Source organism: Nocardia harenae NBRC 108248 (assembly GCF_001612885.1).
In the GTDB taxonomy this organism is placed as follows: Bacteria; Actinomycetota; Actinomycetes; order Mycobacteriales; family Mycobacteriaceae; genus Nocardia; species Nocardia harenae.
Genome location: NZ_BDBH01000004.1, coordinates 1,076,375 through 1,168,526 on the forward strand (window position 1 = coordinate 1,076,375; position 92,152 = coordinate 1,168,526).

Annotated in this window: 95 protein-coding genes (1 of these 95 only partly in view); 44 read left to right on the top strand and 51 right to left on the bottom strand. The window is 73.5% G+C overall.

Annotation, left to right across the window (positions count from 1 at the left end; genetic code table 11):
• Positions 1-291: the 5' portion of a MerR family transcriptional regulator gene (locus tag NH2_RS11095; RefSeq protein WP_067652580.1), read on the bottom strand. It extends 78 nt beyond the left edge of the window; 291 of the gene's 369 nt are visible here — the first part of the coding sequence; it begins with the start codon at positions 289-291; the stop codon falls past the left edge of the window.
• A gap of 144 nt (positions 292-435) precedes the next feature.
• On the opposite strand from NH2_RS11095, the gene NH2_RS11100 reads away from it, so the two are divergent.
• Both NH2_RS11100 and NH2_RS11105 read left to right on the top strand, forming a co-directional pair.
• On the top strand, positions 436-888 hold the full coding sequence (locus NH2_RS11100) for an Hsp20/alpha crystallin family protein (protein WP_067652198.1): 453 nt from the start codon (positions 436-438) through the stop codon (positions 886-888).
• A gap of 171 nt (positions 889-1,059) precedes the next feature.
• Complete coding sequence (locus tag NH2_RS11105) at positions 1,060-1,278, top strand: Rv3202a family protein (RefSeq protein WP_067652201.1); 219 nt, start codon at positions 1,060-1,062, stop codon at positions 1,276-1,278.
• 53 nt (positions 1,279-1,331) lie between these two features.
• Here the strand turns inward: NH2_RS11105 and NH2_RS11110 are convergent, their stop codons facing one another.
• From NH2_RS11110 to NH2_RS11165, 12 genes are all read right to left on the bottom strand, one after another.
• Positions 1,332-2,462: a glycosyltransferase gene (locus NH2_RS11110; protein WP_067652204.1), complete on the bottom strand. Its 1,131-nt coding sequence runs from the start codon at positions 2,460-2,462 to the stop codon at positions 1,332-1,334.
• Between the two features lie 94 nt (positions 2,463-2,556).
• Positions 2,557-3,885, bottom strand: a complete 1,329-nt coding sequence (locus NH2_RS11115; protein WP_067652207.1) for a glutamate-1-semialdehyde 2,1-aminomutase — start codon at positions 3,883-3,885, stop codon at positions 2,557-2,559.
• A 9-nt stretch (positions 3,886-3,894) separates the two neighbouring features.
• Positions 3,895-4,494, bottom strand: a complete 600-nt coding sequence (locus tag NH2_RS11120; RefSeq protein ID WP_067652210.1) for a YdcF family protein — start codon at positions 4,492-4,494, stop codon at positions 3,895-3,897.
• Between the two features lies 1 nt (position 4,495).
• A complete protein-coding gene (locus tag NH2_RS11125) occupies positions 4,496-5,824 on the bottom strand; it encodes a glycosyl hydrolase family 28-related protein (RefSeq protein WP_067652213.1) in 1,329 nt (442 codons plus the stop codon).
• Positions 5,821-7,320: a hypothetical protein gene (locus tag NH2_RS11130; protein ID WP_067652215.1), complete on the bottom strand. Its 1,500-nt coding sequence runs from the start codon at positions 7,318-7,320 to the stop codon at positions 5,821-5,823. The genes NH2_RS11125 and NH2_RS11130 overlap by 4 nt, the downstream gene beginning before the upstream one ends.
• Complete coding sequence (locus NH2_RS11135) at positions 7,317-8,693, bottom strand: hypothetical protein (protein WP_157103690.1); 1,377 nt, start codon at positions 8,691-8,693, stop codon at positions 7,317-7,319. Before NH2_RS11135 ends, NH2_RS11130 begins: the two co-directional genes overlap by 4 nt.
• 9 nt (positions 8,694-8,702) lie before the next feature.
• Complete coding sequence (locus tag NH2_RS11140; RefSeq protein ID WP_067652217.1) at positions 8,703-9,707, bottom strand: CgeB family protein; 1,005 nt, start codon at positions 9,705-9,707, stop codon at positions 8,703-8,705.
• A complete protein-coding gene (locus tag NH2_RS11145) occupies positions 9,704-11,176 on the bottom strand; it encodes a lipopolysaccharide biosynthesis protein (protein WP_245650508.1) in 1,473 nt (490 codons plus the stop codon). Before NH2_RS11145 ends, NH2_RS11140 begins: the two co-directional genes overlap by 4 nt.
• Positions 11,173-12,327, bottom strand: coding sequence for a glycosyltransferase family 4 protein (locus NH2_RS11150; protein WP_067652220.1), 1,155 nt, complete (start codon positions 12,325-12,327; stop codon positions 11,173-11,175). Before NH2_RS11150 ends, NH2_RS11145 begins: the two co-directional genes overlap by 4 nt.
• The gene (locus tag NH2_RS11155; protein WP_067652588.1) at positions 12,324-13,361 is read right to left on the bottom strand and encodes a glycosyltransferase family 4 protein; all 1,038 of its coding nucleotides are present in this window, start codon (positions 13,359-13,361) and stop codon (positions 12,324-12,326) included. Before NH2_RS11155 ends, NH2_RS11150 begins: the two co-directional genes overlap by 4 nt.
• A 17-nt stretch (positions 13,362-13,378) precedes the next feature.
• A complete protein-coding gene (locus NH2_RS11160; protein WP_067652223.1) occupies positions 13,379-14,215 on the bottom strand; it encodes a glycosyltransferase family 2 protein in 837 nt (278 codons plus the stop codon).
• A gap of 269 nt (positions 14,216-14,484) precedes the next feature.
• On the bottom strand, positions 14,485-15,585 hold the full coding sequence (locus NH2_RS11165) for a class I SAM-dependent methyltransferase (protein WP_067652226.1): 1,101 nt from the start codon (positions 15,583-15,585) through the stop codon (positions 14,485-14,487).
• A 14-nt stretch (positions 15,586-15,599) separates the two neighbouring features.
• Between NH2_RS11165 and rfbC the strand changes: the two genes are divergently transcribed.
• Positions 15,600-16,163, top strand: coding sequence for a dTDP-4-dehydrorhamnose 3,5-epimerase (rfbC, locus tag NH2_RS11170; protein WP_067652229.1), 564 nt, complete (start codon positions 15,600-15,602; stop codon positions 16,161-16,163).
• Here rfbC and NH2_RS11175 read toward each other — a convergent pair.
• The 4 genes from NH2_RS11175 to NH2_RS11190 are packed head-to-tail and all read right to left on the bottom strand — an operon-like array spanning position 16,150 to position 19,880.
• The gene (locus NH2_RS11175) at positions 16,150-17,202 is read right to left on the bottom strand and encodes an NAD-dependent epimerase/dehydratase family protein (RefSeq protein ID WP_067652232.1); all 1,053 of its coding nucleotides are present in this window, start codon (positions 17,200-17,202) and stop codon (positions 16,150-16,152) included. The two genes, rfbC and NH2_RS11175, sit on opposite strands and share 14 nt — an antisense overlap.
• Before the next feature lie 4 nt (positions 17,203-17,206).
• The gene (locus NH2_RS11180) at positions 17,207-17,857 is read right to left on the bottom strand and encodes a PIG-L deacetylase family protein (protein WP_067652235.1); all 651 of its coding nucleotides are present in this window, start codon (positions 17,855-17,857) and stop codon (positions 17,207-17,209) included.
• Positions 17,854-18,636, bottom strand: coding sequence for a glycosyltransferase family protein (locus tag NH2_RS11185; RefSeq protein ID WP_067652237.1), 783 nt, complete (start codon positions 18,634-18,636; stop codon positions 17,854-17,856). The genes NH2_RS11180 and NH2_RS11185 overlap by 4 nt, the downstream gene beginning before the upstream one ends.
• Positions 18,633-19,880, bottom strand: coding sequence for a class I SAM-dependent methyltransferase (locus NH2_RS11190; RefSeq protein ID WP_067652240.1), 1,248 nt, complete (start codon positions 19,878-19,880; stop codon positions 18,633-18,635). The genes NH2_RS11185 and NH2_RS11190 overlap by 4 nt, the downstream gene beginning before the upstream one ends.
• A 454-nt stretch (positions 19,881-20,334) precedes the next feature.
• Here NH2_RS11190 and NH2_RS11195 point away from each other — a divergent pair, with 454 nt between their 5' ends.
• Together NH2_RS11195 and NH2_RS11200 are read left to right on the top strand one after the other, a co-directional pair.
• On the top strand, positions 20,335-21,843 hold the full coding sequence (locus NH2_RS11195) for a sugar transferase (protein ID WP_067652243.1): 1,509 nt from the start codon (positions 20,335-20,337) through the stop codon (positions 21,841-21,843).
• A 185-nt stretch (positions 21,844-22,028) separates the two neighbouring features.
• Positions 22,029-23,411 carry an SMP-30/gluconolactonase/LRE family protein gene (locus tag NH2_RS11200; RefSeq protein ID WP_067652246.1) on the top strand — a complete coding sequence of 461 codons (1,383 nt, stop codon included), beginning with the start codon at positions 22,029-22,031 and terminating at the stop codon, positions 23,409-23,411.
• A gap of 62 nt (positions 23,412-23,473) precedes the next feature.
• On the opposite strand, the gene NH2_RS11205 is transcribed toward NH2_RS11200, so the two are convergent.
• Entirely contained in the window at positions 23,474-24,256 is a 783-nt protein-coding gene (locus NH2_RS11205; protein WP_067652249.1) for a pirin family protein, read from the bottom strand.
• Between the two features lie 93 nt (positions 24,257-24,349).
• Between NH2_RS11205 and NH2_RS11210 the strand changes: the two genes are divergently transcribed.
• Both NH2_RS11210 and NH2_RS11215 read left to right on the top strand, forming a co-directional pair.
• Positions 24,350-24,838: a MarR family winged helix-turn-helix transcriptional regulator gene (locus NH2_RS11210; RefSeq protein ID WP_067652252.1), complete on the top strand. Its 489-nt coding sequence runs from the start codon at positions 24,350-24,352 to the stop codon at positions 24,836-24,838.
• Positions 24,831-25,289, top strand: coding sequence for a carboxymuconolactone decarboxylase family protein (locus NH2_RS11215; protein WP_067652255.1), 459 nt, complete (start codon positions 24,831-24,833; stop codon positions 25,287-25,289). The genes NH2_RS11210 and NH2_RS11215 overlap by 8 nt, the downstream gene beginning before the upstream one ends.
• Position 25,290: 1 nt before the next feature.
• Here the strand turns inward: NH2_RS11215 and NH2_RS29765 are convergent, their stop codons facing one another.
• Positions 25,291-25,929 carry a TetR/AcrR family transcriptional regulator gene (locus tag NH2_RS29765; protein ID WP_067652258.1) on the bottom strand — a complete coding sequence of 213 codons (639 nt, stop codon included), beginning with the start codon at positions 25,927-25,929 and terminating at the stop codon, positions 25,291-25,293.
• Positions 25,930-27,039: 1,110 nt separating this feature from the next.
• Between NH2_RS29765 and NH2_RS28075 the strand changes: the two genes are divergently transcribed.
• Positions 27,040-27,555, top strand: coding sequence for a TerD family protein (locus NH2_RS28075; protein WP_084505458.1), 516 nt, complete (start codon positions 27,040-27,042; stop codon positions 27,553-27,555).
• Between the two features lie 103 nt (positions 27,556-27,658).
• Here NH2_RS28075 and NH2_RS11230 read toward each other — a convergent pair whose 3' ends face one another.
• Together NH2_RS11230 and NH2_RS11235 are read right to left on the bottom strand one after the other, a co-directional pair.
• Positions 27,659-28,330, bottom strand: coding sequence for a cutinase family protein (locus NH2_RS11230; RefSeq protein ID WP_067652264.1), 672 nt, complete (start codon positions 28,328-28,330; stop codon positions 27,659-27,661).
• Between the two features lie 48 nt (positions 28,331-28,378).
• Positions 28,379-28,609 (bottom strand): tautomerase family protein, encoded by a 231-nt coding sequence (locus NH2_RS11235; RefSeq protein WP_067652268.1) that lies wholly within the window; start codon positions 28,607-28,609, stop codon positions 28,379-28,381.
• A gap of 164 nt (positions 28,610-28,773) precedes the next feature.
• Here NH2_RS11235 and NH2_RS11240 point away from each other — a divergent pair, with 164 nt between their 5' ends.
• On the top strand, positions 28,774-29,721 hold the full coding sequence (locus tag NH2_RS11240) for an alpha/beta hydrolase (RefSeq protein ID WP_084505399.1): 948 nt from the start codon (positions 28,774-28,776) through the stop codon (positions 29,719-29,721).
• On the opposite strand, the gene NH2_RS11245 is transcribed toward NH2_RS11240, so the two are convergent.
• A complete protein-coding gene (locus tag NH2_RS11245; protein WP_067652271.1) occupies positions 29,673-30,386 on the bottom strand; it encodes a cysteine hydrolase family protein in 714 nt (237 codons plus the stop codon). The genes NH2_RS11240 and NH2_RS11245 overlap by 49 nt on opposite strands.
• A 138-nt stretch (positions 30,387-30,524) precedes the next feature.
• On the opposite strand from NH2_RS11245, the gene NH2_RS11250 reads away from it, so the two are divergent.
• From NH2_RS11250 to NH2_RS11265, 4 genes are all read left to right on the top strand, one after another.
• Entirely contained in the window at positions 30,525-31,094 is a 570-nt protein-coding gene (locus NH2_RS11250) for an AAA family ATPase (protein ID WP_067652274.1), read from the top strand.
• Positions 31,095-31,101: 7 nt separating this feature from the next.
• A complete protein-coding gene (locus NH2_RS11255; RefSeq protein ID WP_067652276.1) occupies positions 31,102-31,449 on the top strand; it encodes a UBP-type zinc finger domain-containing protein in 348 nt (115 codons plus the stop codon).
• Positions 31,450-31,517: 68 nt separating this feature from the next.
• Positions 31,518-32,237, top strand: a complete 720-nt coding sequence (locus tag NH2_RS11260) for an LGFP repeat-containing protein (RefSeq protein ID WP_067652278.1) — start codon at positions 31,518-31,520, stop codon at positions 32,235-32,237.
• Positions 32,238-32,286: 49 nt separating this feature from the next.
• Entirely contained in the window at positions 32,287-32,922 is a 636-nt protein-coding gene (locus NH2_RS11265) for a DUF305 domain-containing protein (RefSeq protein WP_067652280.1), read from the top strand.
• 1 nt (position 32,923) lies between these two features.
• Here NH2_RS11265 and NH2_RS11270 read toward each other — a convergent pair whose 3' ends face one another.
• Genes NH2_RS11270 through NH2_RS11280 form a run of 3 tightly spaced genes read right to left on the bottom strand, consistent with a single transcriptional unit; the run spans position 32,924 to position 34,243 of the window.
• The gene (locus NH2_RS11270; RefSeq protein ID WP_067652282.1) at positions 32,924-33,541 is read right to left on the bottom strand and encodes a GNAT family N-acetyltransferase; all 618 of its coding nucleotides are present in this window, start codon (positions 33,539-33,541) and stop codon (positions 32,924-32,926) included.
• The gene (locus NH2_RS11275; RefSeq protein ID WP_067652284.1) at positions 33,538-33,975 is read right to left on the bottom strand and encodes a nitroreductase/quinone reductase family protein; all 438 of its coding nucleotides are present in this window, start codon (positions 33,973-33,975) and stop codon (positions 33,538-33,540) included. The genes NH2_RS11270 and NH2_RS11275 overlap by 4 nt, the downstream gene beginning before the upstream one ends.
• 16 nt (positions 33,976-33,991) lie before the next feature.
• Positions 33,992-34,243: a hypothetical protein gene (locus tag NH2_RS11280; protein WP_157103691.1), complete on the bottom strand. Its 252-nt coding sequence runs from the start codon at positions 34,241-34,243 to the stop codon at positions 33,992-33,994.
• 170 nt (positions 34,244-34,413) lie between these two features.
• Here NH2_RS11280 and NH2_RS11285 point away from each other — a divergent pair, with 170 nt between their 5' ends.
• The 5 genes from NH2_RS11285 to NH2_RS11305 all read left to right on the top strand — a co-directional run bounded on the left by NH2_RS11285 (position 34,414) and on the right by NH2_RS11305 (position 40,595).
• Complete coding sequence (locus tag NH2_RS11285) at positions 34,414-35,055, top strand: response regulator transcription factor (protein ID WP_067652288.1); 642 nt, start codon at positions 34,414-34,416, stop codon at positions 35,053-35,055.
• 28 nt (positions 35,056-35,083) lie between these two features.
• Positions 35,084-36,802: a GAF domain-containing sensor histidine kinase gene (locus NH2_RS11290; RefSeq protein WP_067652290.1), complete on the top strand. Its 1,719-nt coding sequence runs from the start codon at positions 35,084-35,086 to the stop codon at positions 36,800-36,802.
• A 219-nt stretch (positions 36,803-37,021) separates the two neighbouring features.
• The gene (locus tag NH2_RS11295) at positions 37,022-38,137 is read left to right on the top strand and encodes a polyprenyl synthetase family protein (RefSeq protein WP_439951742.1); all 1,116 of its coding nucleotides are present in this window, start codon (positions 37,022-37,024) and stop codon (positions 38,135-38,137) included.
• 14 nt (positions 38,138-38,151) lie between these two features.
• Positions 38,152-39,648, top strand: a complete 1,497-nt coding sequence (crtI, locus tag NH2_RS11300) for a phytoene desaturase family protein (RefSeq protein ID WP_067652291.1) — start codon at positions 38,152-38,154, stop codon at positions 39,646-39,648.
• Entirely contained in the window at positions 39,645-40,595 is a 951-nt protein-coding gene (locus NH2_RS11305; protein WP_067652293.1) for a phytoene/squalene synthase family protein, read from the top strand. The genes crtI and NH2_RS11305 overlap by 4 nt, the downstream gene beginning before the upstream one ends.
• A gap of 13 nt (positions 40,596-40,608) precedes the next feature.
• On the opposite strand, the gene NH2_RS11310 is transcribed toward NH2_RS11305, so the two are convergent.
• From NH2_RS11310 to NH2_RS11320, 3 genes are all read right to left on the bottom strand, one after another.
• Positions 40,609-41,013 (bottom strand): ATP-binding protein, encoded by a 405-nt coding sequence (locus tag NH2_RS11310; RefSeq protein WP_084505400.1) that lies wholly within the window; start codon positions 41,011-41,013, stop codon positions 40,609-40,611.
• A 73-nt stretch (positions 41,014-41,086) separates the two neighbouring features.
• On the bottom strand, positions 41,087-41,530 hold the full coding sequence (locus NH2_RS11315; RefSeq protein WP_067652297.1) for a response regulator: 444 nt from the start codon (positions 41,528-41,530) through the stop codon (positions 41,087-41,089).
• The gene (locus NH2_RS11320; RefSeq protein WP_067652299.1) at positions 41,527-43,284 is read right to left on the bottom strand and encodes a PP2C family protein-serine/threonine phosphatase; all 1,758 of its coding nucleotides are present in this window, start codon (positions 43,282-43,284) and stop codon (positions 41,527-41,529) included. Before NH2_RS11320 ends, NH2_RS11315 begins: the two co-directional genes overlap by 4 nt.
• Positions 43,285-43,390: 106 nt before the next feature.
• On the opposite strand from NH2_RS11320, the gene NH2_RS11325 reads away from it, so the two are divergent.
• The 3 genes from NH2_RS11325 to NH2_RS11335 all read left to right on the top strand — a co-directional run bounded on the left by NH2_RS11325 (position 43,391) and on the right by NH2_RS11335 (position 47,168).
• Positions 43,391-45,712, top strand: coding sequence for an ATP-binding protein (locus NH2_RS11325; protein ID WP_067652301.1), 2,322 nt, complete (start codon positions 43,391-43,393; stop codon positions 45,710-45,712).
• Between the two features lie 201 nt (positions 45,713-45,913).
• Positions 45,914-46,243: an anti-sigma factor antagonist gene (locus NH2_RS29770; protein WP_067652303.1), complete on the top strand. Its 330-nt coding sequence runs from the start codon at positions 45,914-45,916 to the stop codon at positions 46,241-46,243.
• A 58-nt stretch (positions 46,244-46,301) separates the two neighbouring features.
• Positions 46,302-47,168, top strand: coding sequence for a crotonase/enoyl-CoA hydratase family protein (locus NH2_RS11335; RefSeq protein WP_067652305.1), 867 nt, complete (start codon positions 46,302-46,304; stop codon positions 47,166-47,168).
• Here NH2_RS11335 and NH2_RS11340 read toward each other — a convergent pair.
• On the bottom strand, positions 47,156-47,464 hold the full coding sequence (locus NH2_RS11340; RefSeq protein WP_067652307.1) for a hypothetical protein: 309 nt from the start codon (positions 47,462-47,464) through the stop codon (positions 47,156-47,158). The two genes, NH2_RS11335 and NH2_RS11340, sit on opposite strands and share 13 nt — an antisense overlap.
• Before the next feature lie 196 nt (positions 47,465-47,660).
• Positions 47,661-48,842 carry an FAD-dependent monooxygenase gene (locus tag NH2_RS11345; RefSeq protein ID WP_067652309.1) on the bottom strand — a complete coding sequence of 394 codons (1,182 nt, stop codon included), beginning with the start codon at positions 48,840-48,842 and terminating at the stop codon, positions 47,661-47,663.
• 102 nt (positions 48,843-48,944) lie between these two features.
• Here NH2_RS11345 and NH2_RS11350 point away from each other — a divergent pair, with 102 nt between their 5' ends.
• From NH2_RS11350 to NH2_RS11390, 9 genes are all read left to right on the top strand, one after another.
• The gene (locus NH2_RS11350) at positions 48,945-49,526 is read left to right on the top strand and encodes a TetR/AcrR family transcriptional regulator (RefSeq protein ID WP_067652594.1); all 582 of its coding nucleotides are present in this window, start codon (positions 48,945-48,947) and stop codon (positions 49,524-49,526) included.
• Between the two features lie 240 nt (positions 49,527-49,766).
• Positions 49,767-50,333 (top strand): alternate-type signal peptide domain-containing protein, encoded by a 567-nt coding sequence (locus tag NH2_RS11355; protein WP_067652312.1) that lies wholly within the window; start codon positions 49,767-49,769, stop codon positions 50,331-50,333.
• Between the two features lie 11 nt (positions 50,334-50,344).
• Complete coding sequence (locus NH2_RS11360) at positions 50,345-50,899, top strand: hypothetical protein (RefSeq protein WP_067652314.1); 555 nt, start codon at positions 50,345-50,347, stop codon at positions 50,897-50,899.
• Complete coding sequence (locus NH2_RS11365; RefSeq protein WP_157103693.1) at positions 50,896-51,477, top strand: signal peptidase I; 582 nt, start codon at positions 50,896-50,898, stop codon at positions 51,475-51,477. Before NH2_RS11360 ends, NH2_RS11365 begins: the two co-directional genes overlap by 4 nt.
• Positions 51,474-52,085 carry a TasA family protein gene (locus NH2_RS11370; protein ID WP_067652316.1) on the top strand — a complete coding sequence of 204 codons (612 nt, stop codon included), beginning with the start codon at positions 51,474-51,476 and terminating at the stop codon, positions 52,083-52,085. Before NH2_RS11365 ends, NH2_RS11370 begins: the two co-directional genes overlap by 4 nt.
• A 197-nt stretch (positions 52,086-52,282) precedes the next feature.
• Positions 52,283-53,857 carry a S26 family signal peptidase gene (locus tag NH2_RS11375; protein ID WP_157103694.1) on the top strand — a complete coding sequence of 525 codons (1,575 nt, stop codon included), beginning with the start codon at positions 52,283-52,285 and terminating at the stop codon, positions 53,855-53,857.
• Positions 53,858-53,903: 46 nt separating this feature from the next.
• Positions 53,904-54,764 (top strand): LLM class F420-dependent oxidoreductase, encoded by an 861-nt coding sequence (locus tag NH2_RS11380; protein WP_067652320.1) that lies wholly within the window; start codon positions 53,904-53,906, stop codon positions 54,762-54,764.
• 193 nt (positions 54,765-54,957) lie between these two features.
• Positions 54,958-55,347 (top strand): DUF1304 domain-containing protein, encoded by a 390-nt coding sequence (locus NH2_RS11385; protein ID WP_067652322.1) that lies wholly within the window; start codon positions 54,958-54,960, stop codon positions 55,345-55,347.
• Positions 55,348-55,408: 61 nt separating this feature from the next.
• Positions 55,409-56,728 (top strand): NAD(P)/FAD-dependent oxidoreductase, encoded by a 1,320-nt coding sequence (locus tag NH2_RS11390; protein WP_067652324.1) that lies wholly within the window; start codon positions 55,409-55,411, stop codon positions 56,726-56,728.
• A 37-nt stretch (positions 56,729-56,765) separates the two neighbouring features.
• Here the strand turns inward: NH2_RS11390 and NH2_RS28690 are convergent, their stop codons facing one another.
• A complete protein-coding gene (locus tag NH2_RS28690) occupies positions 56,766-56,912 on the bottom strand; it encodes a hypothetical protein (RefSeq protein ID WP_157103695.1) in 147 nt (48 codons plus the stop codon).
• Positions 56,913-57,015: 103 nt separating this feature from the next.
• Between NH2_RS28690 and NH2_RS11395 the strand changes: the two genes are divergently transcribed.
• On the top strand, positions 57,016-57,411 hold the full coding sequence (locus NH2_RS11395) for a DoxX family protein (protein WP_067652598.1): 396 nt from the start codon (positions 57,016-57,018) through the stop codon (positions 57,409-57,411).
• A 137-nt stretch (positions 57,412-57,548) separates the two neighbouring features.
• Here the strand turns inward: NH2_RS11395 and galK are convergent, their stop codons facing one another.
• Together galK and galT are read right to left on the bottom strand one after the other, a co-directional pair.
• The gene (galK, locus tag NH2_RS11400; protein WP_084505403.1) at positions 57,549-58,781 is read right to left on the bottom strand and encodes a galactokinase; all 1,233 of its coding nucleotides are present in this window, start codon (positions 58,779-58,781) and stop codon (positions 57,549-57,551) included.
• Positions 58,778-59,884 (bottom strand): galactose-1-phosphate uridylyltransferase, encoded by a 1,107-nt coding sequence (galT, locus tag NH2_RS11405; RefSeq protein ID WP_245650509.1) that lies wholly within the window; start codon positions 59,882-59,884, stop codon positions 58,778-58,780. Before galT ends, galK begins: the two co-directional genes overlap by 4 nt.
• Before the next feature lie 41 nt (positions 59,885-59,925).
• Here galT and NH2_RS11410 point away from each other — a divergent pair, with 41 nt between their 5' ends.
• On the top strand, positions 59,926-60,870 hold the full coding sequence (locus tag NH2_RS11410; protein ID WP_218021683.1) for an aldose 1-epimerase family protein: 945 nt from the start codon (positions 59,926-59,928) through the stop codon (positions 60,868-60,870).
• A 72-nt stretch (positions 60,871-60,942) separates the two neighbouring features.
• Here NH2_RS11410 and NH2_RS11415 read toward each other — a convergent pair whose 3' ends face one another.
• A complete protein-coding gene (locus NH2_RS11415) occupies positions 60,943-61,644 on the bottom strand; it encodes a MerR family transcriptional regulator (RefSeq protein ID WP_067652605.1) in 702 nt (233 codons plus the stop codon).
• A gap of 57 nt (positions 61,645-61,701) precedes the next feature.
• Here NH2_RS11415 and NH2_RS11420 point away from each other — a divergent pair, with 57 nt between their 5' ends.
• From NH2_RS11420 to NH2_RS11430, 3 genes are all read left to right on the top strand, one after another.
• A complete protein-coding gene (locus NH2_RS11420) occupies positions 61,702-62,169 on the top strand; it encodes a DUF6194 family protein (RefSeq protein ID WP_067652328.1) in 468 nt (155 codons plus the stop codon).
• Between the two features lie 59 nt (positions 62,170-62,228).
• Complete coding sequence (locus NH2_RS11425; RefSeq protein WP_067652330.1) at positions 62,229-62,828, top strand: ANTAR domain-containing protein; 600 nt, start codon at positions 62,229-62,231, stop codon at positions 62,826-62,828.
• Between the two features lie 79 nt (positions 62,829-62,907).
• Positions 62,908-65,022: a catalase gene (locus NH2_RS11430; RefSeq protein ID WP_067652332.1), complete on the top strand. Its 2,115-nt coding sequence runs from the start codon at positions 62,908-62,910 to the stop codon at positions 65,020-65,022.
• A 64-nt stretch (positions 65,023-65,086) separates the two neighbouring features.
• On the opposite strand, the gene NH2_RS11435 is transcribed toward NH2_RS11430, so the two are convergent.
• The 4 genes from NH2_RS11435 to NH2_RS11450 form a co-directional block, all read right to left on the bottom strand.
• The gene (locus NH2_RS11435; protein WP_067652334.1) at positions 65,087-65,917 is read right to left on the bottom strand and encodes an alpha/beta hydrolase; all 831 of its coding nucleotides are present in this window, start codon (positions 65,915-65,917) and stop codon (positions 65,087-65,089) included.
• A 209-nt stretch (positions 65,918-66,126) separates the two neighbouring features.
• Positions 66,127-67,152, bottom strand: a complete 1,026-nt coding sequence (locus NH2_RS11440; RefSeq protein WP_174552817.1) for an ABC transporter ATP-binding protein — start codon at positions 67,150-67,152, stop codon at positions 66,127-66,129.
• 275 nt (positions 67,153-67,427) lie between these two features.
• Positions 67,428-68,363, bottom strand: coding sequence for an alpha/beta hydrolase (locus tag NH2_RS11445; RefSeq protein WP_067652338.1), 936 nt, complete (start codon positions 68,361-68,363; stop codon positions 67,428-67,430).
• Between the two features lie 126 nt (positions 68,364-68,489).
• Positions 68,490-68,822 (bottom strand): MmcQ/YjbR family DNA-binding protein, encoded by a 333-nt coding sequence (locus tag NH2_RS11450; protein WP_067652340.1) that lies wholly within the window; start codon positions 68,820-68,822, stop codon positions 68,490-68,492.
• Between the two features lie 51 nt (positions 68,823-68,873).
• Between NH2_RS11450 and NH2_RS11455 the strand changes: the two genes are divergently transcribed.
• Positions 68,874-69,572 (top strand): alpha/beta fold hydrolase, encoded by a 699-nt coding sequence (locus tag NH2_RS11455; RefSeq protein ID WP_067652342.1) that lies wholly within the window; start codon positions 68,874-68,876, stop codon positions 69,570-69,572.
• Here NH2_RS11455 and NH2_RS11460 read toward each other — a convergent pair.
• Entirely contained in the window at positions 69,538-70,350 is an 813-nt protein-coding gene (locus NH2_RS11460) for a DUF1206 domain-containing protein (protein WP_067652344.1), read from the bottom strand. The genes NH2_RS11455 and NH2_RS11460 overlap by 35 nt on opposite strands.
• A gap of 85 nt (positions 70,351-70,435) precedes the next feature.
• Positions 70,436-71,260: an SMP-30/gluconolactonase/LRE family protein gene (locus NH2_RS11465; protein ID WP_067652346.1), complete on the bottom strand. Its 825-nt coding sequence runs from the start codon at positions 71,258-71,260 to the stop codon at positions 70,436-70,438.
• Positions 71,261-71,430: 170 nt separating this feature from the next.
• Here NH2_RS11465 and NH2_RS29200 point away from each other — a divergent pair, with 170 nt between their 5' ends.
• Entirely contained in the window at positions 71,431-72,657 is a 1,227-nt protein-coding gene (locus NH2_RS29200; RefSeq protein ID WP_067652348.1) for a heavy-metal-associated domain-containing protein, read from the top strand.
• 43 nt (positions 72,658-72,700) lie between these two features.
• Here NH2_RS29200 and NH2_RS11475 read toward each other — a convergent pair whose 3' ends face one another.
• From NH2_RS11475 to NH2_RS11490, 4 genes are read right to left on the bottom strand one after another with little or no spacing between them, the layout of a single operon-like run.
• Positions 72,701-73,711 (bottom strand): TIGR03617 family F420-dependent LLM class oxidoreductase, encoded by a 1,011-nt coding sequence (locus NH2_RS11475; protein ID WP_067652350.1) that lies wholly within the window; start codon positions 73,709-73,711, stop codon positions 72,701-72,703.
• A gap of 50 nt (positions 73,712-73,761) precedes the next feature.
• On the bottom strand, positions 73,762-74,502 hold the full coding sequence (locus NH2_RS11480; RefSeq protein WP_067652351.1) for a ferredoxin reductase: 741 nt from the start codon (positions 74,500-74,502) through the stop codon (positions 73,762-73,764).
• Positions 74,472-75,071: a sulfite oxidase-like oxidoreductase gene (locus tag NH2_RS11485; protein ID WP_067652353.1), complete on the bottom strand. Its 600-nt coding sequence runs from the start codon at positions 75,069-75,071 to the stop codon at positions 74,472-74,474. Before NH2_RS11485 ends, NH2_RS11480 begins: the two co-directional genes overlap by 31 nt.
• 40 nt (positions 75,072-75,111) lie before the next feature.
• Positions 75,112-75,600 (bottom strand): FBP domain-containing protein, encoded by a 489-nt coding sequence (locus NH2_RS11490; protein ID WP_067652355.1) that lies wholly within the window; start codon positions 75,598-75,600, stop codon positions 75,112-75,114.
• A 146-nt stretch (positions 75,601-75,746) separates the two neighbouring features.
• On the opposite strand from NH2_RS11490, the gene NH2_RS11495 reads away from it, so the two are divergent.
• From NH2_RS11495 to NH2_RS11505, 3 genes are all read left to right on the top strand, one after another.
• Positions 75,747-76,538 carry a VOC family protein gene (locus tag NH2_RS11495; RefSeq protein WP_067652357.1) on the top strand — a complete coding sequence of 264 codons (792 nt, stop codon included), beginning with the start codon at positions 75,747-75,749 and terminating at the stop codon, positions 76,536-76,538.
• Between the two features lie 164 nt (positions 76,539-76,702).
• Complete coding sequence (locus tag NH2_RS11500; protein ID WP_067652607.1) at positions 76,703-78,307, top strand: alkaline phosphatase D family protein; 1,605 nt, start codon at positions 76,703-76,705, stop codon at positions 78,305-78,307.
• A 26-nt stretch (positions 78,308-78,333) separates the two neighbouring features.
• Positions 78,334-79,095 carry an alpha/beta fold hydrolase gene (locus NH2_RS11505; protein WP_084505404.1) on the top strand — a complete coding sequence of 254 codons (762 nt, stop codon included), beginning with the start codon at positions 78,334-78,336 and terminating at the stop codon, positions 79,093-79,095.
• Positions 79,096-79,245: 150 nt separating this feature from the next.
• On the opposite strand, the gene NH2_RS11510 is transcribed toward NH2_RS11505, so the two are convergent.
• Positions 79,246-80,817, bottom strand: a complete 1,572-nt coding sequence (locus tag NH2_RS11510; protein WP_245650530.1) for an AMP-binding protein — start codon at positions 80,815-80,817, stop codon at positions 79,246-79,248.
• Between the two features lie 230 nt (positions 80,818-81,047).
• Here NH2_RS11510 and NH2_RS11515 point away from each other — a divergent pair, with 230 nt between their 5' ends.
• Complete coding sequence (locus NH2_RS11515) at positions 81,048-81,902, top strand: oxygenase MpaB family protein (protein WP_084505406.1); 855 nt, start codon at positions 81,048-81,050, stop codon at positions 81,900-81,902.
• A 1-nt stretch (position 81,903) separates the two neighbouring features.
• On the opposite strand, the gene NH2_RS11520 is transcribed toward NH2_RS11515, so the two are convergent.
• From NH2_RS11520 to NH2_RS11535, 4 genes are all read right to left on the bottom strand, one after another.
• Positions 81,904-82,734, bottom strand: a complete 831-nt coding sequence (locus NH2_RS11520; RefSeq protein WP_067652610.1) for a metal ABC transporter permease — start codon at positions 82,732-82,734, stop codon at positions 81,904-81,906.
• A 35-nt stretch (positions 82,735-82,769) separates the two neighbouring features.
• The gene (locus tag NH2_RS11525) at positions 82,770-83,507 is read right to left on the bottom strand and encodes a metal ABC transporter ATP-binding protein (RefSeq protein WP_067652363.1); all 738 of its coding nucleotides are present in this window, start codon (positions 83,505-83,507) and stop codon (positions 82,770-82,772) included.
• Positions 83,504-84,418, bottom strand: a complete 915-nt coding sequence (locus NH2_RS11530) for a metal ABC transporter substrate-binding protein (RefSeq protein WP_067652365.1) — start codon at positions 84,416-84,418, stop codon at positions 83,504-83,506. Before NH2_RS11530 ends, NH2_RS11525 begins: the two co-directional genes overlap by 4 nt.
• A 62-nt stretch (positions 84,419-84,480) precedes the next feature.
• Entirely contained in the window at positions 84,481-86,034 is a 1,554-nt protein-coding gene (locus NH2_RS11535) for a sensor histidine kinase (RefSeq protein ID WP_245650510.1), read from the bottom strand.
• A gap of 388 nt (positions 86,035-86,422) precedes the next feature.
• Here NH2_RS11535 and NH2_RS11540 point away from each other — a divergent pair, with 388 nt between their 5' ends.
• Positions 86,423-87,217 (top strand): DUF1206 domain-containing protein, encoded by a 795-nt coding sequence (locus NH2_RS11540; protein WP_245650511.1) that lies wholly within the window; start codon positions 86,423-86,425, stop codon positions 87,215-87,217.
• Here NH2_RS11540 and NH2_RS11545 read toward each other — a convergent pair.
• Positions 87,137-88,138 carry a DMT family transporter gene (locus tag NH2_RS11545; protein ID WP_084505407.1) on the bottom strand — a complete coding sequence of 334 codons (1,002 nt, stop codon included), beginning with the start codon at positions 88,136-88,138 and terminating at the stop codon, positions 87,137-87,139. The two genes, NH2_RS11540 and NH2_RS11545, sit on opposite strands and share 81 nt — an antisense overlap.
• A 172-nt stretch (positions 88,139-88,310) precedes the next feature.
• On the opposite strand from NH2_RS11545, the gene NH2_RS11550 reads away from it, so the two are divergent.
• On the top strand, positions 88,311-89,132 hold the full coding sequence (locus tag NH2_RS11550) for an SDR family oxidoreductase (RefSeq protein ID WP_157103696.1): 822 nt from the start codon (positions 88,311-88,313) through the stop codon (positions 89,130-89,132).
• 164 nt (positions 89,133-89,296) lie between these two features.
• Complete coding sequence (locus NH2_RS11555) at positions 89,297-90,118, top strand: SGNH/GDSL hydrolase family protein (RefSeq protein WP_369690038.1); 822 nt, start codon at positions 89,297-89,299, stop codon at positions 90,116-90,118.
• Between the two features lie 110 nt (positions 90,119-90,228).
• Here the strand turns inward: NH2_RS11555 and NH2_RS11560 are convergent, their stop codons facing one another.
• Entirely contained in the window at positions 90,229-91,497 is a 1,269-nt protein-coding gene (locus NH2_RS11560; protein ID WP_245650512.1) for a lytic transglycosylase domain-containing protein, read from the bottom strand.
• Between the last annotated feature and the right edge of the window lie 655 nt (positions 91,498-92,152).

Below are 92,152 nucleotides of genomic sequence, written 5' to 3' on the forward strand. Positions count from 1 at the left end.
ATCGCGTTCGGCGGTCAGCGCGGCGTTGTCTTCCTCCAGGTCCAGGATCCGCCCGATCCCCGCGAGGTTGATCCCTCGCCGGGACAACTCCGCTATCCGGCGCAACCGGACCAGATCGTCACCGCTGTATCGCCGCGTACCGCCGGGGCTGCGCGCCGGGGTGATCAGCCCGTGCTGCTCGTAGAGCCGTACCGTCTGGACGGCGATCCCCGCCAGCTCGGCCGCCACCGAGATCGCGTACACCGCCCGATCCGGCCCCGGCACGACCGCTCCGCCGTCGTCCCTGTCGATCGTCAACCGTATGCACCGCCTTCCACTGCCGTCTCTAGATTATCTACTCGGAGTACTTGCACTCCAGTGATGTGAGTGCTAGAAAATATCTATGCCAGGTGCCAGAGATTACCTGGCACCACACCCAGAGTGAGAGAAGGAGTAGTGGAGGTGGCGACCATGCTGATGCGTACCGATCCGTTCCGGGATCTGGACCGATTCACGCAGCAGGTGTTCGGCACGGCGGCTCGTCCGGCGGTGATGCCGATGGACGCCTGGCGCGAGGGCGAGCAGTTCGTGGCGGAGTTCGATCTGCCCGGCATCGACCCCGATTCCCTCGACCTCGATGTCGAACGCAACGTGGTGACCGTGCGGGCCGAGCGTCCGCAGCTCGACCAGGGGCGGTCGATGATCGCCTCGGAACGTCCCCGCGGCGTCTTCTCCCGGCAGCTGTTCCTCGGCGAGAGCCTCGACACCGAACGAATCCGCGCCGACTACCGCGACGGGGTCCTGCGGCTGACCATCCCGGTCGCGGAGAAGGCCAAGCCCCGCAAGATCGAGATCATCCGCAGCGAGCGCGAGCACGACACCAGGGAACTGGCCTCGGCCTCTTCCTGACCCGGCCGCGCCCGCGGCAACCCGCCCGGCGAGCCGAAGGCAGGTGATGCCCGTCCCGAATGACCAGTACGAGATTCGCAGTCACGACTCTTCCCCTTCCGGGGCGGGCCCGGCGGTCACGGGCCCGCCCCGGCTCCCTCTGACGCGCCAGTGTGAACCGAGGAGGTAGCCATGACCCCCATCCCGGCAGGCAGCGACCTCGACCGCGCCGCCCAGCACACACCGGTCATCCCCGCGGACACCGAATCCGGTCTCGACACCATCGCGCTGCACCCGCTCGCCGAGCGGATACGCACCGCGTTCGACACCGCCGACCTCGCCGACCGGATCGATCAGGCCTGGACCGTGCCCACCGACGACGACGGTTACGACTACACCCTCGCCTCGTGACCACTCCGGCCGCAGCACCCCGGTAGGAGCCGCAGCGCCAGACCTGAGCGGGGTCAGACCGGGCTGGCCTGCAGCGCTTCGTCGACCACCGCCACCATCCTGGCCCGGAAGGCCTCCGGGCCGAAGGACTCCGCGTGCGCGCGGACGGCGGCGGGGGCATAGGCGGCGGCATCGTGGCTCCGCAGGACCTCGGCGAAGCCCTCGACGACGGCATCGTCGTCGCCGGGGGGGACGTGGGCGCCGCTGAGTCCGGGCAGCACCGTGTCGAGCGCGCCGCCGGAGCCGACGGCGAGCACGGGCGCGCCGCAGGCCATGGCCTCGACGGGGACGATGCCGAAGTCCTCGACGCCCGGCATGAGCAGTGCGGCGCAGCGGCGGTACATGTCGACCAGGACATCGTCGGGTGCGGCGCCGAGGAAGGTGGTCTCGGGGCCGGCGAGCGCCTCCAGCTGGCGGCGGTAGCGGCCGTCCCCGACGACGACGAGCCTGCGGCCGGTGCGCTGGGCGATCCGGACGGCGAGGTCGGGGCGCTTGTAGGGCACCAGGCGGCCGGCGAAGAGCAGGAAGTCCTCGCGCGGGACGGCCGGGTCGGGGGCGAAGCGGTCCAGCCGGACCGGGGGGTGCACGACCGAGGCGGGCAGCCCCCACCAGTCGCGCACGCGGTCGGCGACGGCGCGGGAATTCGCCACCACTCCGGTGAGATTCGGTGCGGCGGCGAGTTCGGCGCGCTTGGCGAGCACGCCGAGCGCGGCGAGCGCGGCCCGGCCCAGCGGGCCGCTCGCCTCGCGGGCCCGGAAGGCGGGGTCCCAGGCCCAGCGGGCGGGGCTGTGCACGTAGGCGATCACCGGGGCGTCGGTGGCGAGTGCGGCCTGCACGGCGAAGGCATGGTGGCTGATCACGACGGCGTCGAAGTCGCGCAGCGGCAGCCCGCGCAGCGCGCGCGGCACCAGCGGGAGCAGCGGGGCGTGCGAGCGGCGGCCGGTGGCGGCGTGCAGCCGGTTCAGCCAGGTGGTCTCGATGGTGTCCCAGGGCGGGTGCGCGATGTCGGGGGCGGCGGCGGGGTCGACGAGCGGGGCGAAGACCCGGGCCTGCGGCCAGGCGCGGGCGAACTCGCCGACGACGGCCTCGGAGCCGCCGTACTCGGTGAAGCGCTCGTGGACGAGGGCGATTCGCGGCTGGGTCATCGTGTGCCTCCGTGCTGAGTTCGCGGCGCGCGTCCACGCCCCGGTGCCGTCGAGTCGAAGCCCGCGATCCGGGTGCTCCCGCGCGCCTGCGCGGTCATCGCAGCACCTCCGCGAGACGCCGCGGCGCTGCGGTGGCGCGCAGCGCGGGGGCGACCGGGCGGCCGTCGAGCAGGCCGTGCACCGACCCCGCGGCCAGGGCGCGCGCGTAGACGGCGGCGGCGCCGCGCACCGCCTCGACGGTGTGGTCGATATCGGCGTCGGTGTGCGCGGCCGAGGTCACGAAGGACTGGCCGAGCACGCCGCGGCGCAGCAGCTCGCTGAGGAACAGCGTGCGGAACTCCTGCGAGGGCCGCCCGGCCGGATCGAAGGTCTGGAAGACCAGGCAGGACGGCCGCCCGGCGACCCGCAGGTACTCCCCGACGCCGAGCTCGGCGACCACCGCCTCGAAACCGGCGCGCAAGCGCTGCCCGGCGCGCTCCATCCGGCCGATCGGGTCGGTCCCTGCGTAGGCGCGCACCACGGCGCGGAACGCGGCGAGCCCGCCGGTCTCCGGGCCATGCGTGGTGGAGAGCAGGAAGACCCGCCGCTCGTCGGTGCGCAGCCCGCCGCGCTCCATGAACTCGCGCTTGCCTGCCAGCGCGGCGAGCGGGAACCCGTTGCCCATGGCCTTGCCCCAGCAGGACAGGTCGGGCGCGACCCCGTACACCGCCTGCGCGCCGCCCGCGGCCCAGCGGAAGCCGGTGATCATCTCGTCGAAGACAAGCAGCGCGCCGTAGCGGTCGCAGAGCGCGCGCACCGCGGCGAGGTAGCCGGGTGGCGGCTCGTGCAGCGCGGTCGCGGCCTCCATGATCACGCAGGCAACCTGGTTTCCGGCCAGCACCGCCTCCAGCGCGGCGGCGTCGCCGTACGGGAAGGACACCGTGCCGGGCGCGGGAATCCCCGCCGACATGGGAGTGGTGCCGATGAACCAGTCGTCCACCGAGAAGAAGGGCTGCGCGCAGGCCGCGACGGTCACCCGGCCGGTGACGGCCCTGGCCAGCCGCACCGCGGCGGTGGTGGCGTCCGAGCCGTTCTTGGCGAACTTCACCATGTCGGCGGCGGGCACCAGCGCCAGGAAGTCCTCGGCGGCCTCGAGCTCGAGCACGGTGGGGCGGGAGAAGTTGCTGCCCCCGGCGATGGCGGCGGCCACCGCGTCGACCACCGGGCGGTACCCGTGGCCGAGCGTGACGGCGCGCAGCCCCATGCCGTACTCGACGAACTCGTTGCCGTCGCAGTCGGTCACCCGGCACCCGCTGCCGCGCACCAGCACCGGCGCCATTCCCTCGGGGTACTGGTCGGCGCCCCTGGCGTAGGTGTGCGCGCCGCCGGGCACCAGCTCGTGCAGCCGCGCCTGCGCGGCGTTGCTCCGCGTGAAGTCCGTCATGCTCGCTCCTCAGCAGCCGATCTCGGTGAAAGCCTTGAGATAGCCCGCGCTCTGGCGGATGTACATCCAGGCGGTGAAGGGGAGGTCGGTGCGGCTCGGGCTGGCCACCATGGTCAGTTCCCCGCCGAAACACTTGCCCACGATGTACCTGGCCCTGGAGACGTGCGGGGTGAAGGTGACGACGATGATGTGCCGCCAGTCCTCCGCCGCCGCCCGCCGCCGGATCTCCTGCGCCTCGCCCTGCGTGGTCCACGGCTCCGGCTCGAAGCAGGACACCCGGAACGGATGCTCGCCCGCGCAGTACTTCGCCATGACCGGGTCGGTCAACCCGGTGGAGGCGGAGATGACCAGCTCCGGCGCGAGCCCGCGCTCGGCCAGCTCCAGCCCGAGGTCGAAGCGCTCGTAGGGGGTGCCGCCGAGCACCACGATGGCGTCGGCCGGGCGCAGCGGGTCCACCTGCGGGTGCACGAAGACCGGCAGCCCGGCCACCGTCAGCGCGCCGAGCACCAGCAGCAGCCCGGCCAGCCGCACCGCCACCCGGCGCAGCACCGGCCACCGCGGCCCGGAGGCGGGCGCGGGGTCGGCGGGGGCGGGGCGCGGGGCGGTCATGTCAGCGGGCCGGCCGATCCTTGCCGAGCGGGGCGGTGCTCAGCGCGCCGCCGGGCGCGACCACCAGCCGCCAGTAGCCGCCCTCCGGGTCGCGCAGCACCACTCCGGCGTCCGCGCGGTCGGAGACGTAGGCGCCGTTGGGCAGCACCGACGCCACCGCCGCGCCGTCGGCGGCCCGCGCGCGCAGGATCTCGCCGTCGCCCGCGGCCTGCGCGGTCACCGTCCCGGTGAAGCTGGGGCGGTGCGTGCGGCCGCGGCCGATCACCTGCCAGTGCTCGGGGAAGGCGCCCGCGTCGATGTCCTCGCCCGCGCTGGAGACCAGGTTGACGGCGGTGCCCTCCGGGCAGCGCTCGGGGTCGATGCGCAGCTCCACCGGCCGCCGCCCGGGGTCCGGGTCGAAGGCGATGTTGGCCAGGTAGGGCTGGCGGCAGTGCACCAGGTCGAGCACCACCGAGCGCGCGGAGGCCTTGCAGTTCACCATGCCGAACTGCGACGGCCCGCCCTGCCCGGCCACCCCGACCTGCACCGCGACCTCGGCGCCCTCGAACCAGACATTGGTGAGCCACCAGTTGTTGGCCGCGCCGTCGATCAGGATGTGCCGGTCGGTGGTGGTCAGGTCGTTGTCGGAGACGAATTCGCTGTTGCTGATGGCGAGCCCGGCATTGTGGTCGTTGCCGGTGCCGAGCACGCCGACCCAGTTGCTGGTGAACTTGGAGGAGGTCACGTAGTTCTGGATGCACGAGGTCACCATGCCGACCCCGAAGTTGTTGATGTCGCAGTCGATGAACGCGGTGCCGCCGGTGTTGCTGTCCAGCACCACGCCGCGCTGTCGCAGGTAGCGGGGGTGGTTCTCGGTGATGTGGTTGCCGCGCACCAGCACCTGGTCGAAGCTGCACCGGAAGCAGTTGCTGAGCTTGATCGCGGTGGAGTTCTCCCCGGTGAGGTAGAACCCCATGCGGGAGAAGCGGATCCGCTGCTTGTCGGTCAGCGAGACCAGGGTGGTGTCCTGCTCGCAGAACACCGTGGTGACGTCGGCGCCGTCGCCGTAGATCACGGCGCCGTCCGGCAGGTCGGGCCAGGCGGTGACGGTGTAGTCGCCGGCGGGCAGGTAGAGCACCGGCGGCGCGCCGTCGGTCTTCGCCGCGGCGGCGATGGCCGCGGTGTCGTCGGCCTTGCCGTCGCCGACGGCGCCGAACTCGCGCACATCGCGCACGGTCGGGCTCACCGGCCCGGTCCGGGCCGGTGCCTCGGGCGCCTCGCAGGCGACCAGCGGCACCGCGGCCGCGCCGAGGGTCGCGGCGAGCAGGTGCCGCCGCCGTACACCACTCACTGCTCCTGTCCGGATTCCGCCGCGGGCGCGGTGCGCCCGGGGCCGCGCCGGGTGAGCCGCTGCCACCAGCCGCGGCCGGTGTTCACGGTGACCAGCCCGGTGACGGTGGCGCCCGCCGCGGTCAGCGTGGCCAGCGCGGCCGCGGCCCGGTCGGTGCGGGCGTCGCCGAGCACCACCACGCCGACGGTGCTCGCGGCCCGGCTCGCCAGCGCGACCGCGTCGGCGGTGTCGCCGGGGGCGGCGGCGTCGATCAGCACGTGGTCGTACTTCTCCCTGGCCGCCCGCAGCACCGCGACGAACTTGCCGGAGGCGAGCAGGTCCGAGGTCTGGCCGTCGGCGGCGCCGAGCGGGAGCACCGAGAAGTTGCCGCCGGGCCACGGGGTCACGGCGTCCTCCACCGAGCCGTCGCCGCGCAGCAGCGCGGCCAGCCCGCCGGTGTGCCAGGCGGCCGAGAGCGAGGCCGGCACCTTCTCCGGCTCCGGCTTGTTCTCCGGGATGGCGCGCAGATCCAGCTTGGTGGTCTGCTGGGCGGCGTTCTCCGGCCCCTCCCCCGCACCGACCAGCGCCAGGTCGGGCTGCGGCTGCGGCTCCGGCACGCCGTTGCGCACGGGCCAGTCGATCTCCGGCGCGGGCAGCAGCGCCGAGGAGCCGGTGCGGGTGGTGTCGGCGTCGATCAGCAGCACCCGGCTGCCGGTCGCGGCCAGCGCGCCGGCCAGCCCGATCGCGAGCGCGGGCTCGGAGTGCGCGCCGATGCCGGTGAGCAGCACCGTCTTGGTGGCCTCCGGCAGCCGGGAGCGCAGCGCGCGCAGGTCGTCGCGCTCGGAGGCGGTGCCGAGCGCGACCGAGCCGAGCACCGGCCGTCCCAGCGGGGCGAGGTCGGCGCCGGTGCGCACTCTGCGGTCGAAGAGCTCGAGCAGCAGCGCGACGCCGCCGCCGAGCACCAGCCCGCCGACCGCGCCGAGCGCGAGCAGCGTGGTGTTGCCGCTCGCGGGCTCGGCCGGGCGCTCGGCGCGGTCGACGACGGCGACCCGCGCCTGCGGCGCGGCCGTGTCCTCGATCGTCTCCAGCTCGCTGACCAGGGCGCGGAACTGCGAGACGGTCTCGTCGGTGAGCAGCCGGGAGCGCTCGGCCTGGGTGTCGGTCACGGTGATCCGCAGCAGCGAGGTGGCGGGCGGCGAGTCGACGCTGACCATGCCGCGCAGCTCGTCGCGGGTGAGCCCGAGCCCGAGCTGGCCGATCACCCGGTCCAGCACGTAGTCGCTGCCGACCAGCTCCAGGTACGAGCGCACCCGCTGCTGCGCGGCCAGCCCGCCCTGGTAGGAGTCGGCCACCGAGGTGCCGGTCGCCATCGAGACGTACACCGTGCTGGTGGCGCTGTAGGACTTCGGCGCCGACTGCGCCGAGAAGGCCGCCAGCGCGATGCCGAGCACCAGCCCGGCCAGCAGCACGGGCCAGCGGCGGCGCGCGATCGCCAGGTAGTCGGAGAGTTCCCTCATTGTTTTCCTTCGCTTCCCACCGGCACGGGGACTCCTGCCGCGACCGGCGCCGTCGTTCGTTCCCGGTGCCGCCGCCATTCGCCCACCGCGAGGCGGACCATCCAGGCCAGTACCACCACTTGCAGATATTTGCCGAGGGTCTCGGCGGTGCCGAGCATGCCGCGCTCGAAGACCACCGGCACCTCGATCAGCCCGATCCCGAAGAGCACCGGCACCAGGTGCCGCGCGTACAGCGCGCGGGACCACGCGATCAGCACGATCGCGGTGACCATCACCCCGATCACCACCCCGGCGTAGCCGCCGAGCACGTACCCCTCGGGAATACTGCCCTCGGCCAGCGAGACCGAGACCTGGCTCATGTCCACCGACGCCCCGCGCACGTCGGTCGCCCACGCCGTCCCGGCCTGCAGCTTCTCGCCGGGCAGCAGCTGCCCCGGCACCAGGCTGCGGGCCAGCGCGGTGATCACCTGATCCGGGGTGAGCCAGCTGCCCGGCTTGGTGAAGTAGGCGTCGGTCGCCGCCTCCAGCAGGTCGAAACGGCGCAGCAGGCCGAGGAAGGGCCGCACCGGCTCCGGGTAGGCGGCGTCCACCGAGGCCGCCTGGGCGCGCAGGTACGGCGTCGACTTGAGCGACTGCAGCCAGTCGAAGCCGACGATCCCCGCCACCGAGACCGCGCCGATTCCGAGCACCTTCTGCCCGGTCCAGCCGGTGAGCGCGAAGCGGACCGCGACGGCGAGCGCCGCGCCGAGCACCGGCGTCTTGGACTGGATGGCGGTGGTCCACCACAGCTCGCCGAGGACCAGGAAGCCGAGCAGCAGCAGGGTGTCCCGGTTCCGCGCGGGGCGGGCGAGCACGATCAGCCCGACCGCGCCGAGCGTGGCGGGCATGGCGAGCAGGCTCAGCACCGGCGAGGCGCTGGCCACCTCGCCCGCCGCGCCCGCCGACCCGCTCGCGACGCTGGCCAACCGGGCCAGTGTGCCGAGCACATAGAGCACGGCGAGCGTGCCGATCATGTCCGGGTCGCCCGCGAGCGGCACCGGGCGCGGCTCGCGGCCGCGCCGCCGCGACCACAGCGCGTAGCCGAGCAGCAGCAGCGCGTAGACGACGAGGCCGAACGCCACCGGGGTGAGCGCCTTCTCGATCCCGCGGTCGTAGCCGAGCGCGACCAGCCGCGGGTCGGCCACATTGTCGCCGAAGGCCGCCGCGGGCTGCACCAGCAGCAGCACCACCGGCCGCGCCACGTAGGACATGGCCCAGTACACCGCCTGCGCGATGAGCAGCACCCGGAGCACGCCGGAGAGCAGCAGCGCGGCGATCACCATCGTGACCAGCGCTGCCACGATGATCATCAGCGGGGTGTTGCCGATCAGCACTCCGGCACCCTAGTCGAGCGCATTCAGGATCTCCCGCGCGCGGTCGGCATAGCTGTGCCCGCCCTCGACGATCCGCCGGTACCCCGCCTCGGCGACCTTGGTGGCCTGGTCCGGGAAGAGCGCGCAGCGCTCCAGGATCTCGTCCAGCTCGTCCCGGCTGGAGAAGAGGAAGGCCTCGGCGCCGTCGTCCAGCAGCTCGGCGTGCTCGTCGGTGCGCTCGCCGACGAAGAGCCCGCCCGCCGCGGGCACCTCGAAGGTGCGGCAGGTGTGGGTGTCCCGGTTGTCGGAGTTGAGCAGCACCAGGTTCGCGGTCACCGAGGCGACGGTCATCGAGAAGTCCTCGCCGAAGACGCCGCCGGTCACCTCGGCGCGGGTGGTGCGCAGCCGCCGCACCCGGCGCCACCCCGGCCCGGCCACCAGCAGCTGCGCGCCGTAGGTGCGGGCCAGCGAGACCATGCCGTCGCGGCGGTCCGGGCGGCAGGCGCCGATGAAGCCGACCAGGTACTGGCGGGTGGTGCGCTTGGCGGCCGGGTGGTGCCAGGCCGGGTCGTAGGCGCTGCGCACGAAGAGCGTCTCCTTGGCGCCGCGGGCGAGCAGTTCGCGCAGGTTGTGCCGCTTGGTGGTGACCACCAGATCCCACTCGGACTCGTGCGCCAGATAGTCCGGGGTGGTGTTCTGCGGGTTGGCGACGTCGTCCGGGCTGTAGTGCACGTGCAGCGCGGCCGGGATGTCGAGCAGCCTGCGCTGGTCCAGGTGCACCGACTTGAAGCCGAAGACCAGGTCGGGGCGGAGCTCGGCGCCTGCCCGCTCCAGCCGCTGGTGCACCCGGTCGACGGTCCACGGCGCGCGCTGCTCGTGCGACTTGGCGTAGAGCCAGGAGGGCGAGAGCCGCGGCGGCAGCGTGGCCGCCGTCGAGTCGATCACCATCACCTCGTGCCCGAGGTGCCGGAAACCTTCGGCGAGCGAGCGGGCGTTGCTGCCGAGCCAGTCGTCGCCGACGAAGAGGATCTTCATCGCGTCCTTCTTTCCGCGCCGGCGGGCAGTACCTCGCCCGCGGTGCGTTCACGCACGATCAGCCCGCGCGTGCGCGCGAGATACCAGAGTGCTACGGCGAATTCGGCGGCCACGATGCCGCCGACCAGGGTCCAGACGGAGTGTGTGCGCGCCGCGATCAGCAGCGCGACGCCCGCCACGCAGGTACCGACGAGCGCGCCGATCAGCACGCCGACGGTGTCCTGCCGCACGGGCAGGATGGCGGTGGTGATGAAGGAGGTGATGGTGGTGGCCGGGAGGATCAGCACCTCCAGCCGCAGCACCGCCACCGCCTCGGCGAACTCGTCGCCGAAGATCAGCGGCACCGCGACCGGCGCGAGCAGCCAGAGCAGCGCGCTCGCCGCGCAGGCCAGCCCCACGCAGACGGTGAGCGCGCGCAGCGCGTCCGGCCAGAAGCGCTCGTCGCCGCCGCGCTTGGCCATCCGGGGCAGCAGCGCGAAGCCGATCGCGTCGAGCAGCGACTGCACCGCCCGGACCAGCCGGTCCGAGGCGGAGTAGAGCCCGAGCGAGGCGGCGTTCAGCACCGAGCCGAAGACCGTGGCCGAGCCCTGCCCGTAGCTGGTCACCAGCAGCCGCCCGGTGACCACGGGCGCCGCCGCGCGCAGCAGCACCGCGACCCCGCGCGGCCGCGCGGGCGGGCCGAACCCGCGCCAGGTGTCCCACCAGGTCAGCGCCACGCAGAGCACCGAGTTGCCGAGCAGGCAGAGCAGCGCCACCTCGGCGGTCGGGATGCGCGGCAGCAGCAGGATGAGCAGCAGCAGGTAGGCGATCCGCGCCACCGCCTGGTAGACCGTGGAGGCCCCGAACCGGCCCTGCCCGATCAGCAGCCAGTCCTCGGACATGGACCAGACGCCGCCGACGAAGAGCCCGAGCGCGATCATCAGCAGATACTCCGGCGCGCCCGCGGCGAGCACGACCGCGAGCGCCAGCATCACCACGCCGAGGATGCCGCCGCGGATCGCCAGGTAGGTGCCGCGGGTGCGGTTGATCGAGGCCCGCTGCTCGGCCGGGCTCCTGGTCTCGCTGGACTCCTGCACCCGGGCGGCCATGTACGAGGTGATGCCGAGGTCGACCAGCAGCGAGCCGATGAAGTACGACGACATCCCGACGGCGAGCAGGCCGAGCCCCTCGGTGCCGAGCACCCGCGCCATGAGCGGCAGCGTCGCCACCGTCACCAGGTACTGGCCGTACTTGCCGAAGCTCACGTAGGCGATGTCGCGGACCACGCCGAGCAGCTCGCGCAGCCGCGACGCCGGCTCGGCGGGCGGCGCCACGGTGATGATCGGCAGCTTCTGCGTCGGCCAGTCGGTGAAGGCCGGCATGACCTCGGTGGGTGGGTCGTACTCCGGCATCCGCATGCCGTCCAGCGACACCGGGTAGTGCCGGTGCACGATCCGGATCGGAACGGTGTCCTCGGAGTAGCGGTTCACGGCGCGGGCACCGCCGTCCGCCCCGTGACGGTCGCCAGCAGCCCGGTGACCGCGGCCGCGGTGGCATCGATGCCGAAGTCGCGTGACCGCTCGACGGCCGCGGCGGCGAGCCGGGTGCGCAGCGCGGGGTCGGCGGCGAGCCGGTCGAGCGCGGCGGCCAGCGCGGCCGGGTCGCCGGGCGGGACCAGGAGCCCGTCCACCTCCGGCCGGACGATCTCGGTCGGGCCGCCCGCATCGGCGGCGAGCACCGCGCACCCCGCGCGCATGGCCTCCACCACGACCTGGCCGAACGGCTCCGCGGTCACCGAGCAGTGCACCGCGATGTCGGCGTCGGCCAGGTACGGCCCCGGATCGGCGACGTGCCCGGTGAACTCGACCGGGAAGGGCAGCTCGGCGGCGAGCACCGCGAGCCGGGCGCGGTACTCCTCCTCGTCGAAGAAGGTGCCGCCGACCAGCGTCACCGCGGCCGGGCGGTGCGCGGTCAGCGCCAGCGCGCGCAGCAGCACGTCCTGGCCCTTCCACGCGGTGAGCCTGCCCGCCATCACGATCCGCACCTGCGCGGCCGGGCGCTGCGGGGCGCGCGGCGGCAGCGCGGCGTCCTCGATGCCCGGGTACGCCACGACGGCGGGCCGGCGCCGGGTGGCGAGGGTGCTCAGGGTGGCGCGGCTGTTGGCCACGACCCCGCGCGCGGCCCACCGGCCGAGCACCCGCAGCGCGAACGCGAGAACCCGGCCGAAGTAATCGGCGGAGATCCGGTCGTGCACCTGCCAGACCAGCGGGATTCCGGCCCGCCGCGCCGCTACCGCCCCCATCAGCAGCGCCTTGGTGCTCTGCGCGACCACCACATCGGCGTCCGCGCGGCGCAGTGTGTCCCCCAGGGCGCGGCCCAGCCGCACCAGCTCCAGTGCCCCGCCTGCCAGCCGCAGCGGCCCGGAGCCGGCGATGGTGAGCGAGCGGCTGTCGAAGTCGTTGCGCTGCACGGTGACCGGGATGTCGCGGGCGCGCAGCAGCTCGACCAGCGGGCCGTCGGCGGTGAGCAGTGCCGACGGCCGCACCGCCGCGTCCGCGCGCAGCGCGGTGAGCAGCCGCAGCGTCGCCAGCTCGGCGCCGGAGGGCGCGGCGGTATGGGTGAGGAAGACGGCGTCGATCATCCGCTCAGCTCCCGGTAGAGCGCGACGTGCCGGTCCGCGGCCGCCGTCCAGGAGAAGGTCTCGGCGTGCGCGCGGCAGCCCTCGGCGTCCGGCAGCTTGCCGTCCAGCGCCGCCACCAGCCTGGCGGCCAGCGCCTCGGCGTCGCCCGGAGCCACGATGAGCGAATCGTCCAGCGCGCGCACCGAATCCGGCAGCCCCCCGCAGGCGGTGACCACCGGCGCCCGCCCGGCCGCCAGCGACTCCAGCGCGATCAGCCCGAACCCCTCCAGCGCCACCGACGGCACCACGGTGAGCGCGGCCTCGGCGTACAGCCCGGTCAGCTCGGCATCGCTCACCCGGCCCGCGAAGCGCACGCTCGCGCCGAGCGGCCCGGCCTGCGCGCGCAGCGCCGCCTCGGCGGTGCCGGTGCCGACGATCACCAGCCGGGCCGCCGGGTGCGCGGCCAGCACGGCGGGCCAGCCGCGCAGCAGCACATCGATCCCCATCCGGTGCTCCAGCCTGCGCACGCAGAGCACCATCGGCTCGGCGCTCGGCGGGGCCGGGCGGAACTGCGCCAGATCCACACCGGGCGGGATAACGGTGACCCGCTCCGGGCGCACCCGGTAGTCGGCGACCAGCAGATCGCGGAAGTACCCGGAGAGCACCACGAACCGGTCCGCGCGCAGCGCGCGCACCCGCTCCAGCAGGTACTTGGCCCTGGTGGCCGCGGCGCCCTCCCCCGCCATCCGGCTCTCCGCCGCCCACGGGCCGTGGAAGTGCACGACCAGCGCGGCGCCGCGCCGCGCGGGCGGGCCGTAGAGCGCGAAATGCCGGTCCAGCACGACCTTTTCGGCGGGGCCGTCCGCGTAGGCGGTGCGCGCCCGGTGCAGCGTGGAGCCACCGGTCGGGCCCCAGGAGCGGGCGCCCGCGGGAGCCTCGCCGAAGGCCGCGGCGTCGACGGTGACGTCCGCCCGACCGGCCAGCGCGGCGTAGAGGTCGGTGAAGTAGCGGTTCAGCCCGCCGGGGGCCGAGCCGAACCACTCCGACCCCGTCATGTGCACCCGCGGCGCGCTCATGCCCGCCCCCCGCGACGGGTGCGGATCAGGTGCCCGGTGCGCACCCGCAGCCGGTGCAGCGCGGCCCTGGCCAGCCGCAGGTCCCCCACGGCCACGTCGAGCGGGGAGAGCAGCCGCGGACAATCGCGCGCGATGCGATGGTGGAAGCGCAGCATCTCGGTGAGCTTGCTCAGCGACGAGGTGCGGCTGGAGAGGTTGAAGGTCGAGTTCCGCCAGGCCGCCGCGACCTCGGTGAGGCCGTAGAAGAGCCCGAACTGCCCGACCCGGGCGAAGAGGTCGACGTCCATCGGGAAGACCAGGTCGCCGCGGAGCCCGCCGACCCGGTCGAAGTGCTCGCGCCGGAACATGGCGGCGGCGGTCGGGCCGAAGTCCGCGGGGCCGCGCCGGACGATGGTGCGCGCGAGCTCGCGCGGGCCGTGCACGCCGTCCAGCCCCGGCAGCCCGAGCCCGGTCTCCACCAGCGCGCCGCCCTCGTCGATCACCTGGAAGCGCGAGGAGCTGAGCGCGAAGGCCCGGTCGCTCATGACCTCGAGCTGGGTGGCGAGCGAGCCGGGCAGCAGGATGTCGTCGGCGCAGACCACCTTCACCAGCTCACCGGTGGAGAGCTGGATGACCCGGTTCCAGTTGTCACCGATGCGCAGCGTGCGCTCGTTGCGCTCGACCCGCACCCGCGGGTCGTCGAAGGACGCGGCGATCTCGCCGGTCGCGTCGGTGCTCGCGTTGTCGAGCACCAGGAGTTCGAATTCGACGTCCTGGCTCAGAATCGAGCGCATCGTCGGTTCCAGGGTCCGGCCCGCCTGGTAGGCGGGAACGCAGACCGAAAGGCTGACCATGTCCCCTCCTTTTAGCGGGATAAAAATGAATTCAGCAACATGCCGGCAATATGGCGGGAAATATCGGTTCAGCCTCGACCGGCTCGAATCGTATAGACCATAAACAGGTCCCGTGGTCTTTCATACCGCCCTCATTACGTGCAGCTCCGAAAATCTCGCATGTTCCAATTCGACGGAGCAATGGTCAAGCTATCGCGATTCGTCCTGCGGGGATACCCCGGATGGTTGCCAGTGGGCGACCTCACAGCGCCACACCGCCCCCTGTGCGTTCAGCGGATCGGCGGCTCCCCGTTGCTCGTGGCCGGCTCACCGGCGAGCCAGCGGCCGGTCAGCTCGGGATACCGCTCGGAGACCTCGGCCAGCAGGTCGGGGACGGTGAGCAGCACCCGGTCCGGGCGCGCCGCGACCAGCTCGGCGGGCGCGATGATCGGCACGTCGGTGCCCGGCATCCGCCTGCCCTGCTTGGCAGGCGAGGCGTCGGCCACCCCGGCCACCAGCTCCCGCCGGACCCCCGCCCGGCAGAACAGCGCCACCGCGCGGGACGCGGCGCCGTAGGCGTACATCCGGGAACCGCGGGCCGCCTCCAGTTCCAGTGCGGCGCGCAGGTTCTCGCTCTGCCGGTCGGCCGCGCGCTGCAACCGGCCAACGAACGCCGGATCGGCCGAGCCCGCCTCGCGGGCCAGCACCCGGCGCACCGCCGCGTCCGGCTCGGCCGGGCCGTGCACCGCGGCGATCAGCACCGTGCCGCCGTACAGCCCGAAGTCCCACGCCGTGACGACCGACATCCCCGCGGCATCCAGCATGCCGCGCAGCACCGCCAGGCTGTAGTAGGCGAAATGACCGTGCCGCAACGCATTCCACTGCTCTCCCGCGACGATGGTGTGCACGGGATGGTACTGCACCAGCAACACGCCGCCGGGTGCGGTGGCCGCCGCCCGCTCGGCGACGGCGGCGCGCTGGTCACGCTCGTGCATGAGCCCGAAACAGTCGAGCACCACATCGGCGGGGCCGGTCGCGGGCGCGAAGCCGCGCGCGGCCAGCAACCCCAGCCAGCTGCCGCCGTGCGGGCTGCCGAACTCGCGCACCGTGCGCCCGCGCAGCAGCCCCGCGGCGGCGGCCATCTCGACCGCCTCGGCGGCCTGCTCGCGCAGCGCCCGCGGCTCGACGCCGCGCGGCTCGGCGGTCTCGGTGTCGTCCGCGGCCAGCTGGGCCAGCCCGCAGGCGGCGCAGAGCACCATCGCCAGCGGGTGCGCCGCCTCGTCCGGGCGCAGCGGCTCGCTCGCGGGCGGGAAGTGGTCGGCGGCAGGCATCCGGCCCAGATCGAGCACCCGGGTCAGCGCGGCGCCCCCGCACGCCAGGCAGGCGCTCATGGCACGATCACCCCGTGCGTATCGAGCGGACCGGGCTCTCCGGCGTCCTCCTGCTGATCCCGGAGCCCTTCCACGACGAGCGGGGCTTCTTCACCCGCACCTTCGACGCCGCGCTCTTCGACGCCGAGGTGGGCGCGGGCGCCAGCGCGAGCTTCGCGCAGGACTCGCAGTCCCGCTCGGCGCGCGGCGTGCTGCGCGGCATGCACGGGCGCCGCGGCCGCGGCGAGGCCAAGCTGGTGCGCTGCGCGCACGGCGCGGTGCACGACATCCTGGTCGACATCAGGCCCGGCTCCCCGACCTTCGGCCGCAGCGCGGCATTCCAGCTGGACGACAGCGACTTCCGGCACCTCTACGTGCCGCCGGGGTTCCTGCACGGCTTCCAGGCGCTGACCGAGACCGCCGACGTCTGCTACCGCATCGACCGCCCGCACGACCCCGCCGAGGACATCGCGGTGGCGCACGACGACCCGGACCTCGCGCTGCACTGGCCGCAGCCGGTCACGGTGGTCTCCGCCCGCGACCGCGCGGCGGGCAGCTGGCGCGAGCTCCTGGCCGCCGAGCGGCTCACGCATCGGTGACCGCCGCCAGCGGCCGGGCTGCGCCTGCCCACCGCAGCTCGCCGTCGATCAGCCCGCGCTCGCCGAGCGTGCGCAGCGTCGCCAGCCGGACGAAGGTGGAGCCGAAGGCCTCGGCGGTGAGCCCGCGGTCGCGGTACTCCCGGTAGAGCTGGGCGGCGCCGTCCGGAATGCTCCAGCGTGCCTCGAAGCCGAGGTCGCGCCGGGCGGCGGCGAAATCCACCCGGTACGAGCGCGGGTCGGCGCCGGACTCGCCGGTGATCACCACCTCCGCGCCGGGCACCACGTCGGCCACCGCGTTCGCGATCTCGGCCACCGTGCGGTTGTTCCGCTCGGTGCCGATGTTGTAGGCGCGGCAGTGGATCGCCTCGACCGGCGCCTCCAGGCAGACCGCGAAGGCCTCCGCGATGTCCTCGGCGTGCACCAGCGGCCGCCACGGCGTGCCGTCCGAGAGCACCTTGACCACGCCGCTCAGCACCGCGTGGCCGACCAGGTTGTTCAGCACGATATCGGCGCGCAGCCGGGGCGAGAAGCCGAAGGCGGTGGCATTGCGCAGGAACACCGGGGCGAAGCCGGAATCCGCGATGGCGGCGACATCGTCCTCGACCCGCACCTTGCTCTCCGCGTACGGGGTGAGCGGGCGCAGCGGCGCCGACTCGTCCACCAGGCCGTCGCCGGCCGAGCCGTAGACCGAGCAGGTGGAGGCGTAGAGGAAGCGGGGCACCCCGGCCTGCTTCGCCAGCCGGGCCAGCCGCACCGAGGCGTGGTGGTTGATGTCGTGCGTGATCTCCGGGACCAGCGCGCCGAGCGGGTCGTTGGAGAGCGCGGCCAGGTGGATCACCGCATCGAAGCCGGCCAGCTGCGCCGCGGTGACGTCGCGCAGGTCGACCGCGAGCCCGGGCGGGTCCTGCACCGCGGCCCCGAGCACGCGATCGGCGAAATAGCCGGTGTCCAGGCCGGTGACCTCGTGCCCGCGGGCCCGCAGCAGCGGCACCATGACGGTGCCGAGGTACCCCTGGTGCCCGGTGACGAGAACCCGCAACGTCCTACCCACTTCCTAGATCCAGCACGGCCTTGTCCATCAGAAAACCCTCCGCGTATCGCGCGTGGCACTGCACCCCGCGCAGCCGCGCCAGCCCCAGGAACGATTCGTCGTCGAACCAGTCCCGCCCGGCCTGCGAGGGGTAGTGCTTCGCCAGCAGCGCCGCCTTCTCGGCGGCCACCTCCGGCGTCACCGGGTGCAGCACCGCGGGGCGCGGAGTATCCGTCTCCCACTTGGGGATCTCGTAACCGAGCACCAGATGGTTACGGAATTCGGTCGGCACCAGCTCGGCCAGGGTCCGGTGGTCCTGGTGCGCGTCGCCGCGGTGCGGCGCGAAGACCAGCTCCGGCTCGGTGCTCCGGCGGAATTCCGCCAGCGCGTCCTTCACCCGGTCCCAGTGCGCGGGCACCCGGCCGTCCGGCAGGTCGAGCACGGTGAGCGCCAGATCCACGCCCGGGCAGAAGGATTCGAGCGCGGCGCGCTCCTCGGTTTCCCGTGCGGTGCCGCCGCCGGAGAGCACGAGCGCCCGCACCCGCAGCCCGGCATGCGCGCGCGCCAGCGTCAGCAGCGTCGCACCGGCGCCGATCGCGATGTCGTCGCAGTGCGCGCCGAGCAGCGCGATCTCGGTGAGCCGCGCCGGTACCAGCGAGATCACGGTGCCGGACGCTCCCAGACCATCCAGGGCCGGTCGCCGCGGTGGTACCCGGTGTCGAGCTCGGCGCGCTCCTTGAAGGTGTCGGCCGGCTTCCAGAAGCCGAAGTGCTGGTAGCCGAAGAGCCTGCCCTGCGACGCCAGCGCGCCGCAGGCGTCCTCGACGAGGTCGCCGCCGGGCGGCAGGTGGTCGAAGATCTCCTGGGTGAGCACGAAGTAGCCGCCGTTCTCCCAGATCGGGAGCTTGGCCACCGGGGTGATCTGCTTGACCTCGCCATTGGGCAGCACGTCCACGCAGTGGAACGAGGACTGCGGCGGCACGATCAGCATGGAGGCCGCGGCGCCGGACTCCGCGAAGCGCCCGACCACCTCGTCCAGCGGGGCGTCGGTGAGCACGTCGGAGTAGTTGGCCAGGAACATCTCGTCACCGCCCAGGTGCGGGCGCACCCGGCGCAGCCGCTCCCCGATCGCCGACTCCAGCCCGGTGTCGACGAAGGTGATGGTCCAGTCCGCGATATCGGAGTCCAGCAGCTCGACCTCGCCGCCGCGGATGACGAAGTCGTTGGACATCGTCTCCTGGTAGGTCAGGAAGAAATTCTTGATGTGGTGCGCGCCGTAGCCGAGGCAGAGGATGAACTCGGTGTGGCCGTAGTGCGCGTAGTACCGCATGACGTGCCAGATCAGCGGGCGCGGCCCGACCATCTGCATGGGCTTGGGGACCACGTCGGTGTCGCTGTTGCGCATGCGCATGCCGTAGCCGCCACAGAACAGAACGACCTTCATCGGGTGCCGACCTCCGTGTTCGCCGGGTCGACCACGCGCACGGTCGGCAGCGGGAAGACCAGCCGGCCGCCCCACGCGCCGATGTGCCGCAACTGCGCGGTCAGCTCCGTCTCCAGATTCCAGGGCAGGACGACGACCACGTCCGGTTCATCCTCGTCGATCCGCTCCGGGGAGTGGATCGGGATGCGGGTGCCCGGGGTGAATTTTCCGTGCTTGTAGGGGTTGCGATCGACGGTGTAGGCGAGCAGGTCCGGCCGGATTCCGCACCAGTTGAGCAGCGTGTTCCCCTTGCCGGGGGCACCGTAGCCGACCACCGTCCGGCCCGCGGCCCGCTCGTCGAGCAGGAAGCGCAGCAGGTCGTGGCGGACCTCTTCGGCCTTGGTCCGCAGCACCGCGTACCCCTCGACCGTGTGCAGCCCGGCCTCGGCCTCCAGTGCCAGCAGCTCGGCCACCCGCTCGGTCGGCTCGGCCACCGCCTCGGGCCTGGCCCAGATCCGCAGCGACCCGCCGTGCGTCGGCAGCAGCTCCACATCGGCCACCGCGAGCCCGGCCACCGCGAGCGCGCGCTGCGCCGCGAGCAGCGTGTAGTACTGGAAATGCTCGTGGTAAATGGTGTCGAACTGGCCGTATCGGACCAGATTCAGCGCGTGGTGCACCTCGATCGAGATCCAGCCGTCGTCGGCGACCAAGCCGCGCAGCGCGTGCGTGAAACCGCGCAGATCCGGAATATGGGCATAGACATTATTCGCCACCACCAGATCGGCGGGGCCGTGTTCGGTCCTGACCTTTTCCGCCAGCCCCTCGTCCAGGAATGCGGTCAGCGTCGGCACCCCGGCCTCGCGAGCGGCCGCGCCGACATTCACCGACGGCTCGATTCCCAGGCACGGCACCCCGGCCGCGACCACATTGCGCAGCAGATAACCGTCGTTGCTGGCGACCTCGACCACGAAGGAATCGCCGGTCAGCCCGAGCTGGAGCACGGCGTCCTCGACGAAGGTCTTCGCGTGCCGCACCCAGCTGTCCGAGTACGACGAGAAATACGCGTATTCGGTGAAGGTCTCCTCCGGCGTGATCAGCGCGGGGATCTGCAGCAGCAGACATTCCTCGCAGACCCGCAGGTGCAGGGGGTACGCGGGCTCGGGCAGATCGAGCTCGGCGACGGACAGGAACTTCTCACAGGGGGGTGTGGCGCCCAGGTCGACCACACTGGTCAAGCTGGGTGAATCACACAGACGACAACGCACACGGGCTCCACATCGAAACGACAATCCCGCCGGCGGCGCCCCGCAGCCCGAGAAGTCACTTCTCTACCGACCGGGACAAAAAGTATCACCACCCCGCGCCCGGCGCGACCCGAACAGTGACCGATTCCGCCCCGAAAACCACGAACAGCTTGTTTCGAGTTACCGACCCCGCATACCGGTGTCCCGGATCACCGCGGCCCGAGCGTATCCCCGCCCGCCTGCACGTTTTCGTACGCACGTACCGGCTCAGGTCATACCGATCAGTATGTCGGTGTGACCTGGCTCCTACGGGTTGTGCCCGGCGATCATCGGGGGCAATATCTTCGCAACAGATCGGCCCGGCTTCGATTCGCACCGCTGCGACGCCGCCGGACGGACTGGGTCCTCTGAATTCTTCGTTTTCCTACGGTTGCGAAGAATTAGCGCTTCAAGCTTCAAGCAGGTTGTTTCACCCATGGTCATCGAACTCACCGGCACCGGCGGCGCCGTCGACCTGCGCCACCACTCCTCCCGCCCCGGCGAGCGAGACCGCTGGCGCCTCAACTACGTCAGACGGCTCGCCGTCACCGACATGCTGGCCATCGCCGCGGGAACGCTGCTGGCCCAGCTGGTGGATGTGGATTTCGCCGCCGTGCGCCCGGTGTCCTGGGCACCGGACTTCGGTGGCGCCGCCGTCGCGCTCTCGCTCGCGGTCGTGGTCACGTGGTCGATCGCGCTGGGATGGAAGGACACTCGCTTCCACCGCACGGTCGGCAGCGGGAACGAGGAGTACCGGCGGTTGCTGTCGGTGACGCTGCACCTCTTCGGCGCGCTCGCGATCGGCGCATTGGTGCTGCGCGCCGACGCCGCGCACGACTACCTCGCGGTGGCGCTGCCGGTGGGGCTGGCCGGGCTGGTCGGCACCCGCGCCGCCTGGCGCAGGCACGCCGCGCGGCACCGGGCGCTCGGCCGGTACCGGCACTCGGTGCTGGTGGTCGGCGGGCCGGAGTCGGCGCGCGCCATCGCGCAGAACTTCGACCGCAACCACATGTACGGCTACCACGTCGTCGGGGTCTGCACCGCCGCCGGTCCCAACCCGGAGGAGCCCGGCTCCATCGCGGTGGGCGGGCGCGAGATCCCGATCGTCGGCGACGACCGCTCGGTGATCAGGGCAGCCAGGCGCACCGGCGCGGACACCGTCGTCGTGATGGCGACCGACCGGCTCGGCCCGCGCGACATCCGGCACCTGGCCTGGGATCTCGACGCCTTCGGCGCGGAGCTCATCGTCGCCGCCGGGATCATGGACGTCTCCGGCACCCGGATGTCGAACCAGGTGCTGGCGGGCATGCCGGTGCTGCACATCGAGCGCCCGCAGTACGACCGGGCGCTCTCGCTGCGCAAGGCGATCTTCGACTTCTGCTTCTCGGCGCTGGTGCTGCTCGCCATCTCGCCGATCCTGCTGGTGATCGCCGCCGCGGTGAAATTCACCAGCCACGGCCCGGTCTTCTACCTCTCCGAGCGGATCGGCATGGACGGCAGGCCGTTCCGGATGATCAAGTTCCGCAGCATGTACGTGCACGCGGACAAGCACGTGCACACGCTGATCTCGGAGAACGGCGGGAATCCGCTCTTCTTCAAGATCAAGAACGACCCGCGGGTGACGCCGGTCGGGCGCTTCCTGCGCAAGTACAGCCTGGACGAGCTGCCGCAGTTCTTCAATGTGCTGCGCCGGGAGATGAGCGTGGTCGGGCCGCGGCCGCAGGTGCGCCGCGAGGTGCACTCCTACGACGGGGTCATGCGGCGCCGGCTGCTGGTGCGGCCGGGGGTGACCGGGTTGTGGCAGGTCAGCGGCCGGTCGGATCTCTCGCCCGAGGAGTCGGTGGAGCTGGACATCTCCTACGTGGAGAACTGGTCCATGGTGCTCGATCTCTGGATCATCACCCGCACGCTGCGGGCGGTCGCCGAGGGCGAAGGGGCCTACTGACCCGATCCCGCCGCGCCGACGGGGGGCGGCGGGATCGTTTCCGCCGTACCGGCGCGCGTCCCGCAGCGGGGCCGGGCCATCCTCGCAGGTGCGGGCTCGCGGCTCATGTGCCGCGACGCTCGGGGGTGCAGCGCGCACCGGGGCGGCAGCGGGGCACGACCGACGGGCACCCTAGGCTGCGTGGCATGCGTTCGCTCGTCCTCACCGCCGCCGTCTGTCTCCTGGCTGCGCCCGGGACGGCGCACGCGGAGCCGTGGGGACCACCGCAGCGGCCACACCCGTTCCTCGGCCCGGTGGGTTCGGCGACCATGCACGGCGATGCCGGATCCTCGGACACCACACCGTATTCCGGCCCGGGCACCGGGCCGCTCACGGTGCGCGCGGAGCCGCTGGCCGCCGCCTGCCCGACGCTCCTGCAGGGCCGCGACGGGCTGGTGGTCGCGCTCTGCACGAGCATCGCCGGGCAGGTGCCGACCGTGCAGCTGCTCGACTCCGAGCAGGGGTCGCTCGCCGCGCTGCCGCTGGTGAAGGGGAGCCTGCTCGGCGGGGTGTACGCGTACCTGGACCAGGACGACCGGCTGGTGGCGGTGGACGGCGATCGCGCGCTGGTCCGGGTGGCGCACCACCGGGACGCCGACGGGCGGTGGCGGCTGGAGATCGCCGAGCGCACCGACCTCTCCGGCGCGATTCCACAGGGCGACAGCGTGACCGGGCTGGTGCCGGACTGGTCGGGCAATGTCTGGTTCGCCACCGGAGGAGGGCTCGCCGGACTGCTCACCCCCGACGGCCGGACCAGCACCGTCGACCTCGGCGCGCAGGTGGCGAACAGTATCTCGGCCGCCCCGGACGGCCACGTCGCGGTGGCGACCACGCACGCCCTCTACGAACTGACCGCCCCCGGCGGCGCGGCCCGGATCGCCTGGCGCGCGCCGTACGACCGCGGCAGCGCGCGCAAACCGGGGCAGCTGAGCCACGGAACCGGTTCGACGCCCACGTATTTCGGCCCCGTGACCGGCGCGGAGTACCTGACCATCGTGGACAGCGCCGACGCGGGCGTACGGGTGCTGGTCTTCCGCTCCGGCACCGGCGAACTCGTCTGCGCGCAGCCGGTGCTCACCGCGGGCGGGCCGGGCAGCGAGAACTCGCCGATCGGCGCCGGGCGCTCGGTCTTCGTGGCCGGAACCTACGGCTACCCGTATCCGACGGTGCCCGCCGACGCCGGGCCCGCCGTGCCGCCCGCGGCGCCCTTCACCGGTGGCATGACCCGCGTCGATATCGATGAATCCGGGTGTCACACGGTGTGGGACAGCGCGATTCGCAGCGCCGCGGTGCCGCACCTGTCGATCGCGGACGGCCTGCTCTACACCCTCACCCGGCACGGGCCGGAGACCGCCACCCCGGCCGACGGTTTCTCGGTGACCGTGCTCGACCCGGCCACCGGCGCGGCGCTCGCGGACTCCCCCGCCCCGGGGACGGTGCTGAACGACCCACTGCAGATGTCGCCGCTCATCCTGCCGGACGGGCGGATGCTGCAGGGCACCGTCACCGGGGTGCTGCGCATCGGCTGAGCCGGTTCACCGCGCCCGCACCGCGGCACCCTCCGACCAACCGGCGCGGCGCACCGGCCGGTTCACCCGATGGTCGCGTGCATCTCCCACACGATCACCTCGGCCGCGCCGGCGGCGCTCAGCCGCTGCCCGCCCGCACCGGTGAACCGCACCGAGTCACCCTCGGCCAGCGGCCCCGTCCCCTCCAGTTCGACCGCGCCGCGCGCGACGAACAGGTGCAGGAACGGCGCGTCCGGCAGCGTGATCGCCGGGTCCCCGGCGTCGAGCCGCGCCACGTGCATGGTCGCGTACCTGTTGGCGATCCGGATCGCGGAGTGGTCGGCGTACTCCTTCATCCCCGACGCCACCGGCACCAGCCCGCCGGAGAGCAGCGCGTCGTCGATCTCCAGTTGCTCGTAGCCGGGGACGATCCCGGATTCGTCCGGCAGCACCCACATCTGCACGAAGTGCACCGGCTCCTCGTGCTGCCGCGCGAACGAGCCGGTCGCGCCGGCGAAGCGCCAGGAGTCGTTCTTCTCCGAGTGCAGGATGCCGGTGCCCGCGCTCATCCGCTGCGCCAGCCCCGGGTAGATCACCCCGGAGTGCCCGGTGGAGTCCTGGTGTACCAGCGAGCCGCGCAACACCCAGGTGACGATCTCCATGTCCCGGTGCGGGTGGGTGTCGAAGCCCATGCCGGGGGTGACGATGTCGTCGTTGTTCACCAGCAGCAGGCCGTGGTGCGTGTTCTCCGGGTCGTAGTGCTGCCCGAAGGAGAAGGAGTGCTTGGAGTCGAGCCAGCCGATCCGGGTCTTCAGCCGGTCGCCTGCGCGGCGGACGTCGATCTGCGGGGTGGTGGGAGCGGACACGGTTGCCTCGATTCCGAGTTCATTGCTTTGTCAACTACTTGCACACTACCCGTTATCGTTGCCTTGTCAACTAATGCGCGTACGCTGGACGACGTGAACGCGACACGCTGGCTCGATGCCGACGAGAACGAGCTCTGGCGGGCCTACCTCGACGCGACCCGCCTGCTCTTCCGCGACCTGGACAAGCAGCTCACCCAGGACGTGGGCATCGCCTTCGCCGACTACGAGATCCTGGTCCTGCTCGCCGAGGCCCCCGACCGCCGGCTCCGCATGAGCGCGCTCGCCGACGCCAGCAGCACCAGCCGCAGCGGCATCACCCGCGCCGTCACCCGGCTCGAGCGCTCCGGCCGGGTCCGCCGCGTGGACTGCGAATCCGATCGCCGCGGGGCATGGGCCGAGCTCACCGACGCCGGGGCCGCCGAGCTCGCCGCCGCAAGTCCCGGGCACGTCGCCGCCGTCCGCGCCGCGCTGCTCGACCGGATCGATCCGGCCGATCTCCCCGCCCTCACCCGTGCCTTCCGCGCTGTGCGGGATCATGCCAAGGTGACCGCCGACCAGCAGCCGGGAGCCCGGCGTGAGTGACCGCATCCGGATCGACGAGCAGAGCCCGTCCGTGTACAAGAGCCAGGTGGGGGTGGCGTTCGCGGCAAAGCAGGCGGCGAAGCGGGCGGGGCTGGACCGACACCTGGTCGAGCTGGTGAACGTGCGGATTTCCCAGCTCAACGGGTGCGCGCGGTGCCTGGATGTGCACACGAGGGCCGCGCGCGAGGCGGGCGAGAGCGAGCAGCGGCTGAACGTGCTGGCGGCGTGGCGTGCGGCCGACATCTACACCGAGCGGGAACGCGCGGCGCTCACGCTGGCGGAAGCGGTGACGACGCTGCCGCCGCACGACGAGCAGGAGCGCGCCTACGCGGCGGCCCGTGAGCACCTGGACGACGACCAGTTCGCCGCCGTCGCCTGGATCGCCATCGCCATCAATGCCTTCAACCGGATCTCCATCGTGAGCGGGCACGAGGTGCACGCGCGGGAGTGAGTCAGTGCGGCGCGGGGTGCACCATCATGGCCAGCGCCACCGGCACCAGCAGGTCGACCAGCTCGGCGACGGGCGGCCGCGGATCCATGAGCAGCCACTCGTGCGCCACCCCGTTGACCGCGCCGATCAGCGCGCCCGCGGCGAGCATGGGCTCCCCGCGCACGTGCGCGCCGGGCCCCGCGATCGGCCCCACCGCCATCTCGATGAGCAGGCTCCAGCCGTGCCGCCGCTCCCGGCGGTGCCGCTCCATGCGCTCGCTCACCCCGACCACCTCGAGGAAGGCGACCTTGGCCCGGTAGGGGTCGGAGTCGATGGAGCCGAGGTAGGCGGTGAAGGCGGCGGTGAGGCCGGCGTGCGGGTCGGCGGCGGGGCCGAGGCGGGAGAGCGCGGTGCCGACGGCGGCGGCGGCATCGTCCTGGATGCGGTCGTAGGCGGCGACCAGGACGTCCTCGCGGGTCTCGAACTCCTCGTAGAACTGCCGCTTGGAGAGCCCGGCGGCGGCGCAGACGTCGGCGAGCGAGCAGTGCGGGTAGCCGCGCTCGGCGAACAACCGGGTCGCCGCTGCGATGAAGCGGGCGCGCCGCTCCCGCTTGCGCTCGGAGATCGCGCGACCCCCGTACTGCCTGCCGGTTGTTGTCACGGCACTCACTGTATCGACCGGGGGGACCAGCGCGATCTCGGTGTCTGCCGGCCGCAGGACACCGCGGAGCGCGGCTCCATGTCCGACGTTCGGGCGATAGCGGGGCAGCGCGCGACGAACCACAATTCGGATTCGGCCTCGGGATCGGTGGACGGGAGAATTCGGATGAGCGTGTCGCCTGTGGACCCGACGATCCCGGGGGCGGTGCCACCCGAGCAGATGACGGTACTTCCGGAGCCGCCCCAGGACGATCCCAAGTACGTCACCTACCTGGGGTTGAAGGGCGCGGGATTGAGCCTGCTCGTGCACGGTCCGGGAAACGTGCTCGACTGCTTCGAGGCGACCGTCACCGCGGCACCCGCATTCGCGCACCTCTATCTGCCGACGGCATCCCCCTGTCTGGGCAGATTTTCCGGCATCGAGGGCATCTTCGTGACAGCACTGGAGGGTCCCGCGGGCTCCGCGATCGTGGTCAACTGTCTGCCCAACGGCGATCAGCGTTTCGTCGTCGAACATCTCGTGAACCCGCTCGGCGGGCCGCCTAGCAGATTGCGCGCGCCGTGGCGGCTCGGCGTCGGAGCCGCCGAGGCCCATGTCCCCATCACCTTCGGTGACATCTTCCGGCCGGCGCGAGTGGTACCGCTCGGACATCTTCCCGGCCTGGCACACCTGGCGGCGCCTGCCGCGCCGCTCCGCGTACCCGACGCCTTCGGTCGCGCCCTGGTCGAAGACGGCTGGGAGGCCACGGAGGATCGCACATACTTCGCCCTGCGAGCACCGGCGCGAAACGGCACCCGGCTCTGCATGCTGACCGGGTGGGACGGTGGATTCGCGATCGTCAGCCTCCTCACACCCGACGACCCGGTACCCGCGGGGCCGGGACCGTTGTCGGATCCCCGATGCACCGTCGAGGACTCCGATGGCAATCCGGTCCTGGTCCACCGGTTGGGTGACGTGGCGAGCCTGCGGATATCCACCGTGAGAGCCGCGGCGCTCCGTCTGGCGGAGGTCGCGGACCGCGATCTGATCCCCGGTCCCGGGCCGATCCCCGGATCGGCGTTCGCCCGCCCCGCGGAGCCTGCCGCCGAACCCGCCCGGCCACCGATCGCGATGGTTCCCAAGGGCGGCAATGTCTCGCTCACCGGCATGGTCCCCGGGCTCTCCGCGATCCGCGTCGGCATCGGATGGGTGGTTGGCTCCGGCCTGCAACTCGACCCGGGGACGATCGCGGCCGGCGCCGATCGGCGAGTGGTGAGCGACGCCCACTTCCTTTTTCTCGATGCCCAGCGGACACCGGACGGTGCTGTCCGGCGCACCGGCGCATGGACCGACATTGATCTGCACGCGGTACCGACGACGGTGCACACGATCGTGTTCGCGGTCGCGATTCGCGGCGGCGGCCACTCGTTCGCGCACGTCGAGAACGCCTTCGTGTATGTGGAGGATCAGGTCGGCGGCGCCGAGCTCGCCCGGTTCGACCTGACCGGCGCGACCGGGACCGAGACCGCCATGATCTTCGGCGAGGTCTACCGGCGCGGGGGCGATTGGAAGTTCCGCGCCATCGGGCAGGGGTACGAGACCGGGCTGGCCGGGATCGCGGCGGAGTACGGGGCGACGGCGCCCTAGCGCTCGATCGGCCGGCCGCGCCGCCCCTACCTCATCACCGAGACCTGGATCGGCCTGCGCGCCGAGCATTCCCGCCGCGCCGGGCGTCCCGGATCTGCGCCCGCTAGAGCCGCGCCGCGGCGAAAGCGGCTGCGGCGGTGACGGCTTCGCCGTAGCGCGTGTGGGCACCGTAGCCCGCATCAGGAGGCAGAGCGGATGCCGGATTGCAGACGGGGTCCTGCGGCACGCAGTACTGGGCGGTGCGGGCGGCGTAGGGCTCGGGGATGGCGGTGTTGTAGGCGTGAACGGGGCTGGCGAAGAGGAGGAGGGCGGCGATGCGGGGGGCGAGCGGGGCGGGGATCACCGCGGTGGCCGGGAAGTCGTCGCTGCCCATGCCGAGCGCGTTGGAGAGCACCTCGCCGCCCTGCGAGTACCCGGCGAGGACGAAGCGGGTCGCGGGGCACTCGACGGAGCGCAGCACCAGGTGCGCCACCAGGTCGACGGCACCGATGGCGCGGGAGCGCGGGCCGGTGCTGTCGGCGGGGTAGGAGACGTTGTAGAGGGTCCAGGTCAGGTCGGGGCGGGCGGCGCGCACGGCGGCGTCGAGCGGGCGCCCGACCGTCGGGTCGTCCACCGGCGCCCAGGTCTCGGCGAGCGGACGCGAGTAGTCGGTGCCGCGCGCCATGATCAGCTCGGCGTCGCCGCAAGCGGGGGCGGCCGCGGCCACCGGCGCGCTGAGCGCGATGCCCGCGCCGGTCAGTGCGGCCGCGAGCAGGGCGGCGGTTGTCGAGGTCATCGCTGCTCCGTCGTCGGTATCGGTGAAGGTGCCATTCGGGCGGATCGCTCAGTAGTCCGGGCGGCGCAGCAGCCCGGAGGGCTCCGCGCGCCCGCTGACGAGCGGGCGGTACACGTGCTCGGTCCACTCCGCCTTGGGGACCACCGCCAGCCCGATGGAGACCGCGCCGTCGCGCACACCGAAGGCGCGGGTGACGGCGGCGGTGATGTCGGCGTCCAGCCGCGCGCGGGCGGTGGCGTCGAGCTCGGCGGGGAAGTGGCTGATCTCCACGTGCGGCATGTCGGACCGGCTTCCTGTTCGGGCGGGCACTCACCGAGCAGCCTGCCAGACCGCCGCCGCGAAACGCACCCCGCGGCGGGCCGGAGCGGGGCATACTGCCCGGAGAGTTCGCCGGTGACCCGGCCACGACGCACCGTCCGCTCCCGGGCGGGGAAGGGGCCGAGATGACGGCGCTACCCGGACGGTTGCTCGGCGGCCCGGCCGCCCTGCTCGGCGCGGTGCGCGCCCGGCTCGACCCCTCCGCCTTCCACCCCGAGCTCCGGCTGCACGGCAGGCTGCTGCCGGGCAGGCCGGTCACCGCGCTGACCCTGCCGCTCATCCGCAGGCTCAGCGACCTCATCCCGGCGGGCGGGGCCGAGGTCTTCGAGGTGAACGAGAACGTCTCGGTCCGGGTGCACCGGCCCGCGCTGGCCGCGGCGCCCGGACCGGCGCTGCTCTGGATCCACGGCGGCGGGTACGTCCTCGGCACCGCCAGGCAGAACGACCGCGTCTGCGCGACCTTCGCGAACGAGCTGAACGCCGTGGTCGCGGCGGTGGAGTACCGCCTGGCCCCCGAGCACCCCTACCCCGCCGCGCTCGACGACTGCTACGACGCACTCCAGTGGCTCGGCGCGCAACCGGAGATCGACCCCGCGCGCATCGCCGTCGCGGGCGCCAGCGCGGGCGGCGGCCTCGCCGCCGCACTCGCCTTCGCCGCCCGCGACCGCGGCGGCATCCGCCCGGTGCTGCAGGTGCTCTCCTACCCCATGCTCGACGACCGCTCCACCGGCGCCGAGCTGGAGACCGGCACCTTCCGGCTCTGGAACACCGCGGCCAACCGCTTCGGCTGGCGCGCCTACCTGCCCGATGCCGACCCCGCCACCGCCGTGCCCGCGCGCCGCACCGACCTGGCCGGGCTCGCCCCCGCGTGGATCGGCGTCGGCACCCTCGATCTCTTCCACGCCGAGGACCTCGCCTACGCCGAGCGGCTGCGCGCGGCCGGGGTCGAGGTGGAGGTGCTGGAGGTGCCCGGCGCCTTCCACGGCTTCGACGAGGTCGCCGCCGGCACCGGGGTCGCCCGCGATTACTTTGCCGCCCAGGTGGTTTCGCTGCGCTCGGCGCTCGCCGCCTGAGCGAGCAGCGCCTGGATCTCGGCGCACGCCCTGACGTCGCCGAAGGAGCGGTAGACCACGTGCAGGGTGGCATTGTGGTCGGCGTCCCGGCGCGCGGCGGTGGCGTCGGCGAGCAGGATCACCCGGTAGCCGAGGGTCGCGGCGTCCCTGGCGGAGGATTCGCAGCAGACATTGGTGACGGTGCCCGCGATCAGCACGGTGTCGATGCCGCGCGCGGTCAATTGCTCCGGCAGGTCGCTGCGGCCGGGAAAGAAGGCGCTGTAGGCGGATTTCTCCGCGTAGACGTCGCCGGGCTCGGCGCCGAGCCCCGGCCAGAGCCGCTCCGCCGACGGGCCCGTGCCGCCGGAGCAGGCGTAGCTCGCGGCCGTCGCGGCGCCGAAGAACTCGACGGCGTGCGGGAGCGGGGGGCGCGTGGCGGGTACCACCCACGCGACCGCTCCGCCCGCGGCGCGCAGTGCCGTGGCGAGGTCGGCGATGGCGCCGACGATGCTGCGGCAGTACGGGTTGCCCGCCACGTGGAAGGGGACCATGTCGATCACGACGAGCGCGGTCCGCGCCGGATCCAGCACCGGGTAGGCGAAGCGCCGCCCCCGCCGCTCCTCGTGCCTGCGGTACTCCCGCTCCTCGATGTGCCAGGCGTGCGCGCGAACCTCGCCTGCACTCATGCTGTGTCCATTCGGCACGAGCGAGGGCCCTCCGTGGCCACGCTCCGCTACCGCCTCCGGGCCCGCCTCGCTCATGCCGGGCAGTCTCGCACCGAAACTCGCTGTCACCGGGCAGGAACACGCCACTATCCTCGCCGCATGACCACGGACATCGTCCTGATCACCGGCGCCATGGCGGCCGGGAAGTCCACCGTGGCCGAGTTGCTCGCCCGCTCGCTCCCGCGCGCCGCTCACGTCCGCGGCGACACCTTCCGGCGCTGGATCGTGAGCGGCCGCGCCGAACCCGCGCCACCGCTGAGCGCCGATGCCGAAACCCAGCTCGCCCTGCGTCAGCGGCTCGCCGCGACGGTCGCGCTCGGCTACGCGGACGCCGGGATCACCCCGGTCCTCCAGGACCTCTACCCCGGCCCCGCGCTGGCCCGAATGCGTACCCTGCTCACCGGCCACCCGCTGCGCGTGGTCGTGCTGCTCCCCGACCCTGGCGTCCTCGCCGCCAGGGACGCCGCCCGCGCCAAGACCGGCTACCGCGGCTGGTCCCCCGCCGAGTTCGACCGCGAGTTCCGCGACCGCACCCCCGCACCCGGCCTCCGCCTCGACACCTCCGCGCAGACCCCCGAGCAGACCGTCGCCGCCATCCACGCCCGCTGGCCCGAGACCCTGGTCCCCGATTCGCCGACCGGTTGCCCGGGCCCGCCCCGCGGCGTTTGATGAACCGGTGAGCGAAACCTCCCCCATCGACCCCGCCGCCCCGCCCAGCGGCACCGGCTGCCTGGAGTGCGAGCGCGACGGCGGCTGGTGGTTCCACCTGCGCCGCTGCGCCGCCTGCGGCCACATCGGCTGCTGCGACACCTCGCCGAACCAGCACGCCACCGCGCACGCGGGCGCCACCGGCCACCCGCTGATCACCAGTTTCGAGCCGGGCGAGGACTGGTACTACGACTACCGCGACAAGCAGCTGTACGAGGGGCCGCGCCTGGCGCCCCCGGAGAGCAAACCCGCCGATCAGCCCGCCCCCGGCCCGGCCGATCGGGTCCCGGCCGACTGGCGTCGGCTGTTGCACTGACACAGCCCGCCGGGGCACCTCGGTACCCTGAACCCCGATCCCCCACTCGACCAGCGAAGGACAACTCCATGCGAGCGATCAGGGTGACGACCACGGCCGCGCTGGCGGCACTGCTGCTGGCGGCAGGCACGCAGGCGGCGGGGGCACGGCCGGTCGGGCCGTTCGAGGTCGGCGGCGCGATCGAGGTGGAGTTCGACGCGGCGGGCGGGGTGGACGCGCTCGGCGAGCCGACCGGGCCGGAGCAGGACGCCGTGCGCGGCGGCAAGTGGCAGGGGTTCGCGCGCGATGCCGCGGTCTACTGGTCCGAGGCGACCGGCGCGCAGACCGTGGCGGGCCCGGTGCGGGACAAGTGGGGCCAGCTCGGCGCGGAGGGCGGCGCGCTCGGCTACCCGGTCACCCGCGAGGCCGCGACCCCCGGCAATACCGGCCGCTTCGCGCACTTCCAGGGCGGCTCGGTCTACTGGTCCGTCGGGACCGCCGCGCATCAGATCGGCGGCCTGATCCGGGACAAGTGGGGCAGCTACGGCTGGGAGGGCAGCGCGCTCGGCTTCCCGGTCACCGACGAGCAGGCGGGCGCCCGCGGCGGCAGGTACACCCTGTTCAACGGCGGCGCGATCTACTGGTCCTCGGCCACCGGCGCGCACGTGGTGTGGGGCGCGCTGCGCGAGAAGTGGGTGGCGGCAGGCGGCGACGGCGGCCGCTACGGCTACCCGACCAGCGACGAGTACGATTTCGGCGCAGGCAAGGCCCAGGACTTCCAGGGCGGCCGGATCACCTGGGAGCCCTGAGCCCGCGGGCGATTCCACCGTGCGCGAGCGAGCGCGGTACCGTCGGCGGGTGGACCGCCGTTCCGTCGTCGCAGGCGCCGCGCTGGCCGCGCTGGCCGCCCTGCTGGTGACGCTCGGCGCGGCCGTCCGCCCGCTCCTCGTCCCGGAGCGCGCGCCGGAGCGGGAGATCCTGAGCACAACCGAGATCGCCTTCCTGCAGGACATGACGGCGCACCACGAGCAGGCGCTGCTCATGGTGCAGTCCCTCGACCCCGGCGTCTCCCCGGTGATCGCCCGGCTGGCCGCGCAGATCGACGACGTGCAGCGGGTCGAGCTCGGCACCATGCTCGGCTGGCTGCGGCTGGCGAACGCGCTGCCCAGCAATCCGCAGCCGATGGCGTGGCTGCACGAACCGTCGGCCGGGCATCACGGCGCCCCGGTCGCCGCCACCGCCGAACCGACCGGCACCGCCATGGGCATGGCCACCCGCGCCGAGCTGAACGCGCTCGCCGCCGCCCGCGGCCGGGAGGCCGAGCTCCTCTTCCTGCGGCTCATGCAGCGCCACCACTACGGCGGCGTCGCCATGGCCCGCGGCGCGGACGCCCTGCTCACCGCGGGGCCGGTCAAGCGGGCGGCGCGCGAGATGGTCACCGAGCAGACGACGGAGATCGGCACCATCGGGCTGCTGCTCGCGCAGTACGGCTGAGTCAGCCCGCCTCGCGGCAGAGGATGGTCGAGCGCGGGCCGCCGAAGGGCAGGTCGACCTCGGCGGCGACCCGGTATCCGGCGCGCGCGTAGAAGCCGAGCCGGGCCGGTTCGGTGGTCTCCAGGTGGGTGGGCAGCCCCTCGGCGTCGGCGCGGGCGATGCCGAAGCCGAGCAGGGCGCGGCCGTGGCCGCGGCCACGAGCGTCGGGCACGGTGCCGATGGCGAGCAGGTGCCAGTGCGAGCGCAGCGGCGCCGCGGTGAAGGTGGCGGCGCTGACCTGCTGCAGGTAGGGGTCGCGCTCGCCGTGCAATCGACGCAGCGCGGTGCGCAGCCGGACCTGCTGCAGCCAGGGGAGGCGGTACGGCAGCGGGGTCCAGAGCGCGGCGGCGATCAGCGCGCCGTCCGGGTCGACCAGGACGTGCGCGCCGAGCGCGGGCCTGCACACCCGCTCGACCTCCAGCAGGAAGGAGGCGCGCAGTTCCGCGTGGCGCCAGTCGGCGACCGGGTGCAGCCAGCGGGAGAGCGGGTCGTCGGCCATGGCGGTGGCGAGCAGGCCGGCGACCGCGGCGGTCTCGGTGCGGCGGGCGCCGCGGACGGTGGCGGTGCGCGGTGCGGTCACGCCTCGTCCAGCGGGGTGAGCAGCACCAGCGGGATCTCGCGGTCGGTGCGGGTCTGGTAGCCGGCGTAGACCGGGTGGCCCGCGGTGACCCGGGGCCACAGCTCGGCGCGCTCGGCGGGGCCCGCGACCCGGGCCCGCATCGGCACGCGCGGTCCGCCCTGCACCGCGACCGTGACCTCCGGCCGTGCGCGCAGGTTGTGGTACCAGGCCGGGTGCCGGTCGTCGCCCGCCCTGGAGGCGACCACCACGTACCCGCCGTCCTCCACGATCGGGGCGGTGAGCAGCACCCTGTGCTCCTTACCGGACCGCCTGCCGACGGTGGTGAGCTCCAGCGACGGCATGCCCGCGATGCGGTGCCCGAGCCTGCCGAAGGTCAGCGTGGTGAGCAGCCGATGCGCGGTATTGGTGGCCCTGAGCGTGAAATCCGGCGGCATGAGAGCACGATAGCCGTCACCGGCCCGGCCCGGCGCTCGCCTCGAGCAGCCGCTGCCGCGCGGAGCGCTCGGCGAGTTCCGGCAGCGACCCGGCCGGTATTCCGGCGAGATCGCTCAGGCAGCGCCGGACGATCTCGTCGATCGCCCCGGCCGCCAGCCGGTGCTCGAACTCCGCGCGTAGCCGCTCGACGGTCTCGTCGACCACGGACTCCGGGCACCCCGCCGTGCCCGCCTGTGCATACCGATCGCCCACTGCCCCTTCGATCATCCGTCCAGGGTGCCCCCGCGGGCCCGCCGTGTTCAGGGCCGAAGGTCCCCGAATCGAATTCGTGCGGGCACCACGACGATCCGGCGGCGAAGGAGACCGCCCTTCCCCTCCGGCACCGGGCCGTGCCTGTCATGCTGGTAGCGGAATCGGTGCGAGGAGAGGCGACGGCGATGATCCGGGTGTTCCTGGTCGACGATCACGAGATCGTGCGGCGCGGGCTGGCCGACCTGATCGACGCCGAGCCCGACCTGGAGATGGTCGGCGGGGCGGAGAGCGTTACGCACGCGCTGGCCCGAATCCCGGCGCTGCGCCCGGATGTCGCGGTGCTCGACGTCCGGCTGCCGGACGGCAACGGCATCGAGCTCTGCCGCGAGCTGCTCTCCCAGCTGCCGGGGCTGCGCTGCCTGATCCTCACCTCGTTCACCGACGAGCAGGCCATGCTCGACGCCATCCTGGCCGGGGCCAGTGGCTACGTCGTCAAGGACATCGGCACGCTGGAGCTGGTCGACGCCATCCGCGCGGTCGGCGCGGGGAAGTCGCTGCTGGACAACCGGGCCGCCGCCGCGCTCATGGCGAAGCTGCGCGCGCAGGCCGAGCAGAAGGCGGGGCCGCTCGCCGCCCTCACCGAGCAGGAGCGCACGCTGCTCGCGCTGCTCGGCAGGGGGCTCACCAACCGGCAGATCGCGGCCGAGATGTTCCTGGCGGAGAAGACGGTGAAGAACTACGTGTCCCGGCTGCTGGCCAAGCTCGGCGTGGAGCGCCGCACCCAGGCCGCGGTCCTCGCCTCCAAACTCGGCCGTGACGGACACTGAGCCGCGCGCCGGGGCGGGCGGCGATCGGATGGACGGCCACACCCCGGTCGGGCAGGCGCTCTCCCAGCTGCGGCTGAACGAGCTGCTGCTGGAGGTGCAGGAGCGGATCACCCAGATCGTCGGGGTCAGGGACAAGATGGACCGGCTCATGGAGGCCATGCTGGTGGTCACCGCCGGGCTGGACCTGGACAATACGCTGCGCACCATCGTGCACACCGCCATCGAGCTGGTCGACGCGGGCTACGGCGCGCTCGGCGTGCGGGAGACCGGCAAGGACAGCAAGCAGCTCGCCGAGTTCGTCTATGAGGGCATCGACGACCGCACCCGGGTGCTGATCGGCGACCTGCCGCGCGGCCACGGCGTGCTCGGGCTGCTCATCGAGGACCCGAAACCGCTACGGCTGGCGAAGCTCTCGGCGCACGCCGGGTCGGTCGGGTTCCCGGACAAGCACCCGCCGATGAGCACCTTCCTCGGGGTTCCGGTGAAGGTGCGCGACGAGGTCTTCGGCAACCTCTACCTGACCGAGAAGAAGGGCGGGCAGGAGTTCACCGAGGACGACGAGGTGGTGGTGCGGGCGCTCGCCGCCGCCGCCGGTATCGCGATCGCCAATGCCAGGCTCTACGAGGAGTCCCGGATCCGGCAGCAGTGGCTGGAGGCCACCCAGGAGGTCGCCACCGAGCTGCTGGCGGGCGGCGAGCCGGACGAGGTGCTCGAGCTCATCGTGCGCCGCGCGCTCACCCTGACCGGCGCCGCCTGCGCCTTCCTCGCGCTGCCCGAGGACCCGGACATCCCGCACGACGAGGTCACGGACTTGGTGGTGGTCGCCGCCGCGGGCGCGGCGGCCGCGCCGATCACCGGCCGCACCATCCCGATCGACGAATCCCGCTCCGGCGCCGCCTTCCTGCACCGGCGGCCGGTCTCGGTCGCCGACTACCTGCCCGCGCAGCTCTTCGGGCCGGACACCGCCTTCGGCCCCGCGCTGATCCTGCCGCTGCACGCGGGCACCGCGGTGATCGGTGTGCTCACCACGCTGCGCCCGCACGGCGCGCCGCCGCTGGACGCCGCGGGGCAGTCGATCATGACGGCCTTCGCCGGGCAGGCGGCGCTGGCGCTGCGGCTGGCCGCGCAGCAGCGCCGGATGCGCGAGCTGGACGTGCTCTCCGACCGCGACCGGATCGCGCGCGACCTGCACGACCACGTGATCCAGCGGCTCTTCAGCGTCGGGCTCTCGCTGCAGGGCACGGTGCAGCGCTCGCACAACCCGGAGATCCGCACCCGGCTCTCGGACACCGTGAACGACCTGCAGTCCATCGTCCAGGACATCCGGCACTCCATCTTCGACCTGCAGAGCAATACCGCCGCCGACTCCGCCACCTTCCGGAAGCGGTTGCACGGCATCGTCTCCGAGACCACCGCGGACAGCGGGCTGCGCACCACGGTCCGGCTGGCAGGCCCGGTCTCGGTGCTCGGCCCGCCGCTCTCCGACCATGTCGAGGCGGTGCTGCGCGAGGGCGTCAGCAATGCCGTGCGGCACGCGGGCGCCACCGCCATCTCGGTGGTGCTCACCGTCGACGACGACGCCACCATCCTGATCACCGACGACGGCACCGGCATGCCGGACCGCACCGGCCGCCACAGCGGCCTCGCCAACCTCGCCGCTCGGGCCGAGGAGGCGGGCGGCACCTTCGGGCTGGAGAAGGGCGAGCGCGGGGGCACGGTCCTGCGCTGGTCGGCCCCGCTGCCGTAGGCCCGGTCCCGGAGCCCTGCCGGAGGCGCCGTGCGATTTTCGCGCGCCGGGTTGCACGGCGACATTCGGGCAATACGGTCGTTGAGAAAGTTACCCGATCCGGCCCCATCCATCCGCGTGTGCCTGTCGAAACGACAGTGACCGGCCCGCGCAGGATGCATCGTTTGTGCATCGTTGCGCTACGATGGCGAGAGCCCGACCGCCAGATGAGGAGTTCGAGTGAGTGCCGTGTTCTCCGCGCCACATCGGGCGTGCCGCCTCCTGACCACACCGGACGGCGAGGAGTGCTCGCCGACCCGCTGGCGGGCCGCGGTGCGCACGGAGGTGATGCGCGAACTTGAATCGTTCATGCAGCGGAACCAGCCGGAGCCGATCAGCGGAATCCCCCTGGACGGTGTCCTCCGGCACTACGCCATCGGCGGCAAGGGGCTGCGGCCGATGTTCCTGTACCTGGGCTGGCTCTGCGGCGCCGACCCGAGCCCGGCCGCGCTGCGCGCCGCCGCCGCGCTGGAGCTGCTGCAGGCCTTCGCGCTGCTGCAGGACGACGTCATGGACGAGGCCGAGCTGCGCCGCGGCGAGCCGGCCGCGCACCGCGTCTTCGCGGCGGCGCACCGCGAGCTCGGGCTGCCGGGCGACGCCGCCCGGTTCGGCGAATCGGCGGCCACCCTGCTCGGCGATCTCTGCCTGGTCTGGTCCGAGCGGATGCTGCGCGAGAGCGGGGTGGACGAGCGCGCGCTGGCCCGGATATGGCCGCGATACGACCGGATGCGGGTGGAGCTGGCGCTCGGGCAGTTCGCCGACCTGGTGAACGACGCGCGCGCCACCCCGACGCTGGAATCGGTGCTCGCCATCGCGCGCGCCAAGTCCGGCAACTACACCGTGCGCAGGCCACTGGAGCTGGGCGCGCTCATGGCGGGCTGCCAGGAGCACACGATCGAGGCGCTCGCCCGGTACGGCCGGCTCATCGGCGAGGCGTTCCAGCTCCGCGACGACGTGCTCGGCGTCTTCGGCAGCGCCGAGACCACCGGCAAACCCGCCGACAGCGACCTCGGCCAGCGCAAGGCGACCACGGTCGTGGTCGCCGCGCAGGAGATGGCCGACCCGGCCACCGCCCGCGCCCTCGCCGAGCTGCTCGCCGCGCCCGCGCTGGACGCCGCCGCCGTCGCCGCGGCGCGCGGGCTGATCAGTGCCACCGGCGCCGTCGAGCGAATCGAGGCGATGATCACCGAGCGGGTCGCCGAGGCCCGCGAGGCCGTCCGGTGGGCCCGGATCGAAGAGCCCGAACTGCGCCTGCTCGACGGCATGGCGCTGATCTGCACCACCCGCGAACTCTGAGGAGAAGCAGCACGATGCGCACTGTTCCCGGTCGTACCGACCGAGTCGTTGTGGTCGGCGCCGGCCTGGCCGGGCTCGCCACCGCACTGCACCTCGCCGGGCGCGGCCGGGAGGTCACCCTGCTCGAGCGCGACGACCTCCCCGGCGGGCGGGCCGGGCGCGCCGATATCGACGGCTACCGCCTCGACACCGGCCCGACCGTGCTGACCATGCCGGAGCTGCTGGACGACGCCTTCGCCGCGGTCGGCGAGCGCACCGCCGACCGGCTCACCCTGGACCGGGTCGACCCGGCCTACCGGGCCCGCTTCGCCGACGGCAGGGCGCTGGACGTGCACACCGACGCCGGGCGGATGGCCGCCGCCATCACCGAGTTCGCCGGGCCGGTGCAGGCCGGTGGCTACCTGCGGCTGCGGGACTGGCTGGCCCGGCTCTACGCGGCCGAGTTCGACGGCTTCATCGCCTCGAACTTCGACTCGCCGCTCTCCCTGGTCTCCCCCGCGCTGGCCAAGCTGCTCGCGCTCGGCGGGTTCCGGCGCTGGGATCGGGCCGTCGCGGACCACATCACCGACCCCGACCTGCGCCGGATCTTCACCTTCCAGTCGCTCTACGCGGGGGTCGCGCCGAGCCGGGCACTGGCCGCGTACGCGGTGATCGCCTACATGGACACCATCTCCGGGGTCTGGTTCCCGCGCGGTGGCATGCGCGCGGTGCCGGACGCGCTGGCCGCCGCGGCCACCGCCGCCGGGGTGAAGATCCGCTACGGCGCCACCGTCTCGGCGCTCGAGCGGGACGGCGGGCGGGTGCGGGCGGTGCGCACCGCCGACGGCGAGCGGGTGCCCGCCGACGCGCTGGTCCTCACCACCGAGCTGCACACCAGCTACGCGCTGCTCGGGCACCGCTCCCGGCGCCCGGTCCGGGTGACCCCGGCGCCGTCGGCGGTCATCCTGCACCTCGGCGTGGACGCGGTCCCCGAGCTGCCGCACCACTCGCTGCTCTTCGGCGCGGCCTGGGACCAGGCCTTCCGCGACATCACCGTGGACGGCCGGGTGATGACCGACCCCTCACTGCTGCTCACCCGCCCCACCGCGGGCGACCCGGCGCTCGCCCCGGCCGGGCGCGACCTGCTCTACCTGCTCGCCCCGGTCCCCAACCTGGAGCGCGGCCGGATCAACTGGGACCGCTTCGCCCCGGCCTACGCCGAGGAGGTGCTGGCCATCGCCAACGCCAGGCTGCCCGAGCCGCTGCCGAATCCGGAGCTGCTGCGCGTGGTCACCCCCGCGGACTGGGCCAGGCAGGGCATGCTGGCGGGCAGCCCGTTCGCGCTCGGCCACACCTTCGCCCAGACCGGCCCGTTCCGGCCGGCCAATATGCTCCGCGGCCTGGACAACGTGGTCCTGGCCGGCGGCTCGACCGTGCCCGGCGTCGGGATTCCGCCGGTGCTCGTCTCCGGGCGGCTGGCCGCCGACCGGATCACCGGAACCACGCAGCCCACCCGATCGGAGCGCCCATGACCCGCACCGAGCTCGACGCCGCAGGCATCACCGACGCCGCCCTGCGCGGGTCCTACCAGGCCTGCCGGGTGCTGAACGCCAGGCACGGCAAGACCTTCTTCCTGGCCACCCGGCTGCTCGCCCCCGACCAGCGCCCCGCGGTGCACGCGCTCTACGGCTTCGCGCGCCGCGCCGACGACATCCTGGACGAGTTTGACGAGACCCGCTCCACCGCCGAGCGCGCCGACGCGCTGGCAACGCTGGCCGCGCGGTTCCGGGCAGGCGAAGCCGAGGCCGACCCGGTGCTCGCCGCGGTGCTGCACACCGCCCGCGCCTACCGCATCCCGGACCAGCTCTTCGACGACTTCCTCGCCTCCATGCGGATGGACCTCGAGATCACCGACTACCCGGACCGGGCGGCGCTGAACCGCTACGTCCACGGCTCGGCCGAGGTGATCGGGTTGCAGGTGCTTCCGGTGCTCGGCACCGTCGGCGACGAGGCCGAAGCCGCCCCCTACGCCGCCGCGCTCGGCACGGCGTTCCAGCTCACGAACTTCCTGCGGGACGTGAACGAGGACCTGGCCCGCGACCGGGTCTACCTGCCCGCCGACGAACTCGCCGCGCACGGCGTCGACCGCGACCTGCTGCTCTGGTGCCAGGCGCGGCGCGGCACCGACCCGCGGGTGCGCCGGGCGCTGGCCGAGCAGCATGCCGTCACCCGCGCGATCTACCGGCGGGCCGAGGGCGGCATCGCCCTGCTGCAGCCGCGCTCGCGGGCCTGCGTGGCGACCGCGCTCACGCTGTACTCGGAGATCCTGGACCGGATCGAGGCGAGCGATTTCGCGGTATTCGAGCGGCGGGCAAGGGTCGGCATTCCGCGCCGGCTCGCCGTCGGCGGGGCCGGGCTGGCGAAGGCGTGGCTGGCGCGCCGCGCGCCGGGGTCAGGAGTGCAACGTCACCTGGCGTGAGCGGCGGCGCTGCTCAGGACGGCAGCGGAGCGCTCAGCTCGACGATGGTGCCGGTGTCGCCGACGATGACCCTGGTGTCCGGCACCAGCGCCTTGATCAGCATGAGGCCGCGGCCCCGGTTCGAATCGGCGCTCTCGTCGGCCGGGTACCAGGTGCCGCCGTCGGTGATGGTGATGCAGACCTTGCGGCCGTCGATCTCCGCGCGCAGGGTGATCACCCTGCCGTCCTCGCGGTGGCCGTGCTCGACCGAATTGGTACACGCCTCACTGGCGGCGAGCAGCAGATCGTAGGCCCGGTCCGGGTCGGCGGTGTTCTCCGCGAGCCAATCGCGCAGCGCGTGCCTGACATCCGCCAGCTCGGCGGCGCGCGCCGGGAACTCGATCTCCAACGCTCGCGGGGAGCGATCCGATATGTCCATCTCTCCTCTTCACGTCGAAAACCGGCATTCCTGGGCCTACCCGTCTTGGCGGGATGCACACCTGATTCTCGGTTCACCCGAGCGGCGCGGGCCCCTCCGGTTCCCCGTCGTCTCGATCCTGCTCCAGCCAGTAGTCCACCGCACCCTGGAGCACCGTGCGGAACAGGGTGAAATCCACCGGCTTGTAGATATAGCTGTCCGCACCCGCGGCATAACACCTGTCGATGTCACTGGACGCCGTCGACGAGGTGAAGACCACGACCGTGAGCTCCGCGGCGGCGGGCTCGGCCCGGATCCGGGACAGCACGGTGTAGCCGTCGGCGCCGGGCATGTTCAGGTCGAGCAGGACGAGCGCGGGGCGCGGGGCGGACTCGTCGCGCAGCCGGGCCAGCCCCTCGGCGCCGTCGGCGACGAATTCCACCGGCAGGTCCGGGTGCGAGGCACGCAGCGCGCGCTCGATCGCCTCGCGGTCGTCGGCGGAGTCCTCGACCACGAGGACCAGCCGTGGCCCGGTCACCGCGCCGCCCCCGCCGCGCCGAGATGCCGGATGGCGAGGACGGCGGCGTCGTCGCCGACCCGGTAGCGGTCGGCGCCGGTCACGAGCGTGTCGGCGAGCGCGGCGGCGGGGAGCTCGCGCAGCCCGGCCAGCGTCGCGGGCAGCTCGTCCTCGAAGAACCGGCCCGCCTCGTCCCTGGCCTCGGTCAGGCCGTCGGTGTAGAGCAGGATCAGGTCGCCGGGGCGCAGCACGCCGTCGTAGGGCTTCAATCCCAGCTCCGGACGCACCCCGACGAGCAGCCCGGAGCAGTCCGGCTGCTCCACCTCGCCGCTCCGGCGCAGGATCAGCGGCGCCGGGTGCCCGCCGGAGAGCACCCGGATCGGCACCCCGTCCCGGCCGCCCGCGGCCAGCTCGATGGCGACCGCGGTCAGGGTCAGGAACCGGCCGACGCCGGTGCGCAGCATCTTGGTGTTCAGGATGTCGAAGGCGCGCTCCGGGCTGTGCCCCTCGGCCAGGATGGTCTCCAGCGTGTGCCTGGCCAGCCCGGTGAGCGCGGCGGCGGGCGCGCCGCGGCCGCAGACATCGCCCATCAGCGCGGTGAGCATGCGCCCCGGCTCGTGCACCAGCCCGTAGAAGTCACCGCCGACGTCGAGGCTGTGGTCGGCGACCCGGTACGCCGTCGCCATCTCCAGACCGGGCACTTCGGGCAGCGCGGCCGGGAGCAGGTGCTGCTGCAGCGACATGACGTCGGCGCGCTGCTGGGCGTAGAGCGCCGCGTTGTCGATGGCCAGCGCCGCCCGCCCGGCCAGGTTGCGCAGGAAGGCGTGCGAGGGCCGCCGCGCCGAGCCGTGCCGGTGGAACAACGTGAGCAGCCCGACGTCGCGGCCGCGCGCCCGCAGCACCGAGATGGTCGCGGTGTCCAGGTTGGCGTCGGGCGGAAGCCCGGCGGGCAGCGGACCGTCCTCCCAGCCGGAGCGGTCCGCGCGCTGGACCACCGGCGCGCCCGCCCAGCGCCCCGCGCGCAGGTGCTCGGTGAGGCTGCGCTCCCGGCGCGCGTCCAGGTGCGCCACCGCGACCAGCTCCATCTGCCCGGCGCGGGCGATGTGCACGGCGGCGCCGTCGGCCAGCCCCGGCACGGTCATCCTGACCACCGCGCGCAGCGTCTCCTCGATCTCCAGCGAGGAGCCCATCCGCAGCGACGCCTCGGCCAGGATGGCATCGGCCAGGCTGCGGTCGGAGAGCGCCCGCTGCTCGGTGACCTGGCGATCGATGGCGATCATGATGTCCCGCGCCTGGCGCAGCGCGGTGACGGTGTCCGGCGGCACCGGCGCCGCCGCGGCGGTGGCGAGCGCGACCAGCCCGCGCGGCCCGGCCATCGGCCGGTACGGCGCCACCAGCAGCACGGTCGCGCCCAGCGCGGCGAGCCGGCCGGCGAGCTCGGGGGTGCCCGCGGCCAGCTCGGCGGGCGCGACCTCGACCAGGGCGGCCTCGGCGGCCTCGGCGGCGCCGTCCGGGCACCACTCGGCGGCGCGCGCGTCCAGCTCGGCGGCGAGCGTGGCGGGGACGACGGCGGTGCCGCCCAGGTCGGCCCAGCGCGCGGCGACCTCGGCATCGGTGGCCGCGACGCCGACGGCGAAGGTCGCCACCACCCCCGGCAGCGACAGCAGCCCGCCGACCAGCTCGTCCGGCAGGTCGGCGACGCTGCGGGCGTCGAAGGCCGAGCGCCAGGAGGCGTGCAGCAGCATCGACCACGGGGTGCGCGGAGTCGTCGGCATGGGTTGCTCGTCCTCCCGCTCTCCGGCGGACCCCGATGGTCCGACCCCTACTGTAAGGTTCCGCCACATTCGCTCCCCCCGGCGACCCCACACGGAAGGAGCTGCGATGACCTCGCTCTCCGACGATGATGCCCTGTTCCGGCTCGACGAGCGCGATCTGGCGGCCGAGGTGGCGGCGGGCACCGCGTTCGACCTGTCGCAGTGCGTCAACGAGCCGATCCACCTGCTCGGCGGCATCCAGTCCTACGGCACGCTGGTCGCGCTGGATTCCGCCGACGTGATCGCGGTCGCCGGCTCGAACAGCGCGCGGGTGCTCGGCCGCCCGGCCGCCGACCTGGTCGGCACCCCGGTGGCCGAGCTGATCGGCCCGGACGGGCTGGCCGCCGTGCACGAGACGCTGCGCGCCCCCACCGGCGACCGCGGGCTGATCGGGCTGAACATCCCGCCCGGCGGCCCGGAGTTCGACGCCACCGTCTACCGCTCCGACGGCGTGCTCGTGCTGGAGCTGGAGCCCGCCGCCGTCGAGCGGCCGTTCCAGTTCGCCCGCTTCTACCCGCGGCTGCGCGGCACCCTGACCCGGCTGCAGAACGAGCGCACCGTGCTCGCCGCCTGCGCCGCCGCGGTCGCCGAGATCCGCGCGCTCACCGGCTACGACCGGGTGGTCACCTACCGCTTCGAGGGCCGCGACGGGCCGGGCGAGGTGATCGCGGAGTCGGTCGCCGACGGCCTCGACCCCTGGCAGGGGCTCTGGTTCCCGGCCACCGACATCCCGCCGCAGGCGCGCAGGCTCTACGAGCGCAACTGGATCCGGGTCATCCAGGACGTGGACGACGACACCGCCGTGCTGGTGCCGCCGCTGCTCTCCGACACCGGCGCCCCGCTCGATCTCTCCGACTCCACGCTGCGCACGGTCTCCGGCTTCCACCTGGAGTACCTGCGCAATATCGCGGTGCGGTCGTCCATGTCGGTCTCGCTGCTGCGCGACGGCGAGCTGTGGGGGCTCATCGCCTGCCACGGCCTCCAGCCGCGCACGCTGAGCCCCGAGGTCCGCACCGCCTGCGAGTTCTTCGGGGTCATGCTCTCGCTGCAGCTGGCCGCGCTGCAGGACGCCGAGACCTCGCGGGCCAGGCAGACCGCGCGCAAGGCACTGGCCCAGCTGGTCACCGCGCTGGACACCGATATCGCCCAGTCGGTGCGGGACAACGGCGCGCTGCTGGCCCAGCTGGTGCCCGCGGACGCCGTCGTGCTGCGCGCCGCCGACCTGACCACCGGCGAACTCACCACCACCATCGCGCACGGCGACGCCGCGGAGTTCGACACCGTCGCCCTCGACACGCTGTGGCGGCTGCTGCCGCAGTTCCCGGCCGGGCAGGTATGGAGCAGCGGCTGCCTCGGCGACCACGACCCCGAGCTCACCGCGCTCTCCCCCGCGCTCAGCGGCGCGCTCGTGCTCGCGCTGGACGGCGCGGGCACCGGCATCGCCTGGCTGCGCCGGGAGCGCAGGGCCGCGCGCACCTGGGCCGCCGACCCGGCGCAGCCGGTGCGGCTCGGCCCGCGCGGCGAGCGGCTCACCCCGCGCGGCTCCTCGGCGGTGTACCAGGCGGTGGTGCGCGGCTGCTCGGTGCCATGGACCGCCCCGGACGAGGCGGTAGTGCAGGAATTCGGCCACGCCATCACCACGGTGGTGCTCAGGCACACCGCCCGGCTCGCCGCCCTGAACAGCGAACTGCGCAGGGCCAACCACGATCTCGACACCTTCGCGCACGCCGCCGCGCACGAGCTCAAGGAGCCGCTGCGCGGTATCTCCAACTCCGCCACTTTCATCGGTGAGGACGCGGGCGACAGCCTCGACCCCACCACCGTGCGCAGGCTCGGCACCATCCGCGCGCTCGCGGTGCGGATGGACGAGCTGATCAACTCACTGCTGCACTTCGCCCAGCTCGGTCAGGGCGAGCTGCGCCGGGAGCGGGTCGAGCTGCGCGCGGCCACCGAGCGGGCGCTGCAGATCGCGGGCGCCCGGCTGGAGGAGCAGGGGGTCGCCGTCACGCTGCCGGAGCCGGGGGTGACCGTGCCGGCCGACCCGGACCGGTTGCAGGAGATCCTGATCAACCTGCTGGTCAATGCCGCCAAGTACGCCGGGGACGAGCTGCCGCGCACGGTGGAGGTCGGGGTGCGGGCCGACGGCCCGGTTGCGGTCTACTTCGTCCGGGACAACGGCATCGGCATTCCGGAGGCGGACCAGAAGGAGGTGCTCCGGCTCTTCCGCCGCCTGCACCCGCGGGAATCGCGCGGCGGCGGGCACGGCGCCGGGCTCGCCATCGTGGACCGGATCGTGGAGCGGCACGGCGGCCGGCTCTGGCTGGAATCGGCGCCGGGGGCGGGGACAACGGTGTTCTTCACGCTGGAAGCCGAGCCGGGCGCGGGGTGACCACCCTGCGGTATGTTTCTCCCGCGACGCCCCCCGGCGGAACGGCCGGGGAGCGGTTTTCCATGGGATACGCTGAGGACAGCGGTTGAGCTCACAGCCGCAGCGAACTCTTCCCGCGATCTCCCGCGGCGGGATTCCGCGTGGCACCGGCCACCGCCGGATCCGGTCACGCCCGGCCGTCGCCGTCGAGAGAGGTTCACCGTGCGCTTCACAGATCCGCCCCGCGATTTCCACGTCGAGGTCAGGTCGGTCGATGCCGCTGTCGTGGTGACCGCGCACGGCGAGGTCGACATCATCACCGCCCCCCAGCTGCAGCAGGCCCTCACCGAGGCGGGCTCCGGCGTCGTCATCGCCGACCTGACCGCCGTCCCGTTCTTCGACTCGGCCGGGCTGAACGCGCTCATCCAGGCCTCCGACGGCGCCGAGCTGCGGATCGCCGCCTCCAGGGCGGTGCACCGGCCGATGGCGGCCACCGGTCTCGCCAAGGTGATCCCGACCTTCGACAGCCTGGACGCCGCGCTGGCGGGCTGAGCCGCCCCCGCCTCCGCGGCCATCCGGGTCGGACATGCTGTCGTGGCATGCTGTCCGAATGCCCGACATCCGTCTCGAGATCACCGACGACATCGCGACCATCACGCTGCACCGCCCGGACAAACTCAATGCCTTCACCACGGTGATGGAGAACGAGCTGATCGAGGCCTTCGACCGCACCGACGCCGACGACGCCGTGCGCGCGGTGGTGCTGACCGGCTCCGGGCGCGCCTTCTGCGCGGGCGCCGACCTCTCCGGCGGCGCCGACACCTTCGTCGCCCCGGACGACTGGCGCGACGGCGGCGGCCGGGTGGTGCTTCGGATGTTCGAGTCGCGCAAGCCGATCGTGGCCGCGATCAACGGCCCCGCGGTCGGCGTCGGCATCACCATGACGCTCGCCGCCGACTTCCGGCTGGCCGCCGAGAACACGCGCATCGGCTTCGTGTTCAACCGCCGCGGCATCGTGCCGGAGTCCGGCTCCAGCTGGTTCCTGCCCCGGCTGGTGCCACTGCAGACCGCGCTGGACTGGGTCTACTCCGGCCGCCTCGTGGAGGCCGCCGAGGCGCACGAGGCCGGGCTGCTGTACCGGCTCTACCCGGCCGAGCAGCTGATGGACGAGGCGTACGCGCTGGCCCGCTCGGTGACCGAGCACTCGGCGCCGGTCTCGGTGGCGCTCTCCAGGCAGCTGCTGCTGCGCGGGCTCGGCGTCGAGCACCCGATGATCGCGCACCGGGTGGAGACCCGCGGCATCCTGGCCCGTGGCGCGAGCGCCGATGCCCGCGAGGGCGTCACGGCGTTCCTGGAGAAGCGCCCGGCGCGCTTTTCCGACCGCCCGAGCACCGACATCCCGGACATCTTCGGCGCCGACATGCCGGTCCCGCCCTTCCGGCCGGAGCGGAATGCGAACGGGGCTCAGGAGGCGTAGCCGCGCAGGATCACCCCGCGCAGCGCGGCCCGGTAGTCGGCGGTCTCCTCGCCCAGCACCGGCCGCCGCCCGCCCGGCCTGCGGTGCAGCGCGTCGTCGATGCCCTCGTTCGCCGCATCCAGCACCCGCGGCGCCGGGATGCCCTGCTGGGCGCAGGTGCGCACCGCGCGCTCCAGCCGCTCCAGCGTCGGCATCCCCGATCTCTCCGCCACCTCGAGCAGCGTCAGCACGACGTGGAAGGCAGCGTGCGTCGCCGCGCGGGTGTCGCGTTCTCCGGTACCCCTTCGGTCCTCCACGCCGCTTCCTTCCTCGCCCACCGTCTCGTTCTCCGCGACCGTGCGGCGACAGACGGTATCGGAGCGCACCGGTGCCGGGGGGCGACCCGGGCGGGTCCCGTGCAATCCAGTTCCTACGCCCACGTATCTTGTGACCGGCCACAGTAGGCGTGAGCACGGGTCGCAGCAAACGCCCGGCCCGACGGGCGGGGCCGGATCAGTACACCGGGACCGCGGGCTCCTCGGTGCCGGTGAACATGCGGCGCATGATCGGGCGGGCCGCCCTCGAGGTCATCACCCTCGCGACGGCGCGGGCCAGCCGGACCGCCGCCCTGGAACCGGGCACCATGGCCCGGATGCCGCCGCCGGGCACCTGCTTGGCCCGCTCCAGGTACGGGGTGAGCACCCGCTCGGCGCGGGCCAGGGCGGCGGGGATGTCGCCCGGGGTCGCGGTGAGCTCGCCGCAGAGCACGTAGGCGCCGACGACGGCCATGGCGGTGCCCATGCCGGTGAGCGGGGAGCCGCAGTACCCGGCGTCGCCGAGGAGCGTGACCCGGCCCGCGGAGAGCGACGGCATGTCGACGCGCACCAGCTCGTCGAAGTAGAAGTCCGGCGTGTCCGGGAGCGCGGCCAGGATCTGCGGCGCGTGCCCGCCGACCCCGATCAGCGTGCGCCGCACCAGCTCCCGCTGCGCCTCGGCATCGCCGCGCAGCGCCGGGTCGGCGGGGGCGCGCAGCATGACGATCGCCTTGGCGGTGGCCGGGTCGGCGTCCGGGCGGATGCCGGCGGAGACTCCGACCGCCGGATGCAGGCTGAACCAGCCCGGCTCGGCATCGGCCGGGGTGGGGATGGTGAAGAAGGACATGGCGCCGCCCAGGTGCGTGCTGAACCGCTCCTCCGGGCCGAAGGCCAGCGCCCTGGTCGCCGAGTGCAGCCCGTCCGCGGCGACCACCAGGTCGTAGCGCCCGCGGCGCCCCGAGGTGAAGGTGACGTCGACACCGGCGCCGTCGTCGCGCAGCCCCGCGACGGACTCGCCGTAGCGGTACTCGGCGCGGTCGCCGAGCGCGGTGAGCAGCACGTCGTTCAGGTCGCCCCTGGTGATCTCCAGATCGGCCACCGGGCCCGCGCCGTCGAACATCTCCGCGGGCATCCTGGCGTAGACCCTGCGCTCCGCGTCCAGGTAGGCCATGCCGCGCTCGTGCAGCCTGCGCTCCAGGACCGCGGGCAGCAGCCCCATCCGCTCCACCACCGCGCGGCTCTGCCCGCGTAGGTCCACCGCCTGCCCGCCGGGGCGCGGCGCCGCCGCGCGCTCCACCACGATCGCGCGAATTCCCCTCGCCGCCAACCCCAGCGCGAGCGCGTTCCCCGCGATACCGCCACCGCTGATCAGAACCTGCATGACCCGACCTCTCCCTGAAACGAACGTCTGAGACAAATGTATAAACGGCTTTGGCACGGATGTCTAGCACAAACGTCTAAGACGCTGGTGTACGGTCTGGCCATGGGCAATCGGGAGGATCTGCTGGCCGGTGCGCGGCAGGTGATCGTGGAGCGCGGCGTCGCCAAGGCCACCGCGCGCGAGATCGCGAACGCCGCCGGGGTCAGCCTGGCCGCCATCGGCTACCACTTCGGCTCCAAGGAGCAGCTGATCACCGAGGCGCTCAACGAGACCCTCGGCACCGCCATCGGCGACGCCATGGAGGATCGGATCCGCGAGGGCGCGGGCCACACCCCGCTGGACGCCTTCGCCGCCGTCTGGAACGCCATGCCCGCCGTCTTCGCCGCCAACCGCCCCGCCATGCTCGCCAGCGCCGAGAACCTGGTGCGGGTGGCCCGCTCCCCCGAGGCGCGGCAGCACTTCCAGGCCATGCTCGAGGGCGGCTTCGACGACCTCGCCGACGCCCTGCGCGATGCCCACCCCGAGCTCACCGACGACCAGCTGCGGGCCGTCGCCGAGCTGCACTTCGTCTTCTCGCAGGGCCTCGGGCTGCTGCACACCATCGCCCCCGACGCCCCGCTCCCCGACGGTGACCGGCTGGCCACCGCCGTCGCGGCGCTCGCCGGCGTCGGCCGGGATTCGTGACCCGGGCCGGCCCGATCCCGGCGAAGAAAAAGCGGCCCAAAATCGGGTAGCGGTCCGGTTACCACCCCGAAAGTCCGACCCCGCTTTCGTTGCAACCCCGCATGCCTTGAACTGCGAGTTCAGCCCACTTTACGGTGCCCGTCGAGACCATTTGCCATATGTTTGCTTCTCCGCAGTCCCGGGAATCTTCGGGCGTAGTGCAATTTGTCCGTGCCGACAGCGACGTGAGGATGAGGACGAATGGACCGGAGAGGGAAGGCGGCCCTGGCCGCCGGTGCAGCCGCGATTCTCTTGCTCGGCGGCGCCGGTAGTCTGGCCTTCTGGCAGGACCGGACGGAATCCGGCGGCGGCACCATCACCGCCGGCGAGCTCTCGCTCAGCGCCTGCGTCCCGGTGGGAACCACCGGCTGGGAAGACATCACCGGCGGCACCGCCGAGCCGGTCGACGTCGCCAGCTTCCGGATCGTGCCCGGCGACACCCTGCGCTACACCTGCACCACCACGGTGCGCGCGACGGGCGACAATCTGACGGCGACGCTCGCCGCGGACACCTCGCAGATGTTCGCCGCGGGCAGCGATCCCACGCTGCGGGCGCGGTTGATCGACACCTCGCTCACCGCGACGAGCAGCAGCGGCGGGGTACTGCCGAACGCCCAGATCACCTCGGCGAACAGCGGCCAGACCGTCACCGTCGCAGCCCGGCTCACCTTCGACCCGACCACCCCGGACAAGGTCGCGCAGAACGCGAGCGTCACCCTGAACAAGGTGGCGATCACGCTCACGCAGAACACCAATCCCGCGCCCTGACCGGGGCCGGGATGCGACGGCTGCGATGGTGGGCGATCGCCGGTGCGGCGCTGGTGCTGCTGGCCTTCGGGGCGGCCGAGCAGTCCGGCGCCTACTGGCGCGCCGAGTCGAAGATCGGCGGCGACATCATCCGCTCCGGCACGCTCGCGCTGCGCGTCGGCGGGGCGTCGAGCCAGGTGAGCAACTACGTCTTCGACGCCTTCGGCGGCGCCGACCTGGCCCCGTCGGCGGTGGTGCAGAAGCCGCTCACCGTGCGCAACGCCGGTGACGTGACCATGTACTACCGGCTGCAGAACGTGCGGCAGAGTTCGGCGGCGCTGCCGCTCTCGCTGCAGATCTGGCTGGTGGGCGCGGAATCCGGCTGCCCGGCCTCGGCGGCGCCGGGCGGGACCGCGCTCTACAGCGGGGCGATGGCGGGCGCCCAGGTGCCCGGCGCTCCGGCCTGGGCGCCGACGCTGGCGCCCGGGGCGAACGCGGTGTGGTGTCTGCGCGCCACCATCGGCGCGGCCGCCGTCCCGAACACCTCGACGACCGTGACCTTCGACTTCCTGGCGAGTTCATCGTGAACGCACACCGCAGTGCGGCGCCCGAGGCGCCCACCGAGCAGAACACCGGCGCGGGCTGGTGGGTCCAGTCGGTGCTCAGCTGGCTGCTGCTCTTCGCCCTGGCCGGGCTGCTCGTGGTGACCATCGTGCTGCCGCTGGTCGTCGGCGGGCACCGGTTCACCATCCTGACCGGCTCCATGAAGCCGGCCTACCCGCCGGGCACGCTGGTGGTGGTGCGGCCGGAGGAGCCGGTCGACCTGGCGGTCGGCACCCCGATCACCTACCAGATCCGCTCCGGGGCGCCCGAGGTGGTGACGCACCGGATCGTGCAGCTCCGGCGCACCGCCGACGGGGAGATCGGCTTCGTCACCCGCGGCGACGCCAATCGGGCGGACGACGAGCAGATCGTGCGGCCGGAGCAGATCCGCGGCGCGGTCTGGTACTCGATTCCCTACCTCGGGTACGTCAACAACTGGTTCTCCGGGCCGAAGCGGACCTACACCATCGCGGTGCTCGTCGTGCTGCTCGGCGGGTACGCGCTGTTCGCGCTCGCCACCGACACCAGGGACCGGATGCGGGCCAGGCGGGAGCGGCGGTGACAGACCGTTCCGCGCTGGGGAAGCTGTGGGCGAGTGCCCGGGTGCGGGCGCTGCTGACGCTCGGGATCGTGCTCGGGCTCGGGACCGCGGGCACGCTCGCGGCCTGGAGCGATTCGGCCACCGCCACCTCCGGCACCTTCCGCATCGGCACCCTCGACCTGCGCGTCAACGACACCAAGGAGCTGGCGCTGCCCGCGCTCGCGCTCACCGGCATGCTGCCCGGCGAGAGTGTCGCGGCGCAGCTCACCGCCCAGAACAGGGGGACGATTCCATTGACCTACACCATGGCGGCGAGTACTCCGGCCGGCAGCGCCGCGCTCGCCGGGTACGTGCAGATCTCCGTGTACTCCGGTGGGGTGGCGAGCAATGCCACCGCGAACGGGATGCGGACCGGGAGTTGCAGCGGGACTCGGCTCGCCCAGGGCACGGTGAGCGCGGGCGGGTCGACGCCGCTGGTGACGACTGCGCGGCCGATCGCCGCGAGTACCGGGGCGGATCCGCTCTGCGTGGTCGCGCAGTTGGCGGCCGGGGCGCCGGTCGCGGTGCAGAGCCAGTCGGTCGCCTCGGTGCGTTTCGCGTTCGCCGCCACCGCGGTGGGGCAGTCGTGAACAGGGTGCCGGCGGGGAGGCCGTCGAGCGGGACTCCCCGCGTAGCCGGGCGTCAGAACGGGACTCCCGGCGTAGCCGGGCGTCCGAACGGGACGTCCGGCGGGGCCGTGTCGCCCGACGGAACCTCCGGCTCGGCCGGGAGGCACCCGCGACCCGAATTGCGGACGTCGGCGCAGATCGCGCTGACGATCGGGGCGGTGGCGGGGACCTTCTGCCTGCTCGCCGCGGCGGCGGCCCTGCTGTTCGGGATCACGCCACTGCTGTTCCGCTCGGGGTCGATGGAGCCCGAGATCGGCTCGGGCGCGGTCGCCCTGGTGCGCACGATCGATGCCACCGAGATCGAACCCGGCGACGTGGTCTCGGTGCGCGACGCGGCGGGCGAGCGGCTCACGCACCGGGTGGTGGCGGTGGATTCCATCACCGGCAACAGCGCGACCATCCGGATGAAGGGCGATGCCAACGAGACCGAGGACACCCAGCCCTACACCGTGACCGAGGCCGAGCGGGTCTTCGTCCACGTCGAGAAGCTCGGGTACGCCGTCGCCTGGCTGGCCAGCCCGCCCGCGGTCTTCCTCGGCGGCGCCTTCGCCGGGCTCCTGCTCGCCATCGCCTTCCTGCCCCGCGCGCCATCGAGCGCGAGCGGCAGGCACGCGGCGACCCCGCTGGTCGTGGTCGCGGTGCTGATCACCGCCACCGGGCTCGCCGGCGCACCGCAGGCGCGGGCCCAGACCGGCACCGACGCAGCGGCGGCGACCAGCGGCGCCTTCACCTCGCGCACCGAGTTCGTACCGCGCATCAACCAGCAGTTCCCCAACAACTCCTATGTCACCTGCACGAAATCGAGCGCGCAGGGCCCGGACCCGGTGACGCTGAGGTGGCGGCACATCGGCGCCCCGTACCTCTACCGGATAGTGCTGCGCGAGAACGGCACCAACACCATCTGGCGCACCTGGGACGTGACCTCGGTCCCCGCCGCCGCCGGTGACACGGTGAGCGCCGTGATCACCGGCGCGGGCATGCCCGCCCGGCTGCTCGCCCTGTTCGACGCGGAGATCCACACGGTGCTGCCCGGCCCGCCGGTCTCGTCCGGCGCGGTGAGCACCGCCTGGCGCGGCTTCGGCGTGCAGCAGGCGCTGCTGGTCGGCGTCCTCGTCCCGGAGGACCTGGACTGCGGCGTGCTGCGCAACGAGCAGAACGGCGCCCCCGCCTACGTGCCCGGCCCGGCCTCCGTCTCCTGCGCCGACGCCGCGCCGCGCGCCACCCTCGGCTGGCCGCACCTCGGCTCGCCCTACACCTACACGCTCCTCGTGCGCGACAACGCCACCCGCAACATCATGCTCACCCGCGCGATCACCACGGTCCCGGCCGCGGCCGGACAGAGCGTGACCAGCACGATCGCCGTTTCCGACCTAGACCTCGCCCGGCGCACCGGCGATGCCGCCGTCGCCGAGATCCGCACCACCAGCGGCACCGCGATCTCCAGCGAGTTCGTCCAGCAGAACCTGACCGTCACCACCGGCGCCGTGGCCTGCCCCGCCGCAGGCCTGCGCTCGCAGTCGATCCCGTCGAGCAGCAGCTCGGCCGGCGGCACCACCTCGACCACCGCACCGACGAGCACCGCAGCCACCTCCGCCCCGAGCACGGCGCCGCCCCCGGCCGCCGTCATAACCACGACGATCCCGGCCCCGGAGCCACCGGCAACCACCACGACCACCACCGGCCCGCCCCCGGCGACGACCACCCCGTCCGCCACCACGACCACCCCGCCCTGACCGGCGCGGGTGGCGAGCAGACCGAACAGTGTGAAAGATTGCGGCCGTGACTCTCTCAGGTGTCGGAATTTGGAGCTCCCCGCTGCGCTACGGCGACCAGGTCGCGGCGGCGGAGGCCGCGGCCGAGCTGGAGGAGGCGGGCTTCACCGCGCTCTGGATCCCGGACGTGGGCGGCCCGGTGCTGGAAGCGGTGGAGAACCTGCTGCGCGCCACCTCGACGGTGGTGATCGCGACCGGCATCCTCAACCTCTGGATGCACGAGCCCGCCGACGTGGCCGCCGCGTACCACCGGCTCGCGGAGGGCTATGGCGACCGCTTCCTGCTCGGCATCGGGGTGAGCCACGCCCCGCTCATCGATGCCGGGTCGCCGGGCCGCTACCGCAGGCCGCTCGCCGCGACCGCGGCGTTCCTGGACGGCCTCGACGCCGCCGAGCGCCCGGTCCCCGCCGACCGCAGGGTGCTGGCCGCGCTCGGCCCCAAGATGCTCACCCTGGCCGCCGAGCGCACCCGCGGCGCGCACCCCTACCTGGTGCTGCCCGAGCACACCAGGACCGCGCGCGAGGTGCTCGGCGCAGGCCCGCTGCTCGCCCCGGAGCAGACCGTCATCCTCACCGGCGATGCCGCCGAGGCGCGCGAGATCGGCACCCCGTGGCTGCGCGGCTACCTCTCCATGCCGAACTACGCCAACAACCTGCTGCGCTCCGGCTTCACGGCGGAGGACATCGCCACCGTCAGCGACCGGCTCTTCGACGCCGTGATCGCCTGGGGCGACGAGGAGGCGGTGCTGCGCCGGATCGCCGAGCACCGCGAGGCCGGGGCCGACCACGTCTGCGTGCAGGTGCTCCGCGCCGACCAGCGGGCGCTCCCGCGCGCGGAGTGGCGCCGGATAGCGGCCGCGCTGCGCTGACCGGTTCGGGCGGGCACCTGCGCCGTCGAGGTCGCGGGCGATCCGGCCGCCCCGGAACTCGAATCGGCGAGCCGGGCCGAGGGCGCCGGACGAACGGTCCGCGGCGCGATCCGGGGTGCGCACGCGCCCTGCCCGCCGCTCCGGCCCGGCCGCGTCCATACTTGTCCCCACCCGCAACCGATGGAGGCCATCCATGCTCGTCGTCGCCGGACTAGTCCTGGCCGGAATCGCCGCGGCGATCCACGTCTACATCTTCCAGCTGGAGTCGCTGGCCTGGACCGCGCCGCGCACCAGGGCCATCTTCGGGGTGAATGCCCAGGACGCCGAGATCACCAAGCCGCTCGCCTTCAATCAGGGCTTCTACAACCTGTTCCTGGCGATTCTGATCGCGGTGGGGATCGTCGCCGCCGCGCTGGACCACCGGACGGTCGGCGCGACGCTGGTCTTCGCCGGTGCGGGCAGCATGGTCGCGGCCGGGCTGGTGCTCGTGCTCTCCGACCCGGGCAAGCTGCGGCCCGCGCTGATCCAGCTGGTCGCGCCGCTGCTCGGGATCGTGATCCTCGCCATCGGGCTGGCCGTCTGAGTTTTCGGCGGCGGCAACCGGGAAAGGCCCCCGGTAACCCGAACCGAAGGAGGGGTGCGCCGTGCCCGAGACCAGCGCCCGTGAACGGATCGTCGTCGTCGGCAGCGGCTTCGCCGGGTTCACCTGTGCGAGCGAGCTGTGCCGGCGGGTCGCCAAGTCGGGCCGCGATATCGAGATCGTGCTGGTGACCCCGCAGGACTACATGCTCTACACCCCGCTGCTGCCGGATGTGGCCGGCGGGCTGATCGACCCGCGCTTCGTCGCGATTCCGCTGGCCGACGCGCTGCCGCAGGTGCGGCTGGTGGTGGCGAGCGCGGACGCGGTCGACCTGGCGGGCCGCACCGTCACGGTCACCAGCGAGCACCATCCGCCGCGCACGCTCGGCTGGGACCGCCTCGTGCTCACCCCCGGCTCGGTGACCCGGCTCTTCGACGTGCCGGGGCTGCACGAGCACGCCCGCGGCCTCAAGACCGTGGCCGAGGCGCTCTACCTGCGCGAACAGCTGCTGCGGCAGCTGGAGCTGGCCGATCACGAGGAGGACGAGGCGGTGCGCCGCGCCCGCCGCACCGTGGTGGTGGTCGGCGCCTCCTACGCCGGTACCGAGCTGATCGCCCAGCTCCGCGCGCTCGCCGACGACTACGCGCGGCGCCGCGGCCTCGATCGCCGGGAGATCCGGTTCCTGCTGCTCGACACCGCGAAGCAGGTGATGCCGGAGGTCGGCGCCGAGCTGGGCGAGAAGGTGCTGCACGAGCTGCGCGGCCGCGGCATCGATATCCGGCTGGAGACCTCGCTGCGCGAGCTGACCGCCGACCGGGTGGTGCTCACCGACGGCACCGAGGTGCCGACGCACACCGTCGCCTGGGTGACCGGCGTGACCGGCGCCCCGGTGCTGGAGACCCTCGACCTGCCGCTGGAGCGCGGCAGGCTGGTGGTCGACGCCGAGCTGCGGGTGCCCGGCCACCCGTCGGTCTTCGCCGGCGGCGACGCTGCCGCCGTGCCCGACCTGACCAAGCCGGGCGAGATCACCCCGCCCACCGCCCAGCACGCCTCCAGGCAGGGCAAGACGCTGGCCCGCAATGTCGCCGCCAGCCTCGGCATCGGCACCTTCGCGCCGTACCGGCACCGCGACCTCGGGCTGGTGGTCGACCTCGGCCCGCGCTTCGCGGTCGCCAACCCGCTCGGCATCCCGCTCTCCGGGCTGCTCGCCAAGGCGGTGACCCGGGCGTACCACACCTTCGCGGTGCCGCGCGCGGTCAATCGCTGGGCCATCGTGATGACCTACCTGACCAATACCGTGACCAAGCGACCGCTCGCGCTGCTCGGGCTCGTCAGCCCGGAGGAGGCGAGTTTCGCTCGCGCGGAGGGGATTTCGGAGCAGTGAGCCTGCGGCGGAGCCGATCCGGCTCCGCCGCGCGCGCTCACTCCGTGTTCGCGTCGCCCGTGGCGGCGGCCTGCTTCGCCTTCTCCAGTTCACCCTTCAGCCGCTCCACGGTGGCGGTGTCACCGAGGTTGTCCGCGGTGGTGATGTCCTGGTTCAGCTGGGCGATGGTGTCCTCGTCCGGCATGCGCCTGCTCCTCTCGGTTCGGGTGTTCCATCGGCGGGGTGTCCGGTTTCGGCGGCCGGAAACCGGCGGGTTCGCGCCCGCCGCACGGGGTACCCGCCGCACCATGGATTCTTCTACGACCGCACGCGATGTCGTCCGGTACGGGTTGGCGGGCGGCATGGTCTTCGCCGGGCTCAGCCATCTGTTCTGGGGCCGGGAGACCTTCCGTGCTCAGGTGCCCAGCTGGACCCCGCTGGACGAGGACGGCGTGGTGATGGCCTCCGGCGGGGTGGAGCTCACCCTCGGCACGCTGCTCGCCGCGAGTTCGCGGGACAAGGCGCGGTTCGGCAGGTTGCTCGCGCTGTTCTTCGTCGTGGTCTTCCCCGGCAACGTCGCGCAGTACACGAACAAACGGGACGGCTTCGGCCTGGACACCGATCGGAAGCGGCTGATCCGGCTGTTCTTCCAGCCGGTGCTGATCGGGCTCGCGCTGTGGAGCACCTCGACGCCACGGCGCTGATTGCCGGAGATTCGCCGGGACCGGGCTACGCTGAGATCCCGACCCGTCGAGGATGTCGCCGTGAACCGTCCGGCGGTGCCGACACGACCGCGAGACAGCCCTCGTCCGGCCGTGCCGATCGGACCGTGGGACCGCTCCTACGGGTCCCGGTGCGCCCCGTCCGAGGGGACCACCGTGAACTGCGCCGGAGGCGCGAAACCCCGTGCCGCGAAGGCTTTCTCGACCTCGGCGGAGAGGGCGGGCACCGCCTCCGCCGGGACGAGGGCGATGGCGGCGCCGCCGAAACCGCCGCCGGTCATGCGCGCCCCGACCGCGCCCGCGGCGCGTGCCGCCGCCACCGCGACATCCAGCTCCGGGACCGAGATCTCGAAGTCGTCGCGCATGGAGACGTGCGAGGCGTCGAGCAGCGGGCCGATGGCGGCGGCACCGTCGGCGCGCAGGGTGCGCACGGTGTCGAGCACCCGCCGATCCTCGGTCACCACGTGCTTCACCCGGCGGAAGGTTATGTCGTCGAGCAGCTCCCGGGCCCGGTCGAGGTCGGCGACCTCGAGGTCGCGCAGCGCGGGCACGCCGAGCGCGGCCGCGCCCGCCTCGCAGGAGGCGCGCCGCTCGCGGTACCCGCCGGTGGCGTGCTCGTGCCTGACCCCGGTGTCGATGACCCGCAGCACCAGCCCGGCCTCGGCGAAGCCGAGCGGCACCACCTCGGCGGCGAGTGAGCGGCAGTCGAGGAATACCGCGGCGTCGCGCTCGCCGAGCAGCGAGGCGGATTGGTCCATGATGCCGGTGGGGGCGCCGACGGCGTCGTTCTCCGCGCGCTGCCCCACCTTCGCCAGGGTCTCCCGGGAGAGCTCGAGCCCCCACAGCTCGGTCAGCGCCAGCGCCACCGCGCTCTCGATCGCCGCCGAGGAGGAGAGCCCGGCGCCGACCGGGACGCTGGAGTCGATGGCGAGATCGGCGCCTGGCACGGCGGAGAGGTCGGCGCCGAACTCGCCGAGCGCCCAGGCCACGCCGAGCGGGTAGGCGGACCAGCCGCGCAGCTCACCGGCGGCGTGCGCGCGCCCCAGCTCGGCCACCGGCAGCTCGACCGGCCCGTCGCCGAACGTGCTCACCACCCGCAGCAGGCCGTCGGCGCGCGGCGCGGCCGCGACCGCGGTGCGCCGGTCGATGGCGAACGGGAGCACGAAACCCTCGTTGTAGTCGGTGTGCTCGCCGATCAGGTTGACCCGGCCCGGCGCCGACCACACCCCGGCGGCGTCGCCCCCGGTCAGCTCGCGGAACAGCGCACGGGCGCCCGTGCCGCGCTGCTGCGGCCCGGCCGCGGACCCGCCGCGGCGACGCTCCGCCGCCGTCTCCGGACCCGACCCGGTCATGCCAGTGCCTCCCGGATGCGGGCCGCCGCGGTCTCCGGCGGGATGTCCCCGATCCAGGCCCCCATAGCCGCCTCCGATCCCGCCGGGTACTTGAGTTTGTCCACGCCGCGGCGCGGCGAGGTGAGCTGCAGGTGCAGCCGCAGCGCGTCCCGGCCGACGCGCACCGGCGCCTGGTGCCAGGCCGCGATGTAGGGCGTGGGGGTGCCGTAGAGCGCGTCGATCCCGCGCAGCAGCCGCGGCAGCAGCACCGCCAGCTCGGCCCGCTCGGCCTCGTCGGTCCCGGCGAAATCGGGGACGTGCCGGTGCGGGAGCAGGTGCACCTCGATGGGCCAGCGCGCCGCGAACGGGACGAAGGCGGTCCAGTGCTCGCCGGCGAGCACCACCCGCGGCCCGGCCCGCTCGACGTCGAGGAGGTCGCCGAAGAGGCCGGGGCCGAGCCGCTCGGCGGCGTCGAGCAGCCGGGCGGTGCGCGGGGTGACGAAGGGATAGGCGTAGATCTGGCCGTGCGGGTGGTGCAGCGTCACCCCGATCGCCTCGCCGCGGTTCTCGAACGGGAACACCTGCTGGATGCCGGGGAGCGCGGAGAGCGCGGCGGTGCGGTCGGCCCACGCCTCGATCACGGTGCGCACCCGGCCGGTGCCGAGCGTGCCGAGCGAGCCGTGCTGCTCCGGGCTGAAGCACACCACCTCGCAGCGGCCCACCGCGGCGAGTTCCCGGCCGAAGCCGAGCTCGGCCAGATCGGCGAGGCCGGTGGGCGCGGCGGTGGCCTCCGGGGGCAGCGCCGGGCCGAAGGCGGGCGAGCGGTTCTCGAAGACGGCGACGTCGTAGACGTCGGGGATCTCGGAGGGGTTCAGCGGGGTCTGCGGGGCGAGCGGGTCGCGGTCCGACGGCGGAAGGACGACCCGGTTCTGCCTGGCCGCGGCGATCGAGATCCACTCCCCGGTGAGCACGTCGAGCCGCATGACGGCGGTGCCGGGGCGCGGCTCCAGCGTTCTGGCGTCGATCCGGCGCTCGGCGCCGAGCCGGGTATCGGCGTCGTCGAAGTAGATCAGCTCGCGGCCGTCGGCGAGCCGCGCCTGCCGCTTGACGATTCCGGATGCCACCGCCCCACGATAGCCAGGAATTCTCCGCGTAGGCTCACGACGTGCTCGAATCCGCTATCACCGCAACCGGGAGGGCGATCGCGCTGGAGTCGGGCGGCGTGCGCGCCGAGATCGGCACCGTGGCCGCGGTACTCCGCTCGCTGACCGTCGACGGCACCGCCGTCACCGAGCCGGTGCCCGCCACCGCGCCGCCCCCGCAGGGCTGCGGCCTGGTGCTGGTGCCGTGGCCGAACCGGGTGCGCGACGGCCGCTGGACCCTGGACGGCGCCGCCCAGCAGCTCGATCTCACCGAACCGGCGCGCGGCAACGCCATCCACGGCTTGCTCCGCAATACCGACTACACCGTGCACGACCACACGGCGGCGGCGGTGACACTCGGCGCGCTGATCCCGCCGCAGCACGGCTGGCCATTCCCGCTCGACACCAGGGTCCGCTACGCGCTGCGCCCGGACGGCATCGCGGTGACGCACAGCGTGCGCAATCTCGCCGACCGCACCGCGCCGTGGGCGGTCGGCGCGCACCCGTACCTGCGCGTCGGCGCGCACCCGGTCGAGGAGCTGGTGCTCACGCTGCACGCGGGCACCAGGTTCGAGGCGGACGGGCGGATGAACCCGGTGGCCGAGCACCCGGTGGCGGGCACCGCGTTCGACCTGCGCGCCGGCGTGCGGGTCGGGGAGCTGGACCTGGACACCGCCTTCGGCGAGGTGCTGCCGGACAACGGCGTCGCGGCCCGGCTGACCGCGCCGGACGGCGCCGCCGTCGAGCTGCTGCAGGGCCCGGGCTGGGGGTACGCGCAGGTCTTCACGCCGCGGATCTTCCCGCGCGACGGCGTCCGCGGGCTCGCGGTGGCGGTGGAGCCCATGACCGCACCACCGGACGCACTGAACTCCGGGCGCGGGCTGGTGTGGCTGCCGCCAGGCGCGCGAGCCGAGCGCAGCTGGGGGCTGCGCTACACGCCGGAGGGCGGGGTCCGACAGCGGAGCTGAAAGACGGTGGCAGGCACCGCGGTCCCGGCGCCCTGTCGAGCCGTCCGGCCCGGATCGGCGAGGCGGGAGCCATCATGCCCCGCACAGCGGGGCCAGCGCGGCGGCCGCGGCCAGCAGCGCCCGCGAGCGGGCGGCGATGGCGCGCCGGCGGGCGGCGAGCGCCGCGGCGACGTCGGCGGTGTCACCGCGCGGCAGCCCGCCGAGCACCGCGCGCACGGCGCCGATCCGGTACCCGGCCGCGCGCAACTGGTGCACGATCCTGGCATCGCGCACCTGGGCCGGGGTGTAGCGGCGGGCGCCGCCGCGGTCCCGTCCGGGGCCGATCAGCCCCTCGGCCTCCCAGTGCCGCAGCGCCGATGCCCGCACGCCGAGCGCGCCCGCGAGCTCGGCGATGCCCATGGCGTCGGCCGGGCGCGAGTCGGGGATGGGCTCGGCGGCGACGGCGGCGGCCGCGGCGGTCGCGGCGGCGAGTTCGGCGCGCTCCCGGTGCAGCCCGGCGTGCGCGGCGTCGAGCCGGGCGAGCACGGCGTCCGGCGGGTCGCGGTGCAGCGCGCGCAGCAGCTCCTTCGCCGCCACCGGGCCGAGCGCGGTGGCCAGCGCCCGGTGGGCGAGGACGCAGCGCAGATGCACCTCGCCGTAGCGGCGGTAGCCGTTGGCCGCGCGCCGGACGGGCGGCAGCACACCGGCGCGCTCCAGGTCGCGCACATGCTGCACCGAGCACCCGGCGCGGCGGGCGATCTGCGCGGTGCCGTAGTGGAGAGTCGGATGGGCCACTGCCCCGGTCGTGCGGTCGGAAGTCTCCACAAGCACTCGAATGTAACGCTCGAAGGCATGGAAATCGACGAGATCACCCGCCTTGTCACCGGGTTCGCCGGGGTGCTCGCCCAGTGCCCGCGCCCCGGCGACCCCGGCGTGCCCGAGATCGCCTGGGGCGACACCTTCTTCTTCTACGCCCCGGACGGCGAGCTGCCGCGGGCCCAGCCCTTCGCGACCATCGTCACCAAGGACTACCCCGGCGACGCCGGGTCGCGGCTGCGCACCCCCGGCCGCTTCCGGCTCAATATCGCCGCCGGCGCCGAGGCGTTCACCGCGCACACCGGGCACCCGCCGCGCGCCGGGATGCCCGCCCCCGACCCGGCCGCCACCGACACCCTCTTCGCGCACCCGCTCTACGGCGGCGCCGGGTGGCTGGCGGTGGTGAATCCCGGCGCGCACACCGCTCCCGCGCTGCCCGCGCTGCTCCGGGCGGCGCACGCGAGGGCGCGGGCGGCACACGAGCGGCGACACCGACCCGGGTAGAGCGCGGCGCGGCCGCTGCACGATACTGAAACGGCCATGACCAACTCCCCCGCCGACTCATGAGAAGCCGGAGATCCCCGGCCGCGCTGCGCACCGGCACCTTCGGCCACCGCGCCGCCGAGCACCGCTGGCACTGGTCCGCCGAGACCGCCGCCATGCACGGCTACGAGCTCGGCGAGGTGGTGCCGACCGCCGAGCTCCTCGCCGCGCACCAGCACCCGGAGGATCGCGCGTTCTTCCTCGACGCCGTCGGCGCCGGGGGCGGATTCTGCCTGCGGCAGCGGCTCACCGACGCCAGGGGCAACGGCCGGGTGGTGATCGTGGTCGCCGACCCGGGCCCCGCCGGGCTGACCGGCTTCTACGTCGACCTCACCGGCCCGGTGGTGGCCCAGCACCGCACGCTGATCGACGCCGCGCTGCCGGACTACGCCCGGCTGCGCGGCCCGATCGAGCAGGCCGCGGGGATGCTCATGGTGGTCTACGGCATTCCGGCCGGGCGCGCGGACGAGCTGCTGCGCGCCAGCGCCGCCGAGCGCGGGGTGACGCTCTCGCGCTTCGCCGAGCTGCTCTGCGCGGCGGTGGCCGACGGCATCGAGGTGCCTGCCCGGGTGCGCACCGTCTTCGACCACGTCCTGCTGACGGTGCATCAGCGGGGCTGACCGGGGCGGCGTTTCGCGGCGGGGGCGCCGGGTAGCACGGACCCGCCCCGTCAGCCCCGATCGAGGAGGATCCTCCGCCATGCCGGAAACCCCGCAGCCGCCCGGTGTGCCGGGCACCGAGCCCGCGCCGCTCGACGAGCCCACCACCCCGCGCGAGCCGCTGCCGCCCAAGCCCGACCAGCGCGGACCGGCCCCGGTCTCCCCCACCGGCGCCGAGCCCGGCACGCGGAACCAGCAGGGGGCCGCGCTCACCACCGCGCAGGGCGCCCGGCTGCGCGATACCGACCACTCGCTCAAGGCCGGACCGCGCGGCCCGGTGCTGCTGCAGGACCACCACCTGCGCGAGAAGATCACGCACTTCGACCACGAAAGGATCCCGGAGCGGGCGGTGCACGCCCGCGGCGCCGCCGCGCACGGCGTCTTCGTCGGCAACGGCGCGGCCACCGAGATCTCCTGCGCCACGCTGTTCGAGAAGGGCGCGGAGACCCCGGTCTTCGTGCGCTTCTCCACCGTGCTCGGCTCCCGCGGCTCGGCCGACACGGTGCGCGACACCCGCGGCTTCGCCACCAAGTTCTATACCGCGGACGGCGTGTGGGACCTGGTCGGCAACAATATCCCGGTCTTCTTCATCCAGGACGCCATCAAGTTCCCGGACGTGGTGCACGCCGCCAAACCGCACCCGGACCGGGAGATCCCGCAGGCGCAGAGCGCGCACGACACCTTCTGGGACTTCGTCTCGCTGCACACCGAGGCCACCGCGCACACCCTGTGGAACATGTCCGACCGCGGCATCCCGCGCTCCTACCGGACCATGGAGGGGTTCGGCGTGCACACCTTCCGGCTGATCGACGCCGACGGCCGCTCGTCGCTGGTGAAGTTCCACTGGAAGCCGCGGCTCGGGGTGCACTCGCTGCTCTGGGAGGAGGCGCAGATCGCCGCGGGCGTCGACCCCGACTTCCACCGCCGCGACCTGGCCGACGCCATCGAGGCGGGCGCCTTCCCGGAGTGGGACCTCGGCGTGCAGGTCTTCCCGGACACCGAGGAGCAGACCTTCGAGGGCTTCGACCTGCTCGACCCCACCAAGCTCGTGCCGGAGGAGCTGGCGCCGGTGCGGATCGTCGGCACCATGACGCTGAACGCCAACCCGCGCAACTACTTCGCCGAGACCGAACAGGTGGCCTTCCACCCCGGCCACCTGGTGCGCGGCATCGACGTCACCAACGACCCGCTGCTGCAGGGCAGGCTCTTCTCCTACATCGACACCCAGATCACCCGGCTCGGCGGGCCGAACTTCGCGCAGCTGCCGATCAATCGGCCGCATGCGCCGGTCAACGACATGCTGCGGGACGGCATGCACCAGACCGCCGTGCACACCGGGGTCGCGCCGTACCGGCCGAACAGCCTGGACGGCGGCTGCCCGTTCACCGCGAACCCGGCCGAGGCACTGATCGAGTTCCCGGAGATGGTGGCCGGGACCAAGGTGCGCGAGGCGCCGGCGAGCTTCGACGATCACTTCAGCGGCGCCCGGCTCTTCTACACCAGCCTCACGCCGGTGGAGCGGGCGCACGTGGCCGAGGCGTACTCGTTCGAGCTGGGCAAGGTGTACGAGCGGGCGATCAAGCAGCGCACGCTCGGGGTGCTGCGCCACATCGACGAGGACTTGGCGCGCACCGTGGCGGGCAACCTCGGGCTCGCGCTGGACGGCGCGGCGCCGGAGCTGCCCGAGGTCACGCCGTCGCCCGCGCTCTCCCAGCTCGGCGCCGAATGGCCGGTGGACGGGCGGCTGGTCGGAATCGTCGCCGATGACGACACCGATACCGGGGAGCTGGCCGACGCCGTCGCGGCGGCCTTCGCGGCCGGGGTGACGCCGCTGGTGATCGGCGCGCACGGCGGCGAGTTCGGCCCGGTGCCGATCTCCCGCACGCTGGACACCGCGCGCTCGATCGAGTTCGACGCGCTGCTGATCGCCGCGGCGCCCGCGCACCCCAAGCTCGGGGTGCTGCTGCAGGAGGCGCACCGGCACCTCAAGGGCATCGCCTACACCGAGCGGGGTGCGGCGGCGCTCGCCCGCGCCGGGATCGGCACCGGTTCGGCCGGGGTCGAGGCGGCCGAGGGGCTCACCGCCGGGTTCGAGGTGCTCGCCGCCGCGCTGCCCGAGCACCGGGTCTGGGCGCGGGCCGCGGAACTGGGCTGAGCCGGGTCCGCCCGGGGCGGAGCCGCACCCGGTGGTGGCGGCGATCCGGTGCGGGCCGGGCTGATCAGGGGGTGCGGGCGAGGGCGGCGTCGCGCTTGGCGAGCCAGCCGTTCATGGCGGTGAGCGCGAAGCGGAAGGCATTGAGCCGGTGCCGGTTCAGGAAGCCGTGCCAGGAGTGCGGGACGACGGCGTGCGCCACCGGGACCCCGGCGGCGTCGAGCTCGGCGGCGAAGGTCTCGCCGGAGGCGCGCAGGGTATCGAAGTCGGCGTCCAGCAGCAGGGTGGGCGGCAGGCCGGCGAGATCGGCGCCGCCGGGGAAGGCGCCGCCTGCCAGCAGCTCCTCGCGGCCCACGTAGTTGACGTTCATCGTGTACACCGCCGCCGGGGTGAACTGCCGGTACCCGGCGAGCCCCCTGGTCCGCCTGCGCACGGCGGCGGGCAGCGCGGGGAGTTCGGCGTGGTAGATGCCGTAGCAGAGCACCAGCCCCGCCGTCCCCGGCATGCGCTGGGCCGCGGTCACCGCGAGGCAGGCGCCCGCGCTGGCGCCGCCGAGCACGATGCGCCCGTGCTCGTCGGCGAGCGCGCGGCTCGCGTCGATCACGTCGTCCAGCCCGGCCGGGTAGTGGTGACCCGGCGGGGTGTTGGAGTGGCGCCGCCCCCACGGCCTCGGCGCCAGCCGATAGTCGACGGCGCGCACCAGCCGCCCGGCGGCCGCCAGCCGCAGCGCGACCCGGTGCGATTCCGGGGTGTCCAGGTCGCCGGCCACGAAGCCGCCGCCGTGCAGCCAGATCACCGGCGCCGCCCCGGCCCGCGGCTCCGCGGGCAGGTAGTCGCGGACCGGTATCGCGCCCTGCCGCCCCGGTATCGTCCGGTCCTCGGTGCGCACGGCGCTCATGGGCTACTCCTGTCGGCGGCGGGGCTACTCCTTACGCCTATACCCGGATTCTGTCGTAGCCGACGCCGAGCGGGCGAGCCCGACGAGCCCGGTTCGCGGCCCGTCTCGTCGCCGAGCGCTCGAAAGCGCACGCGGCGCAGCCGCGAGACTCGAGCGCTCGGCGGCGAGACTCCCCGGGGCCGCGAACCCGTCCGGCGGAGCCGGACCATTCAATACTGCGCTCCCGCGGGGTAGCGGTCGATGACCTCCGTGTGCTCGCCGTCCTCGAAGGAGTTGCGGATGGCGGTCTGGGCATTCGGCGGCAGGGTGTGCAGGATCTCCTGCACCCGCTGCCTGCGGCGCAGCATGCCCTGACGGACCGGCATGCCGGGGGTGGCCCGCATCTGCGGGGCGATGCCCTCGACCTCCTCGGCGCCGCCGTGGTGGTGCCCGGCGTCCACCAGCGCCTGCTCGCGCGCCATCTGGGTCTCGTCCTTCTCCTCCGACATCCCGATCGGCCCGATCATCCGGCCGTTCAGGAACTGCTTCACCACCGGCTCGTCCGAGGTCAGCAGCACCTCGCGCGGGCCGAACATCACCAGCTGCCGCCGGAACAGCATCCCGATATTGTCCGGAACCGTCCGCGCCAGGTTGATGTTGTGCGTGACGATCAGAATCGTCGCGTCGATCTGGGCATTGATATCGATCAGCAGCTGCGACAGGTACGAGGTACGCACCGGATCGAGCCCGGAGTCCGGCTCGTCGACCAGGATGATCTGCGGATCCAGCACCAGCGCGCGGGCCAGCCCGGCACGCTTGCGCATACCACCGGAGATCTCACCCGGCAGCTTGCCCTCGGCGCCGAGCAGACCGGTCAGCTCCAGCTTCTCCATCACGATCTGCCGGATCTCGGATTCCGGCTTCTTGGTGTGCTCGCGCAGCGGGAACGCCACATTGTCGAACAGCGTCATCGAGCCGAACAGCGCGCCGTCCTGGAACAGCACGCCGAAGAGCTTGCGGATGTCGTAGAGCTGCTTGTTGGAGCAGGTCGTGATGTCGACACCATCGATGTAGATGGCGCCGCGCTCCGGGCGCAGCAGCCCGATCAGCGATTTCAGAAACACCGACTTGCCCGTACCCGAGGGGCCGAGCAGCGCGCTGACCTCACCGGACGGCAGCGTCAGCGAGACATCCTGCCAGATCCGCTGCGAGCCGAACGATTTGGTGACCCCTTCGGTCCTGACCTCGACGCCCACGAGAACCTCCCTGCTCCCGGTGGCCCGGATCAGGGCTCACCACACGATACAGACGGCGATGTTACCGCTGATTCCAATACCCCGTGGTCCATATCGCCTAGAAACAACGCCTCGAATTCCGGCCCCACCGGCGGGCAGGAACGGTTAAGTTAGCCGGGGTTCGCATTTGTGCGAGCACATTTCGAGTGCAGGGAGCACCGCGACGCAGGTCGCTGTTCCGCCGAGTCCGGCCGCGGCACCACGACCCCCGGGCAGGTCGCGCCCTCGGACACCGATCAGCTGGTCTCGCTGGTGCTGCGGCTCACCGCCGGAACGGTGTCGCGCAGCCGGAGCATGGCGGCCGCGAGCTGATCGAGCCCGGGTTGCTCCACCGGGAAGTGCCCGCAGCCCTCGAGCATGATCGCCTCGGTGGGCGCCGCGATCCGCTCCAGGACCCGCAGGCTCAGTGCGGGCGGGGTCCAGGCGTCCTCGGCCGGGTGCACCAGCGTCACCGGCGGGCCGGTGTACCGGGCGGGCGCGGTGTGCTCGAAGCTCAGGAAGCTGGCCATGAAGCCGAGCGGCACTCGGGCCCCGCCGCCGCGCGGGTCGCGGGCGCCGAACCGGGTGAGCTCGGCGTTCGCGCTCATGGCGCCGAGATCGCCGAGCAGCCGCATCGGCACCATGACCCCGCCGAGCAGCGGCTCCAGCGCGGCCAGCGCCGGTGCCAGCCGCGCGGCGATCGGGGTGCGGGCGGCCGCGCGCCGCGCCGCCGGGTCGGCGGGGTCGAGCAGGCAGGTGGCGAGCACGTGCGCCGCTGCGCCGGTGCGGGACGCGGCCTCGTAGGCGAGCATCCCGCCCATGCTCGCCCCGAAGAGCATCAGCGGCCGCGGGTCGCGCGCGGTCTCGGCGCGCACCAGGTCGCAGACGAGCTCGATCCAGTCGCCGTACCGCACCGAGCGCGGATTCGGCTCCACGGTGGCGCCGTAGAGCGGCAGATCCACCGCGAGCAGTTCGACGTCGTCCGGCGCGACGGCGGCGGCCAGCGGCCAGAGCGCGCCGCTGTGCCCGCCGCCGCCGTGCAGCACCAGTACCCGCAGCCTCGCCTCCGGTACCTCGGCGCGCGCGATGTGCACCCGACGGCCGCGCCACTGCCACCACGTCGAAGCGGGGGCGACGCGGGCCCGCTCCCGGAACTCCGGTGGCAGGAACTGGGCGTAGTCATCGGATTGCATGCCTCCGACGATTCTCGTCCCGCGCCCCGAGGACAACTCGCGGTCGGGCCGAGCTGCTTCCGGCGAGCAAACCCGGCGTGAACTGCCAGTATCGGAAGGCCTCGGGGGATCGATCCGGTCGCTTGTTCAGGTTTCGAGCAGTCGCTTGGGTGCGGCGAGGCGCCAGGAGTCGAGCACGATGGCGCGCAGCTCCGCCCGGTCGTCCAGCGCCGCCAGCCGCACCCGGACCCAGGCGTTCCCGGCCTCGTGCGGGGCGATCCAGAACTTCTCCGGCTCGGCCGCCACCAGCTCGTCGCGGTCGGCGATCGGGCAGCGCACCGCCATGGAGCTCTCGTCGTCGGGCAGCGTCAGGAAGAGCGAGCGCCCCACCCGGAAGATCGGCATCTGCCACTGGAAGTCCTCGGCCGTCTCCGGCAGCGACAGGGCGTAGGCGCGGACATCGTCCCCCGATGCGGTCATGGCGGGAATCCTGCCATCGCGGTCCGACACCCGGCGCCTAAGCTTCCCGGCATGACCGACTCCCCCATCACCGTCCTGCTGATCCACGGCGGCGGCGCCAGCGGCTGGGACTGGCACCTGGTCGCGCCGCTGCTGCGGGAGCGCGGGTACGAGGTGCTGGCGCCGGATCTGCCGATCGAGGATCCGGAGAGCGGGATCGCGGAGTACGCGGACTTCCTGGTCGGCGAGCTCGGCGACGCGGAGCGGGTGGTCGTGGTGGCGCACTCGTACGGCGGGCTGGTGGCGCCGGTGCTGGCGGCGCGCCGCCCGGTGGAGCAGCTGATCCTGGTGAGCGCCATGATCCCGGCGCCGGGCGAGGCGCCGAACGAGTGGTGGGCGGCGACCGGGTACGACACGCTCGGCCTGGCGCTGCCGATGGAGACCGAGGAGCAGGTCGTCGCCGCGTTCCTGCACGACGTGCCCGCCGAGCTGGCGAGCGAGGAGCTGGCGCGCGGGCGGGAGCAGGTGGAGGACGGTGACATCCCGGTGCCGCTGGACGCCTGGCCCGAGGTGCCGACCCGGTTCCTGCTGTGCCGGGACGACCGCTTCTTCCCGGCGGAGTTCGTGCGCACGCTCGTGCGCGAACGGCTCGGCATCGACCCCGATGAAATCGACGGAAGTCACGGGGTGATGCTGAGCCGTCCGCGCGAGCTGGCCGACCGGGTGCACCGGTACGTCACATCTTCGCGTGCCGAGCCTGGAAGAAGTTGAACAGGCCGTAGGCGGCGATGCCGATCGCGGCGAGCACCAGCAGCACCTGGCCGAAGGGCTGGGCGCCGAGTGTCTTGAGGGCGCCGTCCAGCCCGGCGGCCTTGCTCGGGTCGTGGTCGAAGACGGCCCAGGCGATCAGTGCGCCGATGACGCCGATGGCGACGCCCTTGGCGACGTAGCCCGCGGTCCCCAGGCGCTTCGCGAGCTGACTGTTGGTGTCCAGGTCCTCCAGGAACTTCTTGGTCACGCCCTTGTGCACGTAGTAGCCGCCGACGCCGAGCACCACCAGCGCCGCGATGATCAGCGCGGCCTGGCCACCGGTGCTCTCCATGAGCTTGGCGGTGGTGCCCTTGCTCTGGCCACTGCTGGAGTTGCCGCCGCCCCTGGCGAAGGAGAAGGCGGTGAGCGCGAGCGCCGCGTAGACAACGGCGGTGGCCAGCGCCTTCACCCGGCGGAAGGCCTCGCCCTCCGCGCTGTTCTTGTCCGGCTTGTTGGCGCTGCCGAAGGCCGCCTCGGCCAGCCGCCAGAGCGCCATGAGCACGAAGGCGACCACGGCGAACCAGAGCACGAACTTCCCGCCCGGCGCGGCCGCGATCTGGGCCATGGCGCCGGACTGGTCGGCGGTGCCGCCGCTGCCGAAGGCGACGCGAAGGGCGATGTAGCCGATGAGCAGGTGTACGACGCCGCTCATCACGTAGCCGGCCCGGGCGAACTGCTCGAATGTACGGTTCTGGGCGATCCGGCTGGCGGACCCCGTCGAGGTATTGCTGATAGCCATGGTGCCTTCTCATCCGTGCGGTGCGGTCGTACGGCAGTTACCCGGCCGCGCGGCGCCGAAACGGGCGCCACTGCCCGCGAACGGGTTACGGCCACCCGGCGCCGGGCGCGGGAGCCGGTACCGCCGCCACGACCCCCGACGGCCCGCCCTGCACACCGCCCCACTCCTGCCCGACCAGGTAGAGCTGCGGATCGGCGCCCCGGCTCAGCGTGCAGGAGAAGGCGCCGCGGTCGAATTCCACGGCGCCGCAGCGCTCCCCGCCCGCGCGCACCCGGACGCAGCGCGCGGTGCCGACATCGGCGTACCAGATCGCGCCGTCGGCGTCGGCGCAGATGCCGTCCGGGTGGTGGCCGGGGGTGGCGGCCCACTCCGCGGCCGGGCCGAGCGTGCCGTCGGGGTGCACGGCGAACGCGGTCAACCGCTCCGCGTAGGACTCGGCCAGGATCAGGGTTCCGCCGCCGGGCAGGACGGCCATGCCGTTCGGGAAGGCGAGGTCGCCCGCCACCCGGCGGGCGGTGCCGTCGGTGCCGACCAGGACCAGGAAGCCGGGGGCGAAATCGCCGCCGGGGAAGTCGAACCCGATGTTGTTGAGGTAGGCGCGGCCCGCCGCGTCCACCACGATCTCGTTCCACGGGGTCGGGCCGAACTCGGCGAGGTCGGCGTGCGGGTGCAGGGAGCCGTCGGGTTCGCGGCGCAGCACCCGGCGCCCCGCGGAGTCGAGCAGCAGCAGCCTGCCGTCCGGCAGGAAGTCGAAGCAGAGCGGGAAGGACGGCACCTCGGCGATCACCTCGGCGCCGCCTGCCCCGTCCAGCGCGAGCACCTGCCCGGCGGCCCAGTCGGCCACCCACGGCCTGCCGCGGTGCCAGCGCAGCGACTCCCCGAATCCGATCCCCTCGCGCACGATTCGCATCGGCCTGACTCCTCACCTCGACGTCATCGGTACCGACGGTCCGGGTCGCGGAAACTCGTCGGTCCGCACGGCGGGCCCCGCTATTCTGGGACGGGGCCGGACGCCGCGCCAGCACATCGCGTGCGGGCACGACGGCGTGTCGTCGTGCCGCCACGCAGTCGGGAGGTCCCGTGGAACCGCGTTACGACCGTGCCGCCCTCGCCCGCATTCTCGGCTCGCTCGCCCACCCCGGGCTGCTGGCCGCGGCCGCGCCCGACCGCGAACCCGTCACCGCGCACTACCGCGCCGTGCCGCTCACCCCGGAGCCCGGCACCCACCTGACGCTCTCGCAGCGGCTCTACCTGGAGCGTTTCATGCGGCCGTGCCCGGCCGAGCTGGTCACCTCGGCGACCCACCGGCTCACCTGGGTGGACGAGGACGGCATCACCAATACCGGCCACTTCCACGCCGCCGGGCCAGGGCCGATCGTGCCGATCGCCGCCCGCTCGGCCTTCCTGGAGCTGTGGCGGGCGCTGCGCACCGACGAGCTCTTCCTCGGGCGGGTGCGCGCGCTGGACGCGCCCGCCCGCGCGGTGCTGGCCGGGACGACCACCGACCAGGAGCCGCTGGAGATCGTCCGGGTCGGGGTGGAGGCGGCGGCGCGGGCACTCACCCAGCACGCGCTGCTCGCGCACCGCACCCCGCACCGCGACCCCGTCGATTTCGCCCGCGCGCTGCGGGATTCGGGGATCTTCGGCACGGTGGCGACGCGCTGGTTCTGGGAGCTGCAGGCCTCGACGCACCGGCGCGGCATGATCCCGGTGGCCTTCGCCGCGACCGGGGAGCGGCTGCGCTACACCCCGGAGTCGATGGCCGCACTGCACGCCATGAAGGACGCCACGCTCGCCGATGCCCGCGCGGTCATGCACCGGGCCCGCACCGAGGAGGGGCTCGGCACCGAGCAGGCCATCGCCCACTACCACGACGAGCTGGACCTCATCTCCCGGCAGTACGCGCTGCTCGGCCCCGCCGAGCGCCCGGTCTGCCCGGCCACGAGCTGGCAGCGGGTGGACGGCTGGGCGTTCCAGCTGCACAGCCTCGTCGCCGATCGGCTCGTCGAGGCGTTCGCCGCCGCGGTGGCCCGCATCGACCCGGTGCCCGCTCCCCCGGCCCCCGGCGACCCGGACGACGCCGACGGGCTGGTGACGGTGCCGGACATGAACTGCAAGCACTGCGTCCGCACCATCACCGCCGTGCTCACCGCCATGGACATCGCGGTGCACGACATCGATCTGGAGCGCAAGACGGTGCGCGCCGAGTTCCGCAGCCCGCGCAATCGCGAGCGCGCTTTCGAGGCGCTGCGCGACAGCGGCTACAACCCCGCCGTGCTCACCCCGGACCGCGCGCCGCTGGCCTGACGGCGGCGCGCGACGTCTCCGCCCCTTCGGCGCGCGGCGATGGTCAGGCCGCGTGCAGCGCGGTGACCAGGTCGGCGACGGCCCCGGGAGCCGGGGTGTAGCCGGGGAAGTAGCAGCAGACCTCGGCGACCTCGGGGCCGAAGCGGGCGCGGATGCGGGCGGCGCACTCGGCGGGGGTGCCGACGATGCCGATGCGCCGCACCATCTCCTCGGTGACGAGGGCGCGCATCTCGGCGTAGCCGCCGGTCTTGGAGAGCTGGTTGAGCCGCGGCTGCACCTCGCCCCAGCCCTCGACCTCCAGGACCGGGCGGTAGGCCGGGGTGGAGCCGTAGAAGGCGATGAGCATGCCGACCCCGGCGATCGCCGCCGCCAGCTCCGCCTCGGTGCGCCCCACCGCCACCATGACCTGCCCGATCACCGGGAACTCCGCCGCGCTGCGGCCGGAGCGGCGCAGGCCGTCCGCGATGGCGGGGGCGGTGCGCTCGGCCAGGTGCCGGTCGGTGTTGAACGGCATGACCAGCAGCCCGTCCGCCACCTCGGCGGCCTTGCGGGTCATGACCGGGCCGAGCGCGCCCATGAGCACCGGCGGCGGGCCGAACGGGTTCGGCCCCGGGTCGAAGTTCGGCGGCATCAGGGTGTGCGTGCTGAATTCGCCGCGGAAGTTCAGCGGCGCCTTGCCCTCCCAGGCATCGAGGATCGCCTTGACGGCGGCCACCGTCTCGGCGGTGCGCGCGGCCGGGTTGCCCCAGGTGCTGCCGTACCGCTTCTCGATGTGCACCCGGATCTGCGAGCCGAGCCCGAGCCGGAACCGCCCCGCGCTGTAGCTCTGCAGGTCGTGCGCGGCGTGCGCCAGGTGCAGCGGGCTGCGCGGCCCGGCGATCGCGACATTGGTCATGAGCTCGAGCGGCGCCGCCCCGGCGGCGGCCACCAGCGGGAAGAAGACGTCGTGCGGGCCCTCGAAGGTGAACAGGCCGTCGGCTCCGGTCGCGGCGAGTTCGACGGCGTGCGCGGCGGCCCGGCCGGGCGCGCCGTCGACCTGCAGGTGTACTTTCACCCGGCCATCCTATGGACAGCGATCCGTTCAGGTGTCCAGTTCGGTGGTTGTCAGCGGGACGGGCCGAAGCGTTCGGTGCGGACCCGCGCCGGGTCGTGCCCGAGCTCGACCAGCATCGTGGCGGCGGCCTCGACGAAGCCGTTCGGCCCGCAGACGTAGCAGGTGACGTCGGGCGCGGGCGGCAGCCCGTGCTCGGTGAGCTCGGCGGCGGTGAGGCGGCCGGGGTCGCGCGCGTAGCCCTCCGGCACCCGCCGGGTGTAGGCGAAGAAGACGTCGTCGCCGCCCAGCTCCGCGCCGTAGTAGCGCTGCGCGGGGGTGCGCAGCGAGTACAGCGCCCGCATCGGCACCGCCGACCCGGCCGCGCGCCGTGCCCGCAGCATGGCCATGATCGGCACCACCCCGGAGCCGCCCGCGACCAGCACGGCCGGGCCGCCGGTGGCCGGATCCCAGACGAACCAGCCGCCCACCGGGCCGCGCAGCTCGACGCTCGCGCCCAGCGGCAGCTCGTCCACCAGGTAGCCGGAGACCTCGCCGTCCGGCACCCGCTGCACGGTGAGTTCGAGGATATCGCCGTCCGCGGGCGCGGCGAGCGAGTAGCTGCGCACCGCCCGATAGCCGTCGGCAGCGGTCAGCCGGACGTCGACGTGCTGGCCGGGCAGGTGCCCCGGCCAGTCCGCGACCCGCAGCACCAGGGTGCGGGCGGAGGGGGTCTCGAATCGCTCGCCCGCCAGTTCGGCGGGGCGCCAGCCGCGGGCGGCGGTCAGTCGTCCCGGTACCGCTGCTCGCGCCATGGATCTCCGTAGTCGTGGTAGCCGGCGGCCTCCCAGAAGCCCTGCTCGTCCCGGTCCAGCAGCCGGATGCCGCGCACCCACTTGGCCGATTTCCAGAAGTAGAGGTGCGGGACGAGCAGCCGGGCCGGGCCGCCGTGCTCGGGGTCGAGCTCGGCGCCGTCGTAGCGGTGCACCACCCAGGCCTGCCCGTCCAGCAGGTCGTCCAGCGGGAGGTTGGTGGTGTAGCCGCCGTAGCAGTGCACCAGCGCGTACTCGGCCTGGGTCTCGACCTCCGCGAGCAGGGTGTCCAGCGAGACCCCGGTCCAGTCGGTGTCCAGCTTGCTCCAGCGGGTCACGCAGTGGATGTCGACGTGCGGCCGCTCCTGCGGCAGCGCGAGGAACTCCGCGCGGCTCCAGCTGGTCTCGGCGCCGGTCTCGTCGGTGACGGTGAAGCTCCAGCGCGCCGGGTCGATCCGCGGGGTCGGGCCCGCGGCGAGCACCGGGAAGTCCTCGGTCAGGTACTGGCCCGGCGGCAGCCGGTCGTCCGCGCCGCGGGCCCGGCCCCGGAACCCGGGCGAGAAGATGGCCATGACCAGGGATCGTAGCCCCCGGATAGCCGGGCCGCAGCGCTCAGCTGTGCAGCCGGTCGAGGAAGGCGCGCAGGTTCTCCCGCACCCGCTCGACCTTCTCCTCGGTGCTCAGATCCTCGCGGTAGCGGTTGCCGAGTGCCGGGCGCCGGAGGCCGCGGGCGTAGAGCGAGCAGGCCAGGTCGGTGCACATGTAGGTGCCGACCGAGTTGCCGCGCCGCCCGGATTCGCCCGCCTTGTGCGCGGTGAGCAGCGAGACCCCGCCGCCGGTGTGCGTGGTCAGGCAGATGGTGCACATCTGGGCCCGGCCGGAGCCGCCGGTCTCGTAGCGCAGCGCGACTCCGACCGGGCCGTCGGCGCCGGGGGCGACCAGGTAGCAGCGGCCGGGCAGCGAGCGGTCGCTCCAGCCGAGGAAGTCCAGGTCCGCCCAGGGCCGCTCGGCCAGATCGCGCGGGACCGGCAGCCGCTTGGCCTCGCCCTTGGAACAGTTGACGAACGACGAGCGAATCTCGCCCTCGGTAATCGGATCCATGCGTCCGACGGTACGAATTCCGCGCCGGGCGGACAACGCGATTATCGCGGAACCCCCTATTCGCCGATCGATTGCCGGAACCCGGGGCACGGCCCGGCCGATGCGCGCAGGATGAACCGGAACGACTACCGACAGAGGAGGTCGACATGCCCTATCGCGATACCCCCTGGTCGCCCGGCACCCCGTGCTGGGTCGATTGCCAGGTCGACGACACGCAGCAGGCCGCCGCGTTCTACGGCGCGCTCTTCGGCTGGGAGATCGAGGGGAGCGGCCCCGAGTACGGCGGCTACCTCATGGCGATGCGCGGGAACCGCGCCGCCGCCGGGATCGGCCCCAAACCCTCCGGGACGGCCATGCCGTCGGTGTGGACCACCTACATCGCCACCGAGAGCGCCGACCGCACCGCGGCCGCGGTGACGGCGAGCGGCGGCGGCGTGCTGGTGCCGCCCTTCGACGTCATGGACGTCGGGCGCATGCTGGTCGCCGCCGACCCCACCGGCGCCGCCTTCGGCGTCTGGGAGGCGCGCGGCCACCACGGTGCCGGGATCTACAACGAACACGGCGCCTACTGCTGGAACGAGCTGCACACCGACGGGTACCGGCGCGCCCAGGAGTTCTACACCGGGGTCTTCGGCTGGGCCTACGCCGAGATCGGCGACGGCGAGAACTTCGTCTACTCCACCTTCGCGCACACCCCCGACGGGCCGCCGCTCGGCGGGGTCAACGAGGTCGGCGCCCAGCCGTCGTACTGGCTCACCTGGTTCCAGGTGGACGACACCGACGCCGCGCTCCGGCACGCCGCCGAGCTCGGCGCCGCGGTGCTGAGCGGCCCCGACGACAGCCCGTTCGGTCGCATGGGCGTGCTGCGCGGCCCGCAGGGCGAGGTCTTCGCCGTCATCGACCCGAGCCGGACGGTGGGCGCGGCGCCCGGCGCCTGAGCCGCGAAATCGGCGGCCGCACCGGCGCCTCGAGCGGCCCGCGGTCCGCCGTCGTGTGCGCGGACCGCGCCGAGGCGCTGTCCGACGTGTTCGCCCCGGGCCGACCGGAGTTCGCGGGCCGATTCGGCGCGCCGCCGCGGCGCGGGCGACGTACCGTCGAGGTCATGGCGGAACTGGTTCTCGGTCCGGTGCTGCGGCACGTCGACGCCACCTCGGCGACGGTGTGGGTGGAGACCGACGCGCCCTGCGAGGTCACGGTGCTCGGCGCGGGCGCCCGCACCTTCCAGGTCGGCGAGCTGCACTTCGCCCTGGTGGTGGTGGAGGGGCTGGAGCCGGACGGCTCGGTGCCGTACGAGGTCGCGCTGGACGGCGCCCGGGTGTGGCCGGAGCCGGATTCGGAGTTCCCGCCGAGCCGGATCCGCACGCACCCGGTGCGCACGCTCATCTTCGGCTCCTGCCGCGCGGCCAAGGCGGAGCCGGGCGCGCTCGCCGCCGACAAGGTCGGGGTGGACGCGCTCGACACCTACGCGCTGCGCATGAAGGAGCTGCCCGAGACCGAGTGGCCGGACGCGCTCGTCCTGCTCGGCGACCAGGTCTACGCCGACGAGCCGACGCCGCGGATCACGAAGTGGCTGGCGGAAAGGCGAAACGGCGAGGAGCCCGTCGGCGAGGTGGTCTCGTTCCGGGAGTACGCCGAGCTGTACCACGAGTCCTGGGCCGACCCGGAGATCCGCTGGCTGATGTCCACCGTGCCCACCTCCATGGTCTTCGACGACCACGACGTGCGCGACGACTGGAACACCTCGCGCACCTGGCGCGAGCAGATGGCGGCGCTGCCCTGGTGGCCGGAGCGCATCCGCTCCGGGCTCGCCTCCTACTGGGTCTACCAGCACCTCGGCAACCTGGCGCCGGACGATCTGGCCGCGAACGAGCTCTACCGGAAGGTCGTCGCGCACGGCGGCGACGTCCGGGAGCTGCTGGAGGATTTCGGCGCGGCGGCGGACCGGGAGGCGGACGGGCGCAAGCCGGTGCGGTGGAGCTACCGCCGCGATTTCGGCCGGATCCGGCTGCTGGTCATCGACACCCGCAGCGGACGCATCCTGGACGGCGACCGGCTCATGGTCGGCGCCGAGGAGTTCGACTGGCTGGAGGAGAACGCGGCGGGCGACATCGACCACCTGCTCATCGGGTCGTCGCTGCCGTGGCTCATGCCGCCCGCGCTCAGCCACTTCCAGTCGCTGAACGAGCGCGCCGCCGGGCTGCCGGGGTGGCGCGGCAGGCTGGGCGAGAAGGTGCGCCAGGAGGCGGATCTGGAGCACTGGCCCGCCTTTCGGAAGTCCTTCGAGCGGCTGGCCGCGCTCATCCGGCGGATCGGCAGCGCCGAGAACGCGCCGGCCACCATCTCGGTGCTCTCCGGGGACGTGCACCACAGCTACGCGGCGCGCGCCGACTACCAGGAGCCGACGAAATCCACCGTGCTGCAGCTGGTCTGCTCGCCGGTGCACAACGAGCCGCCGAAGATCTTCCACGCCGTCTTCGCCGCGGCGTGGGGGCGCCGGTTGGCTCGGGCGCTGCGCCGGCTCGCCGACCGGCGCGGGATCTCCCCCGACCCGGTGCGCTGGGAGAAGATCAGCGGGCCGCACTTCGGCAACTCGCTCGCCGCGCTACACCTGGACGGGCGGCGCGGACGCTTCGTGCTCGAGACCGCCCGCGCGGAGTGCGGCCTGGTGCGGGTCGCCGAGCTCGAGCTCCGGCCCCCGCATTCCTGACGGCGGCCGCGGGTAGCCTCGGCGGCATGAGCGGAATCCACTACCGCGTCCGGGGTTCGGGGCCGGTGCTGGTGTTGCTGCCCGGCGGCGACGGGGATGCCGACGGGTACGGCGCGCTCGGCGACGAGCTGGCCGCCGGCTTCACCGTGGTGACCTACGACCGGCGCGGTCAGGCGCGGACCGAGCTGCCGCCCGCCGATTCACTCGCCGACCACGCCGACGACGCGGCCGCCGTGCTGGCGAAGGTGGCCGACGGGCCCGCGGCGGTGTTCGGGAGCAGCATCGGCGCGGCCATCGCGCTGGAACTCTCGATCCGGCATCCGTACTCGGTCTCCCGGGTGGTGGCGCACGAGCCGCCGGTCTCCGCGCTGCTGCCGGACGCGGAGGGGATGGCGCTCTTCGCCGCGCAGAAGCGGCTCGAGGAGGCATACGCGACCGCGGGGGTGGCGGCGGCCATGGTGGCCTTCGCGCAGCTCATCGCGGTGAACCCGGGCGACAGGGAGCCGGAGGTCGAGATCGGGCGGCCGGACTTCGAGCGGCCCAACCTCGAGGTCTTCCTGCGGCACGACGCGCCCGCCGTCCGGACGTACCGGCCGGATGTCTCCGCGCTCAGGGCGGACTTGGTGGTGCCCGCGGTCGGGCGGTCGACCGAGGGGCCGCCCGCCGAGTGCGCGCACGCGCTCGGGGCACTGCTCGGGGTACCGGTCGCGGTGTTCCCCGGTGGGCACACCGCCCCGAGCCTCCGCCCGCGCGGCGTCGCGGAAGCCCTGCGCGCCGCCCTCGCCTGAGGCGTCACCTCCGCCCGCGCGCCTGGTCCGCCCCTCGGCGACGATGGTGTGCAGCCACGCGGTGGCGGGATACCCGCAGCGCGGGCACTTCCCGAAGCAGTCCAGGATCTCGGTGGCGCTCCGGCTCGGGCGCCGCCCCGGCGGGCGCGCTCATCCGGCGGCGTCCGGGCCGTACTCGAGCAGGGCGCGGCGCAGCAGCTTCCCGGTCGCGTTCCGCGGTAACTCGTCCAGCACGATCACCTCCCGCGGCACCTTGTGCCGCGCCAGATCCGCCTTGACGTAGTCCTTGATCTCCTGCTCGTCCACCGCGGCGCCGTCGACCGGCACCACGAAGGCCCGCAGCCGCTGCCCGAAATCCGGGTCCGGCACCCCGACCACCGCCGCCTCGGCGATGTCACCCCGCTCGACCAGCAGGTTCTCCACCTCGAGCGGGAATACGTTCTCGCCGCCCGAGATGATCATGTCGTCGTCCCTGCCGTCGACGAACAGTCGCCCCTCGGCGTCGAAATGCCCGACGTCGCCGCTGGAGAGCAGCCCGTCCACGGTCTCCTTGGTGCGCCCGTCGGTGTACCCGGCGAAGCTCAGCCCGCTGGAGACGAAGATCGTCCCGACCACCCCCGGCTCGGTGATCCGCTGCCGTCGCTCGTCGTAGAGCGCCACCCGGCACCCCACCGGCGGCCGCCCGACGGTGCCCGGCGCCAGCCGCATGTCCGCCGGCGTCGCCACCGCCGCCACCGCCACCTCGGTGGAGGCATACAGGTTGTAGAGCACCTCGCCGAAGAGCTCGGCGGTCCGCCTGCTCAGGTCCGGCGACACCGACGACCCGGCGGCGAAGATCACCCGCAGCGCCGAGGTGTCGTGCGCGCTCAGCTCGGCGGCGGGTAGATCCACGATGCGCTGCAGCATGGTCGGCACCACCACCAGGCTCCCGGCCCGGTGCTCGGCGACCGCCGCCACCGTCCAGCGCGGATCGAACCGGCCGGGGCGCAGCACGACGGTGTTGCCGAGCGCCCAGCCCAGCCCGAGCTGGGAGAGGCCGGTGCCGTGGAACAGCGGCGCCGCCATCACCATGGCGCTGTCCCTCGGGAGCGGAATGCGATCCAGGAACTGCGCGGATTGCAGCGGCGAGACCTGCTCCCGCGGCGCGCCCTTCGGCGTGCCGGTGGTGCCGCTGGTCAGGATGACCAGCCCGCCCGCCGTGGCGGGCGTCGGCAGCGGCTCCGGCGCGTACGTGGCGACCAGCCCGTCCACCGTGAGCGCCGCCGGGTCGGCCGCCCCGTCGCTCACCCGGGTGAGGACGCGCGCGATCTCGGCAGGCACCTCGGCGAGCAGCGGCAGGAACTCGGCGTCGAGCAGCAGCGCCGCGATCCGCTCGCGCGCCGCGACCTCGGCCAGCTGGCGGCCGCCGAACCCGGTGTTCAGCAGCACCACCCGAGCCCCGAGCTTCCCGGCCGCGCCCATGGCGAGCAGCATGCCGCGGTGGTCCCGGCAGAGTACGCCGAGCACGGTCCCGGCGCCGTGGCCGCGCGCGGCGAGGCCGCGGGCCAGCGAGTCCGAGCGCGAGTCCAGCTCGGCGAAGGTGAGCCCGCCGCGGTCGTCGATCACCGCGGTCCGCTCCGGCCAGCGGCGCGCCGCCGCGCGCAGCACCGTGGTGAACGGACCGTAGTGGTTCGCGTCCCGCACGGCGCGCAGATTGCGGTCGGGGCGCAGCGGATCCAGCATCCCGCGCCGGATCAGCACGCGCGCCGCGGCCAGCGTATCGGTCAGCTCCTGCAGCCCCACGGCAGTTCTCCCTCGGCGACGACAAAACGGTGCGCAGAGCGTAGCGCAGGCACAGAATCCTAATTCACTTATTGCGACATCAGGCGTCATCGGACGCGCGATCGTTGTTGAACCGTTGATTACATGAGAGACTTGGAATCAACATGTCTCATCGACTCGGGAGATCGACAATGACCCGCTCGATCCAGCCGGCGCCGATCCCGGCGGGCGACCATCCGATGCACCGGCGCCGCTTCATCGCGGGGCCCGGCGCGCTACTCGGCGGCCCGGCGAATGTGATCATGCAGCTGAGCCTGGCACCGGTGGGCCGCGGCGTGGTGGAGAGCACGGTGGCGAGCGGCCGCTTCGACCTGCGGCCGCAGAAGCGCGGCCGCACCACGCTCACCTACCTCGCGGTCGCCATGCTCGGCACCGAGGAGGAGCGGATCGCCTACCGCGCCGCCACCGATACCTCGCACCGGCAGGTGCGCTCGCAGCCCGGCGCCGAGGTGCGCTACAACGCCTTCGACCCGAAGCTGCAGCTCTGGGTGGCCGGCTGCATCTACCTGGGCACCGCCGACTCCTTCCGGCTGCTCTACGGCGAGCAGACCGAGGAGTTCTCCGACGCGCTGTACCAGGCGTCGGCGCGGTTCGGCACCACGCTGCAGATGCCGGCGGAGCTGTGGCCCGCCGACCGCGCCGCCTTCGCCGAGTACTGGGAGTCCATGCTGCCGCAGCTCTCCATCGACGACGAGGTGCGCCGCTACTTCCTGGAGCAGGTGATCGACCTCGGCCCGTACAGCCGGGTGCAGCAGCTGCTCGGCAGGCGCGTGAACCGCTTCTTCACCACCGGCTATCTGCCACAGCACTTCCGCGACCAGCTGGGGCTGGACTGGGGGCCGCGCAGGCAGCGCGCCTTCGAGCTCGTCATGCGCGGGCTCGGCACCCTGATCCGGCGGCTGCCGGAGCCGTGGCAGCAGTACCCGCTGGACCGGTACCTGGCCGATATGCGGCGCAGGCTGCGGGCGGGCAAGCCGCTGGTGTGAGTCAGCCGGCGCGCACGGCCCGTCTGCGCCTGCGCGCCACCGCCCAGCGGGTGGCGATCAGCCCGTGCCGCGGCCCGAACAGGTACACCGCGGCGAAGAGCACGCCCTGGGCGAGCACCACCATGCCGCCCGCCGAGGTGTCGCCGTAGTAGGCCAGGTACAGCCCGGTCACCGCAGCAACGGCGGCGAGCCCGGGCGCGATCAGCAGCATCCGGCCGAACCGGTCGGTGAGCAGGTAGGCGGTGGCGCCGGGGATGATCAGCATGGCCACCACCAGCACCACCCCGACCACCTGCAGCGCGGTCACCGCGGTGAGCGCGAGCAGCCCGAGCAGCAGCGCGCCGAGCAGCCGCGGGTTCAGCCCGATGGCGTGCGCGTGCGTGGGGTCGAAGGCATACAGGGTGAGGTCGCGGCGCTTGGCCAGCGCCACCACGAAGACCACCGCACCGAGCGCCGCGATCTGCCACAGATCCGCGGGGGCGACCCCGAGCAGGTTGCCGAAGATGATGTGGTTCAGGTCGGTCTGGCTCGGCGTCACCGAGATGAGCACCAGCCCCAGCGAGAACAGCGTGGTGAACACGATGCCGATGGTGGCGTCCTCCTTGACCCGGCTGGTGTCGCGCACCACCCCGATCAGCGCCACCGCGAGGAAGCCGAAGACCACCGCGCCGAGCGCGAACGGCGCGCCGACGATGTAGGCGAGCACCACGCCGGGCAGCACCGCGTGCGAGACGGCGTCGCCCATGAGCGACCAGCCGATCAGCACCAGCCAGCAGGAGAGGATGGCGCAGACCACCGCGGAGATCACGGTGGCGGCCAGCGCGCGCACCATGAAGTCGTAGGCGAACGGGTCGAGCAGCAGGTCGATCACCGGGCGCCGTCCGCCATCGGGTCCAGGCCGAAGGCGCGGACCAGGTTCTCCGGGCGGATCACCTCGTCGATATCGCCGTGCGCGAGCACCTTCCGCATGAGCAGCACCGCCTCGTCGGCGAGGTTCGGCAGCGCGTGCAGGTCGTGCGTGGAGATCAGCACCGCGGCGCCGTCGGCGGCCAGCTCGCGCAGCAGCGCGGTGATGGTGGCCTCGGAGCGCTTGTCCACCCCGGCGAAGGGCTCGTCCAGCAGCAGCACCGAGGCGCCCTGCGCGATGCCGCGGGCGACGAAGGCGCGCTTGCGCTGCCCGCCGGAGAGCTGCCCGATCTGCCGGTGCGCCAGGTCGGCGAGCTCCACCCGCTCCAGCGCGTCGGCCACCGCCGCCCGGTCCGCGGCACGCGGCCTGCGGGTGCATCCGAGCCGGCCGTAGCGCCCGGTCATGACCACCTCGCGCACGGTGATCGGGAAGGCCCAGTCGATCTCCTCGGACTGCGGCACGTACCCGACCAGCCCCGCCTTCCGCGCCGCGGCCGGGGTGCCGCCCGCGATGCGGACGGTGCCGGTGTCCGGGGTGACCATGCCCATGATCGACTTGAAGAGCGTGGACTTGCCGGAGCCGTTCATCCCGATCAGCGCGCAGACCCGGCCGCGGTCCAGCCGCAGCGACGCGCGCTCCAGCGCGAGCACCTCGCCGTAGTGCACGGTGACCTCGTCGACCTCGATGGCCGCGGTCACCGGGCGGTGCTCCCGGTCAGCCCGGCCACCACAGTGTCGGCGTCGTGCCGGATCAGCTCCAGGTAGCTGGGGACCGGGCCGTCCGGCTCGGAGAGCGAGTCCACGTAGAGCACCCCGCCGAGCCGGGCGCCGGTCGCCGACGCCACCTGCCGCATGGGGGCGTCGGAGACGGTGGACTCACAGAACACCGCGGGCACCGCCGCCGCGCGGACGAACTCGATCACCCCGGTCACCTGCTGCGGGGTGGCCTGCTGCTCGGCGTTCACCGGCCAGATGTAGCGCTCGGTGAGCCCGGCGTCGCGGGCCAGGTAGGAGAAGGCGCCCTCGCAGGTCACCAGCGCGCGCTGGGCCGGGGGCAGCGCGGCGAGCCTGGTCACCAGGTCGTCCTGCACCCGCTGCAGCTCGGTCCGGTAGGCGGCGGCGTTGGCGGCGTACTGCTGCGCGCCGTCCGGGTCCAGCTCGGTGAAGGCGCGGGCCAGGTTGTCGGCGTAGAGCTGGACGTTGAGCGGGCTCATCCAGGCGTGCGGGTTGGGTTTGCCCGCGTAGGCGTCGGCGGCGATGTCGATGGTCCGCACCCCCTCCGAGGCGACCACGTGCGGCACGTCCAGGTCGGCGACGAACTTGGCGAACCAGGCCTCCAGGTTCAGCCCGTTGTCCACCACCAGATCGGCCTCCGCGGCCCGCCGGATATCGCCGGGGGTCGGCTCGTAGCCGTGGATCTCCGCGCCCGCCTTGGTGATCGACTCCACCCGGAGCCGGTCCCCCGCGACATTCGCGGCGATATCGGCGAGCACGGTGAAGGTGGTGAGCACCACCGGGCGGCCGTCGTCGCGCGCGCCCACCCGGTCGCACCCGCTCGCGGCCAGCCCGAGCGCGAGCACGACGAGCAGCGCCATCCGATCCCACTTCATGGGGTCATCATAAGTTCGGGTAGCCGAACTCGAAAGGTCGGGTGGCGGAACTCTCGCTCCGGCTACGCCACCGCGACGGGCAGCGTGAAGCGGAACCGCGCGCCGCCGGTGTACGCGGTGTCCAGCTCGATCCGGCCGCCGTGGAACTCCACGATCTTGCGGCAGATGGCGAGCCCGAGCCCGGTTCCCCCGTACTCCTCCCGGTTGTGCAGCCGCTGGAAGATCACGAAGACCTTCTCCGCGAACTCCGGCGGCACGCCGATCCCGTTGTCGGACACCGCGAAGTGGTGCGCGCCGTCGCGCTCCTCGTGCTCGATCCGGAGTTCCGGTTTCCGCCCGGGCGCCGCGAACTTCACGGCATTGCCCAGCAGGTTCTGCCAGAGCAGCTCCAGCAGCGTCGGGTCGCCGACCACCGCGGGGAGCCGCTCCGGCCGGTGCACCGTCGCGCCCGCCTCGGCGATCGCGGGGCCGAGGGTGCGCAGCGCCCGGTCGAGCACGGGGTCCAGCTCCAGCCGCTCGGTGCGATCGTTCACCCGGCCGATCCGGGAGAAGCTGAGCAGGTCGGTGATCAGCACCTGCATGCGCTTGGCGCCGTCCACCGCGAACTCGATGTACTCGCGGCCGCGCTCGTCCAGCTTGTCGTCGTAGCGCTTCTGCAGCAGCTGGCAGAAGGAGGCCACCTTGCGCAGCGGCTCCTGCAGGTCGTGCGAGGCGACGTAGGCGAACTGCTCCAGCTCCAGATTGGAGCGGCGCAGCTCGACGGTCTGCGCGTCCAGGTCGGCGGCCTGCCTGGCCAGGGTGGCCTCCTGCTCGCGGGCGGAGCGCAGCTCGGCGACGATCCGGCGGCGCATGTCCTCCACCGCGGCCCCCACGGTCGCGATGTCGGCCGGGCCGCGCGCGGTGATCCGGTGCTCGAAGTCGCCGTCGGCCACCCGCCGGGAGCTGCGCTGCAGCTCACCGAGCGGCCGCACCACCAGGCCGCGCACCAGCACCGTGAGCAGCACCGCGGCCAGCAGGAACACCACGACCAGGCCGCCGAGCAGCAGATTGCGGTTGTCCCGGTTGTGGTACATGGCGGCGCGCTCGGTGTCCAGCGCGGCCGCCAGCCGGTCGGTCTGGCCGGTGAAATCCGCGCGCACCGCGTCGAAGAGGCGCCGCCCCTCGGCGGCGGCGCCGCGGGCGCGCTCCGGTGCCGCGGTGACGGTCTCGGCGTAGCCGGTGCGCCAGCGGGTGGCGCTGGACTCCACCGCGGCGAGGTCGGCGAGCGCCTCCGGGCGGTCGGCGAGCAGCCCGCGCAGCGTGCCGAGCGCGCGCAGCTCGGCATCCCGGCCGGCGCCGTAGGAGCGCAGTGCCACCGAGTCGGCGCCGATGGCGTAGCCGCGCACGCCGTTCTCCTGGTCGATGAGCGCCGCCTGCAGCCGGTAGCTCTCGGCGAGCGCGGGCTGGAGCCTGCCGATGACGAGGGTCGAGCTCTCGGTGGTGCGGGCGATCATGCTCGCCCCCGCGACCGCACCCGCGAGCACGATCACCACCATGGAGCCGAGCACCAGCTGGAACCAGGTCTCGACAGTCAGCCGGGTCGCTCCCCTGGCACGGGTATTCATGGTGTCGTCCAAGCTCTCGACTCGCAGATGACCGCGCCACCGGGATCGAGCGCCTGCGCACACTCTGCCATACCGCCGACACGCCGAGCGTGCGGTGCCGTCCACGGGGCTTGCGCGGTGCGGCGAGTGCGGTCGCCGGACGGTTGCGGCCCAGCACAGCAAGGCTTTTCCCGCCTGCGGCCGAGTTATCGATGCCCCGCAATCGATGTCGGCTGCGCGGCACGCGGTGTCACCCGGCCGGAAGTGGGCATGCCCCGCAGCACAGAGAGTGAAGGAGCTCAGCATGTTCCAGCGTGCCAGCGGATATCGATATCGGCGCCGCGACCGCCGCGGCGGGAGCCGAGCCGTCGACAGGCGCTCGTGGCGCCGGGGTGGCGGCGGGGCCCGCGGCCGGAGCACCGTGAGCCGCAGCAAGGGCCTGGAGCAGGTCGCGCGGTTCGGCTTCGTGGCCCGCGGGATCGCCTACATCGTGCTCGGCGTCCTCGGCTTCATGCTCGCCGTCGGCACCGCCGAGCACTCGGCCAACGAGGTCGGCGCGCTGGCCGCGCTCGCCGAGCAGCCGCTCGGCTACCTACTGCTGTGGGTGCTGGTCATCGGCTTCGCCGCGCTGGCGGTGTGGCGCTTCACCCAGGTGGCGACGGCAGGGCGCACCGTCTCCGGCGGGCACCGGGCCTACGCGGCGGCGGCCGGCGTCTTCTACGCCCTCGCGTTCTTCTTCACCCTGCGCTTCGTGGTCGACGGCAGGCTGCCTGCCTCCGGCGACGTGGTGGCGCGCGATTTCACCACCCGCATCCTGGCCTGGCCCGGCGGCCAGGTGGTGGTGGCGCTGCTCGGGATCGCAGTGCTCGCCTTCGGTCTGCTGCTCATCGTGCGCGGCGCCCGGCTGCACTTCACCGACGACCTGCGGATGGGCTGGATGACCCGCGGGTCCCGGACCGCCGCGGTCTGGCTGGGCCGGGCGGGCTACATCGCCCGCGGCGCCGTGGTCGCCGCCATCGGCCTCGCCGCCCTCGTCGCCGCGCTGAACTACGACCCGGCACAGGTCGAGGGCATCGACGGCGTGCTGCGCGATTTCGCCGGCACCCCGTTCGGCCCGTGGCTGCTCATCCTGATCTCACTGGGGCTCATCGCCTTCGGGCTGCTGTCCTTCCTGGAGGCCAGGCACCGCCGCACCTACGGCGGCGTCCCGGTCTGATCCTTCACCCCCGAGCGGCCCGGCGGTCTCGACCGCCGGGCCGCTCGGCGTCTTCGGCCCGCTGCGCGCCACCGCGACCCCGGCCAGGCAGAGCACCCCGCCGAGCAGCGCGAGCGGCACCGGCACCTCGCCGAGTGCCAGCCAGGAGCCGAGCACCACCAGCGCCGGGGTGGCGTAGGTGGTCACCCCCATCCGCCCCGCCGTGGTGCGGGCCAGGGCGTAGGCCCAGGTGGTGAAGGCCAGCGCGGTCGGGAAGACGCCGAGGTACAGCAGGCTCAGCGTGGCGCCCGCCGGGGCCGCGCCGACCTCGCGAACCAACTGCCCGGCGAAGGGCAGGCAGGCGAGCGCGCCGACCACGCAGCCCCCGGCCGTCACCTGCAGCGCGGACGCCACGGCAAGCGCCGGCTTCTGGACGATGGTGGAGATCGCCCACGTCGTCGCCGCGAGCAGCGCGAGCAGCACCCCGAGCGCCGCTCCGCCCCGCGCGGTCGCGAGCCCGACCACGACGGCACCGGCGAGGGACACCGCGATCCCGGCCACCAGCCGCCGCGGGAACCCCTCCCCCAGCACCAGCCCGCCGAGCAGCGCGATGAGCACCGGGCCGATATTCACCACCATGGCCGCGGTGCCCGCGTCCACGTACTCCTCGCTCCAGTTCAGCGCCACCATGTAGACGCCGAACCAGAGCACCCCGGTGATCGCGATCGCCCGCCACGCCGCGCGCGGCGGCATCCCGTCGCCGACGACGAGCAAGATCAGCACCAGCGCGACCGCGCCGGCGAGCATCCGGCCCAGCGCCAGCGCCCCCGGCGAGAAGTGCTCGCCCGCCGCCCGGATGAAGACGAAGGCCGAGGCCCAGAGCAGTACCGTCACCGCGGCCGCCGCCGCGGCCCGCCGCCCCTCGGTTCCGATCGCGCGCATGCGGCCGAACCTAGTCCGCACGGTGCCCCGCCGTCGCGCGCATTTCGGCCATCGCACCGACCGAGCGCGGGCGTTTCGCGCCCAACCTATGCATTGATCCGCATATCCTCATTAAGCAATTCTGAACCGATAAATGGGTTGCCGCCCCACAACGCCCGGGGTCGGATGGGGTATGTCTGCCTCCCGCGATCTCACCGGCCGCGTCGCCGTGGTCACCGGCGCCGGACGCCGCGCCGGTATCGGCTTCGCCGTCGCCCGCCGCCTCGCCGAGCGCGGCGCCGCGCTCTACCTCGCGCACTGGCGCCCGCACGACGAGCGACAGCCGTGGGGCGCCGACGACACCGACGCCCTGCGCACCGAACTGGCCGCCACCACCACGGTGGTCGACCGCAGCATCGACCTCGCCGACCCGGACGCCGCGCACCGGCTCATCGACGATGCCGTGGCCGAGCTCGGCCACCTCGACATCCTGGTCGCCAACCACGCCCGCAGCGGCGGCGACGGCACCCTGCACGAGGTGGACGCCGCCATGCTGGACGGACACTGGGCGGTCGACGCCCGCTCGGTGCTGCTGCTCACCCAGGCCTTCGCCCGGCAGTACCGGCCGGAGCGCGGCGCGGTGCCGGACCGCGGCCGCGTCGTCTGGCTCACCTCCGGCCAGCACCTCGGCCCCCTGCCGGGCGAGGTCGCCTACGCCGCGGCGAAATCGGTGCTGGCCGGGCTCACGCCGACGGTCGCCGCCGAGCTCATCGAGCGCGGCATCGTGCTGAACACCGTCAACCCCGGCCCGGTCGACACCGGCTACCTCTCCCCCGGGAGCACCGGCCTCGACCCTGGCTTCGCCGCCGCCGTGCACGCCGCCTTCCCGCGCGGCCGGGCGGGCGAACCGGACGATCCGGCCCGGCTCATCGCCTGGCTCATCTCGGACGAGGGTCGCTGGCTGGTGGGCCAGGTGCTGGACTCCGAGGGCGGCTTCCGCCGATCCCGCTGGTAGCGGAGATCGGGCCGCCGGTTAGAGTGGCGACACGGATGCCGGTCCGGGGAGTTCCGGCGCCTGGCGCGAGGAGAGCCGCCGATGAGCTATCGGCCCCGTTCGATCGCGGTGTTCGGAGCAGGATCGGGCACCGCCGCCCGAGTTCGCCGCAGCGGCGCCGGGCGGTGACCGTGGCCCAGCTCTCCGACGACCGCATCGCCGACGCGCTCGCCCCCTGGCGCGGCCGCCGCTACGTCGCGCTCGGCAGCTCCTTCGCCTCCGGGCCGGGCATTGCGCCGCGCGCCCCCGGCTCGGTGCGCGCTGCGGGCCGCTCCGCCCGCAACTACCCGCACCTCATCGCGGGCGCGGCCGGGCTGCGGCTCACCGATGTCACCAGCTCCGGGGCGACCTGCGCGCACATCCTGCACGAGCGGCAGTACGGCTGCCCGCCGCAGCGCACCGCCCTCACCCCCGATACCGACCTGGTGACGGTGACCATCGGCGGCAACGACATCGGCCTGACGGCGTTCCTCATCGCCCGCCGCATGCCCTCTCCCATCCGGCTGCTCCCCGCCGCCCGCCGCTCCGCCGACGAAGCCGCCACCGGGCGCGCGCTCGGTGGTCTCGAGGAGCGGCTGCACCGGGTGTTCGGCACCGTGCGCCGACAGGCACCGAATGCACGTTTGCTGGTAGTGAACTATCTATCGGTTCTGGGCCCCCCACGCCCCGGCGAATCCGCCACCGACCGGCACTACCGCCACCTCGCCGAAGCACTCGCCGACCGCACCGCCGCCGTCGCCGACCGGGTCGGCGCGCACCTCGTCGACGTCCGCACCCCGAGCCTCGCCCACGCCCCCGGCTCCGCCGTCCCCTGGACCCAGGATTTCTTCGTCCCCGTCCCCGGCCGTCCCCCGCACGGCACGCCCTGCCACCCGACCGCCGCGGGCATGGCGGCGGTGGCGGACCTGGTCCTGGCCCGGCTGCGCACCCTCGCCCCGGTGAGCTGACGCGCCCGGGACGATTCGGGGTGCGAAACCCTGCGTCGGGTAACGCGCCCTGACCGGTGACAGACCGCATATGCCCACCTCTCCGGCGCGAGGCCGCAGGCGAGGCGCGCCTACGGCGCGGGAGCGGGCGGGACCGGGAGCGGGATGGTGATGCCGAAGGGGAGGACGAGCCCGGGGGGCGGCGGGGTCGCGGGGTCGGGGGCGGGGGCAACGGGCTGTCCGTCGGGGCCGAACTCCACGGGGACCGGCCCGGGCCGCGGCTCCTCCGGCGGCACCGCCGGCTGCGGCGCGGGCACCGGCGCCTCGCGCGGCAACTCCTCCGCCCGCGGCCCCGGCTCACCGGGCGGCACGACCGGCGGCGGAGGCGGCGGGCAGAAGATGCCGCACGGAATCGGCGGCAGCCCGGGAATGGTGATCATGGGCTCGGGCACCGCGGCGGGCGTCGGCGTCTGCACCGCCTGCTCCAGCGGCAGCCCCTCCGGCGCCTCCGCCACCAGCGAACCGGGCACCGGCGCCGACGTCAGCAGGGCACCGGGCGCGGTGCCCCAGCCCCCCGACCCCGGCGCGATCGCCTCCGGCGACACCCGCCCCGCCGACGGCGACCCACCCGTCCGATACGCCGCCGACCAGGACAACACATCCGCCGCATACGACATCGAATTGTTGTACCGCAACACCGCACGCAACTCCTGCGCCCGATCCCGCAGATCCAACCCCCCGCTGCACAGATACTTCCCCGCCCCCAACGCCGCATCGAACACATTGTGCGGATCCGACACCCCGTCCCCATTCCCATCCGCCGCGTACAACGCCCACGTCGACGGCAGGAACTGCATCGGCCCCACCGCCCGCACGAACCCCCCACCCGCCGCCGCGATCACCTCGTTACCCGGCAACGACCCATCCAACGCCGGACCGAAGATCGGCGACACCGTCGTCCCCGCCGCATCCGTCCGCCCCCCACCCGCATGCCCCGACTCGATCCGCCCGATCCCCGCCAGCAAATTCCACGACACCCCACACCCCGGCTGCGCCGACGCCAACGCCAACTCCGCATTCCGATACGCCGCCAGCACCACCTCCGGAACACCGAGCAACCCCGACCCCGACGGCAACGCGATACTCCGCAACACCGGACCACCACCCACCGGAACCGCACCATCCGCCGGCGGCACAACCGCCCGCAACTCGCGCGCCACCCCGCCCTCGACCGGGAGCAACCCCACGATCCGGGAGGCGGGCGTCGGCGCCTCCGCGACGGCGGCATCCGAGCCGGTGGAGCCGACCAGCAGCGCTTCGCCTGCATCCCCGGCGCCACCCGCCGAGACCACCGAGCCCGATCCGACGGAGACCAGCCCGGCAGCTACCAGAAGCGACACCGTTACCGGGGCAGACTTGCGCATATCGACGACACCGTCCTCTCGGTCGCGGCGCCGATCCCCCACCGGCACACGCTACTAGTGCCGAATCGGCACTAACTTACGCTGCTTGGACCATAGCAAAAGCGGGGAAAATACCGTGGAGGCTTCATGAACTTCTCAGAAACCTCACACCCTGGCCTCCTCGCCTCGATGTCGGCGGCGCCACCCGGGCACTCCTGTCCAGGGTACGAGCTACGGCCCGGTTCCGGGGACCTTCGCGCGCACCGATCAGCGTCGCGCGGGTGTCGCCGCGAGGTAGCGGCTCACCTCGTCGGCCGACCTGCGGCCACACCGCATCCCCAGCCCGCGTAATGGGCGGCCAGGCCGGCCCGAGGGTGCGGCGCAGGTTCAGCGGCCACCACTCCGGCCCGCGCGGCGTGAGCAGCGCGTCGGCGCCGGTCCGGATGGCGAAAGGCGGTGCGTCCCAGAGCAACCGATCATCGGCGCCGATCGTGTCGACATACCTGAGCTGCGCGTCGTAGCACCCGGCGAAGAGGTGCGGACCGTTGTCGACCGGCTCGTCCAGCCCCGCCACCGCGAAGAACATCGTGCGCCCGCCGAGCCGCCCGCGCTACTCCAGCAGCGTGAAACGGCCGAAGGCCCCGACCAGGAA

Coding starts and splice junctions, on each gene's coding strand:
- NH2_RS11105 (WP_067652201.1), top strand. CDS start 1,060: ATGACCCCCATCCCGGCAGGCAGCGACCTCGACCGCGCCGCCCAGCAC.
- NH2_RS11110 (WP_067652204.1), bottom strand. CDS start 2,462: ATGACCCAGCCGCGAATCGCCCTCGTCCACGAGCGCTTCACCGAGTAC.
- NH2_RS11115 (WP_067652207.1), bottom strand. CDS start 3,885: ATGACGGACTTCACGCGGAGCAACGCCGCGCAGGCGCGGCTGCACGAG.
- NH2_RS11120 (WP_067652210.1), bottom strand. CDS start 4,494: ATGACCGCCCCGCGCCCCGCCCCCGCCGACCCCGCGCCCGCCTCCGGG.
- NH2_RS11130 (WP_067652215.1), bottom strand. CDS start 7,320: ATGAGGGAACTCTCCGACTACCTGGCGATCGCGCGCCGCCGCTGGCCC.
- NH2_RS11140 (WP_067652217.1), bottom strand. CDS start 9,707: ATGAAGATCCTCTTCGTCGGCGACGACTGGCTCGGCAGCAACGCCCGC.
- NH2_RS11150 (WP_067652220.1), bottom strand. CDS start 12,327: ATGATCGACGCCGTCTTCCTCACCCATACCGCCGCGCCCTCCGGCGCC.
- NH2_RS11155 (WP_067652588.1), bottom strand. CDS start 13,361: ATGACGGGGTCGGAGTGGTTCGGCTCGGCCCCCGGCGGGCTGAACCGC.
- NH2_RS11160 (WP_067652223.1), bottom strand. CDS start 14,215: ATGGTCAGCCTTTCGGTCTGCGTTCCCGCCTACCAGGCGGGCCGGACC.
- NH2_RS11165 (WP_067652226.1), bottom strand. CDS start 15,585: ATGAGCGCCTGCCTGGCGTGCGGGGGCGCCGCGCTGACCCGGGTGCTC.
- NH2_RS11185 (WP_067652237.1), bottom strand. CDS start 18,636: ATGAAGGTCGTTCTGTTCTGTGGCGGCTACGGCATGCGCATGCGCAAC.
- NH2_RS11195 (WP_067652243.1), top strand. CDS start 20,335: ATGGTCATCGAACTCACCGGCACCGGCGGCGCCGTCGACCTGCGCCAC.
- NH2_RS11200 (WP_067652246.1), top strand. CDS start 22,029: ATGCGTTCGCTCGTCCTCACCGCCGCCGTCTGTCTCCTGGCTGCGCCC.
- NH2_RS28075 (WP_084505458.1), top strand. CDS start 27,040: ATGGTTCCCAAGGGCGGCAATGTCTCGCTCACCGGCATGGTCCCCGGG.
- NH2_RS11230 (WP_067652264.1), bottom strand. CDS start 28,330: ATGACCTCGACAACCGCCGCCCTGCTCGCGGCCGCACTGACCGGCGCG.
- NH2_RS11235 (WP_067652268.1), bottom strand. CDS start 28,609: ATGCCGCACGTGGAGATCAGCCACTTCCCCGCCGAGCTCGACGCCACC.
- NH2_RS11240 (WP_084505399.1), top strand. CDS start 28,774: ATGACGGCGCTACCCGGACGGTTGCTCGGCGGCCCGGCCGCCCTGCTC.
- NH2_RS11245 (WP_067652271.1), bottom strand. CDS start 30,386: ATGAGTGCAGGCGAGGTTCGCGCGCACGCCTGGCACATCGAGGAGCGG.
- NH2_RS11250 (WP_067652274.1), top strand. CDS start 30,525: ATGACCACGGACATCGTCCTGATCACCGGCGCCATGGCGGCCGGGAAG.
- NH2_RS11260 (WP_067652278.1), top strand. CDS start 31,518: ATGCGAGCGATCAGGGTGACGACCACGGCCGCGCTGGCGGCACTGCTG.
- NH2_RS11275 (WP_067652284.1), bottom strand. CDS start 33,975: ATGCCGCCGGATTTCACGCTCAGGGCCACCAATACCGCGCATCGGCTG.
- NH2_RS11280 (WP_157103691.1), bottom strand. CDS start 34,243: ATGATCGAAGGGGCAGTGGGCGATCGGTATGCACAGGCGGGCACGGCG.
- NH2_RS11285 (WP_067652288.1), top strand. CDS start 34,414: ATGATCCGGGTGTTCCTGGTCGACGATCACGAGATCGTGCGGCGCGGG.
- NH2_RS11290 (WP_067652290.1), top strand. CDS start 35,084: ATGGACGGCCACACCCCGGTCGGGCAGGCGCTCTCCCAGCTGCGGCTG.
- crtI (WP_067652291.1), top strand. CDS start 38,152: ATGCGCACTGTTCCCGGTCGTACCGACCGAGTCGTTGTGGTCGGCGCC.
- NH2_RS11305 (WP_067652293.1), top strand. CDS start 39,645: ATGACCCGCACCGAGCTCGACGCCGCAGGCATCACCGACGCCGCCCTG.
- NH2_RS11310 (WP_084505400.1), bottom strand. CDS start 41,013: ATGGACATATCGGATCGCTCCCCGCGAGCGTTGGAGATCGAGTTCCCG.
- NH2_RS11320 (WP_067652299.1), bottom strand. CDS start 43,284: ATGCCGACGACTCCGCGCACCCCGTGGTCGATGCTGCTGCACGCCTCC.
- NH2_RS11325 (WP_067652301.1), top strand. CDS start 43,391: ATGACCTCGCTCTCCGACGATGATGCCCTGTTCCGGCTCGACGAGCGC.
- NH2_RS11335 (WP_067652305.1), top strand. CDS start 46,302: ATGCCCGACATCCGTCTCGAGATCACCGACGACATCGCGACCATCACG.
- NH2_RS11345 (WP_067652309.1), bottom strand. CDS start 48,842: ATGCAGGTTCTGATCAGCGGTGGCGGTATCGCGGGGAACGCGCTCGCG.
- NH2_RS11350 (WP_067652594.1), top strand. CDS start 48,945: ATGGGCAATCGGGAGGATCTGCTGGCCGGTGCGCGGCAGGTGATCGTG.
- NH2_RS11355 (WP_067652312.1), top strand. CDS start 49,767: ATGGACCGGAGAGGGAAGGCGGCCCTGGCCGCCGGTGCAGCCGCGATT.
- NH2_RS11360 (WP_067652314.1), top strand. CDS start 50,345: ATGCGACGGCTGCGATGGTGGGCGATCGCCGGTGCGGCGCTGGTGCTG.
- NH2_RS11385 (WP_067652322.1), top strand. CDS start 54,958: ATGCTCGTCGTCGCCGGACTAGTCCTGGCCGGAATCGCCGCGGCGATC.
- NH2_RS28690 (WP_157103695.1), bottom strand. CDS start 56,912: ATGCCGGACGAGGACACCATCGCCCAGCTGAACCAGGACATCACCACC.
- NH2_RS11395 (WP_067652598.1), top strand. CDS start 57,016: ATGGATTCTTCTACGACCGCACGCGATGTCGTCCGGTACGGGTTGGCG.
- galK (WP_084505403.1), bottom strand. CDS start 58,781: ATGACCGGGTCGGGTCCGGAGACGGCGGCGGAGCGTCGCCGCGGCGGG.
- NH2_RS11420 (WP_067652328.1), top strand. CDS start 61,702: ATGGAAATCGACGAGATCACCCGCCTTGTCACCGGGTTCGCCGGGGTG.
- NH2_RS11425 (WP_067652330.1), top strand. CDS start 62,229: ATGAGAAGCCGGAGATCCCCGGCCGCGCTGCGCACCGGCACCTTCGGC.
- NH2_RS11430 (WP_067652332.1), top strand. CDS start 62,908: ATGCCGGAAACCCCGCAGCCGCCCGGTGTGCCGGGCACCGAGCCCGCG.
- NH2_RS11435 (WP_067652334.1), bottom strand. CDS start 65,917: ATGAGCGCCGTGCGCACCGAGGACCGGACGATACCGGGGCGGCAGGGC.
- NH2_RS11445 (WP_067652338.1), bottom strand. CDS start 68,363: ATGCAATCCGATGACTACGCCCAGTTCCTGCCACCGGAGTTCCGGGAG.
- NH2_RS11450 (WP_067652340.1), bottom strand. CDS start 68,822: ATGACCGCATCGGGGGACGATGTCCGCGCCTACGCCCTGTCGCTGCCG.
- NH2_RS11455 (WP_067652342.1), top strand. CDS start 68,874: ATGACCGACTCCCCCATCACCGTCCTGCTGATCCACGGCGGCGGCGCC.
- NH2_RS11460 (WP_067652344.1), bottom strand. CDS start 70,350: ATGGCTATCAGCAATACCTCGACGGGGTCCGCCAGCCGGATCGCCCAG.
- NH2_RS11465 (WP_067652346.1), bottom strand. CDS start 71,260: ATGCGAATCGTGCGCGAGGGGATCGGATTCGGGGAGTCGCTGCGCTGG.
- NH2_RS11480 (WP_067652351.1), bottom strand. CDS start 74,502: ATGGCGCGAGCAGCGGTACCGGGACGACTGACCGCCGCCCGCGGCTGG.
- NH2_RS11485 (WP_067652353.1), bottom strand. CDS start 75,071: ATGGCCATCTTCTCGCCCGGGTTCCGGGGCCGGGCCCGCGGCGCGGAC.
- NH2_RS11490 (WP_067652355.1), bottom strand. CDS start 75,600: ATGGATCCGATTACCGAGGGCGAGATTCGCTCGTCGTTCGTCAACTGT.
- NH2_RS11495 (WP_067652357.1), top strand. CDS start 75,747: ATGCCCTATCGCGATACCCCCTGGTCGCCCGGCACCCCGTGCTGGGTC.
- NH2_RS11500 (WP_067652607.1), top strand. CDS start 76,703: ATGGCGGAACTGGTTCTCGGTCCGGTGCTGCGGCACGTCGACGCCACC.
- NH2_RS11505 (WP_084505404.1), top strand. CDS start 78,334: ATGAGCGGAATCCACTACCGCGTCCGGGGTTCGGGGCCGGTGCTGGTG.
- NH2_RS11510 (WP_245650530.1), bottom strand. CDS start 80,817: ATGCTGGATCCGCTGCGCCCCGACCGCAATCTGCGCGCCGTGCGGGAC.
- NH2_RS11515 (WP_084505406.1), top strand. CDS start 81,048: ATGACCCGCTCGATCCAGCCGGCGCCGATCCCGGCGGGCGACCATCCG.
- NH2_RS11520 (WP_067652610.1), bottom strand. CDS start 82,734: ATGGTGCGCGCGCTGGCCGCCACCGTGATCTCCGCGGTGGTCTGCGCC.
- NH2_RS11530 (WP_067652365.1), bottom strand. CDS start 84,418: ATGAAGTGGGATCGGATGGCGCTGCTCGTCGTGCTCGCGCTCGGGCTG.
- NH2_RS11545 (WP_084505407.1), bottom strand. CDS start 88,138: ATGCGCGCGATCGGAACCGAGGGGCGGCGGGCCGCGGCGGCGGCCGCG.
- NH2_RS11550 (WP_157103696.1), top strand. CDS start 88,311: ATGTCTGCCTCCCGCGATCTCACCGGCCGCGTCGCCGTGGTCACCGGC.